The 111,447-nt window shown below is 71.8% G+C and carries 102 protein-coding genes, 1 tRNA gene and 1 pseudogene (1 of these 104 running past the window's edge); 48 read left to right on the top strand and 56 right to left on the bottom strand.

Annotated elements, in window-relative coordinates; all coding sequences use genetic code 11:
- Positions 1-16: 16 nt before the first annotated feature.
- The 3 genes from DWB05_RS06830 to DWB05_RS15195 form a co-directional block, all read right to left on the bottom strand.
- Entirely contained in the window at positions 17-589 is a 573-nt protein-coding gene (locus DWB05_RS06830; protein ID WP_114376274.1) for a nucleoside 2-deoxyribosyltransferase, read from the bottom strand.
- 8 nt (positions 590-597) lie between these two features.
- Positions 598-966 carry a hypothetical protein gene (locus DWB05_RS06825; protein WP_114376271.1) on the bottom strand — a complete coding sequence of 123 codons (369 nt, stop codon included), beginning with the start codon at positions 964-966 and terminating at the stop codon, positions 598-600.
- 106 nt (positions 967-1,072) lie between these two features.
- Complete coding sequence (locus DWB05_RS15195; protein ID WP_114376268.1) at positions 1,073-2,872, bottom strand: helicase-related protein; 1,800 nt, start codon at positions 2,870-2,872, stop codon at positions 1,073-1,075.
- Between the two features lie 122 nt (positions 2,873-2,994).
- On the opposite strand from DWB05_RS15195, the gene DWB05_RS06815 reads away from it, so the two are divergent.
- Entirely contained in the window at positions 2,995-4,896 is a 1,902-nt protein-coding gene (locus tag DWB05_RS06815) for a patatin-like phospholipase family protein (protein WP_114376266.1), read from the top strand.
- Between the two features lie 22 nt (positions 4,897-4,918).
- Here DWB05_RS06815 and DWB05_RS06810 read toward each other — a convergent pair whose 3' ends face one another.
- Together DWB05_RS06810 and DWB05_RS06805 are read right to left on the bottom strand one after the other, a co-directional pair.
- A complete protein-coding gene (locus DWB05_RS06810) occupies positions 4,919-5,479 on the bottom strand; it encodes an HNH endonuclease (protein ID WP_114376264.1) in 561 nt (186 codons plus the stop codon).
- 211 nt (positions 5,480-5,690) lie between these two features.
- Complete coding sequence (locus DWB05_RS06805) at positions 5,691-6,353, bottom strand: alpha/beta hydrolase (RefSeq protein WP_114376600.1); 663 nt, start codon at positions 6,351-6,353, stop codon at positions 5,691-5,693.
- A gap of 26 nt (positions 6,354-6,379) precedes the next feature.
- On the opposite strand from DWB05_RS06805, the gene gluQRS reads away from it, so the two are divergent.
- Positions 6,380-7,243 (top strand): tRNA glutamyl-Q(34) synthetase GluQRS, encoded by an 864-nt coding sequence (gene gluQRS, locus DWB05_RS06800; protein ID WP_114376262.1) that lies wholly within the window; start codon positions 6,380-6,382, stop codon positions 7,241-7,243.
- A complete protein-coding gene (locus DWB05_RS06795; protein ID WP_114376260.1) occupies positions 7,240-7,698 on the top strand; it encodes a hypothetical protein in 459 nt (152 codons plus the stop codon). The genes gluQRS and DWB05_RS06795 overlap by 4 nt, the downstream gene beginning before the upstream one ends.
- Here the strand turns inward: DWB05_RS06795 and DWB05_RS06790 are convergent.
- Positions 7,677-10,157 (bottom strand): sensor domain-containing protein, encoded by a 2,481-nt coding sequence (locus tag DWB05_RS06790; protein WP_232818454.1) that lies wholly within the window; start codon positions 10,155-10,157, stop codon positions 7,677-7,679. The two genes, DWB05_RS06795 and DWB05_RS06790, sit on opposite strands and share 22 nt — an antisense overlap.
- 154 nt (positions 10,158-10,311) lie before the next feature.
- Positions 10,312-11,235, bottom strand: coding sequence for an NUDIX hydrolase (locus DWB05_RS06785; protein ID WP_232818421.1), 924 nt, complete (start codon positions 11,233-11,235; stop codon positions 10,312-10,314).
- An 87-nt stretch (positions 11,236-11,322) separates the two neighbouring features.
- Here DWB05_RS06785 and DWB05_RS06780 point away from each other — a divergent pair, with 87 nt between their 5' ends.
- Positions 11,323-13,173: an ABCB family ABC transporter ATP-binding protein/permease gene (locus DWB05_RS06780; RefSeq protein WP_114376255.1), complete on the top strand. Its 1,851-nt coding sequence runs from the start codon at positions 11,323-11,325 to the stop codon at positions 13,171-13,173.
- A 24-nt stretch (positions 13,174-13,197) separates the two neighbouring features.
- Here the strand turns inward: DWB05_RS06780 and DWB05_RS06775 are convergent, their stop codons facing one another.
- Entirely contained in the window at positions 13,198-14,181 is a 984-nt protein-coding gene (locus DWB05_RS06775; protein ID WP_114376253.1) for a zinc-dependent alcohol dehydrogenase family protein, read from the bottom strand.
- Between the two features lie 122 nt (positions 14,182-14,303).
- Here DWB05_RS06775 and DWB05_RS06770 point away from each other — a divergent pair, with 122 nt between their 5' ends.
- The 4 genes from DWB05_RS06770 to tgt all read left to right on the top strand — a co-directional run bounded on the left by DWB05_RS06770 (position 14,304) and on the right by tgt (position 17,026).
- Positions 14,304-14,570 (top strand): hypothetical protein, encoded by a 267-nt coding sequence (locus DWB05_RS06770; RefSeq protein ID WP_114376598.1) that lies wholly within the window; start codon positions 14,304-14,306, stop codon positions 14,568-14,570.
- 98 nt (positions 14,571-14,668) lie between these two features.
- Complete coding sequence (gene rpmB / locus DWB05_RS06765; RefSeq protein WP_114376251.1) at positions 14,669-14,962, top strand: 50S ribosomal protein L28; 294 nt, start codon at positions 14,669-14,671, stop codon at positions 14,960-14,962.
- Positions 14,963-15,029: 67 nt separating this feature from the next.
- Positions 15,030-15,803 carry a queuosine precursor transporter gene (locus DWB05_RS06760; RefSeq protein WP_114376249.1) on the top strand — a complete coding sequence of 258 codons (774 nt, stop codon included), beginning with the start codon at positions 15,030-15,032 and terminating at the stop codon, positions 15,801-15,803.
- Positions 15,800-17,026: a tRNA guanosine(34) transglycosylase Tgt gene (tgt, locus tag DWB05_RS06755; RefSeq protein ID WP_114376247.1), complete on the top strand. Its 1,227-nt coding sequence runs from the start codon at positions 15,800-15,802 to the stop codon at positions 17,024-17,026. The genes DWB05_RS06760 and tgt overlap by 4 nt, the downstream gene beginning before the upstream one ends.
- 12 nt (positions 17,027-17,038) lie before the next feature.
- On the opposite strand, the gene hydA is transcribed toward tgt, so the two are convergent.
- The 4 genes from hydA to DWB05_RS06735 all read right to left on the bottom strand — a co-directional run bounded on the left by hydA (position 17,039) and on the right by DWB05_RS06735 (position 22,096).
- Positions 17,039-18,478, bottom strand: coding sequence for a dihydropyrimidinase (gene hydA / locus DWB05_RS06750; RefSeq protein WP_114376244.1), 1,440 nt, complete (start codon positions 18,476-18,478; stop codon positions 17,039-17,041).
- 81 nt (positions 18,479-18,559) lie between these two features.
- The gene (gene cobT, locus DWB05_RS06745) at positions 18,560-20,431 is read right to left on the bottom strand and encodes a cobaltochelatase subunit CobT (protein ID WP_114376242.1); all 1,872 of its coding nucleotides are present in this window, start codon (positions 20,429-20,431) and stop codon (positions 18,560-18,562) included.
- 8 nt (positions 20,432-20,439) lie between these two features.
- Positions 20,440-21,450: a cobaltochelatase subunit CobS gene (gene cobS, locus DWB05_RS06740; protein ID WP_114376239.1), complete on the bottom strand. Its 1,011-nt coding sequence runs from the start codon at positions 21,448-21,450 to the stop codon at positions 20,440-20,442.
- A gap of 76 nt (positions 21,451-21,526) precedes the next feature.
- On the bottom strand, positions 21,527-22,096 hold the full coding sequence (locus tag DWB05_RS06735; RefSeq protein WP_114376237.1) for a J domain-containing protein: 570 nt from the start codon (positions 22,094-22,096) through the stop codon (positions 21,527-21,529).
- A gap of 54 nt (positions 22,097-22,150) precedes the next feature.
- Between DWB05_RS06735 and DWB05_RS06730 the strand changes: the two genes are divergently transcribed.
- On the top strand, positions 22,151-22,453 hold the full coding sequence (locus tag DWB05_RS06730) for a BolA family protein (RefSeq protein ID WP_114376235.1): 303 nt from the start codon (positions 22,151-22,153) through the stop codon (positions 22,451-22,453).
- Between the two features lie 74 nt (positions 22,454-22,527).
- Positions 22,528-22,845, top strand: coding sequence for a ribbon-helix-helix domain-containing protein (locus DWB05_RS06725; protein WP_114376233.1), 318 nt, complete (start codon positions 22,528-22,530; stop codon positions 22,843-22,845).
- Between the two features lie 543 nt (positions 22,846-23,388).
- Here the strand turns inward: DWB05_RS06725 and DWB05_RS06720 are convergent.
- On the bottom strand, positions 23,389-24,033 hold the full coding sequence (locus DWB05_RS06720; RefSeq protein ID WP_114376230.1) for a DUF2889 domain-containing protein: 645 nt from the start codon (positions 24,031-24,033) through the stop codon (positions 23,389-23,391).
- A gap of 40 nt (positions 24,034-24,073) precedes the next feature.
- Positions 24,074-25,807, bottom strand: coding sequence for a 3-dehydroquinate synthase (gene aroB, locus DWB05_RS06715; protein WP_114376228.1), 1,734 nt, complete (start codon positions 25,805-25,807; stop codon positions 24,074-24,076).
- A gap of 17 nt (positions 25,808-25,824) precedes the next feature.
- Between aroB and DWB05_RS14650 the strand changes: the two genes are divergently transcribed.
- From DWB05_RS14650 to DWB05_RS06695, 5 genes are all read left to right on the top strand, one after another.
- Complete coding sequence (locus DWB05_RS14650; RefSeq protein WP_157967112.1) at positions 25,825-26,007, top strand: hypothetical protein; 183 nt, start codon at positions 25,825-25,827, stop codon at positions 26,005-26,007.
- Between the two features lie 5 nt (positions 26,008-26,012).
- Complete coding sequence (locus tag DWB05_RS06710) at positions 26,013-26,951, top strand: site-specific tyrosine recombinase XerD (protein ID WP_114376226.1); 939 nt, start codon at positions 26,013-26,015, stop codon at positions 26,949-26,951.
- Positions 26,952-26,991: 40 nt separating this feature from the next.
- Positions 26,992-28,188, top strand: coding sequence for an acetylornithine deacetylase (argE, locus tag DWB05_RS06705; RefSeq protein ID WP_114376224.1), 1,197 nt, complete (start codon positions 26,992-26,994; stop codon positions 28,186-28,188).
- Between the two features lie 13 nt (positions 28,189-28,201).
- Positions 28,202-29,185 (top strand): M14 family metallopeptidase, encoded by a 984-nt coding sequence (locus tag DWB05_RS06700; protein ID WP_114376597.1) that lies wholly within the window; start codon positions 28,202-28,204, stop codon positions 29,183-29,185.
- 49 nt (positions 29,186-29,234) lie between these two features.
- A tRNA-Leu gene (locus tag DWB05_RS06695) sits at positions 29,235-29,321 on the top strand.
- 1,205 nt (positions 29,322-30,526) lie between these two features.
- Here DWB05_RS06695 and DWB05_RS15345 read toward each other — a convergent pair.
- Positions 30,527-31,564: pseudogene (locus tag DWB05_RS15345) on the bottom strand (glycosyltransferase family 4 protein); the annotation flags it as partial.
- A gap of 310 nt (positions 31,565-31,874) precedes the next feature.
- On the opposite strand from DWB05_RS15345, the gene DWB05_RS06685 reads away from it, so the two are divergent.
- The 6 genes from DWB05_RS06685 to DWB05_RS06660 all read left to right on the top strand — a co-directional run bounded on the left by DWB05_RS06685 (position 31,875) and on the right by DWB05_RS06660 (position 37,785).
- Entirely contained in the window at positions 31,875-32,246 is a 372-nt protein-coding gene (locus DWB05_RS06685) for a PEP-CTERM sorting domain-containing protein (protein WP_157967111.1), read from the top strand.
- Positions 32,247-32,363: 117 nt separating this feature from the next.
- Positions 32,364-33,881 (top strand): exosortase A, encoded by a 1,518-nt coding sequence (xrtA, locus tag DWB05_RS06680; RefSeq protein ID WP_114376219.1) that lies wholly within the window; start codon positions 32,364-32,366, stop codon positions 33,879-33,881.
- A 167-nt stretch (positions 33,882-34,048) separates the two neighbouring features.
- Positions 34,049-34,696, top strand: a complete 648-nt coding sequence (locus DWB05_RS06675) for a PEP-CTERM sorting domain-containing protein (protein ID WP_114376217.1) — start codon at positions 34,049-34,051, stop codon at positions 34,694-34,696.
- Between the two features lie 240 nt (positions 34,697-34,936).
- On the top strand, positions 34,937-35,632 hold the full coding sequence (locus DWB05_RS14855) for a PEP-CTERM sorting domain-containing protein (RefSeq protein ID WP_198669064.1): 696 nt from the start codon (positions 34,937-34,939) through the stop codon (positions 35,630-35,632).
- Positions 35,633-36,000: 368 nt separating this feature from the next.
- Positions 36,001-36,681 (top strand): PEP-CTERM sorting domain-containing protein, encoded by a 681-nt coding sequence (locus DWB05_RS06665; RefSeq protein ID WP_232818419.1) that lies wholly within the window; start codon positions 36,001-36,003, stop codon positions 36,679-36,681.
- Positions 36,682-36,975: 294 nt separating this feature from the next.
- The gene (locus DWB05_RS06660; protein WP_114376213.1) at positions 36,976-37,785 is read left to right on the top strand and encodes a PEP-CTERM sorting domain-containing protein; all 810 of its coding nucleotides are present in this window, start codon (positions 36,976-36,978) and stop codon (positions 37,783-37,785) included.
- Positions 37,786-37,906: 121 nt separating this feature from the next.
- Here the strand turns inward: DWB05_RS06660 and DWB05_RS15190 are convergent, their stop codons facing one another.
- The 5 genes from DWB05_RS15190 to DWB05_RS06640 all read right to left on the bottom strand — a co-directional run bounded on the left by DWB05_RS15190 (position 37,907) and on the right by DWB05_RS06640 (position 40,535).
- The gene (locus DWB05_RS15190) at positions 37,907-38,422 is read right to left on the bottom strand and encodes a nucleotide sugar dehydrogenase (RefSeq protein ID WP_198669063.1); all 516 of its coding nucleotides are present in this window, start codon (positions 38,420-38,422) and stop codon (positions 37,907-37,909) included.
- On the bottom strand, positions 38,419-38,538 hold the full coding sequence (locus DWB05_RS06650; protein WP_114376211.1) for a hypothetical protein: 120 nt from the start codon (positions 38,536-38,538) through the stop codon (positions 38,419-38,421). The genes DWB05_RS15190 and DWB05_RS06650 overlap by 4 nt, the downstream gene beginning before the upstream one ends.
- 56 nt (positions 38,539-38,594) lie before the next feature.
- Positions 38,595-39,290: a UDP-N-acetyl glucosamine 2-epimerase gene (locus DWB05_RS14645; RefSeq protein ID WP_232818418.1), complete on the bottom strand. Its 696-nt coding sequence runs from the start codon at positions 39,288-39,290 to the stop codon at positions 38,595-38,597.
- Complete coding sequence (locus DWB05_RS14640) at positions 39,278-39,421, bottom strand: hypothetical protein (protein ID WP_157967109.1); 144 nt, start codon at positions 39,419-39,421, stop codon at positions 39,278-39,280. The genes DWB05_RS14645 and DWB05_RS14640 overlap by 13 nt, the downstream gene beginning before the upstream one ends.
- A 223-nt stretch (positions 39,422-39,644) precedes the next feature.
- Positions 39,645-40,535: a DUF2272 domain-containing protein gene (locus DWB05_RS06640; protein ID WP_114376207.1), complete on the bottom strand. Its 891-nt coding sequence runs from the start codon at positions 40,533-40,535 to the stop codon at positions 39,645-39,647.
- Between the two features lie 33 nt (positions 40,536-40,568).
- Here DWB05_RS06640 and DWB05_RS06635 point away from each other — a divergent pair, with 33 nt between their 5' ends.
- Entirely contained in the window at positions 40,569-41,150 is a 582-nt protein-coding gene (locus DWB05_RS06635; protein ID WP_157967108.1) for a hypothetical protein, read from the top strand.
- Between the two features lie 8 nt (positions 41,151-41,158).
- On the opposite strand, the gene DWB05_RS06630 is transcribed toward DWB05_RS06635, so the two are convergent.
- The 9 genes from DWB05_RS06630 to DWB05_RS06590 all read right to left on the bottom strand — a co-directional run bounded on the left by DWB05_RS06630 (position 41,159) and on the right by DWB05_RS06590 (position 51,198).
- Positions 41,159-41,782 (bottom strand): SH3 domain-containing protein, encoded by a 624-nt coding sequence (locus DWB05_RS06630; RefSeq protein ID WP_114376203.1) that lies wholly within the window; start codon positions 41,780-41,782, stop codon positions 41,159-41,161.
- 32 nt (positions 41,783-41,814) lie between these two features.
- The gene (locus tag DWB05_RS06625; RefSeq protein WP_114376201.1) at positions 41,815-42,291 is read right to left on the bottom strand and encodes a DsrE family protein; all 477 of its coding nucleotides are present in this window, start codon (positions 42,289-42,291) and stop codon (positions 41,815-41,817) included.
- Positions 42,288-43,106 (bottom strand): HesA/MoeB/ThiF family protein, encoded by an 819-nt coding sequence (locus DWB05_RS06620; RefSeq protein ID WP_114376199.1) that lies wholly within the window; start codon positions 43,104-43,106, stop codon positions 42,288-42,290. Before DWB05_RS06620 ends, DWB05_RS06625 begins: the two co-directional genes overlap by 4 nt.
- A 58-nt stretch (positions 43,107-43,164) precedes the next feature.
- The gene (locus DWB05_RS06615; protein ID WP_232818417.1) at positions 43,165-43,848 is read right to left on the bottom strand and encodes a MarC family protein; all 684 of its coding nucleotides are present in this window, start codon (positions 43,846-43,848) and stop codon (positions 43,165-43,167) included.
- Between the two features lie 43 nt (positions 43,849-43,891).
- Entirely contained in the window at positions 43,892-44,938 is a 1,047-nt protein-coding gene (locus tag DWB05_RS06610; protein ID WP_157967107.1) for a TRAP transporter substrate-binding protein, read from the bottom strand.
- 29 nt (positions 44,939-44,967) lie between these two features.
- Positions 44,968-46,266 carry a TRAP transporter large permease gene (locus DWB05_RS06605; RefSeq protein ID WP_114376194.1) on the bottom strand — a complete coding sequence of 433 codons (1,299 nt, stop codon included), beginning with the start codon at positions 46,264-46,266 and terminating at the stop codon, positions 44,968-44,970.
- Complete coding sequence (locus DWB05_RS06600) at positions 46,263-46,865, bottom strand: TRAP transporter small permease subunit (protein ID WP_114376192.1); 603 nt, start codon at positions 46,863-46,865, stop codon at positions 46,263-46,265. The genes DWB05_RS06605 and DWB05_RS06600 overlap by 4 nt, the downstream gene beginning before the upstream one ends.
- A gap of 62 nt (positions 46,866-46,927) precedes the next feature.
- Positions 46,928-48,211, bottom strand: coding sequence for a 2-oxoglutarate dehydrogenase complex dihydrolipoyllysine-residue succinyltransferase (gene odhB, locus DWB05_RS06595; protein ID WP_114376190.1), 1,284 nt, complete (start codon positions 48,209-48,211; stop codon positions 46,928-46,930).
- A 173-nt stretch (positions 48,212-48,384) separates the two neighbouring features.
- Entirely contained in the window at positions 48,385-51,198 is a 2,814-nt protein-coding gene (locus DWB05_RS06590; RefSeq protein ID WP_114376188.1) for a 2-oxoglutarate dehydrogenase E1 component, read from the bottom strand.
- Positions 51,199-51,521: 323 nt separating this feature from the next.
- On the opposite strand from DWB05_RS06590, the gene DWB05_RS06585 reads away from it, so the two are divergent.
- From DWB05_RS06585 to DWB05_RS06535, 11 genes are all read left to right on the top strand, one after another.
- Positions 51,522-51,986 (top strand): HPr kinase/phosphorylase, encoded by a 465-nt coding sequence (locus DWB05_RS06585; RefSeq protein ID WP_114376186.1) that lies wholly within the window; start codon positions 51,522-51,524, stop codon positions 51,984-51,986.
- Complete coding sequence (rapZ, locus tag DWB05_RS06580; protein WP_114376593.1) at positions 51,983-52,912, top strand: RNase adapter RapZ; 930 nt, start codon at positions 51,983-51,985, stop codon at positions 52,910-52,912. Before DWB05_RS06585 ends, rapZ begins: the two co-directional genes overlap by 4 nt.
- Before the next feature lie 10 nt (positions 52,913-52,922).
- Positions 52,923-53,330 carry a PTS sugar transporter subunit IIA gene (locus DWB05_RS06575; RefSeq protein ID WP_114376184.1) on the top strand — a complete coding sequence of 136 codons (408 nt, stop codon included), beginning with the start codon at positions 52,923-52,925 and terminating at the stop codon, positions 53,328-53,330.
- 31 nt (positions 53,331-53,361) lie between these two features.
- On the top strand, positions 53,362-53,721 hold the full coding sequence (locus DWB05_RS15290; protein ID WP_114376182.1) for an HPr family phosphocarrier protein: 360 nt from the start codon (positions 53,362-53,364) through the stop codon (positions 53,719-53,721).
- Positions 53,711-55,549, top strand: a complete 1,839-nt coding sequence (gene ptsP, locus DWB05_RS06565; protein WP_114376180.1) for a phosphoenolpyruvate--protein phosphotransferase — start codon at positions 53,711-53,713, stop codon at positions 55,547-55,549. Before DWB05_RS15290 ends, ptsP begins: the two co-directional genes overlap by 11 nt.
- Before the next feature lie 80 nt (positions 55,550-55,629).
- Positions 55,630-57,045, top strand: coding sequence for an adenosylhomocysteinase (gene ahcY / locus DWB05_RS06560; RefSeq protein WP_114376178.1), 1,416 nt, complete (start codon positions 55,630-55,632; stop codon positions 57,043-57,045).
- A gap of 52 nt (positions 57,046-57,097) precedes the next feature.
- Positions 57,098-57,520, top strand: a complete 423-nt coding sequence (locus tag DWB05_RS06555; protein WP_114376176.1) for a DUF4149 domain-containing protein — start codon at positions 57,098-57,100, stop codon at positions 57,518-57,520.
- Positions 57,520-58,428, top strand: a complete 909-nt coding sequence (locus tag DWB05_RS06550) for a glycosyltransferase family 2 protein (protein ID WP_114376174.1) — start codon at positions 57,520-57,522, stop codon at positions 58,426-58,428. Before DWB05_RS06555 ends, DWB05_RS06550 begins: the two co-directional genes overlap by 1 nt.
- The gene (locus DWB05_RS06545; protein WP_114376172.1) at positions 58,425-59,168 is read left to right on the top strand and encodes a class I SAM-dependent methyltransferase; all 744 of its coding nucleotides are present in this window, start codon (positions 58,425-58,427) and stop codon (positions 59,166-59,168) included. The genes DWB05_RS06550 and DWB05_RS06545 overlap by 4 nt, the downstream gene beginning before the upstream one ends.
- 3 nt (positions 59,169-59,171) lie before the next feature.
- Positions 59,172-61,058 carry an asparagine synthase (glutamine-hydrolyzing) gene (asnB, locus tag DWB05_RS06540; protein ID WP_114376170.1) on the top strand — a complete coding sequence of 629 codons (1,887 nt, stop codon included), beginning with the start codon at positions 59,172-59,174 and terminating at the stop codon, positions 61,056-61,058.
- Positions 61,059-61,157: 99 nt separating this feature from the next.
- A complete protein-coding gene (locus DWB05_RS06535; protein WP_114376168.1) occupies positions 61,158-62,249 on the top strand; it encodes a TRAP transporter substrate-binding protein in 1,092 nt (363 codons plus the stop codon).
- Between the two features lie 208 nt (positions 62,250-62,457).
- On the opposite strand, the gene DWB05_RS06530 is transcribed toward DWB05_RS06535, so the two are convergent.
- The 4 genes from DWB05_RS06530 to DWB05_RS06515 form a co-directional block, all read right to left on the bottom strand.
- Positions 62,458-62,673, bottom strand: a complete 216-nt coding sequence (locus tag DWB05_RS06530) for a hypothetical protein (RefSeq protein WP_157967106.1) — start codon at positions 62,671-62,673, stop codon at positions 62,458-62,460.
- A 23-nt stretch (positions 62,674-62,696) separates the two neighbouring features.
- Positions 62,697-63,828 (bottom strand): peptide chain release factor 2 gene (gene prfB / locus DWB05_RS06525; RefSeq protein ID WP_114376592.1). Its coding sequence is split into 2 segments (ribosomal slippage): positions 62,697-63,758 and positions 63,760-63,828, totalling 1,131 coding nucleotides; the frame shifts between segments, so codons are not numbered across the junction.
- A gap of 40 nt (positions 63,829-63,868) precedes the next feature.
- Positions 63,869-66,391, bottom strand: a complete 2,523-nt coding sequence (locus tag DWB05_RS06520; protein WP_232818416.1) for a penicillin-binding protein 1A — start codon at positions 66,389-66,391, stop codon at positions 63,869-63,871.
- A 196-nt stretch (positions 66,392-66,587) separates the two neighbouring features.
- Complete coding sequence (locus DWB05_RS06515) at positions 66,588-67,820, bottom strand: N-acetylmuramoyl-L-alanine amidase (protein ID WP_114376164.1); 1,233 nt, start codon at positions 67,818-67,820, stop codon at positions 66,588-66,590.
- Positions 67,821-68,311: 491 nt separating this feature from the next.
- On the opposite strand from DWB05_RS06515, the gene DWB05_RS06510 reads away from it, so the two are divergent.
- The gene (locus DWB05_RS06510; RefSeq protein ID WP_114376162.1) at positions 68,312-71,281 is read left to right on the top strand and encodes an Rne/Rng family ribonuclease; all 2,970 of its coding nucleotides are present in this window, start codon (positions 68,312-68,314) and stop codon (positions 71,279-71,281) included.
- A gap of 18 nt (positions 71,282-71,299) precedes the next feature.
- On the opposite strand, the gene DWB05_RS06505 is transcribed toward DWB05_RS06510, so the two are convergent.
- The 7 genes from DWB05_RS06505 to DWB05_RS06475 form a co-directional block, all read right to left on the bottom strand.
- The gene (locus tag DWB05_RS06505; RefSeq protein ID WP_114376160.1) at positions 71,300-72,460 is read right to left on the bottom strand and encodes a pyridoxal phosphate-dependent aminotransferase; all 1,161 of its coding nucleotides are present in this window, start codon (positions 72,458-72,460) and stop codon (positions 71,300-71,302) included.
- Between the two features lie 57 nt (positions 72,461-72,517).
- Entirely contained in the window at positions 72,518-72,919 is a 402-nt protein-coding gene (locus DWB05_RS06500; protein WP_114376157.1) for a c-type cytochrome, read from the bottom strand.
- Positions 72,920-72,991: 72 nt separating this feature from the next.
- Positions 72,992-74,344, bottom strand: a complete 1,353-nt coding sequence (locus DWB05_RS06495; RefSeq protein ID WP_114376155.1) for a molybdopterin-dependent oxidoreductase — start codon at positions 74,342-74,344, stop codon at positions 72,992-72,994.
- Positions 74,345-74,518: 174 nt separating this feature from the next.
- Positions 74,519-75,835, bottom strand: coding sequence for a sigma-54-dependent transcriptional regulator (locus tag DWB05_RS06490; protein WP_232818415.1), 1,317 nt, complete (start codon positions 75,833-75,835; stop codon positions 74,519-74,521).
- Positions 75,825-77,261: a sensor histidine kinase gene (locus DWB05_RS06485; RefSeq protein ID WP_114376153.1), complete on the bottom strand. Its 1,437-nt coding sequence runs from the start codon at positions 77,259-77,261 to the stop codon at positions 75,825-75,827. The genes DWB05_RS06490 and DWB05_RS06485 overlap by 11 nt, the downstream gene beginning before the upstream one ends.
- 1 nt (position 77,262) lies before the next feature.
- On the bottom strand, positions 77,263-78,105 hold the full coding sequence (locus tag DWB05_RS06480; protein WP_269815558.1) for a substrate-binding domain-containing protein: 843 nt from the start codon (positions 78,103-78,105) through the stop codon (positions 77,263-77,265).
- Positions 78,106-78,201: 96 nt separating this feature from the next.
- A complete protein-coding gene (locus tag DWB05_RS06475) occupies positions 78,202-79,641 on the bottom strand; it encodes a gamma-glutamyltransferase (RefSeq protein WP_198669062.1) in 1,440 nt (479 codons plus the stop codon).
- A gap of 10 nt (positions 79,642-79,651) precedes the next feature.
- Here DWB05_RS06475 and DWB05_RS06470 point away from each other — a divergent pair, with 10 nt between their 5' ends.
- On the top strand, positions 79,652-81,007 hold the full coding sequence (locus DWB05_RS06470; RefSeq protein ID WP_198669061.1) for a M48 family metalloprotease: 1,356 nt from the start codon (positions 79,652-79,654) through the stop codon (positions 81,005-81,007).
- Entirely contained in the window at positions 81,004-81,738 is a 735-nt protein-coding gene (locus DWB05_RS06465; RefSeq protein WP_114376147.1) for a DsbA family protein, read from the top strand. The genes DWB05_RS06470 and DWB05_RS06465 overlap by 4 nt, the downstream gene beginning before the upstream one ends.
- Before the next feature lie 145 nt (positions 81,739-81,883).
- On the opposite strand, the gene DWB05_RS06460 is transcribed toward DWB05_RS06465, so the two are convergent.
- The 3 genes from DWB05_RS06460 to DWB05_RS06450 all read right to left on the bottom strand — a co-directional run bounded on the left by DWB05_RS06460 (position 81,884) and on the right by DWB05_RS06450 (position 85,107).
- Positions 81,884-82,687 (bottom strand): EAL domain-containing protein, encoded by an 804-nt coding sequence (locus tag DWB05_RS06460; RefSeq protein WP_157967104.1) that lies wholly within the window; start codon positions 82,685-82,687, stop codon positions 81,884-81,886.
- A 188-nt stretch (positions 82,688-82,875) separates the two neighbouring features.
- On the bottom strand, positions 82,876-83,874 hold the full coding sequence (locus tag DWB05_RS06455) for an NAD(P)H-quinone oxidoreductase (protein ID WP_114376143.1): 999 nt from the start codon (positions 83,872-83,874) through the stop codon (positions 82,876-82,878).
- 48 nt (positions 83,875-83,922) lie between these two features.
- Complete coding sequence (locus tag DWB05_RS06450) at positions 83,923-85,107, bottom strand: diaminopropionate ammonia-lyase (protein WP_114376141.1); 1,185 nt, start codon at positions 85,105-85,107, stop codon at positions 83,923-83,925.
- A 65-nt stretch (positions 85,108-85,172) separates the two neighbouring features.
- Between DWB05_RS06450 and DWB05_RS06445 the strand changes: the two genes are divergently transcribed.
- Positions 85,173-85,442, top strand: coding sequence for a hypothetical protein (locus DWB05_RS06445; RefSeq protein WP_114376138.1), 270 nt, complete (start codon positions 85,173-85,175; stop codon positions 85,440-85,442).
- 133 nt (positions 85,443-85,575) lie between these two features.
- Here the strand turns inward: DWB05_RS06445 and DWB05_RS06440 are convergent, their stop codons facing one another.
- From DWB05_RS06440 to DWB05_RS06430, 3 genes are read right to left on the bottom strand one after another with little or no spacing between them, the layout of a single operon-like run.
- The gene (locus DWB05_RS06440; RefSeq protein WP_114376136.1) at positions 85,576-86,901 is read right to left on the bottom strand and encodes a ferredoxin reductase family protein; all 1,326 of its coding nucleotides are present in this window, start codon (positions 86,899-86,901) and stop codon (positions 85,576-85,578) included.
- Positions 86,898-89,291, bottom strand: coding sequence for an AAA family ATPase (locus tag DWB05_RS06435; protein WP_157967103.1), 2,394 nt, complete (start codon positions 89,289-89,291; stop codon positions 86,898-86,900). Before DWB05_RS06435 ends, DWB05_RS06440 begins: the two co-directional genes overlap by 4 nt.
- Positions 89,288-90,454 (bottom strand): metallophosphoesterase family protein, encoded by a 1,167-nt coding sequence (locus DWB05_RS06430; RefSeq protein ID WP_114376131.1) that lies wholly within the window; start codon positions 90,452-90,454, stop codon positions 89,288-89,290. Before DWB05_RS06430 ends, DWB05_RS06435 begins: the two co-directional genes overlap by 4 nt.
- A 122-nt stretch (positions 90,455-90,576) precedes the next feature.
- On the opposite strand from DWB05_RS06430, the gene DWB05_RS06425 reads away from it, so the two are divergent.
- From DWB05_RS06425 to denD, 3 genes are all read left to right on the top strand, one after another.
- A complete protein-coding gene (locus tag DWB05_RS06425) occupies positions 90,577-92,643 on the top strand; it encodes an AAA family ATPase (RefSeq protein WP_114376129.1) in 2,067 nt (688 codons plus the stop codon).
- 82 nt (positions 92,644-92,725) lie between these two features.
- Complete coding sequence (locus DWB05_RS06420; RefSeq protein ID WP_114376127.1) at positions 92,726-93,742, top strand: helix-turn-helix transcriptional regulator; 1,017 nt, start codon at positions 92,726-92,728, stop codon at positions 93,740-93,742.
- Between the two features lie 74 nt (positions 93,743-93,816).
- The gene (gene denD / locus DWB05_RS06415; protein WP_114376125.1) at positions 93,817-94,803 is read left to right on the top strand and encodes a D-erythronate dehydrogenase; all 987 of its coding nucleotides are present in this window, start codon (positions 93,817-93,819) and stop codon (positions 94,801-94,803) included.
- A 72-nt stretch (positions 94,804-94,875) separates the two neighbouring features.
- On the opposite strand, the gene DWB05_RS06410 is transcribed toward denD, so the two are convergent.
- The 7 genes from DWB05_RS06410 to dapF form a co-directional block, all read right to left on the bottom strand.
- Positions 94,876-95,631, bottom strand: a complete 756-nt coding sequence (locus tag DWB05_RS06410) for a JAB domain-containing protein (protein WP_157967102.1) — start codon at positions 95,629-95,631, stop codon at positions 94,876-94,878.
- A 597-nt stretch (positions 95,632-96,228) separates the two neighbouring features.
- Positions 96,229-97,377 (bottom strand): 5-(carboxyamino)imidazole ribonucleotide synthase, encoded by a 1,149-nt coding sequence (locus tag DWB05_RS06405; protein ID WP_114376120.1) that lies wholly within the window; start codon positions 97,375-97,377, stop codon positions 96,229-96,231.
- Positions 97,370-97,831: a 5-(carboxyamino)imidazole ribonucleotide mutase gene (gene purE / locus DWB05_RS06400; protein WP_114376588.1), complete on the bottom strand. Its 462-nt coding sequence runs from the start codon at positions 97,829-97,831 to the stop codon at positions 97,370-97,372. Before purE ends, DWB05_RS06405 begins: the two co-directional genes overlap by 8 nt.
- A 105-nt stretch (positions 97,832-97,936) precedes the next feature.
- Entirely contained in the window at positions 97,937-98,143 is a 207-nt protein-coding gene (locus DWB05_RS06395) for a YdcH family protein (protein WP_114376118.1), read from the bottom strand.
- 118 nt (positions 98,144-98,261) lie between these two features.
- Positions 98,262-99,167 carry a signal recognition particle-docking protein FtsY gene (gene ftsY, locus DWB05_RS06390; protein WP_232818450.1) on the bottom strand — a complete coding sequence of 302 codons (906 nt, stop codon included), beginning with the start codon at positions 99,165-99,167 and terminating at the stop codon, positions 98,262-98,264.
- 290 nt (positions 99,168-99,457) lie between these two features.
- The gene (mtaB, locus tag DWB05_RS06385) at positions 99,458-100,711 is read right to left on the bottom strand and encodes a tRNA (N(6)-L-threonylcarbamoyladenosine(37)-C(2))-methylthiotransferase MtaB (protein ID WP_114376114.1); all 1,254 of its coding nucleotides are present in this window, start codon (positions 100,709-100,711) and stop codon (positions 99,458-99,460) included.
- Between the two features lie 8 nt (positions 100,712-100,719).
- Positions 100,720-101,565, bottom strand: coding sequence for a diaminopimelate epimerase (gene dapF, locus DWB05_RS06380; protein WP_114376112.1), 846 nt, complete (start codon positions 101,563-101,565; stop codon positions 100,720-100,722).
- A gap of 141 nt (positions 101,566-101,706) precedes the next feature.
- Here dapF and DWB05_RS06375 point away from each other — a divergent pair, with 141 nt between their 5' ends.
- The 8 genes from DWB05_RS06375 (at position 101,707) to lepA (ending at position 109,342) form a co-directional block, all read left to right on the top strand.
- Positions 101,707-102,492 carry an FkbM family methyltransferase gene (locus tag DWB05_RS06375; RefSeq protein WP_157967101.1) on the top strand — a complete coding sequence of 262 codons (786 nt, stop codon included), beginning with the start codon at positions 101,707-101,709 and terminating at the stop codon, positions 102,490-102,492.
- 130 nt (positions 102,493-102,622) lie between these two features.
- Positions 102,623-102,826 (top strand): 50S ribosomal protein L35, encoded by a 204-nt coding sequence (rpmI, locus tag DWB05_RS06370; protein ID WP_114376108.1) that lies wholly within the window; start codon positions 102,623-102,625, stop codon positions 102,824-102,826.
- A 31-nt stretch (positions 102,827-102,857) separates the two neighbouring features.
- The gene (gene rplT, locus DWB05_RS06365) at positions 102,858-103,220 is read left to right on the top strand and encodes a 50S ribosomal protein L20 (RefSeq protein WP_114376106.1); all 363 of its coding nucleotides are present in this window, start codon (positions 102,858-102,860) and stop codon (positions 103,218-103,220) included.
- Positions 103,221-103,264: 44 nt separating this feature from the next.
- Positions 103,265-104,356, top strand: coding sequence for a phenylalanine--tRNA ligase subunit alpha (gene pheS, locus DWB05_RS06360; RefSeq protein WP_232818414.1), 1,092 nt, complete (start codon positions 103,265-103,267; stop codon positions 104,354-104,356).
- Positions 104,357-104,445: 89 nt separating this feature from the next.
- Complete coding sequence (pheT, locus tag DWB05_RS06355) at positions 104,446-106,869, top strand: phenylalanine--tRNA ligase subunit beta (protein ID WP_114376104.1); 2,424 nt, start codon at positions 104,446-104,448, stop codon at positions 106,867-106,869.
- Positions 106,870-106,890: 21 nt separating this feature from the next.
- On the top strand, positions 106,891-107,094 hold the full coding sequence (locus DWB05_RS06350) for a hypothetical protein (protein ID WP_114376102.1): 204 nt from the start codon (positions 106,891-106,893) through the stop codon (positions 107,092-107,094).
- A gap of 9 nt (positions 107,095-107,103) precedes the next feature.
- Positions 107,104-107,439 (top strand): hypothetical protein, encoded by a 336-nt coding sequence (locus tag DWB05_RS06345; RefSeq protein ID WP_114376100.1) that lies wholly within the window; start codon positions 107,104-107,106, stop codon positions 107,437-107,439.
- A gap of 97 nt (positions 107,440-107,536) precedes the next feature.
- Positions 107,537-109,342 carry a translation elongation factor 4 gene (lepA, locus tag DWB05_RS06340; RefSeq protein WP_114376097.1) on the top strand — a complete coding sequence of 602 codons (1,806 nt, stop codon included), beginning with the start codon at positions 107,537-107,539 and terminating at the stop codon, positions 109,340-109,342.
- A gap of 30 nt (positions 109,343-109,372) precedes the next feature.
- On the opposite strand, the gene DWB05_RS06335 is transcribed toward lepA, so the two are convergent.
- The 3 genes from DWB05_RS06335 to DWB05_RS06325 form a co-directional block, all read right to left on the bottom strand.
- Entirely contained in the window at positions 109,373-109,846 is a 474-nt protein-coding gene (locus tag DWB05_RS06335; RefSeq protein ID WP_114376094.1) for a DsrE family protein, read from the bottom strand.
- Positions 109,847-109,921: 75 nt separating this feature from the next.
- Positions 109,922-111,235, bottom strand: a complete 1,314-nt coding sequence (locus tag DWB05_RS06330) for a PASTA domain-containing protein (RefSeq protein ID WP_114376092.1) — start codon at positions 111,233-111,235, stop codon at positions 109,922-109,924.
- Between the two features lie 43 nt (positions 111,236-111,278).
- Positions 111,279-111,447, bottom strand: the end of a protein-coding gene (locus DWB05_RS06325; RefSeq protein ID WP_114376089.1) for a hypothetical protein. It continues 224 nt past the right edge of the window; 169 of the gene's 393 nt are visible here — the last part of the coding sequence; the start codon falls outside the window, past its right edge — the gene reads right to left on this strand; it ends in the stop codon at positions 111,279-111,281.

Here is a 111,447-nt window from a genome sequence, read left to right as displayed (position 1 = left end):
AGCGGGGCGCGGGGTTTCAGCGCGGGGCCAGGATGGCGGGGACGAGGCGGCGCGAGGCCGCGCGGGCGCAGGTCTCGAACACGCCGAGTTCGCGGAACGGGTCTTCGGCGGCGGCCGTGGCGCGCACGAACACGCCACCGGCCGCCGCGATGCCGCCCTCCAGCATGAGGTTGTCGGAGAGGCCGAAATCCTCGATGTCCATCTGGTCCGGATCGTCCAGCACGCGGGCGGCATAGTCGCGCGGGTCGTTGGTGTAGGCATAGAGACCGAGACCCAAGCCCCGCGCGAAACCGAGTTCGTAGACCGTGCCGGCATCCGCCGAGGCGCCGCGGAAGGGGGTGAGGTTGGCGAGGATGGCGACACAGGAGCGGATCAGCGCCTCGTTGGCGGCGGCGATGGCGAAGGCGCGCTCGCCGCGCTCCTGCGCCGCCGGGGTGGGCGCGTCGAGCAGGGGGCAGACGCCGATCAGCCCGAGCCGCGCGCAGATCGCTTTCTTGCGGGCGAGCACGGTTTCCGCGTCGGGCAGGAAGACCTCCGGCCCGGCCAGATAGATTCGCGGCGATTCCACGGCCGGGAGGGGGACGATCATCGCCGTGGTCAATGCAGGTGCCGCGGGCGGCCGAGGCCGCGCTGGCGGATCACCAGGGAGACGCCGTCCTCCGCCGGTTCGATCGCCTTCTCCGCCGTGCGTGGCAGCGGCACGCCGGCAAGCCGGCACCACCCGACCAGCACCGCGGTCAGCTCCTCGGCGTCGAGCGTGCAGTCGCGATAGAGCCCGCCTGAGCGGCGCCAGCGCGCCACCACCACCGCCTCCTCGTCGACGTCGTCCTCCGGTGTGGCCATCCGCACGCTGTCGAGTTCGGCGTCGGGCATCTCCAGCCGGATGAGGTCAGCCACCGTGGCGCGCACGGCCTCGGCGATCAGATCCGTGCCGAAATCGATCCGTCGGTACTCCCGAAATCGCATCGTCAGGCTCCCCGCTTCGCGTCCGCGCCCTCTGATCCGGCTGTCCGAAGGCTACAACCCTGTGTTGCACCGTCAACAATGCGTCAAAGCTCCGTTAACCATCAACCTACTTTCGGTTGCCGTCCCCTCCCACCTCCTCCCGCCAGCGTTGGCGAAGGCGCGCACTCGCGCCAAGGCGAAGGCTCCGTTCGATGAAGGCATTGAGCTCCGCCTGCACGGCACGCGCCACCTCCGCCTCACCATAGGTTTCCGCCCATTTCTGCGCGAGCCAAAGATAGGCCGTGCAAAGCCGGGCGGAACGCTCGGCTTCCGCCAGGTCGGCCGGGTCGTCGGCGACACCGCGGGAGAGGAGCCGCCGCGGTGGGGCGGGGGCGGAGACCGGGGCGCCGTGGGCGTGCCGACGCGCCCAGGCGAGCAGGGCGGAGGCGGAGAGCCGGTCGCGCAGGTCGATCGGGCAACCGAGATAGCCGAGGCTTTCGCGCAAGGGCAGCCGGGCGGCGGCACAGACCTCGGCCAGCCGGATGGCCTCGTCGAGGCGGGACAGCGCGAACCCCGCCCCGGGCCAGCGAAACCGCTCGGCGACCACGGTCAGCACGCGAAGCAAGGACGGCTGGCCGAGCCGCCGCCCGATCTCGAGGAGTTGCGCCTCGCGCGGCAGCACGCGCATCGGCCCTTCGAGCGGCGGTGGCGGGTGGTCGATGGCGGCGGCGATCGGCTCCAGGTCCTCCCCGCCGAGCACGCCGACGAAGCCTTCGGGGTAGATGCCGTAGCGCCCGGCCCGGCCGGCGATCTGGCGGATGAGGTGCGGCCCCAACCCGCCGTATTTCGTGGTGGCGGCGAACAGCACGCGCCGGATGGGCAGGTTGAGCCCCATGCCGATGGCGTCGGTCGCCACCAGCACCGGGGCGCGCCCCTCGCGGAACCGCTCGGCCTCGGCCCGCCGCACCTCGGGACCGAGGGCGCCGTAGACCATCGCTGGCGGGCGGCCGCGCGCGATCAGCGCCTCGCGAAGCGCGAAGGCATCCCGCCGCGAAAAGCAGACCAGCGCATCGCCGGGTTCGACGCGAGCGAGCGGCACGGGGCGACGCAGCACGGTCAGCGGCACCATCCGCTCGAACCGCCGCACCTCGAGCGGCTCGCCGGTGAGCGAAGCGAGCCGGCGGATCAGCGGCTCCGCCTCCGGAGCGCCGGCGAGGAGCAGCGTCTCCGCCGGCAGCCCGACCACCGCCTGAGTCCAGGCCCAGCCGCGGTCCTCGTCGGCCAGGATCTGGATCTCGTCCACCACCGCGACCGGGACGGGGGTGACGAGATCCGCCATCTCGACCGTGGCGGAGACGTGCGTCGCCTCCGGGTCGACACGCCGCTCCTCCCCCGTCAGCAGCGAGGCCCGCACGCCGCGTTCGGCGAGCCGCTCCTGGCCTTCCCAGGCGAGGAGGCGCAGGGGGGCGAGGTAGGCGCCGCGCGGGGCGGCGGCGAGCAGGTCGAAGGCGGCGTGGCTCTTGCCCGAGTTGGTGGGGCCGAGGAAGGCGACGATGCGGCGACGGATCGAGCGGGCGGGAACGAAGGACGCCACCCAGCGCCCGAGGGTGAGTGCGCCCACCACCTCGCCCTCGTGGCGGTGGCGGGCCTTGGCGGCGAGGTCGGCGAGCCGCTGCCGACGCCACTCCTCGAGCCGTGCCTCGGCGGTGGCGCGCTCGGCATGCGTCATCGCGCCATCCGCTTCGGCGCGGCGAAGCCGACCGCGGATCGCCTCGGCGAGCACGGAGACGAGACCGATGTCGTCGAGCGAGGAATCGGCCGCGAGGGCGGCGAGGCCGGCGGCGACGTCCTCGCGCCGGACGGGCACGCGAAGCCCGGAAAGGAGCTGGTCGATGCGCCGCCGGGCCGGGGGAGGAAGAGCCGTCACGGCTCCGGCGTGCCGGAGCCTGTGGCCACGTGTCAACGCACGCGCGGTTGACGGCACGGGCGGCGCGCGCGCAGCCTGACTGGCACGCAGTCGTACCGACCCGAACGATCGACGAGGGCAGCATGTCCGTCGCCGTCAGCCTCGATCCCTGGGTGAAGGGATACCCGCCCTGCCGTGACGCGCCGCCGATCGGCACCTTCGAGATCGGCCTCTGCATGGCAGGTGCGGTGTCGGCCGGCGCCTACACCGCCGGCGTGCTCGATCTGCTGATCGAGGCGCTCGATGCGTTCGAGGCGGAGAAGAAGGTCCGCCGCGAGCGCGGCGAGCCGCCCCTGCACGAGGTGCGGCTCAGCGTGCTCGGCGGCGCTTCGGCGGGGGGAATGTGCGCCGCGCTGGGGGCGATGTTCTGCGACGCCGAGTTCCCGCCCGTCACGCCGCAGGCGAACGACGCCACCAAGGCGGCGAACCCGCTCTACGACGCCTGGGTGCGGCGGATCGACATCCGCCACCTGCTCGGCATCCGCGACCTGGCGGACGGGACGCTGCGCTCCGCCCTCGACTGCACGGTGCTGGACGAGATCGTCTCCGACCTGATTGCGCGCCGGCCGAGCATGACCATGCGGCCGCGCGCCTGGCTGCCCGACCGTCTCGAAGTGCTGCTGACACTCGCCAACTTGCGCGGCGTGCCCTACGCGCTGCGCTTCCAGGGCGCGACCCTCAGCCACCTGATGTCGCTGCATGCCGACCACATCCGCTTCGCCGTGGTGCGCGACGGCGTGCAGGTGGCGGCGCGGCCCGACGAGGTGATCCTCGACCGTTTCGGTCCCGATCCTCACGCGACGCGCGAGCTGTTCGCCGCCGCCACCCTTGCCACCGGGGCCTTCCCGATCGCGCTCAGGGCACGCACGCTCGAGCGGGCGCGGAGCGACTACGATTTCCGCGCCCTGCTCGCTCCGCGCAGCCGCCTCGCCGAGGAGCTCGTGCACACGCCCGACCTCAGCGGACTGCCGGAGTGGGCGCGGGAGTGCCTCCCCGACTGGACCGGGGCGGCCTCCGAAACCGGGGTGGTTCAGGTGCCGTGCGTCGATGGCGGGGCGATGGACAACGAGCCGCTGGAACTGGTGCGCCGGGCACTCGCCGGCTGGGACGGGCGAAATCCGCGCCGGGGCGATCTGGCCAATCGCGCGGTGGTGCTGGTCGACCCGTTTCCCGGCGATCGAGGGCCAGACCTCACCGACGCGCCCTCGCTGGCCGCCCTGCTGCCCGCCCTGTTCGGAGCGCTGATGAACAACGCCCGGTTCAAGGCCGAGGACCTCGCCCTTGCCGCCGCGCCGGACACCTATTCGCGCTTCCTCATCGCGCCGTCGCGCGGGCCCGCCTGGTCCGCCCCGATCGCCATCGCCTCGGGCTACCTCGGCGGCTTCATGGGCTTCCTTGCCGAAGCCTACCGCCACCACGACTACATGCTGGGCCGGCGCAACGCGCGCTCCTTCCTCCGCCGCCACTTCGTGCTGCCGATCGGCAACCCGCTGTTCGGCCGCAAGGACGCCACGCCGCGCTGGTCGGACACCGACGTCGCCCGCTGGGCCGTGGCGCGCGAGGAGGATGGGCCGGCCGACCATCTGCCGATCATTCCGCTCTGTGGTCGGCTTTGGCCGGGGCCGGGGCAGGACGAGGACGAGATCGAGCCCTTGCCCGCCTGGCCGGACGGCGAGCTCGACCCCGCGAGCCTCACGCGGCTGATACAGCTGATACGAGGGCGGGCCGAGGCGGCGACACGGGTGCTGTACGACGGTGGCGCCGGGGCTCAGCTCAAGGGCATGCTCCGCCGCATGGTGGAGGAGCGGATCGCGGAGCGGTCCTGGCTCGTGCGCACCGCATCGCGCCTCGCCTACCGCCTGCTCGACGGCTGGGTCGAGCGGAAGATGGACGCCAAGCTCCCGAACGTTCCGCCCCGCTTCGTCGTCGAGCAGGCGGAGAAGACGATCCGCAAGGCCGTCGCCGAACTCGACGCCGCACGGTAGGAGGCGTGCGCCCTCGCGCCCCTCAGCCCTCGAGCTCGCTGTCCCAGTAGAGGTAGTCGCGCCAGGACTCGTGCAGATAGTTCGGCGGGAAGGCGCGCCCGTTCTCCTGCAGCTCCCACGAGGTCGGCTGGCGCGGCGGCTGGCGGGGGAACATCTGGCACTCGCGCGGCAGCCGGTTGCCCTTCTTCAGGTTGCAACAGGAACAGGCGGTGACGACGTTCTCCCACGTGGTCCGCCCGCCGCGCGAGCGGGGGATGACGTGGTCGAAGGTGAGGTCCTGGGTGGGGAAGGGCTCGCCGCAGTACTGGCACTCGAAGCGGTCGCGCAGGAAGACGTTGAAGCGGGTGAAGGCCGGGCGGCGGGCGGCCGGGATGTACTCCTTCAGCGCGATGACGGAAGGAAGCCGCATCGAGACGGAGGGGCTGCGCACCTCGGTGTCGTATTCGGAAAGGACCGAGACGCGGTCCATGAACACCGCCTTCACGGCATCCTGCCACGACCAGACGGAGAGGGGGAAATAGGAGAGGGGGCGGAAATCCGCGTTCAACACGAGAGCGGGATAGTGACTACCGCCATCCGGCACGCGCCGATCTCCCGTCGCGGCCGCACCGCACCCCCGACCTCGGCCCCGGTGTGGGCTGCCGTTGCGCCGCCCGCCACCTCGCCAGCCCCCGACCCATGGGGTTCGACGACTGGGCCCCTACCAGATGATGTGGCACAGCCTGTGGACAGCTCGCGTTATGCACAGAATGCACGGCTCTGTCCAGCAACCCGCCGTCCTCGTCACGCAAGCTTCATGCGCTCGGCGGCCGGGTGAACGGCCGGCAGAGCGCGACCAGCGCGGCGAGCCCGGCCTGATCGATGCCGTGGCCGAGGCCCGGGCGGTAAAGGGCGGTGACGGGCACTTCGGCGCGCTGCAGCGCTTCCTCCGTCTGCCGGGTGAGGGCGACGGGCACGATCGGATCGTCTTCGCCGTGAACGAGCAGGACGGGGATACGGGCGCACGGGCTCGGCAGGAGCGGGAGGGCGCCGGAGAAGGCGGCGATCGCGGCCGGCGGCGAGGCCATGCCGAGCCCGGTGTGGAGCGCCGTCATTCCACCCTGGCTGAAGCCGCCGAGCACGACGCGCTCCATCGGCAGGCCGAGCCGCGCCGCTTCGGCGGCGACGAAACGAGCGAGAGCCGGGGCGGCCCGACGCACGCCGGCGGCGAGCGCCTCCGCCGAAAGGTCGAGCAACGGAAACCACTGCCGGCCGAAGGGGGCGAAGGCGAAAGGCTCCGGCGCATCGGGGCAGACGAAGGCCGCCTCGGGCAGCTCAGGCGCGATCTCCTCCGCGAGCCCGGCGAGATCCCGCCCATCCGCCCCCACGCCGTGACAAAGCACGACGAGCAGGGCGGGACGGCCGCCGCCATGCGGCGCCAGCCGAGGTCCATCGAGCTCAGGGAGGTCGTCGTGCATCGCGCCCCGGCGCATAACGGCGCGTGATGAGCCCGTCCACCGTCGTCACCCGCTTTGCCCCCTCGCCGACGGGCTTCCTCCACCTCGGGCACGCGATGAGCGCGTTGTTCGCCTGGCGCATCGCCCGTGCGGCGGGCGGGCGGTTCCTCCTCCGCCTCGAGGACATCGACCGCTCACGCTGCCGGCCCGAATACGCCGAGGCGATCCTGGAGGATCTTGCCTGGCTCGGGCTCGACTGGGACGGGGCGGTGCGGGTGCAGTCCGAGCACTTCGACGAGTATCGCATCGTGCTTGATCGGCTGGCCGCGCGCGGTTTGCTCTACCCCTGTTTCTGCACCCGCGCCGAGATTGCGCGCGAGGTGTCGGCGATCGGCAACGCCCCGCACGGCATCGACGGGCCCCTGTATCCTGGCACCTGCCGCGCGCTGGACCAGGGAACGCGGGCGCGGCGGATCGCTTCCGGCGAGCCCTACGCGCTGAGGCTGGACATGGCGCGCGCCCTCGCCGCCGTCCCCTCACCCCTGTTCGCCGAGGAGGAGGGCGAACCACCCTTCGCCATCGACCCCGCCCCTCTCTTCGGCGACGTGGTGCTGGCGCGCAAGGACACCCCGGCCTCCTACCACCTCTGCGTGACCCACGACGATGCCGTGCAGGGCGTGACCCTGGTCACCCGCGCGGTCGACCTCAAGCCGGCGATCCACCTGCACCGGTTGCTGCAGGCGCTGATGGGTTGGCCGGTGCCGCGCTGGCGCCACCACGCGCTGCTGAGGGGGCCGGACGGCAAGCGACTCGCCAAGCGCGACCGTGCCCTCACCCTGCGCGCGCTGCGCGCGGCGGGACGCAGCCCGGCCGAGGTGCGGGCGATGGCGGGCTTCCCGGACGAGGCGTGAAACGCCTGAGGGCGCGCCCTGCGCCCGCGTCCGATCGGGCGCCGTGCCACAACGCCCTCCGCGCGATCCGCCTCCCCCTGTCACCGAGACCCTCCCGTCGTGCTCGTCGCGCCCTCCTCGCCGCCCGCCGCCCCGTCACGCCGCTGCGCGCCCGGGTGATCCGCAACGCACGCCTCGATCTCAACTGGATGGAGACGGATCGCCGCACCTTGACCATTGCGCAGCGTGCTCTCAGCACCCTGCTGGCGGCGTCGGGCTACTTCGACGTGCAGCGCGTGTGGCTGGTCACACAGCGCGATGGGGTTGAGGTCCGCCTGGCCGACATCGGCGAGGACTTCACCGAGACCTACGACGAGCCCTTCGACCCCGCCTCCATGCGCGCGCTGTTCGCCTATGCGCAGCGGCGGATGCGCAAGGGGAAGGTCTGGGTGTCTCACCCCCCTGGGGTCGGCTGAGCGGCGAGATCGGTCTGATCCTGCCACGCCGCGAGCCATGCCATTGCCTCCGCGGGCGGCATCGGGCGCGCGAACAGGAAACCCTGCGCCGCGTCGCAGCCGATCTCGCGCAGGTAACGGGCCTGGATTTCCGTCTCCACACCCTCGGCCACCGTCTCGAGCCCGAGCTCCTTGGCCAGCGCGACGATGGTGCGCGCGATCATGCCGGAGCGGGCCGAGCCGTCGATCGGGGCGACGAAGCTGCGGTCGATCTTCAGCCGTCGCACCGGAAAGCGGGTGAGATGGGACAGCGCAGCATAGCCGGTGCCGAAATCGTCGAACGCGATGCCGACCCCAGCCTTGGCCAGGCGCTGCAGCACGGCGTCGATCCGCTCGATGGCGCGATCGAGCAGCACGTTCTCGGTCACTTCGATCTCGAGGCGGTCGGCCGCCAGGCCATGGGCAGCGATCGCAGCGAGGATGCGCTCCACCGCATCGGGCGCCAGCAGTTGCGGTGTGGAGACGTTGACCGCGATGTGGCCGGGCTCGAGCCCCGCGGAGGCGAAGTCTGAGGTGGCGGCGAGCGCGGCGTTCAGCACCGCCCAGCCGAGCTCGAGGGCCAAACCGCGCTCCTCGGCGACCGAGACGAACTCGGCGGGCGAAACCGGCTTGCCGTCCTCCGTCCAGCGGGCCAGCGCCTCGAAGCCTTCCAGGCGCCGATCGGCGAGGCGGAGCTTCGGCTGCAGGGCGACGGTGATCCGCCCCTCAGCCAGGGCCGCCCGCAGCCGCTCGGCGAGCGATGCTCGGCCCGCCATGCGTCGGGCGAGCCCCGCATCGAACAGGGCGATGCGGTTGCGGCCGTCGCGCTTGGCGGCATAGAGGGCGGTGTCGGCGGCGCGCAGCAGCGCGTCCACCGTGTCGCCATCCTCCGGGTAGAAGGCGGCGCCAAGGGAAACCGAGGGGGTGATGGTGCCTCCCTCGCACAGGATCGGGCGCTGGATGTGTCGGCGCACCCGTTCGAGCAGGGACAGCGCATCGGGCGCCTTGCCGCGGCCGGGCAGCAGCAGGGCGAACTCGTCGCCGCCCATGCGGGCGATGACATCCGAGGCGCGGACGACCTCGCGCATGCGGCGGGCCACTTCCGCCAGCACCCGATCGGCGGTCGGGTGGCCGAAGGTGTCGTTCACCGACTTGAAGTGATCGAGATCGATCAGGGCGAGGCAGCCGCCGAAACTGTCGCCGCTGCGCCGTGCCGCCATCGCCTCGGCGAGGCGCTCGAACAGCACGCCGCGGCTGGCAAGGCCCGTGAGATCGTCCTGTTCCGCGCGCCGGCGCGCCTCCGCCTCCGCCTGCTTGAGGCGGGTGATGTCGGTGCGCACGCAGACGAGGTGGCCCGAGCGGGAGCGGCGTTCCCGCCCCTGCAGCCAACGCCCGTCGGCGATCGGGAATTCGCGGCTCGGGCTCGCGTCGCCGGCGGCGCGGATCTGGGCCAGGCGGCGCGCAAGCCACGCTTCCTGCTCGGCAAGCGGTGCCGTGGGCGCGATCTCGTTGGCGTAGCAGCCGCTCACGATCCCCGCCCGCAGCAACCCCTCGAGCGTCGTTCCGGCGGCGAGCGCCGGCACGAGGCGCGGAAAGAACTCCGCATAAGCGCGGTTCCAGAGGATCACCCGCTCCTCGGGGTCGCAGACATAGACGCCGGAGGGCAGCGTCTCGATGATCTCGCGCAGCAGAGTCTCCGCCTCTGTGCGGCGGAAGAGTTCGGTGAAGGCGGCATCCTCGGCGGCGCGGCGGGCGGTGATGTCGGTCTCGACCGCGATGAAGCCGGTCAGGTTCCCCTCCGCGTCGCGGATCGGGCTCGCCTCGATGTCGACCCAGTAGGCCCGACCGTCCTTGGCGTGGTTGACGATCTCGACGTGGAAGCCCTGGCCGCTGCGCACGCCCTCGCGCATCTGCGCGACCACCGCCGGATCGGACTCCGGCCCCTGCAGGACCGAGCCGGGGGTGCGGCCGACGAGGTCGGCCAGCGTGTAACCCGTGACCCGTTCGAAGGCCGGGTTCACCCACTCGGTCAGCCCCTGCGCATCGGTGATGATCACCGGTGTGGTCATCTGACGCACGACGAGGGCGAGGCGGGCGTGTTCGCGTTCGCGGTCCGCCCGCTCGGTGATGTCCTCGATCGTGCCGTACAGGGCCTGGGAGCGACCATCGCCGTCGAACAGGCAGCGGCCGCGCACGCGCACCGTCAGGTGCCGCCCGCGGGCCGTGACCAGGGGCAGGTCGAGATCCCAAGGCATCGCCTCGCGCTTGGCCCTCTCCAGGGCCTCGATCAAGCGTTCGCGCGCCTCCGGCGGGTAAAAGGCGAGCGCACCTTCGAGCGTCGGGACGAAACCGTCGTCCACCTCGTGCAGGCGGCGGCAGCCGGTGGACCACCAGAGAAGCTGTTCACCGAGCTCAAGCCGCCAGGCGCCAAGGCCGGACACGTCGAGCAAGGTTTCCGCAATCCCTCGCCCGTCACTCCATCGCGAAGCCTGCACCAGTCCGTCCATCACCCGCCCTGTCGCGAGGGGCGCCGCCTTGTCCCGGCCGACCCTAGCGGCGGGAGGTGGACGGACCGTTAATCGGGTGCCGGCCGTCTCAGATCGCTGAACAGCGCTCGAGCGCGGCGCGCAGCCGCCCCACCCCTTCTCCTGGTGGGATGAGCCCCTCGCGCAGGAAGAGGTCGATCAGGACGAGGGGAATGTTGAACTTGAAGTCGTCCGTGTCGCGAACGAGGCGGACCACCTCGGAGATGGGGAGGAGCTCGAAGCGCGCCACCTCGCCGTCGTTGGGGCGGGGGACGAACCCCTCCGGCAGGTCGAGGTCGAACAGGTGCAGCGTGTCGCGCCGCATGCCCCGCGCCTGGCCCGGCTCGGTCCACGCCATGCGATAACGCACGCATCCCACCGGGCGGGCGGTGGCGGCAAGCTCGGCCGGGATCGACGCCTCCTCGTCCGCCTCCTTGATCAGGGTGGAGAGCGCCGTTTCGCCCGCCGCGATGCCGCCGCCGATCAGCGTATCGCGCTTGCCGGGCGCAATCGTCTTGTCAGCCGCGCGCTCGCCGATCCAGACGAACAGCCCCTCCGGCCGCCGCACCAGCCCGTTCGCGTGCACACCCTCGGCGGCGATGCCGAAGGCCGGGATGGCGGCGCGGTCGATCCTGGCGAGGCTCTCGCCGCCCCTCTCGGCCCGCACGTCGTAGAGCTCGCCGCGCAGGCGGGGGATCAGCCCGCGCGCCAGCAGACGGTCGGCCAAGGCGGCCAGCGCCTCGGTCCGTTCGGCAGGTGTCCGCGCCGAGGGCGTAAGCGCGAGGGTCGCGCCCTCGCGCACGATCTCGCGCGCGGGACCAAGCGCTTCGGCCGTCTCGGGCGCGACCCAGCCGACCCGCCGGCCGCCGATGTGGAACGGCAGGAAGCCCTCGAGCGAAACAAGATCGTTGCAGCGGGCGAGGTGGCGGAAGAAGGGGCCGAGGTCCATCAGCACCACCATGCGCCAGGATGGGCCGCGATGGGAGGGATGCATCCCCCTCCCTTTGCGCCGGCGCCCGCCGCACGACATGGTGCCGGGCGGAACGGAGCCACACACGTGAAACACGTCCAGGATGGCGGGATGACCGCCGACGCGCCGGCCGGTCGGGGGCGCGCCCCCGAGCGGTCGCATCTCGATACGATCATCACCCTGCTGCCCTATCTCTGGCCGAAGGACGATGCGGGCCTGCGCCTGCGCGTCGTCGCCGCTCTCGTCTTCCTCGCTTGCGCCAAGGTGGCGACCGTCGGCGTGCCGCTGGTGCTCGCCGCCGCGGTGGATGCGCTCGCCCCGCGCGAGGCCCCCCTCGTCGCCGTGCCTTTCGCCCTCGTCCTCGGCTACGGGCTCTTGCGCCTCGCCGCCTCGGGCTTCCAGGAGCTGAGGGATGCCGTGTTCGCGCGCGTCGCACAGGCGGCGATCCGCACCGTGGGGCTCGCCACCTTCCGCCACCTGCACGCGCTGTCGTTGCGGTTCCATCTCGACCGCCAGACGGGCGGCCTCTCGCGCATGGTCGAACGTGGCGTGCGCGGCATCGAGACGGTGCTCCGCTTCGCCCTCTTCAACACCATCCCGACCCTGGTCGAGATCCTGCTCGCCACCGGCGTGGTGTGGGCCGTGCTCGGGCCCCTGTTCGCCGTCATCGTCTTCACCACCCTCGTCGTCTACGTCGCCTTCACCCTGCTGTTCACCGAGTGGCGGGTGAAGTTCCGTCGCGCGATGAACGAGACCGACCAGGCGGCGAACGCGAAGGCGATCGATTCGCTCCTGAACTACGAGACCGTGAAGTACTTCAACAACGAGGAGCACGAGGCGCGCCGCTACGAGGCCGCACTGCGCCGCTACGAGGAGGCGGCGGTGAAGAGCCAGGTGACGCTGAACCTGCTGAACCTCGGCCAGGCGGCGATCATCGCCATCGGTGTGACGGCGGTGATGCTGCTCGCGGCACGGGGCGTGCTCGCCGGCACCACCACGGTCGGCGATTTCGTGCTCGCCAACACCGTGATGCTGCAGCTCTACATTCCCCTCAACTTCTTGGGCTTCGCCTATCGCGAGATCAAGCAAGGCCTCGTCGACATGGAGGCGATGTTCCGGCTGCTGGCCGAGGAGCGCGAGATCGCGGATGCGCCGGATGCGAAACCGCTCGCGGTGCGTGCGGGCGAAGTGCGGTTTGAGGATGTGCGCTTCGGCTATCGGCCGGATCGCGAGATCCTGCACGGCGTGTCGTTCGTCGTCCCGCCGGGCAGGACGGTCGCCATCGTCGGTGCCTCGGGCGCAGGCAAATCGACGATCTCGCGCCTGTTGTTCCGCTTCTACGACGTCTGGTCGGGGCGGATCCTGATCGACGGGCAGGACATCCGCACCGTCACGCAGGACAGCCTTCGCCGCGCCATCGGCATCGTGCCGCAGGACACCGTGCTGTTCAACGACACCATCCGCTACAACATCCGCTACGGGCGGCCCGACGCGACGGACGCCGAGGTGGAGGAGGCGGCCAGGCTCGCCCGCATCCACGACTTCGTCGTCTCCACCCCCGACGGCTACGACACCCGTGTGGGCGAGCGTGGTCTCAAGCTCTCGGGTGGCGAGAAGCAGCGCGTGGCGATTGCGCGCACCATCCTGAAGAATCCGCCGATCCTGATCTTCGACGAGGCGACCTCCGCCCTCGATACGCGCACGGAACGCGAGATCCAGGCCAACCTGAAGGAGCTCGCGCGCAACCGCACCACCCTCGTCATCGCGCACCGGCTCTCCACCGTGATGGACGCGGACGAGATCCTGGTGCTGGATCAGGGCCGCATCGTCGAACGCGGCACGCACGAGGCGCTGCTCGCGCGCGACGGGCTCTATGCCGAGATGTGGCGACGCCAGGCCGAGGCGGCGGAGGGCGAGGCGGCGGAAGCGCGCGAGGGCACGCTCTCGGTGGCGGCGGACTGACGGCGGCGATCGCCGGCGTGTCCGTTACGGCACCAGCACGAGCGCTCCCGTCACGCGGCCGCCGCGCAGCCGATCAAGTGCCTCATCGGCGGCCGCAAGCGGCAGGGTCTCCGTCTCCGTCCGCACCGGCACGCGGGGGGCGAGGGCGAGGAAATCGAGCCCGTCCTGCCGGGTGAGGTTGGCGACCGAGCGCACCACGCGTTCCTTCCAAAGGATCTCATAGGGGAAGGACGGGATGTCGCTCATGTGGATGCCCGCGCACACCACCACCCCGCCGGCCTCCACCGCCCGCAGTGCGGCCGGCACCAGCGCCCCGACGGGGGCGAACAGGATCGCCGCCTCGAGCGGCGCGGGCGGCTGCTCGTCCGATCCTCCCGCCCACACCGCGCCGAGGCTGCGCGCGAAGGCCTGCGCCTCGACATCACCCGGGCGGGTGAAGGCGTAGACCTCGCGCCCCTCGAACCGCGCCACCTGGGCGATGATGTGCGCCGCCGCGCCGAAGCCATAGAGGCCGAGCCGGCGCGCCTCCCCCGCCATGCGCAGGGCGCGATGTCCGATCAGCCCGGCGCAGAGGAGCGGGGCGGCGGCGACGTCGTCGTACTCGGGCGGGATCGGCAGGCAGTAGCGCGCATCGGCCACGGCGTACTCGGCGTAGCCGCCGTCGATCTGCCAGCCGGTGAAGCGCGCGCGCTCGCAGAGGTTCTCGCGCCCCGCTCGGCAGAAGCGGCAATCCCCGCAGGTCCAGCCGAGCCACGGGATCCCCACGCGGTCGCCGATCCGCAGGCCCGTCACCCCCTCGCCCAGCGCCTCGATCCGGCCGACGATCTCGTGCCCGGGGATCACGGCAGGCTTGGCGGGCGGCAGATCGCCGTCCACCACGTGCAGGTCGGTGCGGCACACCGCACAGGCCGCGACGCGCACCAATACCTGGCCCGCCCCGGGCTGGGGCACCGGCAGGCAGGCGAGCCGCAACGGCTGGCCCGGCCCCTCGCACAGCATCGCGCGCATGGTCCGTCCCGTCGTCATGGCCCGAGTGTAACGCCCCGCTGCCCGTCATGCGCGGCTGGGGGTTTCGCCAAGCCGGGGCGGTTCCCATCTGTCAGGCGCTGAGGGAGCGGGAGGTGGTGTCGATGCAAGCCGACCCGATGGGTGAGGCACCGGAGGATCTGAGCCTGGCGGGCTCGGTGGTCGATCAGGCGATCGCGACCATGATGGAGCGCAACATCGGCCCTCTCTCGGCGGCCTCTGCCCTGTTGGGGGGCGCGATCGGCATCCTCTCGCGCATGCTCGACGAGCCGGCGGTGATCCGGGTGCTGGAGAACGCGATCGCCGCCGTGCGCGCCGGCGAGTTGCGCGAGCTGCAGGGCGGGGCCGCGGTGGATGGCCGCTCCGCTTGACCGCACGGCGGCCGGAGCGTAGAGAGCGCGGCTCTGCCGGGACGCTTCGTGCGCCCGGCCCCTGTTCGTCGCGACCCGACCTGATCGAGGAGTGTGCCATGGCGCGTCGTTGCAGCGTCACCGGCAAGGGCGTGCTGACCGGCAACAACGTCAGCCACGCCAACAACAAGACCCGCCGCCGCTTCCTGCCCAACCTGCAGGAGACGTCGCTGATGAGCGACATCCTGGGCACCACGGTGCGGCTGCGCCTGTCCACGCGCGGCATCAAGACGATCGAGCACAATGGCGGGCTCGACGCCTGGCTGCTCTCCACGCCGGATCGCAAGCTGTCGGCCGAGGCGCTGGAGCTGAAGCGTCGCATCGAGCGCGCCAAGGCGAAGCGGGCGGCCTGAGCCGAGCCGTCGCCCCTTTGCGGCCCGGCCCGCCCGCGCGCGGGCCGTTTTCGTTCATCGCACGCGCATGCTCTCCCCCGCCGGCCTGATTGCGGCACTCCACACCCTCCCGCCCGAGGCGGTGTGGGCGATGATGCTCGCCGCCGCCTACACGGGGCCGCTCGCCCTGCTTCGCCTCGGCGGCGCGGCCGGGCTGAAGGTGTGGATCGCGGTGGCGGTGATCGCCGCCAACCTGCAGGTGTTGAAGGTGGTACCCTTCACCCTCTTCCCCGGGCCGGTGGCGGAAGGAACGGTGGTGTTCGCCTCCACCTATCTCGCCACCGACCTGCTGACCGAGCACTTCGGCGAACGCGAAGCCCGCCAGGGCGTGTGGCTCGGCTTCTCCGCCCATCTCGCGATGACGGTCTTGATGCTGCTCGCGCTCGGCTACCGTCCGCTCTCGGCGGAGGAGGCCGGCGAGGGCCTCGCCTGGGCGCTCCCCTTCCACGACCATCTCGCCGCGATCTTCAGCCCCGCCCCGGCCTTCTTCGCCGCCGGCATCGTCGCCTTCCTCACCTCGCAGATGCTCGACATCCGCCTGTTCGGCGCCCTGCGGCTCGCCACGCGTGGGCGACACCTCTGGCTGCGCAACAACCTCTCCACCATCGTCGCGGCGCTGATCGACAACACGATCTTCTCGGTGCTCGCCTTCCGCCTCTTCGCCGCCGACCCGGTGCCGTGGGAGGCGCTTATCCGCTCCTACATCCTCGGCGCGTGGCTGCAGCGCGTGCTGCTTGCGCTTTTCGACACGCCGTTCATGTACGCGGGCGGACGCGTCGCACCCCTCGTCGCGCGGGGATGAGCGGGCGTTACGCGGCGTTCTCCTGGCGCGTGATCGCGCGCGATGCGGCGACGCGCGCCCGCCTCGGTCTCCTCGCCACCCCGCACGGCGTGGTCGAGACGCCCAATTTCATCCTCTGTGCGACGCGCGGTGCCCTGAAGGCGGCGACCATGGCGGAGGCGCGCGCGCTCGGCGCGCAGATCGTGCTCGCGAACACCTACCATTTGATGCTCGCCCCCGGCGCGGAGCGGGTGGCGCGGCTCGGCGGGCTTCATCGCATGACGGGCTGGCAGGGCCCGATGCTGACCGACTCGGGCGGCTTTCAGATCTTCTCCATGGGCCATGGCGGGGTCGCGGCCGAGGTGAAGGGGAACCGGGCGCAGGCCGGCGAGGCGACGCTGATCCGGATCGAGGAGCGGGGGGCGACGTTCCGCTCCTATATCGACGGCAGCGTGCAGGAACTCACCCCCGAACGGTCGCTGGCGATCCAGGCCGCGCTCGGGGCCGATCTCGTCGTCGTGCTCGACGAGTGCACGCCCTACCACGCCGAGCGCGACTACGTCGCGCGCGCCCTCGAGCGCACCTTCCGCTGGAGCCGCAGAAGCCTCGCCGCCTTCGACGCCGCAGGCGGGATGGGGACGGAGGGCCCGCAGGCGCTCTACGGCATCGCGGGGGGGCACGTGCACGAGGACCTGCGCCGGGCGGCGGCGGATTTCGTCAACGGCGAGGACTTCTTCGGCCACGCCATCGGCGACTCGCTCGGCGCGACGCGAGAGCAGATGCACGCCGTGGTCGCCTTCCAGGCCCCGCTGTTGCGCGAGGACAGGCCCATTCACCTGCTCGGCATCGGCCAGGTGGCGGACATCTGGCACGGGGTCGCGCAGGGCGTCGACACCTTCGACTGCGTCCACCCGACCCGCATCGCCCGCCACGGCGGGGCGCTCGTGCGCAACGTGGAGGATGAGGGCGTGGACGGCCGCGATCACCTCAACCTGCGCAACGCGCGTTTCCGCGACGATGCGCGTGTGCTGGAGGAAGGCTGCGACTGCCCGGCCTGCGCGGGCGGCTACGCGCGCGCCTATCTCCACCACCTGCTGAAGACCGGCGAACTCCTCGGGCTGTGGCTGATCACCCAGCACAACATCCGCTTCATGATGCGGCTGATGGCAGAGGTGCGGGCGGCGATCGCGGCCGGGCGGGTGCGCGAGGCGGCAGCCGAGTGGGGCGTGCGGCTTTCCGCCTGACGCCCTGCCGCTTCAGCCGAGCGGATCGAACCCGTTCGGGAAGGGAATGAGCGGCTTCGGCAACGCATAGGGCCCGCGCGCCAAGTAGCGCCCGGAGCCTGCTTCCGCCTGCACCGAGCCCTCGCGCATGACCACCTCGCCGCGCCGCACCGTCGCCACCGGCCATCCCGTCACCTCGAGCCCCTCGTAGGGCGTGTAGTCGATGGCATGGCGCATCATCTCGTTGGTCAGGCGCACGCGCTTCGTCGTATCCCACAGCACGAGGTCGGCATCCGCTCCGATCGCGATCGTGCCCTTGCGGGGTGCCAGCCCGAACAGGCGTGCGGGGTTGGTGGCGGTGAGCGCGACGAAATCGGTGATGTCGATCCGTCCCTTCGCCACGCCCTCCGAGAAGAGGATGGGCAGCCGCGCGGCCAGCCCCGGAATGCCGTTCGGTACGTCGCGGAAGGGTGCGGCGCGGCCGTGGCGTGCCTTGCCGCGATCGCCCTCGTAGCTGAATCCACAGTGGTCGGAGGTGACGACGTCGAGCACACGGCTGCGGATGTAGCGCCAGATCCGCTCGTGCTCCTCCGGCCCCCGCGGGGCGGGGCTGCACATGAACTTCGCCCCCTCGAAGCCGGGGCGGTCCATGTCGGCGGCGGTGAGGGTGAGGTATTGCGGGCAGGTCTCGCCCCAAACCGCGACCCCGCGCGCCTTGGCGCGCGCGATCTCCTCGGCGGCTTCCGCACAGGAGACGTGGAAGATCTGGATCGGCTGACCGAGCAGCTCGGCAAGCGCGATGGCGCGGTGGGTCGCCTCGCGCTCGACCACGGGCGGGCGCGACCAGGCGTGATACTTCGGTGCGGTCATGCCGCGCGCGAGCAGCCGTTCGGTGAGGAAGTTGATCGCGTGGTAGTTCTCGCAGTGCACGGTGACGAAGGCGCCGAGGCGACGCGCGGCGGTGAGAACGCGCAAGTATTGCGCGTCGTCGATGTGCAGCGGATCGTAGGTGAGGAACACCTTGAACGAGCGCACGCCGTGCGCGACGAGCGCGGGCAGCTCCTTCTCCACCACCTCCTCGGTCGGGTCGGTGACGATCTGATGGAAGGCGTAGTCCACCATCGCCTTGCGCGCGCGAAGGCGGTAGTCGTCGAAGGTTGGCCCGATCGGGTGGCCGCGGAACTGCGGGATGAAGCAGATCACGCTGGTCGTGCCGCCGGCGAAGGCCGAAGCCGAGGCAGTGACGAAACTCTCCTCGTGCACCGTGCCGTCCGCTTCCGGCTGTTCGATGTGGCAATGGCTGTCCACCCCGCCCGGCAGCACGTGGAGTCCGCCCGCATCCAGGACCTCGCCCTCGGCCGGCAGGTTTTCCGCGAGCGCAACGATCCGTCCGCCCGCGATCCCGATGTCGGCACGCACGGCATCCGCCGCGGTCACCACCGTGCCGCCGCGCACCACGAGATCGAACGTCATTGCTCCCCTCGCTTCCCTCTGGCAACGATCCGTGTGCGGTCCGCTCGCCCCGCTCGCCGACGACCAGGCGCGCAGGCCGCCTCAGGCGACCAGCGGCGCTCGCTCGGCAGCGGCACGCTGCCAGGCGCGCGCGGCATCCTCGTCGAACAGGTCGGCGAGCTGCTTCATCATCGTGCCCCCCAGTTCCTCGGCATCGACGATGGTGACCGCACGACGGTAGTAGCGCGTGACGTCGTGGCCGATGCCGATCGCCACCACCTCGATCAGCCCCTCGCGATCGACTCGGCGGATCACGTCGCGCAGATGCCGCTCGAGATAGTTGCCGGGGTTGACGGAGAGGGTGGAGTCGTCGACCGGCGCGCCGTCCGAGATCACCATCAGGATCTTGCGGTGTTCGGGACGGGCAAGGAGGCGGCGATAGGCCCACTCCAGCGCCTCGCCGTCGATGTTCTCCTTCAGGAGGCCCTCGCGCAGCATCAGGCCGAGGTTCTTGCGCGCCCGGCGCCAGGGCGCGTCGGCCTCCTTGTAGATGATGTGCCGGAGATCGTTCAGTCGGCCGGGGTTGCGCTTCTTGCCTTCCTGCACCCAGCGTTCGCGGCTCTGCCCGCCCTTCCAGGCGCGGGTGGTGAAGCCGAGGATCTCCACCTTCACCCCGCAGCGCTCCAGCGTGCGGGCGAGGATGTCCGCACTCATCGCGGCGACCGTGATGGGCCGGCCGCGCATCGAGCCCGAGTTGTCGATCAGCAGCGTGACGATGGTGTCGCGGAACTCGGTATCGCGTTCGCGCTTGTAGGAGAGCGAGTGCATCGGGTTCGCCACCACGCGGGCGAGCCGCGAGACATCGAGCAGCCCTTCCTCGAGGTCGAATTCCCAGGAGCGCTGTTGCTGCGCCATCAGCCGCCGCTGCAGGCGGTTGGCGAGCTTGGTGACCACGCCCTGCAGGTGCTGCAGCTGCTGATCGAGCTGAGCGCGCAGCCGGGCGAGTTCATCGGGGTCGCAGAGGTCGGAGGCCGCGACCTCCTCGTCGAACTGGCGGGTGAAGGCGCGATAGCGCGTGTCGTCGGCATCGAGCGGCGGGTCGCGCCGCGCCTGCGGTCCCGCCGGGCGCTCGTCGCCGTCCGAGGCCGAGCCTTCGTCCTCGCGCTGTTCCGCCGCCTCGATGGGCTGCGCTTCGCCTTCGGCCTCCTCCTCGCGCGCCCCGGGCAGCGACTCGGCTTCGGCCGCGCCCGCGCTGCGCTGCTCCTCGTCCTGCTGGTCGCCCTGCTCCTCGCCTTCGTCCTCCTCGTCCTGGGCCCGGTTCTCCTCTTCCGCTTCCGCAACGTCCTCGGCGAGGTCGAGGGCGGAGAGGAGGCGCCTGGCGACGCGGGCGAAGGCGTCCTGGTCCGCCGCGCAGCTGCTGAGCTGCTCGATCGCGGTGAGCGCGCTCTTCGGCAGGTGCGGGCGCCAGAGCTCGACGATGCGGCGGGCGGCTTCGGGCAGAGGCTGGCCGGAAAGCGCCTCGCGCGCGAGGAGGTCGATCGCGCGCGCAAGTGGCAGCTGCTCCTTGCGCACCATGCGATCGTAGCCTTCCGCCTCGCACTGCTCGGCGAGCCGCGCGCGCAGGTTGGCGGCGACCCCGGGCATGGCCCGGGCGCCGATCGCCTCGCAGCGCGCCTGTTCCAGGAGGTCGTAGATCTCGCGCGCCTCGCGCCGGGCGGGGGCGAGGCGGGCGTGGGTGGCCTCGTCGTGATGCGCAAGTCTCAGCGCCACCGCATCCGCCGCCCCGCGCACGCGCGCGATCTCGGCCGGCGGCAGGGCGCGCGACGGGAGCGGCAGCCGTGCCCGTTTGCCGGCGATCCCGGGAGCGCCGGGCGCGAAGGCCACTTCGATGTCGGCACGGTGCGCAAGCGCCCGCACCACGCCGGCGGTGGCGCGGCGAAACTCCTCGGCGCGGGCCGCGTCGGGGTTGGACATCGCCTCCGTCAGGCCGCCCGGCGGGGCGACAGCCCCACCGGCAGTTCCTCGTTGAAGCAGCGCTGGTAGTACTCGGCGACGGTGGCGCGCTCCGCCTCGTCGCACTTGTTGAGGAAGGTGACGCGGAAGGCGAAGGCGAGGTCGCCGAAGATGCGCGCGTTCTCGGCCCAGGTGATCACCGTGCGCGGGCTCATCACGGTGGAGATGTCGCCGTTGATGAAGCCCGCGCGCGTGAGGTCGGCAAGCGCGACCATCGCCTTGATGCGCTTCTTCGCTGCCTGATCGTTCGGGTCGATCTTCAGCTTCGCCATCACGATCTCCACCTCCTGCTCCTGCGGCAGGTAGTTGAGGGTGGCGACGATGTTCCAGCGGTCCATCTGACCCTGGTTGATCTGCTGCGTGCCGTGGTAGAGCCCCGTGGTGTCGCCGAGCCCCACCGTGTTGGCGGTGGCGAACAGGCGGAACGCGGGGTGCGGCCGGATGACCCGGTTCTGGTCGAGCAGCGTGAGCTTGCCCTCGACCTCGAGCACGCGTTGGATGACGAACATCACGTCGGGGCGGCCGGCGTCGTACTCGTCGAACACGAGCGCGCAGGGGTGCTGCAGCGCCCAGGGCAGGATGCCTTCGCGGAACTCGGTCACCTGCTTGCCGTCGCGCAGTACGATCGCATCCTTGCCGATCAGGTCGATGCGCGAGATGTGGGAGTCGAGGTTCACCCGAATGCAGGGCCAATTCAGCCGGGCCGCCACTTGTTCGATGTGGGTCGATTTTCCGGTGCCGTGATAGCCCTGAACCATCACGCGGCGGTTGTAGGCGAAGCCAGCCAGGATCGCCAAGGTCGTCTCGCGATCGAACCGATAGGCCTCATCGAGGTCGGGCACGTGTTCGGTGCGCACCGAGAAGGCGGGCACCTCCATGTCCGAGGGGAAGCCGAAGGTCTGATCCACGCGCACGCGGATGTCGGGCAGGTCGATGGCCGAGGTCGGCCGTGCATCCGCAAGCTGCGTCACCGTGTTCATCCGTTCTGTCCAGTCATCATGGAGGGCACAGTGTAGACCCCCGGGCGGGGGATGCGAAGGCCGTGCCGCGGCGGCCTCAGCCCTGCGCGGGCTTGAGCGCGCGCATCACCGCAGCGTAGGCGGCGTTGATTTCCTTTAGTTTTTCCTCCGCCTCCGGCGAACCGCCGTGCCGGTCCGGATGGTGGGCGAGGGCGAGCGCCTTGTAGCGCTTCTTCACGTCCTCGCGTGCGACCGGCCAGCCGAGGCCGAGCACGGCGAGCGGCCGGCGCAAGGCGGGCGGTGCCTCCTCTGCCGGCGGGGTCGGGCGCGTGCGACGCCGGGCCAGGAGACCGAGCGGATCCGCCAGCGCCTCATCGAGCGCGCCGAGCCGCCCGAGCGGCCAGGAGGGCCGGCGCCACGTCGTGTCGCGACGCAGTTCCGCCTCGATCTGGGCCGGCGTCATGCCCTTGTAGTAGTCCCAGGCGCGGTTGTACTCGCGCACGTGTTCGAGGCAGAACCACCAGTACTGATCCAGCGCCTCGCGCGACTTGGGTGCGCGGAAGGCGCCGGGCTCGGTGCAACCGGGCGAGTCGCAGACGCGCGGCTCGGCTTCGGCCCGCGGGTCGGGCACGTAGTAGCGCCGGGTTCTTGCAGCGGTGCTGCGCATTGCCTTGTTATGGCGGCGGGGGTCGGACGCTGCAAGAAACGGACGGGGTGTCGCATGAGCGAAACGCGCGCGGAGCGCATCGAGCGTCTGCTGACCCATGCCTTCGCGCCCGAGCTGCTCGAGATCGTCGACGAAAGTGCGCGGCATGCCAAGCATGCGCATCGGATCGGCGAGAACGCGCCCGGGCGGTCGCAGGAGGCGGGCGAAACCCATTACCGCGTGCGCATGGTCTCGGCCCGCTTCGCCGGCTTGTCGCGGCTTGCCCGCTCGCGCGCCGTGCACGAGGCGCTGGCCCGCGAATTCGCGACCGGGCTGCACGCGCTGAGCCTCGATTTGCGCGCCCCCGGCGAGGCGTGAAGCGGTTTCGTCTCGCCTCAACCTTGGTTTAAGGCTTTCGCCGCCATGATCCACCCCGCACGGAGGGTTGGTTCATGTCGAGAAGCACACTCGTCAACCGCAACATCGTCGCCGAGCGCGGCCGCACCTCGATGCGGCTCGAGCCGGAGCTGTGGGATGCGCTGGCGGAGATTTGCCGCCGCGAGGGCACCACGCCGTCCGAGCTCTGCCGCCGCCTGGAGCGCACCGGCTTTCCGGGCGGTCGCACCTCCGCCATGCGCGTGTTCATCCTGCAATACTTCCGCGCCGCGGCGACCGAGGAGGGGCATGCCGCGGCCGGGCATGGCAGGGCGGCGGAAACCCCTCGTCGCAGCAACGGACGACGCGGCGCCGAAGCGCGGGCCGCGGCCTGAGGGATCGCCCGGGCTTACGGCGGCGGCGGCGAAGTCGCTCGCTGATCAGCGTCGTCGCTGACGGCTCCTTGCCTGCCGGCGGCGCTTGCGAGTGGCTGCTCGGCCGGGGTGGCGCAGGCTTTGCGCGGCTTTGCGCCAAGTTGACGCGACTCGTCGCCGCGTGCGTGCAGGGTTCGCGGGATGCGTTGCCGCAGGGAGGGTGCGCCGCATGAGCCGCATGAACGGAGAGGCAAACTCCGGATCTACCGCTCGGGGCTCCCAGTGTTGCCGCAGGGAGGGGGCGCCGCATGAAGTGCCAGGGCGCGTCCTCGCTCGCCGGGATGGCAGTCGATCAGCCCTAACGAAGCCGGTGGCAGCCGCGTCCCGCCGCTTCTCCTGACCACGCTCTTCTCCGCGCTGCCCACGACGCGCGCCGCCAAGCCCTGTCGGCCGCAACCGGGGCGACCTTGGAGCAACCTCGGCAGACGGCGACGGACGTCCTGGAGGCGTTGGCGAGTCCCGCCCGAGCGCGTGGCCGCGTCGCACCGCGGCCGTCGCCGCGGCTCAGCCGGCGGCGGCGCTGCCAGCCGCCTGCACGTCGCGGGGATCGTCGTCCGCGCTGCCTTCCAGCACCTGCCGGCTTGCCGGCTCGTGCTGCGCAGCCGCCCGCTCGGCTTGCGCGAAGCGCGGCCAGCGCCGCGCCACCACCGGGCTGTCGGCGGCGTAGGCATGACAGGTGTTGAGCAAAGCCGGCGGGCGGCTCTCGTCCACCGGCGCCTCGCGGCGGAGCACGACCAGGGTCTGGAAGGCCACCGTCGCCATCGGCCCGAGCAGTTCGACGAGGTGCGTGCAGCCCTTCACCCCGCCCACGCGCTCGCGCACCGCCCGCATCCAGCCGGGCCCGATCCTGAGCCCGGCAAGGGCGGCGAAATTCGGCGTGATGGCGGGGCAGATCGCATAGGGCGCGTACTCCGTGTTCGCCTCGCAAGCGACCACGCGCATCTCGGCATCGATGGTCAGGCGCATCAGCATGCCATGCAGCGGCTCGCCCGGCTCGATCCGCCCGCGATCCTCGTTGGCGAAGCCGTAGCTCTTGGTGTCGGTCAGCCGCGCCTCGACGTCGAACAGCCCATCCGCCCGCCTGTAGCCCTCGAGGACGATGGTACGGGTGTGCAACTTCTCTCGCGGCTCTGGCTCGCTCAGCGGCATCTCTACCTCCGCGCCTGCGGTGCGGGACCGACGCCGGTGATCATGCCGTCGCTCCTTCCTCGAGCAGGAAACCGCGCACCGCCTCTTCCGCCACGTCGCGGGCGACGAAGGCTCGGCCCACGCCGCGCACCAGCACGAAGGTGAGCGTGCCTCCGGCGGCCTTCTTGTCGCGCCGCATGCGCGCGATCAGCCGCTCCGCGCTCCAGCTGCGCCCGGTGTCGGCGAGCCGGACGGGCAGGCCGACGGCGGCGAGGTGGGCCGTCACGCGCTCGGCCTCCGCCGCCTCGCACAGGCCGAGCCGGACCGAGAAACGGAACGCCAGCGCCATCCCCAGCCCGACCGCCTCGCCGTGCAGCAGCACCTTCCCGTCGTAACCGGCTTCCGCCTCGACGGCATGGGCGAAGGTGTGGCCGAGATTGAGCAGGGCACGGCCGCCCTCGGCCGCCTCCTCCCGCTCATCGGCCGCCACCACGCGCGCCTTCGCCGCCACCGACCGCGCCACCGCCTCGGCCAGCGCCTCGGCGTCGCCCGCCACCACCGCCCGCCCGTTCGCCTCGCACCAGGCGAAGAACGTCGCGTCGTCGATCAGCCCGTATTTCGCCACCTCGGCGTAGCCCGCCCGCAGCTCGCGCGGCGGCAGGGTGGCAAGCAGCGCGGTGTCGCACAGCACGGCACGCGGCTGGTGGAAGGCGCCGACCAGGTTCTTCCCGTGCGCGGTGTTGATCCCGGTCTTGCCGCCGACCGAGGAATCGACCTGAGCAAGCAGCGTGGTCGGCACCTGCACGAAGGGCAGGCCACGCAGGGCGACGGCGGCGGCGAAGCCGGCGAGGTCGCCCACCACCCCGCCGCCGAACGCGATCACCGCCGTCCTGCGGTCGAGGCCCCCCGCCAGCATGCGCTCGACCAGATCCTGGAAGGCGGGGAAGGACTTCGCGCCCTCGCCGGGCGGGACGAGCAGCGTTCGCCCGCTGAAGCCCGTCTCGGCCAGCCCCTCCTCCAGCACCGCCCCGTGCAGGCGCCAGACCGCCTCGTCGGCGACGATGACCGCGCGCCGCGAGGGCAACAGCGGCGCGAGCTCTGCCCCCGCCCGCCGCACGAGGCCGGGCGCGATCAGCACGTCGTAGGCGTTGTGGGAGAGCGGCACGCGCACCGTGCGCGGCGGGCGATGGGCGAGGAGGGCGTTCAGCACGCGGGTGGTCGTCTGCTCGGGGGCTTCGTCGCGACAGTGCACGATCACGTCGGCCTCGGCATAGACGGGATACCGCTTGGCCGCGAGCTCGGCGAGGATCGCCGCCGGATCGCCGCCGGCGAGCAGCGGCCGGTCGTTGCGCCCCGACACGCGGCGCACCAGGATCGGCAGATCGACCTTGAGCCAGATCGAGCGCCCGCGCGCGCGCACCAGCGCCCGGGTCTCCGGATCCATGAAGGCACCGCCCCCGGTGGCGAGCACGATCTGCGGCCCGGCGAGCAGGCGGGCGATCACCCGCCGCTCACCGGCCCGGAAGGCGGGCTCGCCGAGGCTTGCGAAGATGTCGCGGATGCTCATGCCGGCCGCCCGCTCGATCTCGGCATCGGCATCGACGAAGGGCAGGCCGAGCCGGGCGGCGAGGCGCCGGCCGATCGCGCTCTTGCCCGCCCCCATCAGGCCGACGAGCACGATCGAGCGGCCGTCTGCCACGGCCGGCCCCGGTTCGCCGCCCGCCGCGTCGGGGCTAGACTGGATGGGGCGCGAGTCGGGCGCGGCCGGACAGGGGGCGAGCAAGTCCCGCATCATGCCGGACCAACGCTAGCATGCCCGCCGCCCAGCGCCAGGATTGGCCAAGGGGGTCTCGTTTGCGCGTCTGGTTCGTGCTCGCTCTCGTGCTTCTCGGCCTCGTCGTGGCGGGGGCGGTCTGGCTCGGGCTGGATCCGCCCCAGCCGAAGCCGGTGGCGGTCGAGAAGGTGCTACCGACCGAGCGTTTCGCCCCGCGCTGAGCGTGATGCCCGCGCCGCCCAGCTCCCCGCGCATCGAGGCCTTCCTCGAGATGATGGCGGCCGAACGGGGTGCCGCGCGCAACACGCTCGCCGCCTACGCGGCGGATCTCGCCGACTTCGCCGGCTTCTGCGCCCGTCGCGGCCTCGGCCTCGAGGCGGCCGCAACCGACGACCTCAGGGCCTATCTGCAGGGGCTCCACGCTTCGGGGCTCTCCCCGCGGACGGCCGCCCGTCGGCTCTCCGCCCTGCGCCAGTTCCACCTCTTCCTCTTGCGCGAGGGCCTCAGGGCGGACGACCCGACCGAGGGCCTCGATCGTCCGAAACCGGGCCGGCGTCTGCCGAAAGTGCTTACCGAACGCGAGGTTGCCGCCCTCTTGGAGGCGGCCGGGCGCCTGCCGGGCGAGGAGGGGCTGAGGGCGAGCGCGCTTCTCGAGCTTCTCTACGCCACGGGGCTCAGGGTGAGCGAGCTCGTCACCTTGCCGAGGGGGGCGATTCGCCCCGGCGCGGCGGCGATCCTGGTGCGCGGCAAGGGGGCGAAGGAGCGGCTGGTGCCGCTCGGCGGCGCGGCACGGGCGGCGGTCGAGGCGTGGCTGGCGCATCTCGCCACGCGTCGCGCGACGGGCCCGGCCGCGCGGTGGCTGTTTCCCTCCCGTTCGCGCGCGGGCCACCTGACGCGGCAGGGCTTCGCGCTACTGCTGAAGGAGGTCGCGCTCGCCGCCGGGCTCGACCCGGACCGGGTCAGCCCGCACGTGCTGCGCCACGCCTTCGCCACCCACCTGCTGGCGCGGGGGGCGGATCTGCGCAGCCTGCAGGCCATGCTGGGTCACGCCGACATCGCCACCACCGAGATCTACACCCATCTCGACGGCGGGCGGGCGGCGCGGGCGGTGGCGGACCACCACCCTCTCGCGCAACGAAGAGGCCGAGTGCGCGGGTCAGGTTGACCGTGCCGTACGCTACCCGATGATGGAACGGTAGGCTCTGATGGCAGGGACCGTGGCTCAGGACGGAGAGACGGACGGTGTGGCGGCGGCAGACGCGATCGCGCTGCTCGATCGCCTCGTCGCCTTCGACACGGTGAGCCGCAACAGCAACCTCGCCTGCATCGACTTCATCCGCGACCATTTGGCGAAGCACGGCGTGGCCTCGCGCCTCTTCCACGACGCGACGGGGCGCAAGGCCAATCTCTTCGCCACCATCGGGCCCGAGGACCGGCCGGGGGTGGCGCTGTCGGGCCATGTCGACGTCGTGCCCGTCGACGGCCAGGCCTGGACGCGCGATCCGTTCCGGCTGCATCGCGAGGGCGGGCGTCTGTATGGCCGCGGCACCGCCGACATGAAGGGCTTCGTCGCCGCCTGCCTGGCCGCGGTGCCGATGTTCGCCGCCCGCGCGCTCAAGCGCCCGATCCACCTGCTCATCACCTATGACGAGGAGGTGGGCTGCCACGGCGCCCGCGCCCTCGCCGCCGACCTCGCGCGCCTGCCGGTGCGTCCCGAGTGGGTGATCGTCGGCGAACCGTCCTCGATGCGCCCCATCCTCGGCCACAAGGGCAAGCTCTCGGTGCGCTGCACGGTGCGCGGCCGCGCCGGGCACTCGGCCCATCCCGAGCGGGCGGCGAACGCCCTGCACGCCGGGGCTGAGATCGTCGCCGCCCTCTCCCGCCAGCAGGCGCGGCGGGTCGCCGAGGGCCCGCATGATGCGCGCTTCACGCCCCCCTGGACCACCTGCCACGCCGGGGTCTTCCGCTCCGGCACCGCGCTGAACGTGGTGCCGGAGGAGGCGGAGATCCTTTTCGAATATCGCTTCATTCCGAAGGACGATCCCTTCGCTCTGCTCGAGGAACTCCGCACCCATGCCGAGCGGGTGGTGCTGCCGCCGCTGAAGGCGGTTGCCCCGGAGGCGGCGATCGCGTTCGAGACCAACCCGCTGCTGCCGGGGATGGATCTCGCCGAGGATCACCCGCTGGCGGTGATGGTGCGGGGCTTGACGGGGGCGAACGAGACCGGCCGGGTATCGTACGGCACGGAAGGCGGGGTGTACGAGGCGGCCGGCATGGCGGCGATCGTCTGCGGGCCGGGTGACATCGCCCAGGCGCACACGCCGGACGAATGGATTGCGGAGAGCGAGCTTGTCGCCTGCGCCCGCTTCCTCGAGCGCCTCGCCGACCGCCTCGCCGCCTGAGGGGCGCGCTGCCGTGCCCGCCGGCCTCTCCCCGCCGCGACGGGTCGAGATCGCTGCCCCGGACCTCTCGGCCTGGCGTGCCGGCAACGTGGGGATCCCCGGCGTGTGGAGTTTCGTCGCCGGTGCCCCCGGGCCTCACGTCGCGCTGGTGTCGCTGGTGCACGGCAACGAGATCGCGGGCGCGCGTCTGCTCGACCGCCTGTTGCGCGAAGGATTGCGTCCCCGGCTGGGACGCCTCTCCCTGGTGTTCGCCAATCTCGACGCCTTCGCCCGCTTCGACCCGGCAAACCCCACCGCGAGCCGCTTCGTCGACGAGGACATGAACCGCGTGTGGTCGGAGGAGGCGTTGGCCGGCCCGCCTGACAGCGCGGAGCGGCGGCGGGCGCGGGCGCTGCGGCCGCTGATCGACACGGTGGATGTTCTGCTCGACCTTCATTCGATGCTCTGGGAGGGCGAGCCGCTGCTGATCGCGGGGGCGGCGGCGAAGGCGCGGCGCTTCGCGGTCGGCGTCGGCACGCCGCCCCTCGTCGTCGGCGACGAGGGTCATCTGGGCGGACGACGCCTGATCGATTACGGCCCTTTCGCCGACCCGACCAGCCCGAAGGTGGCGATCCTGGTCGAGGCCGGCCAACACTGGGTGGCGGAGACGGAGCGGGTGATGGCGTCGACGGTGGCGCGGCTCCTGGCCGGGCTCGGCATGATCGACCGGGCGGCCGCCGAGCGCATCGCGCCCCGTTCTTCCGCCCACGCGCCGTCCGCCGTCCGCTACGCCGAGGTCACGCGCACGGTCACCGCCCGCACCTCCGACTTCGCCTTCGTGCAGCCCTTCCGCGGCGGCGAGATCATCGCCGCGCGCAACACGCTGATCGCGCTCGACGGCGGGGAAGAGATCCGCACGCCGCACGACGACTGCCTGCTGGTGATGCCGAGCTTGCGCACCTGCCGCGGCCACACGGCGGTGCGGCTCGCCCGCTTCGCCCCGCCCCCCGCCGGCTGAGCCGCCGGGTGTGGGCGGCCGCCGTGCGGTGGGCTATAAGGCGCGCGGCGCGGGCGTGGCGGAATTGGCAGACGCGCCGGACTCAAAATCCGGTGACCGGAAGGTCATGTCGGTTCGACCCCGACCGCCCGCACCATCGAGCCCCGCCGCCCGGGCGAGACCGGCGGGCGGCGGCACCTCCGCTGCGAGGCGGGCATGCAGCGCCGCGGGCGTCGTCGCCTCGCCGCCGAAGGCGCCGAGGAACCAGCCGAGATAGGCGTCGATCCGCCCGACCAGTGCATCGCGCTCTGTCGCGTCGCGGGCGTAGGGCGTGTAGCCGGGGCTGAGCGAGGGGCTGTGCAGGGAGAGGGTGAACACCCTCAGCCCCTTCGCATGCAGGAGCCGGGTCAGGCGCTGCATCTGAGCAAGAGTCGCTCCCTCTGGCGACAGTCGGACCGGGTAGAGGGCGTTGGCCCGCGCCGCCAGACGGCCGAGGCGCGCCTGCGGCGAGAGCCCCCGTCCGTCGGCAAGCCGCGACAGCCAGCCGATGCGTCCCGCCGTGGTGGGGAGGGAGAGGATCGGCGTGCCGTGGCCGAGGAACCAGCCCGGGCGGGCGGAAAAGCGGGAAAAGTCCGGCCCGCCGATCCGGCTGTAGTCGTAGGCCGGGCAGATCGAGCAGTCGATTCGGTAGCCCAGGCCCGCGAGCGCGGCGACCGTGTTGGCGGAAAGCCCGTAGCGGCCGGCCTTGAATATCGTCGGCTGTCGCCCGAGCAGGGCCGTGATCCGCTCCGTCAGCGCGGCGAGCTTCGCCCGCTCGAGCGCGGGGCCGAGATTGCCGCAGAAGGAATGCCAGTCGTCGCGCGGTTCGACGGCGGGCGGCGAACTCCAAGGATGGAGGTGGGCGCCGATCTCGCAGCCTTCCGCCGCCAGCGCGCGGATCACGGCCGCACTCTCCGGGTTGGTCGCGACGGGCTGGTCGACCACCAGCACGGGCCGCAGCCCGTACCGGCGGAACAGGTCGAGCCCGCGCTCCAGCGCCCGGGTCGGCACGGTGTCGCCGACATCGGTGTAGGTACCCTTGTCCCATTCGAACGCCGCCTCGGTGTCGATGACGACCAGGAGCTGCGGCCGCCAGGTGCGGGGCGTGTCCACCTCGACCAGGCCCAGCGACCCCGGGCCGGGCGAGAGGTCCCGGGCGAAGCGAACGACGAGATCGGGGGCGACCGCAGGCGGCGTTTCGCCGCGATAGAGGGCGGCGTAGCCGCGCGCGACCGCGGTGAGGTCGAGATTGCGTTCGGCGAAGCGTCGGTTCTCGCGGCCGAAGGCTTGCCGCCGCTCGGGGTCGGCGGCGAGCTGGGCGAGGGCGGCGGCGAAATCGGTCTCGGTCGCGGCGAGGTGGCCGGTCTCCCCTGGCCGGACGAGGAAGTCGGCAAGCCCCGGCAGGAAGCGCATGACGATGGGCAGGCCGTGCGCCATCGCCTCGACCAGGACGTTGGGGAAGCCTTCCGCGGTGGAGGCGAAGACGAACACGTCGGCCGCCCGGTAGTAGGGTGCGGTGTCGTCGCAGAAGCCGACCAGGCGGACCCTGTCCGCGAGCCCGAGTTCGGCGGTCCTGCGCTCGACCTCGGCGGCGAAATCGGCCTCGAGGACGGGGCCGACGACGACCAGCATCACCCGCGGGTCGGCGACCCGAGCGAGGGTTTCGACCAGCCAGTCCGTGCCCTTGCGTCGCGATACCGAGCCGACGTTGAGCAGCAGCACGGCGTCCTCGGGCAGGCCCAAGGCGCGGCGCTGGGCAAGGCGTTCGGCATCATCGGTCGGTGTGGGTGGCAGCACCGTGCCCTGCGGCAGGAACACCAGTCGGTCGCGCGCCACCGTCTCCAGCGACCGGCGCAGGAGCTGTGGGCTGATCACCACGAAGCGGTCGATGGCGCGGAACAGTTGGCGGACGAGTGGACGATAGCGCGGGCGGTAGCCCGCGAGCACCTCGGTCGGGCTGTCGTCGAGGCTGCAGGAGAACAGCACGCGCCAGCCGAGCGCGCGCATGGCGAGATAGGAGATGAGCGTGCGGTCGACGTGCGAATGGAGATGCAACACGTCGTAGCGTCGGCGGTCGGCGATCAGCCGGCGCAGCAGGGCGATGGTGGAGGGCTTCCGGCGGGCGGCGAGGTAGTGCACCGTCACCCCGCGATGGCTCAGTGTCTCGGCCCCGTCGGGCGGGGTGGTCTCGTGCACGAGGACCTCGCCGGCTGATCCGGCGGCAGCGATCAGCGGGATCAACCGGGTGAAGTAGATGCCATCGCCCGTGTAGTCGGGGTGGAAGCGCCGATAGAGGTGGAGCACGCGGGGCCCCGACGGGGGCTGGGGTGTGGCCTCTGCGGCGGCGTCGGATCGGGGCATCGGCGTCTCCCGCAGGGCGGCGTGGCGCGGCGTCGTCCGCGTTGGGGTCTAGCGCGGCGGCCGATCGGAGGGGAGAGGGCGGCCGGGTCGAGGCGTCTGCATGGCAGCGCAGCGCGGCAGCTGGTTGCAAAAAACACTGAGACAGATATATTATTGAGACGCTGGCTTGAAGGGGTTCACCATGCTCCGCTGCTTCTGGGTCGCCCGCCCTCGCGCCGCTCGCCCAGCCGGCGAGTGGCAGCCGGCAGCCGCACCGCGGCCACGGCCGGTGCGCCGCGCCGCCACCGGCTCGGCGGGAACCGCGGCGGCGATGCGCCCGCGCGTCGCGCCGGTGCTCACCTTGGTTTGCGTGGCCGCCGGCGTGCCGGCCCTGATCCCGCCGGCGGAGTTCGTGCCCGCTGCCGCCCCCGTCGCCGCGCCGGCGGCCGCCCCGGCCCCCCCCTTCGTCCCGCCCTTCCTGCTCGGCCCGCCGCTCACCTTGGGCCCTGCGGCCTTCGCAGGTCCCGGTGGCGGTGACGGCGTGCCGGTCGGAGGAGGCGACGGGCCGACCGAGTCCCCGGGCGGCGACGGGCCGCCCCCCACCGAGGTCCCGGAGCCGAACGCCTTCGCCCTGTTCGGCTTGGGCCTGCTCGGCGTGGCACTGCTCGCCGGGCGTCGCCGGACGGCAGCCACTGCCGGCTGAGGGGCGCCCTCGCGCTTGCGGAGGGAGCTTTGCTCGGGCATCTTCTCCGCCGGGCGTCGCCCATCTCTGCGAGACTCATCGCGCGCCACGAGATGACCGTCCGGCACGAGAGGCCCGATGAACGTGATCAGCTCGCCGTCGGCCTCCCGACCGGCTCCCGCACCCGAACCTGAGCGGACGCCCTCCCCCTGGCGTGGGCCGCTGATCGCCCTCTCCCTCGGTCTCGCCTTCCTGCTCGGCGTCGTCTTCGCCGAGGAGGGGGCGGCTGCCGTCCGCGTCTGGAACAATTCCACCGCCTACAACCACTGCTGGCTGATCGGCCCGATCGCCGCCTGGCTCGCCTGGCAGAGGCGCGAGCGGGCGGCCCACCTCGCGCCCGCCCCAGACCCGCGGCTTGCCCTGCTCGCCGTCCCCCCCGCCCTCGCTTGGCTCGCCGCCGAACGGCTCGGCATCATGGAAGGGCGGCAACTTACCGCCTGGGCGATCGTCCAGGTCTTCGTCCTTGCCGTGCTCGGCTGGCGGGTCGCGGCTGCCTTCGCCGGCCCCCTCGCCTACACGATCTTTCTCATCCCCTTCGGCGGCTTCACCGTCCCCCTCCTGCAGCACATCACCGCCCGCTTCATCGACATCGGGCTCGATGTCTGGGGCATCACGCACTACACGGACGGTCTGCTGATCGAGACCACCGCCGGCGTGTTCCACGTCGCCGAGGCGTGCGCGGGGCTGCGCTTCACCATCGCGGCACTCGCCTTCGGCGCGCTCTACGCGCTCACCATGTTCCGCAGCCCCGGGCGGCGGCTGATCGTGATGGCGCTGGCCATCATCGTGCCGATCATCGCCAACGGCGTGCGCGCCTTGGGCATCGTGGTCGCCGCCGAGTACATCGGCTCGGCCGAGGCGGCGGCGGCCGACCACGTGCTCTACGGCTGGGGTTTCTTCTCGGCCATCATCCTGCTGCTGGTCCTCGCCGGGCTGCCGTTCCGCGAGGATCGCGCCGACCACCCGCGTGCCTTCTGGTGGCGACGGCTGATCCGCCCCGTGGGGCCGGCACGCGGACGGGCGGTCGCCCTGGCCACTGCGGCCGGGCTGGCGGTGGCGGCGGCCGGGCCCGCGGCCGCCGCCCTGCTGTCGGCCGACCCGGAGCCGCAGCCGCAGCCGCCCCGTCTCGCCGCCGGACCGTGCGCGGCGGAGGGTGACGCCCTGGTGTGCGCCGGGCTGCGCGCCGAGGCACAGGTGCTCGTGTTCCCCACCGCGGCGACCTGGAACGAGGTGGCGGCGGCGCGGCGGCGCTTCGCCCGGGAGACCGACACCGACCTCACCTTCGCCGTGCCGACCGGGGCGGGCGGGGTGTGGCGCGTCCGCGTGCAAGGGGCCGAAGGCCGGGTGGTGGCGACCGCCTCCTTCCTCGACGGGAGGGGGGTGGGCGACGGCATCGCCACCCGGCTCGCGCAGGCGAAGAACAGCCTGGGCCTCGGGGCGGGGCGGCCGGTGGTGGCGGCGGTGGAGCTGCGCGCGCCGGAGGGGGCGCCGGAGGCGGTGTCGGGGCCGCGGGCGCGGGCGGTCGCCGAAGCGCTGCTCGCCGCCCAGACGGAGGGGCTGGCGGCGCAGGCCGCCGCGCTGTCGCGCGGGCAGTGATACACCATAACGTGTCGGAAATCCTTACACCGGGCTCCGTTCGGTACGTCTTCACAACGCCAAGTGCCTGATTCCGCTTTGCTGGCATGCTGTTTGCCAATGTGACAGTTGCGTGTCGCCGCGGGGCGCGCGCCGGTCAGCGGAGTGCAGTCAGGAGGGGTGGAAGCATGCGTGGGAGATCGTTGCTCGTGGGTGGAGTTGCGGCCGTCGGCCTCGGCCTCGCCGCGGTGCCGGCCGCCGAGGCGAGCATCCTGGTGGCCACCTTCGGCGACCCAAAGGATCCGCAGAACGACTGTGCCGGTCTCTTCGGCAAGCCGCCTGAGTGCTACGCGGAATTCGACTCCCAGGATCCCAAGATCCCGTCGATCAAGAAGACCCCGATGATCGCGAAGTTCGACTTCGAGTTCACGAAGGGTGGCTTCGAGATCACGTTCACGCCCGGGCTGTTCCCGTCCATCGACGGCAACGAGTTCAAGTTCGAAACCAACGACGACGAGGGCAAGACGGGGGTGTGGTACTACACCCCGGGGCCGGGTGATCCGCTGATCACGGCCTTTACCGTGAAGGGAGGGCCCGGGTTCAACCTGTTCGCCTTCACCGACGGTCCGGATCCCAACGGCGTCTACGCCGCGAAGTGGTTCACCCCCGCCTTCTGCGGCAGGGGCGGCGACGACCCCTGCGGCCTCTCGCACCTCGTGTTCTACGACACGAAGGCGGATGGGGGCACCCCGGTGCCCGAGCCCGCTTCGCTCGCCCTGCTCGGCGCCGGCCTTCTGGGCTTGGGCTTCGCCGCGCGCCGCCGCCGCAGCGCCTGACCGCGCGCCCCCCGCCGCCGACCGCGGGGCTTCAGGGGACACGGGCCGGGAGGGCGACCTCCCGGCCCGTCGCTTTTACCGCTCGAGCGGGGGTGTCGGAATCCTTTACACCCCGCTCCGACCGTGCCGCTGCCGCAACGCAAACGCGTTCCCGATCAAGCCCTTGTCCGCTTGGCACGCGACGTGCAGAACGACGTACGACAGCCGAGGGGCTGCAGCATTGACTGACGAGGGATACCGATGCGCACACTCCTTCTCGCCGCGACCGCCGCCGGGGCGCTGGTCGTGGCCGCGCCGGCGACTGCCGCGCTGCTGACCATCACGGGCGGCCAGGCCTTCACCACCACCGCCAACAACGACTTCGCCGGCGCCGGCTGGGCCGGGCGCAACAACAACGTGGCGATGACGATCTCGACCACGGTGCCGAACGTGGAACTCACCTTCGAGTTCCTGTTCCGCGAGTCCGGCTTCACCGCCAATGCGTTCGAGTGGACGGCAGCGCCGACCTTCAGCTTCGTCTCCACCCAGCGCGCCAACCTCTCCTTCGCCGGTCCGTTCCCGACCCAGGTCAGGACGATGGCCGCCGCCGGCCCCCTGCCGTTCCAGTTCGTCAGCCAAGCCCAGCCCGGCAACCCGAACGCGAACGGCGAGGCGGCCGAACTGATCGGCGCCGGTCCGCTGAACTATGGCTTCTGGGCCACCTTCAACGACCCCACCGGCCCTGGCAAGGGCAATCCCGTCAATTCGGGCGACACGGGCACCGTGCTCTGGCTCGGCTTCGATGACAGCGGGCGCAATGCCGACGACGACTTCGACGACCTGATCATCCGCATCACCGCGCGCGTGATCGGAGTGCCCGAGCCCGCTTCGCTTGCGCTCCTCGGCGCGGGGCTGATGGGCCTCGGCTTCGCCGCCCGCCGGCACCGCGCCGGCTGAGCGGAGACTGACCGGCGCCGCCGCCGACACCTGCGGGGCCGGACACAGGGGCCGGGCGGCGGGGGGCCGCCCGGACGAATACGGGCCGGGAGGGCGACCTCCCGGCCCTTCGCGTTGCCGCCGGCCCCGCCCGCTGCGGCTTGGGGGTGTCGGAAAATCTTACACCGCCCTCTGCACATCATCGTCGGTAAGGCGCGGTTTGCCGCGGGCAGGTGTCGGAAAACTTGACACCTGACGCCTTCCCGCATGCGGCTCACGAGAAAACGCCTTTCCGATCAAAGGGTTCAGGATTTGGCCCGGGCTTTGCTTGGGCAATATTCGCGCGTGTCGGGATGGGCCCGGCCACGCCATACAGGGGATGGACCAAGATGCGTTTGACCGCTCCCGTTCTCGGCCTTGCCGTCGCCGTCGGCGTCGGCGGTGCCGCCAGCGCCGCCACCGTGTTCCCGCCGTTCACGCCCGGCATGCCGGTCAACCAGGTGCTGAGCCTGGTCGGCGGGTCGCCGGCCATCGAGGCGATCTTCCTCTATTCCGACGCCGCCGATCGCTCGATCCTCAGCGGGCCGGCGGGTGCGCTGTTCACCAACAACAACCCGGGAGCTGACGCCCCCGGCACCATCAAGTCTTTTGCCTTCGCCGGCGGCCCGATCGCCTTCAAGCTCGAGAACACGACGTCGGGGGAGACCTATTATACCGACGTGCTCGATGCTGACGGCAACGGGCACGCGGTGCGGGTGACCGGCACGACCAGCTTGGCCACCATCGAGTCCGTCCTCGGCCTCACGCCGGGCGCGATTTCAGGCCAGCCCGGTGTTGCCACCGCGTGGTCGAACTTCGTGGCCGCCGCCGGCTCCGCCCCGATCATCGTCATCGCCTGGGAGGACCGCAAGCTGAATGACCCCACCGGCCAAGGGGTGGACTGGGACTACAACGACCTGATCTTCGCCTTTGCCGGCATCGTACCGGCCCCCGAGCCCGCGTCGCTCGCGCTGCTCGGCGCGGGCCTCTTGGGCCTCGGTTTCGCCGCCCGTCGCCGCCGCGACGCCTGAGGCGGGTACCCGCCCCGCCGCCGACGGGAGGGGTCGACACGCAGGGGAGCGGACGGCACGGCGCCGTCCGCAAGGAGCCGGGCCGGGAGGGCGACCTCCCGGCCCTTTTCCATGCCGCCGCCCTTCGCGGTGAGCGGCGTGCAACCCAAGGACGTGTCGGAAAATTTGACAGGTCGGACCGGTGGGGACGATCGTGGCCAGGGAAAGGGCGGATTTCCTCCATTGGTACCAATTTTGCGACGTGTGCGACGGCGTCGGCGCATTCGTGCGCCGCACCGCAAGGAGGAACAACCGATGCGTGTCCCTGTCCGACTGATCGCCGCCATCCTGGGCCTCGGTGCCGGTCTTGCCACCGGGCCGGCCACCGCCTCGCTGAGCCAGCTCAACGCGAAGTGGTTCGTGCTGCCCTTCGGCAGCTCGGTGCAGCCCGGCCAGACCCAGCATGTCGACGTCCAGGTGAGCATCACCGGGACGGTGACGGGCCTGGTGAACGCCACCCTCGGCCCGAACGGCTTGCCGGTCCGGTCCTCCGCCTCCGCGTCCGCTCCGGCGACATCGGCCGCCAACATCCTCGACGTCGATAGCAACGGCCAAATCCTGTGGTGGACTGCCGGTACGCGGACGGCGACGCGGGGCAGCACCACTTTCACCTACACGGTGCAGACCGACACCTTCTGGCCGAGCATCGTCACCCTGCCGTTCAGCCAGCCGAGCAACCTCTTCCCCGGTGGTGCGTCGTCCAACGCCGACGGTTTCCTCGCCGGGCACCTGTTCGGCGAGTTCGACCTTCCATCCCCGGGCTCGATCACCCTGACCCTCGGCGCCGACGACGATGCCTGGGTGTTCATCAACGGCGAACTGAAGGTCGATCTCGGCGGGGTGAAGGGGCTCACCCCGGCACCGATCACGGTCGCCGGGCTTCCCGCCGGCACCAACCGGATCGACGTCTTCTTCGCCGACCGCCACCTCGTGCAGTCGGGGCTGGTGTTCGGCGCCGACGTGACCTTCCGCCCGATCGAGGTGGCCGAGCCCGCTTCGCTCGCGCTGCTCGGTGCCGGGCTGCTGGGTCTCGGTTTCGCCGCCCGCCGCCGCCGCGACGCCTGAGGCGGGTACCCGCCCCGCCGCCGACGGGAGGGGTCGACACGCAGGGGAGCGGACGGCACGGCGCCGTCCGCAAGGAGCCGGGTCGGGCGGGCGACCTCCCGGCCCGTCGCCCGTCCACCCCTCAGCCCTCCGCCAGCACCCCGGCCGGGTCGACCACCCGCTGTTCCGCAAGGCGCCTCCGGTCGATGCCCCGGAACGCGCGGTGCGGCACCAGGAACGCCACCACCGCCGCCCGCGCCGTCGCGAGCAGCCGGGCCTGGTCGGGGGCGGCGGCGATCAGGAACCAGGGGTCGAGCGGGATGCAATGCCCACCCACGCCGGCACCGGGGCGCAGGATCGCCACCCGCGGCTGGTGGTTGGCGAGCGCGATCGCCTGCCAGACATCCACCCCGAGACGCTCGCAGAGGGCGGCGAGCTCGTTGGCGAAGGCGATGTTGACGTCGCGAAACGCGTTCTCGGCGAGCTTGACCAACTCCGCCGTGCGGCAGTCGGTAACGATCAGGGCCCCCTCGACGAAGCACGCATAAGGGGCGCGGGCCTGCTCGGCGCAGGCCGGGGTGAGCCCGCCGACCATGCGGTCGTCGGCGACGAGCCCGTCGAGATCGGGTTCGCGGAACGGAGGCTTGCCGTCGTTCACCCGCGCGACGACGCGGGGTCGCTGTCGCAGCCGATCACCGTACAACCGCGCGCGGCGAGCATCGCCGCCGCCGGCAGGCCGACATGGCCGAGCCCGACCACGCAGACCCGGCTCATGTGCCCATCCAGTCCCCGATCTCCGCCGCGATCCGCTCCGCCGCCCGTCCGTCGCCCTAGGGAAAGACCGGGCGCGCCGCCATCGCGTAGGCCGCGTCGTCGTCGAGCAGCCGCTCGGCCTCGGTGAGGATCCGCCAGGGGTCGGTGCCGACCAGGCGCACCACCCCGGTCGCCAGTGCCTCCGGCCGTTCGGTGACGTCGCGCAGCACGCGCACGGGACGCCCGAGGGCGGGCGCCTCCTCCTGGATGCCCCCCGAGCCGGTGATGATCAGGGTGGCGCGCTGCATCAGCGCAACCATTTGCGCGTAGCCCAACGGCTCGACCAGGCGGATGCCGGGTGTGCCGGCGAGCGTGGCGGTCACTGGGCGGCGAACCGCCGGGTTCGGGTGCAGTGGCCAGACGATCTCGACGTCGCCGCGGTCGGCGAGGGCGGCTAGCCCGCGGCAGATGCCGGCAAGCCCCGCGCCGAAACTCTCCCGCCGATGCGCGGTGACCAGGACGAGACGCCGGGAGGGGGCGAGGTCCGGCAGGGCGCGAGCCACCGCCGCGCGCAAGGCGGGCTCGGTCTCCGGACGCTGCGCCGCTGCGAGCAGGGCATCGATGCCGGTGTTGCCGGTCACCGCGATGCGTCCGCGCCGTACGGCCTCCCGGCGGAGGTTCTCCGCCGCGTCCGCGGTCGGCGCGGGGGGGCGCCCGGACCGACAGTCGTGCAAGGGAGGGGCCCGAAGCCGACCGCGTCTCAGCCGCGCCACATGCGGCAGAGCACGGCCCGGCCCTGCCGCTGGTGCAGCAGCGCGGCCGCGGCATGGCCCGGCACGAGCACGGCCAGCGCGAGATGGATGGGGCGAAGCACGCGGTACAGGGCCGCGCACGGCGCGCGCACGTGCGGCAAACAGCCTGAGCACCGAAGACGGACAGGCGATGGAGCCGACGCGTTCGTCGATCCGGTAGATCGGGGCGGCGGCGGGACCGGGCGGCAAGTCCAGAACCGCGAGAGCGGCGAACAGGCCGCGTCGCGGCAGGAGGTGCTGGGTCGGCGGCTCCGCGTGATCCCTCAGTCCGGCCATCGAGCACGGGGGAGGGGACGCGGGGACGCGAAGGGGGCCTTACCGAGCCGCGTCGCGCGCCGCGATCGCCAGGGCGCGGCCAGCGCGATTCTCGAACAGCACGAACCAGGCGGGCGGGGGTGGGACATCCGCCGGGGCGGGGATGAGCCGCCCGTCGGGCCCCGTCGGCAGCAGGATCAATCGCACCGCGTCGCCGAGATTGCCGCCGATCGCCTCGACCACGCCTTCGCGCACGCCGACCACGACGTCGCAGTGCATCGGCACCGGACGGCCGGCTTCGGCGGCGCGATCCTGAGGCCGGGCGTAGCGGCCGCGCGCGGCACCGCGGGTCGCGCACAGGAGGTCGCCCGGCTGCGGCGGGCGGGCGCTCGGGGCGTGGGGGGCGAAGGGGGCGCGGCCGGGAAAGCGGGTCTCGCGCGCGATCAGATGATCGACCAGAACCCAGTGCGCCTCGGCCGAGGGCGCATCCGTCGCGTCGTATCCGGCGGCGCGGAGGAGGAAGGAGAGGAAGGCGGCACTCCAGGGCACGTCCGTCCAGGGCGCGGCGTCCGGTGTCCCACCCCCTTGCAGGACGCGAAGCCGGGCGCGATTGCGGGCCAGCGTCGCCTCCCGCCCCGGCACCGCCGACCAGTAAGCGACGAGAGCGGGGAAGGCCTCCTCCTCCTCCTCGGTCCGCGGGGCCTGGGCGGGAGCGCCGGCCACGCTTCCCGTATGGTCGGTGAACTGCCGTCCCCATTCCTCCCATTCGGCGAGTGCGATCCGCACCAGCCGTTCGCGGGCCGAGGCCGGGTAGAGGATGGGCGGCTCCTCCAGCGCGGGCGGTGGGGCTGCGCAGGCGGCGACGGCCAAGGCCACCGTGATGCCGCAGAGGCGTGCGACCCTCCACGAGATCGTCAAGCGCACCAGAGTCAAGGGCACCACGAGACGCATCAGAAGGGTTCGGGAGATCCCATGGTTGCCAGGGTGACGCGTGTCCTCGCCCTTTGCGTCATGCCGGTGGTTCTACTCGTGTCCGCGTGCGTGCAGGCGCCCGGCACGCCACCGGAGCGCGGTCTCGTCTACGGCGACCTGTTCGGGGTTGCGATCACCACCGACCCGGTGGCGACCTCGGTCGCCTCCGCCTCGTACTACCTGCGCTCTCCCGGCGCCCTGACCGCGCGACCGGCGCTGGCCGCCCAGGTCGTCGCGCAATATGAGTTCGCCGCCCTTGAGCTCGAGGGCCTCCGTTTCGTCGGCGTCAATCCTCTGAGCCAGATCCTGATGCGGCAGGGCCGCGCGGAGTTGCGGGCGATCCTCGGCGTGCGGCCGGACGCGCCGCCGGAGGCGGTGATCCGCTCCCTCGTTGCCGCGGCGGGGGCGCTGGCGCGCCAGGATCGCGCCGCGGCGGAGGCGGCGATCGCCCCGACGGTGTTCGTCAAGCCCCCGGCCGAGGTGCTCGTGCTTCTCGACGACATGCCGGCGGCGGTCCAGGCGGGCCGTGCCGCCGCCTTCGCCGAGGCGCAATTGAACCGGCCCGACGGCTCCCACCGCCGTTTCCATTTCTGAAGGGCCGCTCACCGCACCTCCTCGCCCGGGTAAACCCCCCACATCGCCGCCCGCGGCAGGAAGCCTCGTCGTCCCTGCACCTCGACCTCGCACCAGGCGGAGGAGGCCGCGCAGCGTCGGATGGTGCCGAGCACGCCGGCCCCGACGCGGGCGACGGCGGCTGAGCGTTCTGAGGCGTCGCGATGCAGGGTGTGCGTGCCGGCCCGCACGATGAAGGTGCGGCGGCCCGACAGCCGCGCCTGCTGCACCCAGCCCTCGACCCCGTCCATGTCGCGCACGCGTCGCCAAGTGTCGGACTCGTGCAGGATCTCCACCGGGATCCCGGCCCGCTGATAGGTCCACTCGATGGGGAAGCGGGTGCCCGGCCCGGCGCGGAGATTGATCTCCGATCGCCCGAGGCTCGCGAAGCGCGGCAGCGGCAGCCCCGTCACGGGGCCGCGGGTGAAGGTTGGCGGGGCGGCCGGCGGGGCAGCGGCGCCCGGCGGGGGCGGCGGCAGTGGCACGGCCGGGGAGGGGGCGGGGGCGGCGCGCTCCGCCGGCCAGGGGGGAGGGAGCGGTAAGGCGGCCGTTCGCCGGCTTTCCGCCATCGCTGGTTGTGACAACACGACCAGAACGAGCAGGACCGGCAGCATGGCGTTCCTCTGCCAAGCCGCGCCGCGCCGTGTCAAAGCGTGATGATCTGCCCGCCCTCGGTCTCGGCGAGGAAGGTGACCACGCCGGCGACCTCGCCGTTCAGTCCGGGGTCGAGCTGCTCCGCCCGCAGCCCTTCCGCCTTCAGCCCGGCCTCGCAGACGATCAGCCGCACGCCGAGCTCGCCCGCGGAGGAGAGGAGTTCGGCAAACCCCGCCACCCCCTTCTCGCGCAACCAGGCGTCGCGGGCGAGCGCCCCCTTCGGCCCGCCGATGCCCACCGCTTCCAGCGCCGCCCAGCCCGGCGTGCCGTCGGCGGCGGGACCGAGGAAGGCACGGCAGCCGCCGGCGGTGGCGAACAGGACGACCGGCCGGCCGACCGAGGCGGCGGCGGTGGCGAGCACGAGGGCGTAATGGGCGCGCTCGTAGGTGCCGGAGATGAGCAGGATCCCGAGGGGCACCGGGCCGGTCTGGGTCGGCAGGGCGGGCAGGGGAAGATCGAACAGGCTCATGCCGGACAGGCGGGTTCACGGAGGGTGGCGTGGGCCGAGAGGTCGCGGATGGTGGCGTTTGCGCCGCACAGCGCGCAGGCGGGGTCGCGCTTGAGCCGAACCGTGCGGAAGGCGGCAGCGAGCGCATCCCACAGCAGGAGCCGCCCGGAGAGGCCCTCGCCGATGCCCAGCAGTTCCTTCAGCGCCTCCGTCGCCTGCAGGGCGCCGAGCACGCCGGTGACGGCGCCGAACACCCCGGCTTCGGCGCAGGTGGGAACGAGCCCGGGCGGCGGCGGCGCGGGGTGGAGGCAGCGGTAGCAGGGGTGCGGCGGGCCGAGATGCGACTTGAAGGTGGAGAGTTGGCCTTCGAAGCGCAGCACGGCGGCGGAGACGAGCGTGCGGCCCGCGAGGTGGCAGGCATCCGCAACCAGGAACCGGGTGGCGAAATTGTCCGACCCATCAAGCACCAGGTCGTAGCGGGAGACGAGATCGAGCGCATTGGATGCATCGAGGCGCGCCCGGTGCGGCTCGACCCTCACGTCGGGGTTGAGGGCGGTGAGGCGCGCCGCCGCACTTTCCACCTTCGGCCGCCCCAGCGCGGCGGTGTCGTGCACGATCTGCCGCTGCAGGTTGGAGAGATCGACCACGTCGTCGTCGATCACCCCGATCGTGCCGACACCGGCGGCGGCAAGGTAGAGGAGGGCGGGAGAGCCCAAGCCCCCGGCACCGACGACGAGCACGCGCGAAGCCAGAAGCCGCGCCTGGCCGACCCCGCCGATCTCGGGCAGCAGGATGTGACGGGCGTAGCGCCGGATCTGGTCCTCTGAGAAGTCCATCGCGGGCGAGAGATGGCCACGGATCCCGCCCGCCGTCACCCCCCGCCCGGCCCTCACATCAGGACCGGCCGGCGAGCAGGGGGGCGAGCACGTCGGTCACCCCGTTGATCAGAATCTGGACCCCCACCGCGAGCAGGAGGAAGGCGGCGAGCCGGGTGAGCACGCGGGTTCCGGTGGCACCCAGGCGACGGGCGATGGCCGGGGCGTAAGCGTAGGCGAGCAGGATGGTGACCGCCATCGCCAGGCAGGCGAGGGTGGTGCCGAGGGCGAAGGAGGCGAGAAGCGTTGGGTCGCGCGGGCGGGTGGCGCCGAAGGCGATGCAGACGGCGATGGTGCCGGGGCCGGTGGTGAACGGGAGCGTGAGCGGAAAGAACGCCGCCTCGTCGCCGATCGTGCGCGCGGTGGCCTCGTCGCGCTTGCGCTCCTCCCGCTGTTCCGGTGCCGAAAGGAGATTGAACGCCCAGAGGGAGAGCACGAGGCCGCCTGCGATGCGCACGGCGGCGAGGCTGATGCCGAACAGGGACAGGATGGCGGAGCCGGCCCAGGTCGCGACCAGCATGACGATCAGCGAGTAGAGCGCGACGCGGCGGGCGAGGCGGGCGGCGAGCGTCCGCTCCGCCCCGGCCGTCGCCTCGTTGAAGATGAAGGCGCCTGCGATCGGGTTCACGATCGAGAAGAGCGCCGGATAGACGAGCAGGAAGGTCTCCAGCGCCTGCCGGCTGAACAGCGTGGTGTCGAGCACGGGCGGTCGCCTCGCTCACCGCCTCGACCGCCCCGCCCGCAGGTCAGCGCGCGGTCACGCCGACCAGCCTGCCGATGGTGTCGTTCCACATGCGGATGCACTCACCGCCGCAGCGGCGGGCGAATTCGGGCAACACCGCCTCCGCGAAGGCGCGCTTGCGCAGGGCCTCGTCGGCCGGCGTGAGGGGAACGAGCCGCATGGAGGCAGGCTGGCCCTCCGGGCAAGGCCCGGTGCCGGTGTTGCAGGCAATGCCGATCTCGGTCTCGCTTTTGGCTTGTTCGAAGATCGCCTCCTCCATCTTGCGCAGCTCGCGCTCCAGCAACTCGCGCACGCGCGCATCGAGCCCGTTCCAGAAACGCAGATTGGCGAGATGGCCGACGACGGCGAAGTTGACCGGCAGAGGCGAGAGGAAGCGTGCCGCCTCGTGCCAGCGCGCGCGGTAGCCCGAGAGAGCGCCGGTGATGCCGCAATCGACCACGCCGGAAGCCAGCGCCGGCTGCACCTCGGCGAAGGCGATGTTGACGGGAGAGGCGCCGATGAACTGCACGAAGGCCTGTTGCGAGGCGCCTGAGGCGCGGATTTTGCGGCCCCTCAGGTCGCTGATCTGAGTGAAGGCGTCGCGGCAGTAGATGAGCTGCGCCTGATAGGTGCCGAACCCCAGGAGCTTGATGCCGTGGCGCTGTTCCAGGAATTGCGCGTAGGGGCCGCGGATCGCATCGAGCCCGCGCTTCAGTTCCTCGACCGAACCGAACAGGCCGACGAGATCGGCCGCCTCGTTGATCGGCACCTCGCCCGAGTTGTAGTTCAGCACCGTCGAGGCGAAGGGCAGCGTGCCCTGGCTGACCAGGCGGAAGATTTCCGGCCCGCGGAAGCCGAGTTCGGTGAAGGGGCGGAGCTGGACCCGGATCGCGCCGCCCGAGACCTCGGGAATGGTCCGCGTCCAGAACGGCACCTCGATGTTCTGGTACATCGAGAGCGTGCCGATGGTGCCGACCACGTTGAACTCGGTGCGCGGCAGGGGCGGGGCCTGTTGGGCGAGTGCCGGTGCCGCGAGGGCGGCGGCGAGCAGTCCGGCGGCGAAGTGTTTCATCCGTCGTCTCCCTTTCGTTGCGGAGGGGATCATGGCCTCGGGGCGAGGAGGGAGGGAAGCCACAGCGCAAGCCCCGGAACGGCGATCAGCAAGAGGACGAGGGCGAGCATGGCGGCGACGAAGGGAAGCGCCCCCAGTGCGACCTCGGCGAAGCGGCCCGACCGCCGCACCGCCTGCACGACGTAGAGATTGAGGCCCACGGGCGGCGTGATCAGCGCAGCCTCGATCAGCACCACGAACACCACACCCCACCAGATCGGCGAAAACCCCAAGGCCTTCACCACCGGCACCACGATCGGCGTGGTCGCGATCATCATCGACAGCGTCTCCATCACGCACCCCAGGAGGAGGTAGAAGACGACGATGGCGAGGATCATCGCGGTCGGCGGCCAGCCGAGGCCCAGCACGAGGTCGGTCACGGCGCGGATCAGCCCGATCGAGACCATCACCATGTTGAGGAAGAAGGCGGCGATCACGATCAGCATGATCATGCCCGTGCTGCGCGCCGTACCCTCGAAGGCGGCGGCGAGCACGGGCCAGGTGAGGCGGTGGTTCAGCGCGACGAGGCCCAAGGTGGCGGTGAGCCCGAGCGCGGCCGCCTCCGTCGGGGTGGCGATGCCGGCATAGATCGAGCCGACGACGAGCAGGAACAGCACCAGCGGCGGCACGAGGTGGATCAGCCCCGAGAGGCGCGCGCGCCAGAGCCCTTGCGGATCCGCTGGCGGCCCGTCGAGCCCGGGACGGAGGAGACAGAGCACGAGCACGGTGAGCGAGAAGAGGAGCGCGAGCAGGATGCCGGGGATCAGGCCCGCGGCGTAGAGGCTGATCACCGAGGTGTCGGACAGAACCGCATAAAGGATCATGTTGATGGAGGGCGGGATGAGGATGCCCAGCGTGCCGCCGGCCGCGATCGAGCCGAGGAAGAGCGGGGGAGAGTAGCCGCCGCGCGCCATGTTCGGGATCGCCACCGTGCCGATGGTGGCGGCGGTGGCGACCGAGGAGCCGGAGGTGGCGGCGAAGATGGCGGAGGCCGCGATGTTGGTGTGCATCAGCCGGCCGGGGATTCGTGCGAACCAGGGGGCGAGCGCATCGAACAGGCGCTCGGAAATGCCCGAGCGGTGCATCAGCTCGCCCATCATGATGAACATCGGGAGCGCAACGAGCAGGAAGTCGTGCGAGGCGTTCCAGGCGAGCTCGCCGAGGGCGCCGGTGAGTGGGAGGAAGGCGTAGCGTTCGGAGAGGATGTAGCCGAGCAGGCCGAGCGCGGCGGCGACCGGAATGCCGGTGCCGATCAGCGCGACGAGCAGCAACGCCGTGGTGCCGATCATGGCGCGCGATCGTTCGCGGGTTTGGGGAGCGGTGTGCCCGCTTCCGCGATCTCCTCCTCGACGCGGGTGGGGCCGATCAGGCGATCGAAGGACGCCGCGTCGCGCGCGACGAGGGCGCGCAGCGCGAGGATGGGGGTGAGGAGGGCGACGATGGCGAGCCAGGCGAGCCCTGCCCACCACAGCGCCTGCGGCAGCCACAGCGGGGTGCGCAGGGTGGCGACGGAGCGCGCGTCGATCGACCAGGAGTAGGCGAGGGTGCCGAAGGCGAACCAGGCCAGCGCAGCGGCGACGATGGCGAAGGCCAGGGCGGCGACGAGATCGAGCCCTCGCCGCAGCGCGGTCGGCAGGCGTTCGAGCAGGATGTCGACCCGGATGTTGCCCTTGGACGTCACCGTCCAGGCGGCGCCGAGGCCGATCGCCACCGCCAGCGCGTAGCCGGAGAGTTCGAAACTCTCGACCATGCCGCGGCGAAAGATGGCACGCGTGACGACGTCGACGGTGATCAGCAGGCCGCAGCCCGCCAGGATGATCGCACCCGATGCCCAGGCGAGCACGCGCGTCACGCGGCGCACCGCCTCTTCCAAGCCTCTCCCGCTCACGCGCCCCCCGCCCGGATGTCGGGGCGCATTTCAGGCTTGCGCGGTACCGGCGGCAAGGGGGCTCAGACCTCGAGCAGCAGCCGCTCCGGGTCTTCGACCGCTTCCTTGATCCGCACCAGCGTGCTCACCGCCTCGCGTCCGTCGATGATGCGGTGGTCGTAGGAGAGGGCGACGTACATCATCGGCCTGATCTCGACCTTGCCGCCGATCGCGACGGGGCGGTCCTCGATCTTGTGCATGCCGAGGATCGCCGATTGCGGCGGGTTGAGGATGGGGGTGGACATCAGGCTGCCGAAGACGCCGCCGTTGGTGATGGAGAACGTTCCGCCTGCCATCTCCTCCAGGGTCAGCGTGCCGTCGCGCGCCTTGCGGCCGAACTCGGCGATGGCGCGTTCGATCTCGGCGATCGACAGCGTCTCGGCATTGCGCAGCACCGGAACGACGAGGCCGGCGGGGCCGGAGACCGCGATGCCGATGTCCATGTAGTGATGATAGACGATGTCCTCGCCGTCGATCATCGCGTTGACGGCGGGGAACTCGCGCAGGGCGGCGACACAGGCCTTGACGAAGAAGCCCATGAAGCCGAGGCGCACGCCGTGCTTCTTCTCGAAGGCCTCGCGATACCTGGCGCGCAAGGCGATCACCGCCGACATGTCGATCTCGTTGAAGGTGGTGAGGATGGCGGCGGTGTTCTGCGCCTCCTTCAGCCGCCGCGCGATGGTGGCGCGCAGCCGCGTCATGCGCACGCGCTCGGTGCGCCGTTCGCCGCCGATGGGTTTTGCTGGCGGAGCGGTCTTCGGGGCGGCGGCCGGTTCGGGCTTCGGCGTTGCGGACGGGGCAGCAGGGGCGGCAGTGGGCGCGATGGGGGCAGCCGGTGCCGGTTGCGCCTTCGCCGCACCGCCCTCGATCACCTTCAGCACGTCGCCCTTGGTGATCTGGCCGTGCTTGCCGCTGCCCGGCACGTCGGCGGGCGTGAGCGCGTGCTCCGCCATCAGCCGGGCGGCGGCGGGAAGAGGCGGGCGGTCGGATCCGCTTGCGGGTGTTGCCGGCTGCGGTGCGGTCGGCGCCGGCGGGGGGGATGAGGCGGGTTGGGCTGCGGTCGTCGCCTCCCCCGCGGCGAGGGTGCCGACGACCGTTCCGGGTGCGACCTCATCGCCCTCCTTGGCGAGGATCGCTTCCAGCCGGCCGGCGGCCGGGGCCGGCACCTCGACCGTGACCTTGTCGGTCTCGAGCTCGACCAGGGGTTCATCCGCCGCGACGGCGTCGCCCGGCTTCTTCATCCAGCGCGCGATGGTGGCGGTGGCGACACTTTCGCCCAAGGAGGGGACGACGATGTCGAGCGGCATGGTTCACTCCCCGCTTTGGCTCGCGGCCGTTTTTGAAGCCCGCGGTGACGGAAAAGGCAACCGGGGCGTCCGCCGAGGCGGATAACGCAGCGAGGCCCTGAGAAGCTGTTCGCCCGTCATCGCGCCCATGATCGAGCGAAGGATGGCGCGCCCAAGCGGCGACGCCGCGCCCCTCACACCGCGAGCGCTTCCTCGATCAACGCCTCCTGCTCCGCCTGGTGCACCTTGTAGAAGCCCGTCGCCGGGCTCGCCGCCTCGGGCCGGCCGACGTAGCGCGGACGGGCGCGGGAGCGCTGCGCGGCCATCGCCGCCTCCTCGATGCGGCGGTCGATCCAGGTCCAGGCCCCCATGTTGCGCGGCTCCTCCTGGCACCACACGATCTCTGCGTTCACGTAAGGGGCGAGCACCTTGGGCAGGGTGATGCGCGGGAACGGGTAGAGCTGCTCGAGCCGGATCAGTGCGACGTCGGTGATGCCGGCCTCGCGCCGCGCGGCGAGCAGGTCGTAGTAGACCTTGCCGGTGCAGAGCACGACGCGCTTCACCGCCTCGGGCGGCGCGATCGGGTCGATCTCGGGAATGACGAGCCGGAACGACGAGCCAGGGCCGAACTCCTCGAGGCGCGAGACGCAGAGCTTGTGCCGCAAGAGCGACTTCGGGGTGAACACCACCAGCGGCTTGCGGTAGTTGCGCCGGAGTTGCCGCCTCAGTGCGTGGAAATAGTTCGCCGGCGTGGTGATGTTGCACACCTGCATGTTGCGCTCCGCGCAGAGCTGCAGGTAGCGCTCGGGCCGCGCCGAGGAGTGCTCCGGCCCCTGGCCCTCGTAGCCGTGCGGCAGCAGTAGCACGAGGCCCGACATGCGCAGCCACTTCGACTCGCCCGAGGCGATGAACTGGTCGATGATCACCTGCGCGCCGTTGGCGAAGTCGCCGAACTGCGCCTCCCACAGCACGAGGCAGTGCGGGTCGGCGAGCGAGTAGCCGTATTCGAAGCCGAGCACGCCCGCTTCGGAGAGGAGCGAGTTGTAGGCCTCGAACTGCGCCTGGCCGGGCCGGATGTGATTGAGCGGCACGTACTCGGCCTGCGTCGTCTGGTCGATCAGGTAGCAGTGGCGCTGACTGAAGGTGCCGCGCTGCACGTCCTCGCCCGAGAGGCGCACGCGGTTGCCTTCGACGAGCAGCGTGCCGAAGGCGAGCGCCTCGCCGGTTGCCCAGTCGATGCCCTCGCCCGTTTCGATGGCGCGACGCTTCTCCTCGAGCTGGCGCGCGATCTTCGGATGCAGGTCGAAGTCTGCCGGCACGCGGCAGAGGGCGAGGCCGACCTCGCGCAGTGTCTCGAGCGACACCGCGGTCGGGCACTCCTTCGGCTCGTCCTCCTCGCCGGCCGGCGCGAGCCCGGCCCACTTGCCCTCGAGCCAATCGGCCTTGTTCGGCTTGTACGACTTCGACGCCTCGAACTCGCGCTCGAGCGCCTCGGCGAAGCGCGTCTGCAGCGCGGCCGCGCCTTCCGCCGAAATCGCGCCCTCGGCGACGAGACGTTCGGCGTAGAGGGTGCGCGTCGTCTTCTTCGTCCGGATCGCCTTGTACATCAGCGGTTGGGTGAAGGCGGGCTCGTCCGATTCGTTGTGGCCGTGGCGCCGGTAGCAGACGACATCGAGCACCGCGTCGCAGCCGAACTGCTGGCGGAACTCGGCGAGCAGCTGGGCGCAGAACACCACCGCCTCGGGGTCGTCGCCGTTGACGTGCAGGATCGGCACCTGGATCGATTTCGCGATGTCGGTGCAGTAGAGCCCCGAGTAGGCGTGGGCGGGCACGGTGGTGAAGCCGATCTGGTTGTTCACCACGATGTGCAGCGTGCCCCCCGTGCGGTAGCCGATGAGCTGGCTCATCGCCAGCGTCTCGGCGACCAAGCCCTGGCCGGCGAAGGCGGCATCACCGTGCAGCAGGATGCCCATGACGGAGCGGCGCATGCGCCGATCCCCGGCCATGTCCTGCTTCGCCCGCACCTTGCCGACCACGACGGGGTCGACCGCCTCGAGATGCGACGGATTGGGCTGCAGCGAGAGATGCACCATGCGTCCCGCGATCTCGAGATCGACCGAGGTGCCGAGGTGGTACTTGACGTCGCCCGAGCCCTGCACGTCGTCCGGGTGCGGAGCCGCGCCCTGGAACTCGCTGAACACGGCGACGAAGGGCTTCTTCAGCACGTTGACCAGCGTGTTCAGGCGCCCCCGATGCGGCATGCCGATGACGATCTCGTCCACACCGGATTGCGCGGCGACCTCGATCGCGGCCCTGAGTGCGGGGATCACGCTCTCGCCCCCCTCGAGGCCGAAGCGCTTGGTGCCGACGAACTTCTTCTGACAAAAGACCTCGAAGCCCTCGGCCTCGGTGAGCCGCTCGAGGATTCGGCGCTTCGCCTCGGGGGTGAAGGCGGTGCGCCACGGTGCGCCTTCGATGCGGCGCTGGATCCAGGCCTTCTGGTCGGGGTCCTGGATGTGCATGAACTCGACGCCGATCGGCCCGCAATAGGTCTCGCGCAGCACGCCGAGGATCTGGCGCAAGGTTGCGGTCTCGAAGCCGAGCACGTTGTCGATGAAGATCGGCCGGTCGTAGTCGCCGGGGCCGAAGCCGTAGGAGGCGGGATCGAGCTCCGGATGGGCGGCCGGGATCTTCAGCCCCAGGGGATCGAGCTTCGCCTCGAGATGACCGCGCACGCGGTAGGCGCGAATCAGCATCAGCGCGCGCACGGAATCGAGCGTCGCCGCACGTGCGTCCGCCACCCCGCCGACGGCGGCACGGCCGCGCGCAGGTGTGGCCGGAGCCTGGGCGGTTTCGATGCCGCCGTTGACCAGGGCGCCGAACAGCGCCGCCCAGCCGGGCTCCACGCTGGTGGGGTCGGCGCTCCACCGGTCGTACTTGCCGGCGACGTAGATGGAATCGCCGGGCGGAATGCCCTCGAGGAAGGCGTCGAGATTGAGCTGTGCCATGGTTCCGTCCGGCCCCCGGCGGGCCGTCCCGTTGTCCCGTGAGCGTCCCTGTGTGCCGCGATCGGGTTTCGCTCCCCGTTCACCCTAGCGCATGCGCGGCGCGGCGTCCCTTCGCCGCCCGTTTCCGATAGCCCTTGCCGCCGGCGCGCGGCAGCGTGACGCGCGCAGCGGCGCCATGCCGGCCGGACATGGATGGGTTGCCGGCAGGCGACCGCGCGCCCCCGTGTTCGCCCATCCCCTTGAACGCCGCCACAATCTGGTCAACATCCCGGCCGGTCCGGCGCGGGACGGGGGTGGTCCCGCCCAGGGCCGAACGGAGCAGCATGCAAGTCCATGGCAGTTGCTGCGCCTGGCACGGCCTCGCCGTCCTGCTGCGCGGCGCCCCCGGAAGCGGCAAGTCCGACCTCGCCCTTCGCTTGGTCGATGCCGGCTTCACCCTGGTTGCCGACGACCGCGTCGACCTCGCGGTGACGGAGGGCGGCATCACCGCTTCCGCCCCGCCCGCTCTCGCAGGCTTGATCGAGGTGCGCGGGATGGGCGTCTTCGACCTCGGCTCGTCGGTCTCGGCCCCGCTCGGCCTGGTCGCCGACCTCGCTCCCGGCGGAGAGACCGAGCGTCTGCCCGAGCCGGCGCGGGAGGAGATTTTCGGCGTTGCCCTGCCGGCGATCCGCGTTGATCCCGCCGCGCCCTCGGCGGTGGCACGGGTTCGGCTCGCGCTCGACGTCGTCGCCGGGCGGGCGGCAAGCCGCTGCGGCGCGCTCGGGGACGCGCCTCAATCGTGCGCATGAGCGAGGAGCCGAGACGACGCCGCGTCGTGCTGGTGACCGGCCTCTCCGGGGCCGGCAAGGCGTCGGTGCTGCGCGCGCTCGAGGACTTGGGCTTCGAGGCGATCGACAACCCCCCGTTGCGGCTGATGGACCAGCTCCTCGCCCCAGATCCCGGCGGCGGGCCGCTCGCCATCGGGCTCGATGCCCGCCAACCGTCCTTCGATGCCGACGCCGCCGAGTCGCTGATCGAGGGGCTGAGGGCGCGGCCCGATCTCGACGTCTCGCTCGTCTATCTCCTCGCCGAGGACGAGGTGCTGCTGCGCCGCTACACCGAGACGCGCCGCCGCCACCCGCTCGCGCCGCAGGGCCGGGTGGCGGACGGGATCGCCCGCGAACGCATCCTGCTCGCGCCGTTGGGCGCGATCGCGGATGTGGTGATCGACACCTCGACCCTCGCACCGGCCGACCTGCGCGCGATGATCGAGGCGCAGTACGGGTTCAGCAACCACACCGCGATGACCATCGGGGTGGTGAGCTTCTCCTACGCGCGCGGGCTGCCGCGCGAGGCGGATCTCGTCTTCGACGTGCGCTTCCTGCGCAACCCGCACTACGTGCGCGAGCTTCGCCCGCTCACGGGGCTCGATGCGGCGGTGGACGCCTACGTTGCGGCGGACGCCGATTTCGGCGCATTCTGGGCTCGGATGACCGGGCTTCTCGACGCCCTGCTGCCCCGCTACGTGCGGGAGGGCAAGAAGTATCTCACCATAGGCTTCGGCTGCACCGGCGGGCGGCACCGCTCCGTGGCGGTGGCCGAACGCATGGCGGCGCACCTGAAGGAAGGCGGCTGGCGCGCCACCGTGGTGCATCGCGAATTGTGGCGTTCGGCCGAGGAGGCGCGCCTCGCTGCCGTCGCGCCCTCATCCGGTCCCGTTGCCGAGGCGCGGTGATCACGCAGGCATGATCGGTCTCGTTCTCGTCACCCACGGCAGGCTGGCCGAGGAGTTGAAGGCCGCGATGGAGCACGTGGTGGGCCCCCAGGAGAAGGTGGCCACCGTCTGCATCGGGCCCGACGACGACATGGAGAAGCGTCGCGAGGAGATCCTGCGCGACATCGAGGCGGTGGATACCGGCGACGGCGTGGTGCTGCTCACCGACATGTTCGGCGGCACCCCCTCGAACCTCGCCATCTCGGCGATGGCCCGCAAGGGCGTGGAGGTGATCGCCGGCGTCAACCTGCCGATGCTGGTCAAGCTCGCCTCCGTCCGCTCGACGCATCCGCTCGGTCAGGCGGTGAGCTGCGCGCAGGATGCGGGCCGCAAATACATCGCCTGCGCCTCCGCCCTGTTGGCGGAGACACCGCGATGAGCCCTTTGCCGCCGGCCGAGGAGGGGCGTCCATGAACGAGTGGCCGAACGCGGGCGGCGAGGATGCGCCGCAGGACCCGAACGACCCGTTCCCGACCCTGGCTGACGCGCCCTGCAGCGGGCCGGTGCTGACGCGCAGCCTGACCATCCGCAACAAGCGTGGCCTGCATGCCCGCGCCGCGGCCAAGTTCGTCAAGCTGGCCGAACAGTTCTCGGCCTGCGTGACCGTGCGCAAGAACGGGGCGGCCGTCTCCGCCCGCTCGATCATGGGGCTGATGATGCTGGGGGCGGGGCAAGGGGCGGAAATCCTGCTCGAAGCCGAGGGCTGGGACGCGCGCGAGGCGCTCGACGCCTTGGCCGGCCTGGTCGAAGCCGGCTTCCATGAGGAGTGAAGCGGGCCGCGGCCGCAGCTCCCCGGCCCGCGCGGCGAGCGCGCCCGAGAAGCCCGAGCGCATCCTCACCGGCCTCGCCGTCTCGCAAGGGATCGCGATCGGGCCGATCGCGCTCGCCGAAGCCGCCGCCATCACCGTCGAACGGCGCGCGCTGTTCGACGATCAGGTCCCGCACGAGATCGAGCGCTTCGACGCCGCCGTCGCCCAATCCCGCCGCCAACTCGCCAAGCTGAAGGCACGGCTCGCCGTGCTGCCCGAGGATGCGGTGCGCGAACTCGAGCCCCTGCTCGACGCCTATGCCCAGATGCTCGGCAACTCGCGCCTCACCCGCGGCATCCGCCGCCGGATCGGCGAGGCGAAGATCAACGCCGAGGCGGCGGTGGAGGAGGAGACCGAGGCGCTGGCGCACGCCCTGCTCGCCGGGGACGACGACCGCGCCGGCCGGCAGCGTCGGGCCGACGAGGTGCGCGAGATCGGCCGGCGGCTGTTGCGCAACCTCACGCGCACGCCGTTCCGCAACTACGCCGCCTTGCCGGAGGGCAGCGTGCTCGCGACCGAGGTGCTGACGCCGGCCGATGCCGCCTTGCTCGAGCCCGGGCGGCTCGCCGGGGTGGCGGCGGAGGAGGGCGGGCTCGAGGGTCACACCGCGATCATGCTGCGCGCCCTTGCCCTGCCCGCCGTGCTCGGGGTTGCGGGGCTGATGGAGGAGGCCTCGCCCGGCGAGCTCGCCATCGTCGACGGCAGCGCCGGCACCGTCACGCTCAGCCCCACGCCCGACACCCTCGCCGCCGCGCGCAAGGCGCTCGGGGCTTACGCGCGCGAAAAACAGCGGCTCGCCAAGCTGCGCCGGTTGCCGGCGGTGACGAAGGACGGTGAGCCGGTCGAGCTGCAGGCCAATCTCGAACTGCCCGTCGAGCTTCCGCTGATCGCCCAGTCCGGCGCGGTCGGCATCGGTCTCTTACGCACCGAATTCCTGTTCATGAACCGCGACGACGTGCCGGACGAGGACGCCCAGGCCGAGGCCTACACGCAGATCGTCGAGGCGATGCAGGGCGACCCGGTGACCATCCGCGTGCTCGACTGGGGAGGCGAGAAACAGATCGAAAGCCTCGTCGCGCATGGCTGGGTGCCCGGGGCGGGCGGGGAGAACCCCGCCTTGGGCGTGCGCGGCATCCGGCTTCTCTTGAAGGAGACCGATCTGTTCGAGGATCAGCTCGCCGCCATCCTGCGCGCCTCGCTCAAGGGCCCGGTGCGCGTGCTGTTGCCGATGGTGACGGTGCCGGCGGAGGTGCGCGCGGCACGCGAGCTCTACGAGCGCGTGGCACGGCGGCTGAAGCGCCGCGGCCTCGATCTGCCCGAGCCTCTGCCGCCCTTGGGCGTGATGATCGAAACCCCCGGTGCGGCGCTCGCCGCCGACGGGCTCGCGCTCGAGGCCGACTTCTTCGCCATCGGCACCAACGATCTCGCGATGTACACCCTCGCTGTCGACCGCTCCGAGGTGGGCGCGGCTTCGCTCTACGACCCTCTTCACCCGGCGGTGCTGCGGCTGATGCAGTTCGCCATCGAAGCGGCGCTGCGCATGCGCATGCCCGTCTCGGTCTGCGGCGAGATCGCCGGCGATCCGAAGCTGACACCGCTCCTGCTGGGCTTGGGCGTGCGCTCGCTGTCGATGACGGCCTCGGCCGTGCCGCGCGTGAAGCAGGCGGTGCGGTCGGTGGAGATCGACGCCTGTGCGCGCTTCGCGCGCCTCGTGATGGAGCAATCGGACCCGCAGCGGATCGCCGAGCTCGTCGCGCAGTTCGGGCAGAAGCTGAAGGCGGAGGCCTGATAGCGGCCCCGGGCTGGCGCTGGCCAAGGATGGGCCCATGTGCTAGGCCGCCGCGCGATCGTTTCGAGAGGATCCCCAAGATGCCGGAAAGCCCCGTTCCCGCCCAGGATTTCGCCGTCCGCGACCTCTCGCTTGCCGACTGGGGACGCAAGGAGATCGCGATCGCCGAGACCGAGATGCCCGGGCTGATGGCGATCCGCGAGGAGTACGGGCCGAAGCAGCCGCTCAAGGGCGCGCGCATCGCGGGCTGCCTGCACATGACGATCCAGACGGCGGTGCTGATCGAGACGCTGAAGGCGCTCGGGGCCGACGTGCGCTGGTCCTCCTGCAATATCTTCTCCACGCAGGACCATGCGGCGGCCGCGATCGCCGCCTCCGGCACCCCCGTGTTCGCCAAGAAGGGCGAGACGCTCGAGGAGTACTGGGACTATGTGCGCCGCACCCTGACCTGGGGCGACGGCGGCGTGCCGAACATGCTGCTCGATGACGGCGGCGACATGACTCTCCTCGTCCACCTCGGCCTGCGCGCCGAACAGGGCGATCGCGCCTTCCTCGATCGTGCCGAGAACGAGGAAGAGGAGGTGCTGTACGCGCTGATCAGGGACACGCTCACCACCCGGCCCGGCTGGTTTGCCCGCCTTGCCGCCGAGATCCGCGGCGTGTCCGAGGAGACCACCACCGGCGTGCATCGCCTGTATCGGATGGAGAAGGAGGGCCGCCTCCTCTTTCCGGCCTTCAACGTCAACGACAGCGTGACGAAGTCGAAGTTCGACAACCTGTACGGCTGCCGCGAGAGCCTGGTCGACGGCATCCGCCGCGCCACCGACGTGATGATGGCCGGCAAGGTGGCGATGGTCTGCGGGTTCGGCGATGTCGGCAAGGGCTCGGCGGCCAGCTTGCGCAGTGCAGGCTGCCGCGTGCTCGTTTCCGAGATCGATCCGATCTGCGCGTTGCAGGCGGCGATGGAGGGCTACGAGGTGACGACGATGGAGGACGCCGCCCCGCGCGCCGACATCTTCGTCACCGCTACCGGCAATGTCGACGTGATCACGCTCGAGCACATGCGGGCGATGAAGGACCGCGCCATCGTCTGCAATATCGGCCATTTCGATTCCGAAATCCAGGTCTCGGCCCTGCGCAACTTCAAGTGGCACAACATCAAGCCGCAAGTGGACGAGATCGAGTTCCCGGACGGCAAGCGGATCATTCTCCTCTCGGAAGGGCGCCTGGTGAATCTCGGCAACGCCACCGGCCATCCTTCCTTCGTGATGTCCTCCTCCTTCTCCAACCAGGTGCTGGCGCAGATCGAGCTCTGGACCAACCCGGGCAAGTACGAACGCAAGGTCTACGTGCTGCCGAAGGCCTTGGACGAGAAGGTGGCCGCGCTGCATCTGCCCAAGCTCGGCGTCAAGTTGACGAGGCTCACGCCGAAGCAGGCCGAATACATCGGGGTGCCGGTGAACGGGCCGTTCAAGCCCGACACCTATCGCTACTGACCGACGGCATGTCGGGGGCGGGCGAGCGGCGGCCGGAGCGCGGGACGATCGGATGAGCGCGCTCTCCGCCATCGCCGCCCTGTTCGCCACCGCGCTCCTCTTCGGCGGCATGGTGTTCTTCGCCGTCGTCGTCGCGCCGCAGGTGTTCCGCGCCCTCGAGCCCGCCGCAGCCGGAACGTTCCTGCGTCGTCTCTTTCCCGTCTACTACGTCTGGGGTGCGGGTCTCGCCGGGGCGGGGGCGCTCGCCTTCCTGCCCATCCTGTGGGAGGCGAGCCTGATCCTCGCCGTCGTTTCCTTGGGCTTCGTCTTCGCGCGCGAGGCGCTGATGCCGCGCATCAATGCCTGGCGCGACCGCGAGCTCGCGGGCGATGCGTCCGCCCATCGGCCCTTCGCCCGCCTGCATGGGCTTTCCGTCGCGCTCAACCTCGCGCAGATGGTTCTGGTCGCGGTGGTCCTGGTCGCCTTCGCCCTCTGATGCGGCCCGAACGGGGCGTCACCTTCGCCATCCCGCTTTTCAACAAGGCACCGTGGGTGCGCGACACGCTCGACTCGATCGCCGCCCAGCGCGGCGACTTCGCGCGCGAGATCGTGGTGGTGGATGACGGCTCGACGGACGGCGGCGCCGAGCTGGTGGCGGACTGGTCGCGAATGCGGAACGACGTCGTGCTGATCCGGCAGGACAACGCAGGGTCTGCTGCCGCCAGCAACGCCTGCCTCGCCGCCGCGCGGATGCCCTTCGTCAAGTTCGTCGATGCCGACGATCTTCTTCACCCGGAGGCGACCGCGCTTCTGCTCGAGGCGCTGGAGCGGGAGCCTCGGGCGGTGCTGGCGTATGCCGATCGCGCGACCTTTCCGGACGGTACCGTGCCTGCGATGCCGCCGTCTCCGTGCGTCACGCCGCGCCGGCTCGACGATGCGCTCGTCCGAACCATGCGCAACTCGCTGTTCAATCCGACGCAGATCCTCGTGCGCACTGAGGCCGCGCGCGCGGTCGGCGGCTGCGACGAGCGCGTGCGGCACTCCCAGGAATACGGGCTCGCGCTCCGTCTCGCCGCCGCCGGTCCCTTCGTGCACGTCCCCGCACCCCTCGCCTTCCAGCGCATAGGCATCGCCGGCAACCTCTCCGCCGACCAGGGTCGGCAACTCGCGCGCATCACCCTCGCCTTGGGGCATTTCCTCGCCGATCGGCCGGATCTTCCGGTCGCTCTCAAGCGTCTTGCCGCTCGTCGGGCTGCCGGCCGTGCCTGGCTCTGGCGTCGGCGTCACCTCGACGAAAGCCTCCTCTCGTCCTGGTCGCTCCGTCGCCTCGCCGCCTGGTTGCCGCCTCGCGACGCCGCGGCCTTCGTGCTCGACTGTGCGCGCGCCTTCGAGCCGCCGCGATGAGCCAATCCCCCTACGATCGTCGCTTCTACGACCTGTTGGCGACGACGGCCGACCCGTCCGCCGCGGTCGTGGTGCCGATGCTGCTCGCGCTCGCCGCCGTCTCATCGGTGGTCGATGTCGGGTGCGGCACGGGTGGTTGGCTTGCCGCTTTCCGCGCGCACGGGGTGGAGGACGTGCTCGGGTTCGACGGTCCCTGGGTGGCGGAGGAGCAGCTCCGCATCCCGCGTGAGTGCTTTCGTCGCGCCGATCTCTCTGGTCCGCTTCGTCTCGACCGCCGCTTCGACCTCGCGCTGGCGCTCGAGGTGGCCGAACACCTGCCGCCCGGCCGCGCGGAAGGCTTCGTCGCCGACCTCCTCTCCGCCGCCCCGCTCGTGCTCTTTTCCGCTGCGATCCCAGGCCAGGGCGGCGAGGGGCACGTCAACGAGCAATGGCCCGCGTGGTGGGCGGAACGTTTCGCCGCGCTGGGTGCGCGTTGCCTCGACCCGTTCCGTATCGCCCTCTGGCACGACGAGCGCGTGGCCTGGTGGTATCGGCAGAACATGCTGTTGTTCGCCACCCCCGAGGCGCTTTCGCGCTGGCCTGCGCTTGCCGCGTTGCCGCCGGCGGATCCGCCGCGCGCGCTCGTCCATCCGGCGCTGTGGGCGATTGCGCGGCGCCGCGCCGAACCGGGCGTCGGGCGCTGGCTGAAGGGGTTCGGCCCGGCCCTCCGCCGCAGCCTCGCCGGCCGCACGCGGCGCTGAGCGATGTGCGGCTTCGCGGGCCTCCTCGACCCCTCGCACCGGCACGGCGACCCGCTCGCGCTCGCCGTCGCGATGGCCGAGCGCATCCGGCATCGCGGCCCGGATGACGACGGCACCTGGGGCGACCCCGAAGCCGGCCTCGCTCTCGCCTTCCGCCGCCTCGCCATCCTCGACCTCACCCCGGCCGGGCATCAGCCGATGCTCTCCGCCGATGGTCGTTTCGTCATCGTCTTCAATGGCGAGATCTACAACCACCACGAGCTGCGCCGCGGCCTCGCGGTGAACTGGCGCGGCCGGTCCGACACCGAGGCGCTCGTCGAATCGATCGCCGCACGCGGCCTCGCGGAGACGCTCGCCCGCGCCGACGGCATGTTCGCGCTTGCCGTGTGGGACGTGCGCGACCGCGTGCTCCATCTCGCGCGTGACCGCTTCGGCGAGAAGCCGCTCTATCTCGCGCAGCTTCCAGGTGCGCTCGCCTTCGCCTCGGAGCCGAAATGTTTCGCCGCCCTCGCGGCACTCGACCGCACGCCGGACGTGCAGGCGCTCGCGGGCTTCCTTCGCTTCGGCTACATCGCCGCCCCGCGCACGGCCTGGTCGCGCGTGCGCAAGCTCGGTCCCGGCGAGGTCCTCTCCGTGCCGCTTGATCGCGCCGGCGACCCGCCCGCCCCATGCGCGTTCTGGGATGCCGTGGCGGAGGCGGAACGGGCGGCGCGCGAACCGTTCCGCGGTACGGCCGACGACGCCGTGGCGGAGGTCCGCACGCGGCTGCGCGCAGCGGTGGCGAGCCGCCTCGAATCCGACGTTCCGCTCGGCGCCTTCCTCTCGGGCGGTATCGACTCCTCGATCGTGGTCGCGGCGATGGCGGCGGCGGGAAGGGCGCCGAAGACCTTCACCATCGCCTTCCCCGGCACGCCCTACGACGAGGCGCCGCACGCCGAGGCGATCGCGCGCCACCTCGGCACCGACCATTACGTGCTGCCCGTTGCGGAGGCGGAGGCGATCGCCGTCGCACCCCGCATCCCCGAGATCTACGACGAACCCTTCGCCGACGCCTCCGCCCTGCCGACCCTGCTGCTCGCGAGACTCACTCGGCAGCACGTCACGGTGGCCCTTTCGGGCGATGCGGGGGACGAGCTCTTCGCGGGCTACCCGCGCCTGCATGCCGCGGCCGCCGTCTGGCGCGCCGCCGAACGCATCCCTCGCCCGCTGCGTCGCCTCGCCCGCGGCTTCGCCCGGCTCGTACCCGCCGGGGGCTATGCGTGGGGGCGACTTCTGTCCCACCTCTCCGCGCGCGCCCCGCTCACCGCGGCGGAAGCCGCGCAGGGCACGGTGCAGCGCTGGCCGCCCGAACACCGCCTGGCCGCCGCGGAGGCGCCGGACATCGCGCTGTCGCCCGCACCGCGCCTCTCCGCCCTGCGCACGGCGATGCTGCAGGACCTCCGCACCTACCTGCCGGATGATCTGATGGTGAAGGTCGATCGCGCCGCGATGAGCGTCTCGCTCGAGCCCCGCGCGCCGCTGCTCGCCATCGACTTCGTGCGCTTCTGCTGGTCGCTGCCCGACGCTTTGCTGACCGACGCCGGCGACGGCTTCACCGGGCCGAAGGCGCTCTTGCGCCGCGCCCTCTCTCTCGACCTGCCGCGCGCGCTGTTCGAGCGCCCGAAGCAAGGCTTCGAACCGCCCGTGGGCCAGTGGTTGCGCGGGCCGTTGCGCGAGTGGGCGGAGAGCCTGCTTGCGCCCGCCCGCCTCGCGCGATCCGGGCTGATCGCACGGCCCGACTTCGTCCGTCGCGTCTGGGCCGAGCACCTGAGCGGCCGCCGCGCGCACACGCACCGGCTGTGGACGGTCCTGATGCTGCTCGCCTGGGCGGAACGTGAGCGGATCCACTGAGCCTCGGCTCTGGCGCCCCGCCGCCGCTTCCGCTAACTCGATCACACGGAAGGCCTGCGCGAAGGCAGGGCCGCAAACGTGTCGGGAGGATCGATCCTCATGAAGCGTCGTTCCCTCATCGCCGCCGGGGCGGGTGCCGCCGCCGCGGCCGCCACCTTCCCCACCCCCGCGATCTCGCAGGGCCGGATCCAGTGGCGCATGGTCACCTCCTGGCCGCGCGGCTTCCCCGGCCTTGGCGTGGGGGCGGAGCGGATCGCGCGTCGCATCGGCGAGATGTCGGGCGGGCGGCTCACCGTGCAGGTCTTCGCCGCCGGCCAGCTCGTGCCCGCCCTCGGCGTGTTCGATGCGGTGACGCAAGGAGGCGCGGAGATGATGCACTCCGCCGCCTATTACTGGCAGAACCGCAACCGCGGGCTTGCCTTCTTCACCGGCGTGCCGATGGGCATGACCTCGAAGGAGCTGCGTGCCTGGGTGCGCTTCATGGGCGGCCAGCAGCTGTGGGACGAGATCTACGCCCAGTTCAACCTGAAGGGCTTCCTCTCCGGTGATACCGGCGTGCAGGCGGGCGGGTGGTTCCGCCGCGAACTCAACAGCCTCGCCGATGTGCGTGGGCTGAAGTTCCGCACCCCCGGCATCGGCGGCGAATGCTGGCGCCGCATCGGGGCGGCGGTGGTCAATCTCGGCGCGCCCGAGATCCTGCCCAACCTGCAGTCCGGCGCGCTCGATGCCGCCGAGTTCGTCGGCCCCGCCACCGATCTCGCCTTGGGCCTGCATCAGGCGGCGCGGTTCTACTACTGGCCGTCCGTGATCGAGCCCGGCCTTGCCACCGAACTGACGGTGGACAAGCGCAAGTTCGATGCGCTTCCCGCCGACCTCAAGCGCATCATCGAGGTCGCCGCGCAGGCCGACTACGACGAGGTTCCGGCCGATCTCGACGCGCAGAACATCGTCGCGCTGCGGCGTCTCACCACCGAGTTCGGCGTGCAGATCCGCACCTTCCCGGACGAGATCATGATCGCGCTCGGCAACGCCGCCGGCGAGGTGCTGCGTGAGCTGCGCGACGGCGGCGATCCGCTCACACGGCGCGTGGTCGACTCCTTCGTCGCCGCCCGCACCGCGCTGATGGAGCAGGCGAAGCTCACCGACGACGCCTTCGCGCGCGCCCGCGCCCTGCCCTACACCTATCTCTGATCGCGAGCGGGGGAGCCTGCGGGCTCCCCCGCTCCTCCTTTTCCGACCCGTCTCGTCATCGCCGCGACCAGCCTCGGTGTGGCGGCGAAAGCGAGTTTCAGCCCGAGCCCGATCCAGTCGGCGCCGTCGCGCGGTGGGGCGAACGGGGACGACCGAGCGAGCAGTGCGGCGAGGATGGTCTCGGCCGCGAGCAGAAGCGCGAGCCCGATCAGGCAATGGCGAGCGGATCGGCACGCCGGTTGCGGTGAAGCAACGCTCGCGCGGTCATGACCATCACCGCGAGCATGAGCGGCGCCTCGATCGCCACCGCCGCCGTCCTGCCGAGCGAAGGTTCGAGGGCGATGACGCGGATCGGTCCGAGGATCGCACTGGCGGCGAAACAGAAGGCGAAATAGAGAAGCCCCGCTCGCGCCGAACGGGTCACGCGGCGCGCGGCGGGGAGGGCCGTCACACCGCCTGCGCCGAGGCCTCGGACCGCACCCCCTTCACGCGCTGCGCCAGGGCGGCCGCCATGAAGTCGTCGAGATCCCCATCCAGCACCGCCTGCGGGTTGCCCTTCTCCACCCCGGTGCGCAGGTCCTTCACCATCTGGTAGGGCTGCAGGACGTAGGAGCGGATCTGGTGACCCCAGCCGATGTCGGTCTTCACCCCGGCATGCTGCGCGGCCTGCTCCTCGCGCTTCTGCAGTTCGAGCTCGTAGAGGCGCGCGCGCAGCATCTCCATCGCGATCGCGCGGTTGCGGTGCTGGCTGCGGTCCTGCCGGCAGGCGACCACGATTCCCGTCGGCACGTGGCGAATGCGGATCGCGCTTTCCGTCTTGTTCACGTGCTGCCCGCCCGCACCGGAGGCGCGCATGGTGTCGATCTCGAGATCCTCGTCGCGGATCTCGATCGCGATCGTCTCGTCCACCACCGGCGAAACGCCCACCGAAGCGAAGGAGGTCTGCCGCCGCGCATTCGCATCGAAGGGGCTGATGCGCACCAGGCGATGCACGCCCGATTCGGTCTTCAGCCAGCCATAGGCGTTGGGGCCGATGACCTTGATGGTGGCACTCTTGATGCCGGCCTGTTCGCCGTCGGACCGTTCGACGAGCTCGACCTTGTAGCCGTGGCTCTCCGCCCAGCGCACGTACATGCGCAGCAGCATCTCGGCCCAGTCCTGCGCATCGACGCCGCCCGCGCCGGCGTTGATCTCGACATAGGCATCGTTGCCGTCGGCCTCGCCGGAGAGCAGGGATTCGATCTCGCGCCGATGCGCCTCCTCGGCGAGCGCGCGCAGGTCGGCAGTGATAGAGTCGAGCGCGGCCTCGTCGCCTTCCGCTTCGGCGAGTTCAGCGAGCGCCATCGCATCGGCCGCCTCGCGCTCGATGCGCGCCACGGCCTCGATCTGGGCGGCGAGGCGGTTGCGTTCGCGCATCACCTTCTGCGCCGCCTCCGGGTCGTTCCAGAGGTCGGGGTCCTCGGCGCGCGCGTTCAGCTCGGCGAGACGCCTGGTCGCGGCGTCCCAGTCAAAGATGCCTCCTCAGCAGACCGACCGATTGGGCGATCTGCTCGTTCAGCGCGACGATCTCTGCCCGCATCACGAACTCCCTTGCGCCGCCGCGCGGCGGCGAGGGGCGGTCAATACAGCCCGCCCAAGGAGGCGTCCAGCGCCGCCGCGCCCGAAGCACCCCGGCCGCCGCCGGCGGCCGCACCGATCACGCCCGTCGGCGCGCCCTCTGACCCCGGTTCGGTGCCCGGCCGGAAGGCTTCCAGCAAGGCGCCCGGCGCGTTGGCGGGCGCGGCCTCCCCGGTATTGGGGTTCACCCACACCATGCGCACGCCGTCCGGGGCGCGGAACGGCACCACGGGCCGGCCCTCCAGGGCCTCGCGCATGAAGGCGCCGAAGATGGGAGCGGCGACATTGCCGCCCGTCTCGTTGTCGCGTGCGCCACCGAGTGGGCGCGGTTCGTCGAAGCCGACCCAGACCGCGACCACGAGGTCGGGGGTGAAGCCGACGAACCAGGCGTCGAGCCAGTCGTTGGTCGTGCCGGTCTTGCCGGCGACGGGGCGGCCGATGTTGGCGCGGGTGCCGGTGCCGCGGGTGACCACGCCTTGCAGGATGGAGACCATCTGGAAGGCCGAGATCGGGTCGGTCGCTTGCTCGCGCACGTCCGGCAGGTCGGGCGGGACAGGGCCGGGCGAAGGCTCGCGGCAACGGTCGCAGGGGCGCCGGTCGGCGCGGAAGATGACCTTGCCGTTGCGGTCCTGCACCGAGTCGATCAGGGAGGGTTCCACCCGCTTGCCGCCGTTGGCGAAGGCGGCGTAGCCCGCCGCCATGCGCAGGACGGTCGTTTCGCCCGCACCCAGCGCCATCGCGTAGGTGCGCTCCAGATTGTCGATCACGCCGAAACGCCGTGTGGCGTCCGCCACGCGATCGAGCCCCATCTGGGCGGCCAGCCGGATGGTCATCAGGTTCTTCGACTTCTCCATCCCGACCCGGATCGGGGTGGGCCCGCCGAATTCGCTCTCGTTGTAGTTGGTCGGCCGCCAGCGGCCCTGGCCCGGGCCGAGATCGATGACGAAGGGGGCATCCAGCACCTTCTGGGTCGGCGGCAGGCCGGCCTCGAAGGCGGTGATGTAGACGAAGGGCTTGAAGGCCGAGCCCGGCTGCCGCAGGGCCTGGGTGGCGCGGTTGAACCACGAGCGGTCGAAGGACCAGCCCCCCGAGAGGGCGAGCACCCGCCCGGTGGTCGGGTCGAGGGCAACGAGGGCCCCCTCGACCTCGGGCGCCTGGCGCAGGCTCGCGCGCTCGGGCAGCGCCGGCCGGGCCGGGCGGTTGCGGGCGGCCGCCTGGGCCGGTTCGGCGGGCAGGGGCTCGATCAGGATGACGTCGCCGACGGCCACCACGTCGGAGGCGGCGCGCGGGGCGGGGCCGAGGCCGCCGTTCGGCAGGGCCCGGCGCGCCCAGGCCATCTCGGCGAGCGGCAGTGCGAGGGTGCGCGGCATCGGCGGCAGGTTCGGCCGTTCGGGCCGCTCGAGCCAGCCGACGCGGGCCTGCTCCCGCCCCACCTCCAGCACCACCGCCACCCGCCAAGCGGGCAGCGTGCCGGGCGGGCGCGGCGTGGCGGCGAGGCGTTCGACCCAGGCGGTGGCGAGCCGGTCGGCCGGCAGGTCGATCCGCGCCACGGGGCCGCGCCAGCCGCCGCGGCGACGGTCGTAGGCCATCAGCCCCTCGCGCAGCGTGCGGTCGGCGATCTCCTGCAGGCGGGGGTCGAGGGAGGTGCGCACGGTGAGCCCGCCCTGGGTGGTGGCGGTCTCGCCGAAGCGGGCGATCAGCTGCCGGCGCACTTCCTCCGCGAAATACTCGGCGGGCACGCGTTCGGCGAAGCGGCCGGGGCGAACCTGGATCGGCGTCGCCTTGGCGGTTTCGGCGGTGGCGGGGTCGAGCACGCGGTCCGCCACCATGCGATCGAGCACCCAGTCCCGCCTGCCCTTCGCCGCCTCGGGAAAGCGCCAGGGGTTGTAGTTGTTCGGCGCCTTGGGCAGGGCGGCGAGGTAGGCGGCCTCGGCGGGAGTGAGTTCGTCGAGCGCCTTGCCGAAATAGGTCATCGCCGCTGCGCCCACCCCGTAGGCGCCCTGGCCGAGGAAGATCTCGTTCAGGTAGAGCTCGAGGATCCGCTCCTTGGTCAGCGCCCGCTCGATGCGGAAGGCGAGGATCGCCTCGCGGATCTTGCGCTCGAGCGAAACCTCGTTGCCGACCAGCATGTTCTTCGCCACCTGCTGCGTAATGGTGGAGGCGCCGATCGGCCGGCGGCCTGTTCCCATCTGCTGCAGGTTGGTGATGGCGGCGCGGAGGATGGCGCCGGGGTCAACGCCGGGATGGGTCCAGAAGTTCTGGTCCTCGGCCGAGATGAAGGCGTCCTGCACGAGCTTGGGGATGGAATCGATCGGGACGAAGATTCGCCGCTCGGTGGCGAGTTCGGCGAGAAGCCGCGAGTCGCCGGCGTAGACCCGGCTCATCACCGGCGGTTCATAGTCCTTCAGCACGGCGTAGTCGGGCAAATCGGCGGCGTAGTGATGCCAAGCCCACACCGCGACACCGCCCGCCGCGACCGTGCCAAGGGTGACGAGGCCGACCAGGAGACCGAACAGGCGTCCCAAGAGCGAGCGGCGTCGGCGACGCCGCGGCCGCTCCCTGGCGTGGGGCGAGGGGTCTGGGTCGGGCGGAGACGCTGGCTGAGCCTGGGCGGGACGCGCCCGCGGCAGCCCGGCGAGCGGTTCGTCTGCACGCATCTTGGGCCGCATACCACAAGGCCAGGTGATCCGTCAGGCGAAACCCGAGCGAGGCGGGGGTGCGTCAGCCGGCGAGCTGAATCGGCGGCGAGGCGGCGAAGTGGCGATCGACCGCCTCGGCAATGGCGCGGGCGAGGCGTCGGCGATGATCGGCGCGGCGCAAGAGCGCCTCGTCCTCGCGATTGGAGAGGAAGCCGAGCTCGATCAGCACCGAGGGCACGTCGGGCGATTTCAGCACGACGAAGCCGGCCTCGCGGTGCGGCCTGGGCAGCAGCGTCGTCTCGCGGGCGAGCGCCTGCACGGTGAACCGCGCCATCTGCACCGACCGTCGCCCGGTCTCGCGCCGCACCTGGGCGATCAGCGCGCGCGCCGCCGCCTCTTCCGCCAAGGCGCGCGACCGCCCCCGGCGGTTGTGCACCGCGGCCAGGCGCTCGGCGATGGGGTCGGAGGCGTCGGCAGCGAGGGTGTAGACGGAGGCGCCGCGCACCGAACGGTCCTCCAGCGCGTCCGCGTGGATGGAGAGGAAGAGATCGGCCCGTCGTTCCTGCGCGAACGCCGCCCGGTCGGCGAGCGGGACGAAGACGTCGCGGTCGCGCGTCATCGCCACTCGGTAGCGACGGCGCTGGAGCAGGGCGGCGCGGAGGTCGCGGGCGGCGGCGAGCACGACGTGCTTCTCATGGGTGCCACGCGGGCCGATCGCGCCCGGATCACGTCCGCCATGCCCGGGGTCGAGCACAACGAGCGGACGCGCCGCCTGAGGCGGGGGGCGCGACGGCGGAGCCGGCGGGATGGGCAGAGGGCGGGCGAGGGCGGCGGTCTGCTGGACGGGAGCGGCGCGGGCGGCCGCCAGCGGTCCGCGCAGGCCCTGGGCGAGGAACACGTCAAGCGGGGCCGGTTCAAGCCTGAGGAGAAGCCGGCCGCTCGAGGCATCGTAGGCAGCGTTTCGCACAACGACCGGCTGGACGAGGTCGAGCACCACCCGCGTCACCCCGGGACGATTGAGGCCGGCGCGAACCCCGCGCACCACCCCTGTCGGCGGTGGCAGGGCCGGTGCGGCCCAACGCAGGCGATGCACGTCGAGCACAAGCCGCGGCGGGTCGGGCACGGGGAAGAGGTCGAAGCGCGCCCCAGGCGGGATGCGGAGGGCGAACACGCTGGCCGTGCCGTCGCGCCAGAGGGCCGCCTCGGCGATGACGCTGCCCAGGGCGGCGGTCGGGCCGATCACGGTCGCGCCGGCAAGCAGCAGCGCACGCCGTGAGAGCACGATCCCGCCGCGCGTGGTCGGCTCTTCTCCCATGGCCCCTTCATGCAAGATCAGAGGGCTACTGGACAAGATTGACAGATCGCAGGCGGGAGCCCTAGTGCAGCGCCGCCACACGGCGCGGAAATCGACATCTCAGGGTTGCGGCACCCCCGCCGCTGTCCCGCCCTTGTGGCCACGCCCCGCTTGCGCCATTGTCGAGGTTGCCCGCGCAAACCGCGCCGCCTGCCGCCACCCGCCCCGATCAGCGGGGTAAAGGCCGAGGCGGCAGCGCGCCACCAGGCGATGAGCGCATGCGGGCCGCCCCCGGGCGGCTCTGCGATTGGCGCTGACGTCCGGGGTCGGGAATACGCCGGGCAAACGACACCGGGCGGGCCCTTCCGCCCGTCGGATTCGGGAGCGCATGAGCGCAACGACCCATCGCTTCGGGGCTTCATCCGACGCTGCGTTCGGCAGCGGTGGCGCACGCACAACCCTCATCATCCGCCGCGCCCCGCTGGGCGGCGCGGCGCGGAGTTCGCCCCTTCATGACCAAGCGCATGCTCATCGATGCGACCCACCCGGAAGAGACCCGGGTGGTCGTGCTCGACGGAAACCGTCTTGAGGAATTCGACGTCGAGACCTCGACCAAGAAGACCCTCAAGGGAAACATCTATCTCGCCAAGGTCGTCCGCGTAGAACCCTCGCTGCAGGCCGCCTTCGTCGACTTCGGCGGCAACCGGCACGGTTTCCTCGCCTTCAGCGAAATTCATCCCGACTACTACCAGATCCCGGTCGCCGACCGGCAGCGCCTGCTCGAGCTCGCCGCGCAGGAAGCCGCCGAGGAGGCGGAGCGCGAGGAGGCGGAGGCCTCCGGCCTCGCCCCGGTCGAGGCTCCGCCCGCCGTCGCGGAGGCGGAACAGGCCTCTCCGCAGGATGGGACGCCGGCTGAGGCGGCGACCGACCTCGCGCCCGTCGTGACGACGGCCGACGAGGCTCCTTCGCCAGAGCCCGGCGGCGAGGCGGAGAGCCGGGGCAGCGCGGCGTCGGCCGCCGAGGCCTCCGCCCCGCCTGAACCGCCGGCCGCGGTCAAGACCCCGCCGCTGCACGCCCCAGCCCCGCCCGAGCCTGCGGCGGAAGCCGCACCGGAGCCGCGCCCGCCCGCCGCCCAGCCGGCGCGGATCGAAACCGAACGCCTCTCCCTCGACCCCGACGCATCACCCCCCGCCGCCGACGCCGAGCCGGCCGCCGGGGACGAGGCGGCTGCGGTCGCGGCGCCGAGCGAGCCGGAGCGCGAGGCCGGCGTGGCGGAGGCGGAGGCCGAGGCCGAGGACACGATCCCCGCCGGGCCGGAGCCCGTTTCGCGCGAGATCGAGACGGTGGCGGCGGAACCGGCCGTTCCCGAAACGGTCGGCGGCGGCAACGGTCATGACGGGGCGGACGAGGACCGCCCGCGCCGCATCCCCCCCAAGTTCCTCCGCCAGTACAAGATCCAGGAGGTCATCAAGCGCCGCCAGATCCTGCTCGTGCAGGTGGTGAAGGAGGAGCGCGGCAACAAAGGGGCCGCTCTCACCACCTATCTCTCGCTCGCGGGCCGCTACTGCGTGCTGATGCCGAACACGCCGCGCGGGGGGGGGATCAGCCGCAAGATCACCTCGCCCGCCGACCGCAAGCGCCTGCGCGAGATCATGAACGAGCTCGAGATCCCGGACGGGATGGGGCTGATCGTGCGCACCGCCGGCGCCAACCGCCCGAAGGCCGAGATCAAGCGCGATTGCGAGTACCTGCTGCGCCTGTGGGACGACATCCGCGAGAAGACGCTGCAGTCGGTGGCACCTTGCCTGATCTATGAGGAAGCGAACCTCATCAAGCGCGCCATCCGCGACGTCTACTCGCGCGACATCGACGAGGTGATCGTCGACGGCGAGGAGGCCTACAAGGCGGCGAAGGAGTTCATGCGCATGCTGATGCCCTCGCATGCGCGCAAGGTGCAGCTCTACCGCGACGGCGGCGTGTCGCTGTTCGCCCGCGCCGGCGTGGAGGCGCAGCTCGACGCGATGCACAACAAGCGCGTCGAGCTGAAGTCGGGCGGCTACATCGTGATCGACCAGACCGAGGCGCTGGTCGCGATCGACGTCAACTCGGGGCGCGCGACGCGCGAGCGCAACATCGAGGAGACCGCGCTCAAGACCAACTTGGAGGCGGCGGACGAGATCGCCCGCCAGATCCGGCTGCGCGACCTCGCGGGCCTGATCGTCATCGACTTCATCGACATGGAGAACAGCCGCAACAATGCGGCGGTGGAACGACGCCTGAAGGAGGCGCTGAAGCAGGACCGCGCCCGCATCCAGGTCGGCCGGATCTCGCATTTCGGCCTGCTCGAGATGAGCCGCCAGCGCCTTCGCCCCTCGCTCACCGAGAGCTCCTTCGTCACCTGCCCCACCTGCAACGGCTCCGGGCTGGTGCGCTCGGTCGAATCGAGTTCGGTCGCCGTGCTGCGCGCGATCGAGGAGGAGGCGGCGAAGCGTCGCGCCGCCGAGATCCTGGTCCGCTGCGCCGGGGCGGTCGCGCTTTATCTGCTCAACCACAAGCGCGCACGGCTTGCTCAGCTCGAGGAGACCTTCGGGCTGAAGATCCTGTTCGCCGCCGATGACAGCCTCGCCCCGCCGGCGGTGCGGATCGAGCGCACGAAGCCGGCGCTCGCTGCCCCGCCCGCGCAGCCGGTGGCGCCGCTGCCGCCGCCCGTGTCGGCGACGGAGGAGGAGGAGACCGACGAGGCCGAGGCCGTCGAAGCCGAGGGCGAGGAGGAGGAGGCGAGCGCCGAGGCCCGTGCCGATGGGGCCGAAGAGGGCCGCGGGGCGACGGAGGCAGAGCGCGAGGGACGCCGCCGCCGTCGTCGCCGCCGCCGCCGGGGCGGTCGACGCGAGGACGGGCAGCGCACCGTGCCGCCCGGTGTCGGCGATCAGCCGGAGCTCGCCACCTTGCCGGTGCCTCCCATGGAGGAAGGCGAGGCGATGGCGCCCGCGCCCGCCGCCGCTCTGGCGGAGCCGGCGGAGAGCGGTGCTGCGACGGAGAGCGAGGCGCGCGGGCCGCGTCGCGGTCGCCGCGGCGGGCGACGCCGTCCGGATTTGCCCGGCGCGCCGCCCCCCACCCCCGCCTATGTCGGCGCGACCCCGGCCAACCCGTTCGTCGAGGCGACCGTCGACCTGTTCGAGGCGCTCGAGGAAGGCGCAGCGGCACCGCCGGCGCCACCCTCTGGCCCCAGCGCGCCCGCGGCGGTGAGCGCGGTGCCGATCATCGCCGCCCCGCCGCCCGAGGCTGCGCCCGAACCGTCAGCCCCGCCGGTGGCGGAGGAGGCGCCCGGCGCGCCCGAGGCGGAACCGCCCGTCGCGGCCGAGCCCGCCCCCGCCCAACCATCCCCGCCGCAAGGCCCGATCGCCTCGGCCGAGATCAAGCCGATCGTGGTCGACGAGGTGATCGAGGTGGTGCCGAAGAAGCGCGGCTGGTGGCGGCGCTGACCCGGCGGCCCCGAGGCCTCAGCCCAGCCAGCGGCTGAGGCGCTCCGCCGCCTCGGCCACATCCTCGGTCGCGCCGCAAAAGGAGAAGCGGATGGTGCGGTGGCCGCGGGCGCGATCGAAATCCACCCCCGGTGTGGCGGCGATCGCGATCTCCTCCAGCATGCGCCGGCAGAAGCCCGCGCTGTCGTTGGTCAGGTGGCCGATGTCGGCGTAGAGGTAGAAGGCACCTTCGGCCGGCGCGATCCGCGCGATCCCCGCCCGCGGCAGGGCGTCGAGCAGCAGAGCGCGGTTGGCGGCGTAGCGCGCGCGGTGCGCCTCCAGTTCCTCCGTCGCCGCGAAGGCGGCCAGCGCCGCCACCTGGGACACGGCCGGGGCGGAAATGAAGAGGTTGGAGGCGATCCGCTCCACCGGCCGCACCAGGTCCTCGGGCAGCACCATCCAGCCCACGCGCCAGCCGGTCATCGACCAGTACTTGGAGAAGGAGTTGATGACGATCGCGCCCGGCAGGGCGGCGGCGGTGGCGGCCGGTTCGCCGTAGGTGAGGCCGTGGTAGATCTCGTCCGAAATCAGCCGCACGCCTTGCTGCGCGCACCAGGCGCCGAGGGCGGCGAGCTCGTCGGCGTGCAGCATGGTGCCGGCCGGGTTGCAGGGCGAGGCGACGATCAGCCCGTCGGGAGGCGGGTCGAGGCGCTCGAGCATGGCGACCGTCGGCTGGAAGCGCGACTCGGGGCCCGCTTCCAGCAGGACGGGGACGAGGCCCAAGGCCTCCAGGATGTTGACGTACGGGGGGTAGTAGGGCGAGGCGAGCGCCACCCGATCGCCCGGGTCGAAGGCGGCGAGGAAGGCGAGCGGAAAGGCGCCCGAGGCACCGACGGTGACGGCGATGCGGGCGGGATCGACGGCAACGCCGTAGCGCTCCGCGTAGAGCTGCGCGATGCGCTCGCGCAGGGGCCGGATGCCGAAGGTCTCCGTGTAGCCGAGCGTTTCGCCCGCCCGCATGGCGGCGATGGCGGCCTCGATCGCGGCGCGCGGCGCGCCGGTTGAGGGCTGGCCCACCTCCATGCGGATCACCCGCGGGTCGGTGGGGGTGGCGCGGGCGGCGCGCGCGTTGGCCGCCGCGATCACGTCCATCACGATGAAGGGGGGGGCGGCCGCCCCCTTGCCGACTTTCAGCGCCATGGCCCAGTCGCGCCCTAGGGCGGGCGCGGCGTCAAGGGGCCGGGGGCGATGCCGCGCCTATTTCAGCGTGACCGACTTGGCGTTCTCGACCGTGAGCTTCATCCCCTCGGCGAGCACGCCGTGGCGGTGCAGGACGTAGGCGGTGACGGCGAGCTTGTCCTCGTCCGGAATGCGGGTCGGGTCGTCGAAGGGCATCAGCATCTGGGTGTAGGCGAGCAGTTCGCCGGCATGGCCGAACTTGGCGATCTGCGCGCCCTGGCCCCAGATCGGATTGCCGTAGCCGGGGCCGCCGCGGCCGTCGGCGCCGTGGCAGACGGCACAGGCCTCGGCATAGACCGTTCGCCCGCGCTCGAGCTGCGGGTTCTCGGCCCTGGCGGGGGCGGCGGTAGGCAAGGAAACCGTGAGGGCGAGGCCGGTGGCCGCGGTGGCGACGGCGACAAGGGCGAGGAAGCGCGACATCGTCTTTCCCGAAGGCTTTCCTGTTGGCGGCGGTGGGGAGGCGTCCCCCTGTGGGACGCCTCCCGGCGCTGGTCAGGCGACGACGCGGATGCGGAACTTGGGGATTGCGTTGTTCGCCATCCCGTAGAGGTTGAACGGCACGCTGGCCGGCTGGGTGTTGCCGGCGTTGTCGGTGGCCCTCGTTTCGATCACGTGCTCGCCCGGGGTGGCGTCCCAGGGGAAGTCGAAGCGCACCCAGGTGTAGCGCCCAAGGTTGGGTTGGCGGATGTGCGCCTCGCGCCATGGCCCGCCGTCGATGCGGTATTCCACCTTGCGCACGCCGAACTGCGGGCCCCAGGCGTAGCCGCGCATCGTCTGACGGCCGGCGGCCAGGATGGGGAGTTCGCCTCTCTTCAGCGGGTAGTTGACCGGTAGGGAGGGTGACTTCTCGATGACCAGCGGCACGGTGAGGGTGGACTTGACCGGCATCCACTCCACCATCGGGCCCTTGATGTCATCGGGGGTGACGTTGCGGAACTCGTCGTTCGGGCTGAAGGAGGGGCGGGGGTAATCGGGGCCGACGAAGACCTCGCCCTTGGTGTTCAGCCGCACCCAGAAGTCGTGGTCGGCGACCTTGAGCTCGGTCAGCCATTTGATGGACGCCGCCCCGCCCCAGCCGGGAACCAGGGCGCGCACGGGAGCGCCGTGATCGGGGAGCAGCGGGTTGCCGTTCATCTTGAAGGCAAGCCCGATGTCGTCGGGGCGGGAGAGCACCTCGCGCATCGGCACCGGCCGGCCGATGTCGCCGCCGCCATCCACACCCGACCAGAACAGCAGCGCCTTGGCGGTGGGCTTCAGTCCGGCGAGGGCGAAGATCTCGGAGAGCGGCACGTACTCCCACTCGGCCAGCCCGATCGCGCCCATCACCCAGTTGCCGCCCGAGACGTCCTTCATGTCCTGCTGTTCCCAAAAGAGCGTGCGGCAGTTGCCGTGGCACTCCATCGTCGCGAACAGGGTGCGCGAGGGGAGTTTCAGCAGGTCCTCGTAAGAGAGGGTCAGTTCGCGCTCGAGCGCGTTGCCGTGGATGCGGAGCTTCCAGTTGCGCGGATCGAGCTCGGGTTTCTGGTCGGCCGTCGGCGTCGGGTAGTGGTTGCGGACGTAGAACTCCTCCACCGGTGTGATCCAGGTCTTGAAGTTCCAGTACTGCCCGCTGCGCACGGTGGCACCCATGTTGAGAAGGCGCGAGTCGTCCTTCTGCAGGATGCGGCGCGCCGGGGCAGCCGGGGCCTGGGCGGCGGCCGAAGAAGCGGGAAGCGCGGACGCGGCGGCGGCGCCGACGACGGACCAGGCGGCGACCTCGAACATACGCCGCCGTCCGACGTCCTCGCGCTTCAAGACCTTCTCGACGAGCGCGCGCTCCTCGCGTTCGATCTCCGTGCGGTTCATTCTCGATCCTCCCGTGATGGTGGGCGGCCGATGCGGCCTGCCACGGCCACGGGATGCATCCGGCGTGCCGCGCGCGAGCGACGGCAGAATGAGGCTTTGTCCGGGGGAGGCGTCCGGAACGCCGGACGGCTGACGAGGACCGCGTCCGAGGTTCCGGACTCGAAACGCCCTTGCTCAGCCCGTGCGGATGCCGAGGCGGCGAATCTTCTCGAAGAGGGTGGAACGGGCGATGCCGAGGCGCTCCGCCGCCGCCGTGACGTCGCCGCCTGTCGCCTCCAGCGCGGCGAGGATGGAGCGGCGTTCCGCGGCGGCGACGGCCGCTGCGAGGGAGGGTATCACCTCCTCCATCGGTCGCGGCTCGCCGGGGAAGAGGTCGGCCGCGTCGAGCCAGGGCCCGGCGGCGAGAGCGATCGCCCGCTCCACACGGTTGCGCAGTTCGCGCACGTTGCCGGGCCAGTCATGGGCGAGCAGGGCCTCCTCGGCAGAGGGGCGCAACAGCGGGGGGGCGCGGCCGAAGCGGGCGGCGCATTCGACGGCGAAGCGGCGGGCCAGTGGCAGGATGTCGTCGCGCCGCGCCCGCAGGGGTGGAATGGCGATGCGAATGACGTCGAGGCGGTAGAGGAGATCACGCCGAAACCGCCCCGAGCTCACCAGGGCCGAAAGGTCGGCATTGGTGGCGGCGACGACGCGGGCGCGGAACGGGATGGACTTGGCCGAGCCGAGACGGGCGAACTCGCGCGCCTCGAGCAGGCGCAGAAGCTTCGACTGCAGGGCGGAGGGCAGCTCGCCGATCTCGTCGAGGAAGAGCGTGCCGTCCTGGGCCGCTTCGGCGAAGCCCTCGCGGCGGCGGTCCGCGCCGGTGAAGGCGCCCTTCTCGTGTCCGAACAGCTCGGCCTCGAGAAGCGCTTCGGGGATCGCGGCGCAGTTGACGGCGACGAACGGGCGGTCGGCGCGCGGCGAGCGGGCATGGAGGAAACGCGCCGCCACCTCCTTGCCCACGCCGCTCTCGCCCGTCAGCAGCACGGTGCTGTCCACCCTCGCCGCGCGTTCGAGGAGCGCCTCGACCTCGCGCATGGCGGCCGAAGCGCCGAGCTCCCCGCCCGCCTCGGCGAAGACGGGCAGGAGGGCCGCAATCCGCCGCAGCAGGTCCTCGGTCTCGAACGGCTTGACCAGGAAGTCCGCCGCGCCCTCGCGCATCAGCCGCACCGCGAGATCGATGTCGCCGTAGGCGGTCATGAAGATCACCGGTGTTGCCCCGATCAGCGGGCGCAGCCGCGCCATGAGCGCTTCGCCGGTGCCGTCAGGGAGCCGGATGTCGCAGAGCGCAAGCGCGGGGCGGACGCGCCTCGCCGTCGCCTCCGCCTCGCGCCCACTCCGCGCCCAGGCCACGTCGAATCCCTCGAGTTCGAGGCGATCGGCGAGTGCCCCGCCCATCACCGGGTCGTCCTCGATCAGGATCAGGCAGCCGCGGCTCTGCGCGTCAGGCGGCAAGGGCGGGCTCTCCCGCAATAGGTGCGGCAAGGCCGAGGCGCGACCCACCCGGCGCGGCCTCGACGAGGATCCTGCCCCCCAGCGCGCGGGCAAGGCGCGCCGCCGTCCACAGGCCGAGCCCGCCCCCCGTCGGCGGTCCCTCCTCCGGGTGGGCCAGGACATGGCGGGCCCAAGGGGGAAGCCCGCCGCCGGAATCGGCCACCGTCACGCGCAGCGAACCGTCCACGATCTGGGCGGCGAGCGAGACGGTGCTGCCCTCGGGGCTGGCGGCGACGGCATTCAAGAGGAGGTTCAGCACGACCTGGCGCACCATGGTGCGATCGAGTGCGAGCTCTCCCGCGAGGTCGTTGCGCCAGATGAGGCGAATGCCCTTGCGCTCCGCCTCGTGGCGGACGAGGAGACGAAGGTCGTCGATGTCCTCCGGCCTGAGCGCACCCTGGCCGGGGCGTTCCTTCGCCGTGACCAGGGAGGCGCGCACGACGGTGCGAATATCGGCAAGGCCGCGGCGGAGGAGAGCCAAGGTGCGCTGACGCACCTCAGGGTCGGCGCCATGGCGGCTCAGCGTGTCGACTGCGGTGAACAGCCCGCCCAAGGGGTTGTTGACCTCGTGCGCCAAGCCCGAGGCGAGCTTGCCGAGCAGGGCATATTTCTCCTCCTCGGCAAGCCGCGCCGCCATCGCCTCGCGTTCGGCAAGCGCCCGCGCGGTGCGGTTGAAGGCGCGAAAGAGGGCGGCGAATTCCGGGGGCTGGCGCGCGATCACCACCTCCGGCACCGGGGTCATCGCGCCATCCTCACCCGCCGCGACGTGGGCGCGCAGGATGGAGAGGGGGGCGAGCATGCGGCGCACCAACCAGAACCCGGCGGCGGCGAGCAGGACCGCGATCGCCGCGTTCACCGCGACCAGGGCCAGCCGGACCTCGGCGCGCTCCGCGATCAGCGCGGCGATGTCGAGTTCGACCAGGATCCGGCCGACCGCGATCTCGCCCTCGCGCAGCTCGCGGGCGATGAACCCCCTCTCCGCCGCCGCATCGATGACAAGCCGGTCTCCGTCCGGAAAGCGGGCGAGAAGGGGCTCCGGCAGGACGGAGCCGACGGGAAACAGGCGCGGGGCGGATGCCGCCAGCACCGTCCCGCTCGGCTCGGTCACGATCGCGACCACGATGGCGATGCCGCGATAGCGGTCGCGGGCGCGATCGAGCGCCTCGAAGGCCTCCCAGACGTCGCGGCGGATCGCCGCCGGCAGGACGGCGGTCGACACCCCGTCCAGATAGGCGGAGGCGAGCTCCGCGAGGTGGCGTTCCTGGTCGCGCGAGAGCCGGTGCAGAACCACCTGGCCGATGACGAGGGCGAGTCCCGCCATCAGCAGGGCCACGAACAGCGGCACCTTGAAGGCCATCGGCCAGGCGCGGGGGGAGAGGGCCCGCATCTCAGCCCTCGGCGCGAAGCCGCTCCCGCATGGCGGCAATCCCGGCGTAGAGGATGGGCTCGCCGGGAACGAAGCCGTCGAGGTCGAGCACGGCGAGGATCTCGCGCCCGAGCGGGTCCTGCGGCATCGCCACCAGTGCCCGCGCCAGCGCCTCCACCGCGGGGGACCGCCGCTGCGCGGCGAGGGCGGCGATGGGGGGGAAGCCGAACCACTCGCTCGCCTCGAGGACGCGCGTCGCACCGGCGATCGCGGGTTCGCGCCGCGCCATCACCTCCCAGACATAGCCGTCGACGGAACCGCCATCCGCAAGCCCGGCGGCGACCGCGCGGATGACGTTGCGGTGGCCGAAGGTGAAGAAGCTGCGGGCGAAGAAGGTCTCGGGCCGCTCGCCGTCGAGCAGCAGACGGTGGCGGGTGACGAGGTAGCCCGAGTTGCTCGCCGGGTCGGAGAAGGCGTGGGTGGTGCCGCGCAGATCCTCCAGTCGCTCGGCGCCCGAATCGGCCGGGACGATGAGGTAGGAGCGATAGAGAGGGCTGCCGCGGTGCAGCGGCACTGCGACCAGGGCGAGCCGGTCCGCGTGCTCGACGAAGGGATAGCCGCAGATCCAGGCGGCATCGAGCCGGCCGGCGAGCAGCAGTGCGGTGATCTCCTGGTAGGTGCGCCGCTTGACGAGCTCGGGCGCGAAGCCGGTGGCCCTCCCCAGGTAGGCCTCGAGGGCGCGCAGGAGGGCGAGGTCGGAATCCAGGAAGACGGGGGTCAGGCCGAGGCGCAGCGGTTCCCTCGCCGCGGCCCGCCCGCCCAGGACAACCATCGGCAGGGCCGTCACCACCGCGCGTCGGCTCACGTCGCGCCTGCGCACCGTCGTTCCTCCCCGTTGCCGACAAGGCTGCCCCGTCGCGGGAGGAACCGCAACCTTTTCCGAGGGACGCGCCTGCCCGGCTCAGTCCGCGCCGAGGGCGAGGCCGTGGCCGCGCGGGTCGGCGGCCCAGCTGCAGGATGAAGGGTCGCGCGGCAGATAGCCCGGGCAGTGCACCAAGTTGACGCGCCCAAGCCGGTCGCCGAGGCCTGGCCGCGGGGCTGCCACCGCTTCGGCGGCCGTTCGCCGCGCCAAGGCCTCGCTCGCGGCGACGGCGAGCGCGATCGGGCCGGCTTCACCGCCCGAGGCGGAGGCGGCCAGACGGACGGCGCGCAAGGGCGAGTTGGAGATCAGCAGCACGCTCGGCAGGGCGGGTGGGATGGCGCCGATCCCCGGCGCGGCGGCGAGCACAAGCCCGAGCCCGGGCGCCACCCGCCCGGTGCCGAACAGATTGTTGTTGGTGAAGGCGCAGGCGACCGCCTGGCCGTCGCGATCGACCGCGACGAATCCGGTGGTCGCGCCGAGGGCGGCGGGAAGCCCCCCGCCCGTCGGCGTGGCGCCGTCCAGCACCGCCTGCGGATCCGCCCCCGCCCGCACCGCTGCCGCGGCGGCGCGCGCCGCCGCTGCCGCCTCCTCCGCCGAGGCCCGCGCCGCCAGCGCCCGCAGCGCCACCGCCGCACCGACGGAGCCGCCGACCGGCGCAGCGTGCACCACATCCGAACCGAGCCGGACCGCGACCGTCGTCGTCAGCTGCGGCAGGGTCGTGCGCAGATCCTCGAAGGCGAGCGCGCCGCCGGCCGCGCGCGAGGCGTCGGCGAGGCGTCGCGCCAGCCCACCCTGGTAGAGGTCGCCCACGCCCTGAGTGCGAATCAGCCCGATCAGGTTGGCGAGTTCGGGCTGAACGAGGAGATCGCCCTCGCCGAGCGGGGTGCCGTCGGGCCGGGCGAAACGGGCCCGCGCGTTGGGGTCGGCGAACAGCGGCGTGGCGACGACGGCGAGGTCCCGCGCCAGCGCCCGGCTCATCGGCGTGCCGAAACGGGCGGCTTGCTCGGCCGGGGCGATCACCTGCTCGAACGGAAGCCGCCCCAGCCGGGCATGCAGGGCAAAGAGGCCGCGCGGTGTGCCGGGCAAGGCGGCCGGCCGGTCCGAGCCCGGGTCGAGCACGGTCGGCGCGCGGGGGAGGAAGGTGGCGGCGATCGCTTGGTCGCGCCTGGGGTCGTAGGCGAGGCAGACGCCACCCCCGGCAAGCGAGGCGCGCGAAGGCAGGGTCACACCGAGGGCGAAGCCCATCGCTGCGGCAGCGTCGGCCGCCGACCCGCCTGCTGCGAGGATGTCGCGCCCGATCAGCGCCGCCCGCGGCTCCTCGGCCGCCACCCCGCCCAGGAAGCCCTGCACGAAACCGGGGGTGCCGAGCGGCGGGCCGGAGGCGCCGAACAGCCCCTCGACCGTCGAACAGCCCGCGAGCACCGCACACGCGGCCGTGGCAAGACCGACCCGCACCAGGCGGTCTATGGTCCCGCGCATGGTGCACCGCATGCCGACCGCCGTGCGCAGGGCCGCGGCGGTCCTGCTCGCCGCGCTGATCGCGTTCGCCGCGCCTGCCGCGGGCCAGACCCGTTCGATCACGCTGATCCGCGACGCCGAGACGGAAGCGCTGCTGCGGGCGGTGAACGCGCCCCTGTTCGCCGCCGCCGGGCTCGACCGGGGGCTCGTTCGCACCTTCATCATCGCCGATCGGTCGATAAACGCCTTCGTGACCACCGGCAACCGGCTCGCCGTGCACACCGGCCTGATCACCTCGATCGAGAGCGTGAACGAGCTCGCCGGGGTGCTGGCGCATGAGGTGGGCCACATCTCGGGTGGCCATCTCGCCCGGCTGCCGGAGGAGTTGCGCTATGCGATGATCCGCTCGGTCGCCGCCATGCTGGTGGGGGCGGCGGCGGCGGCGGCGACCGGCCAGGGTGGGGCGGCCGCCGCGATCGGCATGGGAGGGCAGAGCATCGCGATGCGCGAACTCTTCGCCTTCACCCGTACCCAGGAGAATGCGGCCGACCAGGCGGCGGTCACCTTCCTCGCCCGGGCCGGCTGGTCGCCGGCGGGGTTGCTTCGCCTGATGGAGCGCCTGCAGGCGCAGGAGGCGCTCTTGACCGAGAAACAGGACCCGTATCTGCGTACGCATCCGCTGACGCGCGATCGCATCGAGTTCCTGCGCGAGCGTCTCGCCGAGTCGCGCCATGCCCAGACGCCGATGCCGCCCGAACTCGAGGAGGCGTTCCGCATGGTGCGGGCGAAGCTCGTCGGTTTCCTTGAGCCGGCCTCGGTGCCGCGGCTCTACCCCCCCTCCGACCAGTCCGCACCCGCGCGCTATGCCCGCGCCATTCTCGCCTTCCGCCAGGGCCGCACGGATGAGGCGGTGGCCGGACTGGATGGACTGATCGCCGAACGCCCCGCCAGCCCCTGGCTGCACGAGCTGAAGGGGCAGGTGCTGTTCGAGAGCGGGCGGGTGCGGGAGTCGATCGAGCCCTACCGGCGCGCTGCGCGCCTCGCGCCGGGCGAGGGGCTGATCCGCGCCGCGTTCGGGCGCGCCCTGCTCGAGAGCGGCGATGCCGCCCTTCTTCCCTCCGCCATCGAGGAGTTGGAGACCGCGACCAGGCTCGACCCGCGATCCGGCTTCACTTGGCGCACCCTCGGCATCGCTTATGCGCGGGCGGGCGATCAGGGGCGATCCGCCCTCGCCTTCGCCGAGGAGGCGGCGCTCTCGGGCGATCTGCGCACGCAGCGCGAGATGGCGGCGCGTGCCGAGCGCGCCCTGCCGCCGGGGCCGGCGCGGCTGCGCGCCCAGGACCTGTTGCGCGCGGCGGAGGTGATGCGCGAGGAGAGGCGGCGATGATGCGCGCCCTCGCCCTCCTCTCCGCCCTGGCCCTCATCCCTCTCCCCGCCACCGCGCAGCCCTTCACGGCGGAACAGCGGGCGGCGATCGTGGAGATCCTGCGCGAGGCGCTGGTGAGCGACCCCTCGATCCTGCGCGAGGCCTTCGCCGCCCTCGAGGCGGCCGAGCGCGAGGCGGAAGCGGAGGCACGGCGGGCGGCGGTCCGCGCGCAGGCGGAGGCCCTGTTCCGCAACGCCGAGGACCCCGTCCTCGGGCCCGCCCGCGCCCGCGTCACCGTGGTCGAATTCACCGACTATCGCTGTCCCTACTGCCGCTCGATGCGGGGGGTGATCCTCGATCTCCTCCGTCAGGAGCGGGACGTGCGGGTGGTGGTGAAGCCGATGCCGATCCTCGGCCCCGCCTCGGTCACCGCGGCGCGGGCGGCGATGGCCGCCCACCTGCAGGGCAAATTCGCCCCGTTCCACGATGCCCTGCTCGCCTTGCGCGGCGAGATCGACGAGGCGGCGGTGCTGCAGGTGGCGGCGGAGGTCGGGCTCGATGCGGGACGGCTGCGGCGGGACATGAACGGGGCCGAGGTGACGCGGCGTATTTCCGCCGCCCTCAACCTTGCCCAGGCGCTCGGGTTGCAGGGCACGCCGGCCTATGTGGTGGGCGAGACGGTGTTCCCGGGCGCTGTTCCGCTCGCGCGGCTGCGACAGGCGGTGGCGGAGGCGCGCGGTCAAGCCCGCTGATCTTCCGTGGCGTAGATTCCGTGCCGCCGCGCCTCGGGGCGGTGGCTCGGCCCCGGCTCTCGGTCCGGTTCGCGACTGGGCGGGCTGCCCCTCACGCCCGAGGTTTTCGCCCTCTCCGTCCCGCTCTCGCCGCCTCTGGTCGCGGTCAGCGGATCGCGCCGACGACGATGGGGCTCAGTGCCGGATCGAGCGGCAGCGCCTCGGCGCGACGCAGCACGGGGAGGGTGACGGTGTCGATCGCCCTCTCGTAGGTCGGCGCGCCGATCAGGAACCCCTGCACCTCCTCGACCCCGAGATCCGTCAGGGCGGCGAGTTCCGCCACCGTCTCCACCCCTTCCGCAATCACCCGGGTCGCCGTGCCCTCCACCATCCGCATGATGCCGGCGACGATGGACCGCCGGACCCGGTCGCGGTCGATGCCCCGGGTCAGTGCCATGTCGATCTTCAGCACGTCGGGTTCGACTTCGGCGAGCAAGCCGAGACCGTTGTAGCCGGCGCCGAAATCGTCGAGGGCGAGGCGGACATTGACCGTACGGGCGGCGTCCGCCAGCCGCCGCAGCCGCGGCGGGTCGTCGATCCGTTCGCCTTCCGTCATTTCCAGCACGAGCCGGTACGGCGGGAAGCGCTCGGCCTCCGCAAGCCGCAGCAGCCGTTCCGCCGCCTCCGCCGCGCCGCCGACGGTGCGGGTCAGCACGTGCGGCGAGAGGTTGACGTGCAGATCGACCGTGATGCCGAGGGCAAGCGCGCGCGCCATCGCGTACTGCACGACGGCGAGTTCGAAACTCGCCCTGGCCGCGGCCTCGACACGCCCGAGCACGGTGGCGGCGGGCCTGCCGCCGACCCCCCGCACCAGGGCTTCCTGCGCCGTCAGCCGCCGCGTGCGGACCGAGGCCACCGGCTGGAAGGCAATGCCGAAAGGGGGTGGGAGCCGTTCTCGTCCGTCGCTCATCTGCCGTCGGCGCCGTGCCGTCCCCCTCCGTCCTTCGCCAGGCCGTGCCCGAGGTCCACCCTCGACCATCCTCGGGGCCGGGGGTAAACGCTGCGTTAACGCAGCGGGCCGATCCATGTCGAGAACGACACGAAGGGCGCGCGCGCCCGGCGGCCTCCACGGCGTGCCCTGCGCCTTGCGACGGAGCGTCAGTCGCGCACGGCGAGCACGATCTTGCCGATGTGCTGCGAGCTCTCCATCAGCCGATGCGCGTCCGCCGCCGCGGCGAGCGGGAAGACCGTGTGGATCACCGGCCCGCAGCGGCCGGCCTCCAGCACCGGCCAGACGTGCCGCCGCAACGCCTCGGCGATCGCGCCCTTCTGCGCCGTCGTGCGCGGCCGCATGGTCGAGCCGGTGATGGTCAGCCGCCGCGTCATCACCGGCAGGAAGTCCATCTCCGCCACCTTCGAGCCGCGCAGGAAGGCGATGATGACGAGCCGCCCGTCGAGGGCGAGGCAGCGGATGTTGCGCGGGATGTAGTCGCCGCCCACCATGTCGAGGATCACGTCCACGCCGCGCCCGTCCGTCAGCCGCTTGATCTCCTCGACGAAGTCCTGCGCGCGGTAGTCGATCGCTGCCGCCGCCCCCAGCCGAAGGCAGGCGAGGCACTTTTCGGCCGACCCCGCGGTGGCGTAGACGGTGGCGCCGAACTCGTGCGCGAGCTGGATCGCGGTGGTGCCGATCCCCGACGTGCCGCCATGGATCAGCGCGGTCTCGCCGCGCGTGAGATGCCCGCGCTCGAACAGGTTGGCCCAGACCGTGAAGTAGGTCTCGGGGATGGCGGCCGCGCGGATGAAGTCGTAGCCGGCAGGGATGGGCAGGCACTGCGGCGCGGGCACGGCGACGAACTCCGCATAGCCCCCGCCGTTGACCAGGGCGCAGACGCGATCGCCCACCCGCCAGCCCTCGACCCCGGGGCCAAGGGCGGCGATCACGCCAGCGACCTCCAGCCCGAGGATGGGCGAAGCGCCCGGCGGGGGCGGGTAGCGGCCCTCACGCTGCGCGATGTCGGGGCGATTGACGCCGGCGGCGTGCACCTCGATCAGCACCTCGCCGGGGCCGGGTTCCGGCACCGGTGCCTCGGCGAGCGCGAGCACCTCGGGCCCGCCGGTGCCGATCATCGCGATATGCCGCATCGTCCGCTGCATGCCCTCCTCCCGGAAGAGCCGGAACGCTGGGTGCTGACGGGGAGGGCGTCAAGCGACGGCTTCGGGACAGGCGACGAGGCGGGCGTAGAGATCCGGATCCGTCGCCCCTTCGGTGCCGAACAGGAGGACGCGGGAGCCGGGCCCGAGCCCGAGTGCCATGGCGGCGCCGCGGTTGGCGCGCGCCAGGGCGAGCCCGATCAGCCCGGCGACCGCGCTTTCGCCGGCGACGACGGGCGGATCGCCGCGAACGCCGCGCGCGAGAAGCCGCATCGCCGGTGCGACCGCCTCCTCCGGCACGCCGAGGGCGGCCTCGGCACGCAGGAGGAGTTCCTCGAGCGCGAGCGGCGAAGGCTCGGCGCAGGCAAGGCCTGCCATCAGCGTGTCCGGCCCGGGCGGGGACGGAACCGCGCGCCCGGCGGCCAGACTGCGGGCGATGCCGTCGAAGGCCATCGGCTCGACCACGATCACGCGCGGCCCCCGCTCGCCAAAGGTCGCCGCGGCTTGGGCGGCGACGGCCGCCGCCGCCCCGCCCACTCCGGCCTGGATGAAGACGTGGGTCGGCGGATCGCCCCGCCACTGCGCGAAGGCCTCCGCCGCCATCAGCCGATAGCCCTGCATCACGGCGCGGGGGATCTCCTCGTAGCCCGGCCAGGACGTGTCGGAGATCACCGTCCAGCCTTCGCGGGCGGCCGTCTCGGCGCAGAGGCGGACGGCGTCGTCGTAGGTGGCGCCCGCCCGCCGCACCTCGGCCCCGAAGCGCGCAATGGCCTCCGCCCGGCCCGCACTCACCGTGGCATGGACGAAGACGACCGCGCGGCAGTGGAAACGCTGCGCCCCCCAGGCGACGGCGCGGCCGTGGTTGCCGTCGGTGGCGCAAGCGACGGTGACGGAGCGCGTTCGGTCGGCGAAGTGGCCGGCGGCGAGGTCGGCGTCGGTGGCATCGACGCCCTCGGCAGCAAGGGTTTGCCGCAGGTGGCGAGCCACCGCGTAGGCCCCGCCCAAGGCCTTGAAGGAGCCGAGGCCGAAGCGGCCCCCCTCGTCCTTCCAGCGGAGCGCGGCCACGCCGAGCCCGGCCGCCAGCCCTGGCAGATCATGCAGCGGGGTGGGCGCGTAGCCGGGCCAGGCGGTGATCGCGGCCTTCGCCTCCGCGAAGCCCGCCGGGTCGAGCACGGGCCGCCCGGCACGGCCGCGAAACCGATTGAGGGTGAGACGGAAGGGCAGGGCGGGAAGCATCGCTTGACCGGAACGCGGGATCTCCGCGAAGCCTGCGGCGGAAACGGCTGAAGGAGAAGACACCGATGGGCCGAAGCCTGGGGGTGGTGATCGCGATCGCGCTGGCCGTGGTCGGCCCCGCCGGCGCAGCGACCGACCCGGGCGAGCGCGCCTATGCCGAGGCCTGCGCCTCCTGCCATCGCGTGCCGTCGCGCGTGCTGAGGCCCTATCTCTCCATGACGCCGGACCAGCGTCGCCAGGCCCTCGATACGCTCCTCAAGGAGCATTATGCCGAGGACGACGCCAAACGGGCCGCGATCATCGCCTGGCTGGAGGCCAACCACGTGCGGCGCTGACCAGCCCGAAGCGACCGCCCCTCACAGCACGAGGGCGCGCGCGGCGTAGAGGAAAACCGCGCCCCACACCGCGCCGAGCAAGGCGCGGATCCGCCAGCGCAGGCGACGCTCGACGCGCGGCAAGCGCACAGCCTCAGTCATAGACGAAGGCCTCGTAGAGAATGGCCGAGGGTGGAAGGCCGAGCGCCTCGAGCTCGCCGGCGACCGCGAGCATCATCGGGCGGGGGCCGCAAATCATCACAAGCGTGCGGGCGGGATCGAGCCCGCGCAGCGCCTCCGTCAGCACGGCGCGGTCGATCCGCCCCCTGCCCACCCCCTCGGGCAGCTCGCCCTCCTCGACCCGAAGGATGAGGCCGAAGCCCCGCGCGGCGGCAGTGGCCGCGAGCTCCTCGCGATAGAGAAGTTTCGTGGCGACCTGGGCGCCGTAGATCAGCCGAACCGGAGCGGGGTGGCCCGCGCGCGCGAGATGGCGCCAGATCGCCAGAACGGGCGCGATGCCTGCCCCGCCGGCGATGAGGAGGATCGCGCGGGTCTCCCCCTCGTCCAGGCGGAAGGCGCCGTGCGGACCATCCACCCGCACCGGCGTGCCGGGAGCGAGGCGGTTCAGGCTGCGGGTGAAGTCGCCCGCCTCGCGCAGGACGAAGGCGAGGTCGCGCTCGCCCGGGGCGGAGGCGATGGAGAACGGGTTGTCGTCCCACGGCGCGCGGCGGCCGACAGCGAGCCAGACGAATTGACCGGCGGCGAAGGCGAACGGTTCGGGCGAGGGGCGGCTCAACACGAGCTCCCAGTAGCCGTCGCCGAGCCGCCGCACCCCGGCCACCCGCCAGCCCTGCCGGGCACCGAGCAACGGTTTCACACCCCAGGTCCAGACGAGGGCGCCGACGGCAAGCCCCAAGCCCGCGAGCCACACGGCCCGCAAAGCCTCCCCCTCGCTGTACAGCCCGACCGAGAGCGCATGCTCGACCGCGAACCCGACGGCGGCGAGACCGAGCCCGGCGTGCAGCGCCCGCCATGTCTGGTAGGGCAGGCCGAGCCGATGGCGGGTGTGCGAGAGCAGGACGAGGAGAGCAAGACAGACGAGAGCCGCCACCCCGCTCGCCATGCGCGGCTTGGCGACCAGCCGCCACAGCTGCTCCAACGCATGGCTTGGCGCGGACAGGAGGGCCGGGAAGACGAAGGCGATGGGGTGCAGCAGCGCCATGGTGAACAGGGCCAACGCCGCGGCGCGATGCAGCCGCATGGTGCGGTCGATGCCGATCCGGCCCGAGAGAGTCTCGAACCGCCCGGAGTGGGCGAATTGCAGGACCATCAGGGCCAAGGCGGCGAGGCCGAGCCCGATGCCCATCTCCGTCGGCAGAGCCTCGGGCGGCTCGCCGGAGAGGGCGGCAAGGGCGAGCGGGGCGACCGCCGCGGCGAGGAACAGGGCCGCGACCAGGCCGGGCGGCAGGCCCTGTCTCACGACAGGCGCTCGAAGGCGAGGGCGTGGGCGGGAAGCCGGCGGAACAGGTCCTCCCGGCAGGTGAGGAGGATGATCTGCAGGGTCTTCGCCGCCTCCGTCAGCACGTCGAACATCCGCGCGATGCGCGCATCGTCGGAGAAGACGAGCGCGTCGTCGAGGATCACCGGCGCGGGCTTGCCCTGCCGCTCGAGGAGATCGGCGAAGGCAAGGCGGACGAGCACCGCGATCTGCTCCTGGGTGCCGGCTGAGAGGATCTCGACCCGTTCGGCGCGGCCGCTGCGGCGGATGGTGACGACGCCGAGCCCCTGGTCGATCTCGACCGCCTCGGCGCCGAGCACTTTGGCGAGCCAGGGGCCGACGGCGCGCGCGACGGGGGCCACCCACTCGGCCTTCGCCCGCTCCTCCTCCTCGGCGAGGATGCGGTCGAGGAGCCTGAGGCCATCGCGCTCGCGTTCGAGTGCCCGCCGCTCCCGCTCCAGCTGTTCGCACTCCTCGGCGAGAGCGGCGAGGCGATCATCGAGCCCCTCCGCCTCCAGGGTGCGGATCTCCGTTTCGGCCGCTGCCAGGTCGACGGCAAGGCGGCGTTCCTCGTCGGCGATCCGCTTGCGGTCGGCCTCGCACCGATGGAGCTCGGCTTCGGCCGCGGCGACTTCTTCGGCCGTGGGAGCCGGGTTGGCGTCGCGTTCCCGTGCCGCGCGCAGGAGATCCTCCTCCGCCCGCTGCAAGCGCTGGCGCAGGGCCTCATCGGCGTCTCGGGCGCGCTCCTCGGCCAAGTTCCGGGTTGCCTCGGCCGCTGCCTTTTCCGCTTGATCGGCTTCCGCGCGAGCGCGAAGAGCCGCCCGTTCCATCTCCTCGGCCTGCGCGCGGGCGCGGTCGCGCTCTGCAGGCGAGACTTCATTCGGGATGGCAAGGCCGCGCGCGGCGGCCTCGGCCCGCAGTTCCGCCGCGCGGTTTCGGGCCTCCTCCGCGCGGGCGAGGGCGGCGGCGAGGGCCTGTTCCGGAGCTTCGCCCGGTGCGAGGAGGGCGAGAGCGGCTTTCGCGTCACCAAGCCGTCGCCTCGCCTCCTCGGCCGCGCGGGCGGCGGCGCGGGCGCGGAGGATGGCGCGGAGACCCAGCGCCGCGGCAGCGAGGAGCGCGAGAGCGGCGCCGAACCAGCCCGCCTGGGGCGGCACCTGGGCCAGCGCGGCCAGGATGGCCAAGAGGGCCGCGATCACGGCGAGGATGCTCGCGGTGGCCAGGGTCGAGGATGCCGCCCCTGCAGGCGGCGCCGCCGCTGCGGCCGCCTCGGCCGCGCGCAGCCGCCGCATCCCCTCGGCCAAGGCCTCGGCCTGGCGGCTCGCCTCGCGGGCCTCCACCGCCGTCCATGCTGCGTCCAGGGCGAGGCGTCGGTTGGTCGCCACCTCGGCCGCCGCTGCGGCATCGCGCGCGTTTCCCGCGAGACGCTCGGCTTGGCGAGCGGCCGCTTCGGCGCGGGCGATATCGTGCTCGCGGCGGGCCCAGGCTTGCGCGGCCGCATCGCGCAGCCGGGCGGCGTCTGCGGCCTCGCGTTCGAGCGACCCGCGGCGATCGGCGGCGCGGCGAAGGGCGTCCAGTCCGGCTTGCGCCTGCGCGACGGCCTCTTCCGCCTGCATGTCGGGCCTCTCGGCAAGACGGGCGCTGCGTCGCGCCCTCAGCTCGGCGAGACGTGCCAGGGCCTTCTCGGCGCGATCCCGCCGTGCGCGGAGATCGCGCTCCTCCTCGGCGAGCGCAGCGAGCCGATCCTCCACCTCGCGCAGGCGGCCGGCCGAGCTGCGCCCGGCTGGCGTCTGGAACGCGAGCAGCTCCCGCGCGATCGCGGCGCGCAGCCGGGCCGCTCCGCGCACGCCGGTGACGGTGTCGATCTCGGCCTCCAGCACGCCGCGCAGCGTGTCCTGGGCGGCCCGATCGAGCGCCGGTTGGACGAGAGAGGCCCCCTGCTCGACCCACAGGGCACCCCACACGCCACGCGCCGGCGGCCCTCGCCCAGCGGCGGGGGGCGGCAGGCCGAACAGGCGGCGGATCTCTTCCTCCGCCTCGTCCCCGGCCCAGCTCCTGCCGTCGGGGGCCACCACCTCGGCCCGCCCCGCCGTTCCCGCGAACCGCTTGCGGATGCGCCAGAGCCCGGCGCCGTCGGCGAGAACAAGGGTGACGGTCGGAATGCCGCCCGCGAGAGGCCTCAGACGCCGGGCCTCCTCGCCCTGCGCGCGATGCGGCAGCAGGATGGCCGAGCGGATCGCCTCCAGCAGCGTGCTCTTGCCGGCTTCGTTCGGGGCGGCGAGCAGGTTGAGCCCCGGCGCGAACGGCCCGACCCGCCAGCGCCCAGAGAAGCGCCGCACGTCCTCGAGCTCCACCTCGGCGAGCCGCAGTGTCATGGCCGCGCGTGCGCGCGCAGCCGCCACAGCGCGGTGAGCGCCGCGCGCGCGGTCTCGCTCTGGGGATCCGCAGGGTTGCGCGCGATCGAGGCGAGCCGGTCGGCCGCCCGCCGCACCACGCCCTCGAGGTCGATCAGGCCGAGCTCGTCGTCCTCGGGCCGCACGATGAGGTTGCCATCGTCGCAATCGAGCCAGGCGAGCCGCGGGCCGAGGCCTCGGATGATCCGCTCGCGCAGCCTCTCATGGTCCGAGAGCGTGAGCGCGCCCGAGAGCTCGAGCCGCAACAGGGTGTCGGCGGCTCCGGGCAGCCCCTCGAGGCGGTCGGCGAGGGCAGCGACCTGATCGGCGGAGGAGAGGGTGGCTGCGCAGCGCCGCCAGACGAAGCGGGCCGTGTCGACCGGTGTGACCCGCGGGGGAGCGCCCGGCCCCTCGATCGCGACGATCAGCGCCTGGCCGCCGACGCAGAGCGTGCCGTCCCCCTCCGGGTCGAGACGGAAGCGATCGGGCTCCGGCGTGCCGGCGTACCAGGTGCGATCGTCGATCCGCTTCCGCCCGTGCCAGTCACCGAGCGCGAGGAAGGCGAGGCCGGCGCGGCGGGCGCGATCGGGGGCGATCCGGTTCGGCGTGGCCTCATCTTCGGCTGCGAAGCCCGCGACCGAGCCGTGCGCGAGGCCGAGGCGGAGCGCGCCCTCAGGTGTGGGGGCGTGATCCATCCAGGCCGTCGGGTCGTCCGCCGTGCGGCGCGCCGTGAGCGGGGCCGGCAGGAGCCACGCCGCCGGCTCCCCCGGCGCGGTGTCCAGGGCGACCCGAGCCGGATCGAGATGGAGGCGCACGTTGGGCGGCAGCCCGTCGCGGGCGAAGCGCTCCCACACGCCGCCCGCACGATGCGGGTCGTGGTTGCCGGGCAGGATGTGCCAAGTGAGGTCGGCGGCGCGCGCGAGCCGCTCCTTCACCTGGGCGATGGTCCGTTCGGACGGCCGGGCGCTGTCGAAGGTGTCACCCGCGATCAGCACCCGCGGTGCGCCGTGCGCGCGCGCCTTGGCGGCCAGCCGATCGAGCGCCTCGAAGCGGGCTTCGGCGAGCAAGGCGGCGCGGTCGGGCGGGGCGAAGCCGAAGGCCCGGCCGATCTGCAGGTCGGCGGTGTGCAGGAAACGCAGCGCCATGGGGTGGGCGGAGAGTGCCCGAGCGGGTTCGCGTCGGCCAAGGCCCAGCCTCCCAGATACGTCCGATCCTGACGCGTCACCCTCCTACGGTCGCGCGCGAACGGCGAACGGAGAGGGAACCGATGGACCAGGCCGAGCAGATCGTCGCATTGGGCTACGCGCGCACCGCGCTCGCCCGCATTCCCCGCCGCTCCCGCCGCGCCGGCGCGATTGCCGCCTGGCTCGCCCGGTTCCAGGACGCGCTCGGGCTCGCCCCGCGCGGGGCACGGCTCGAGCGGGGCGAGCAGGGCGAGCTCTTCACGGACGCGAAATCGCCGCCCGACGCCGCCGAATGGGCGGCCATCCTGAGGCGGATCGAAGCGCGCACGCGGCGGGCCCGCGGCGGGCGGTCGGCGATCGCGCTGCGGCTCGCGGCGGTGGCGCGCGCGGTCGGGCTCGACGAGGCGGAAGCGGAGATCCTCGGTCTTGCCGCCCGCTACCGCCTGCACCGCCCGGTGGAGCGGCTGTGGGACATGGTCTCCGACGCCATGGGGGGCGCGATGCGGCTCTCCGCCGACCCCGCCTTGATCTCGTTGCTGACGGGCATTCCCGAGGCGGTGGTCGAACAGAGGCTGTCGCCAGCGGGGACCCTGCGCACGGCGGGGCTGCTGACCGTCGATGCCGATGGCGAGCTGATCCTGCTCGAGCGACTGCGGCGCCATCTGGCCGATGCCCTCTCCATCCCGGCCGGCGCGGACGGGGCGGGCGAGGCGCTGCTCGGCCGCCCGCTCGCCGCCACCCTCGCGATGGAGGACTTCGCCCATCTCGGCGAGGCGGCGACGCACGCGGCGGAGGTGCTGGCGGGTGCGCTGCGCGCTCGCCGGGCGGGGGTTCACCTGCTGCTCTACGGCCCGCCGGGGACGGGCAAGACCGAGTTCGCCAAGACCCTCGCCGCCGCGGTCGGCACACCGTTGTATGCAGTGGGCGAGACGGGGGCGGACGGGCACGAGCCTGGACGGTCGGAACGGCTCGCCGAACTCCGCCTCGCCCAGAGGCTTCTCGCCGGCGGCTCGCCCGCGCTCCTTTTGTTCGACGAGGCGGAGGACCTGTTCGACCGTGGCCTGTTCGGTGCGGCGGCCGAGCGGGGCTCGCGCGCGCACGTGCTGCGGTTGCTGGAGACCACGCCGGTGCCGGTGATCTGGACGACGAACGCGCTCGACCCGCTGGGCCCCGCCGTGATCCGCCGCATGACCTTCGCTATCGAACTGCGCGTGCCCGACCTGCCCGTGCGCGTGCGGCTGTGGGAGCGCGAGCTCTCCCGCCACGGGGTCGCGATGGCGGAGGACGAGGTGGCCGCGCTTGCCCGCGAGGTGGCGGCCCCGCCGTCGGTCGCCGCCGCGGCCGTCTCGGCGGCCGCCCTCACCGGCGGCGGTGCGGCGGCCGTCCGTCGCGGCGTGCTGGCGGTGGCCAAGGCGATGGGCGGCGGACGGCTGCCGATGGCGGAGCAAGACGCCGACGTTGGCTTCGACCCTGCTCTCGCCAACGCCGATTGCGACCTCGCCGCGCTGATGGACCGGCTCGCCGCGGCGGAGGCGCCGCGCGCCGTGTCGCTTCTCCTCTCGGGCCCCCCCGGCACCGGCAAGAGCGCCTTCGCCCGTGCGCTCGCCGAACGGATGGGGCTGACCCCGCTCGTCAAACGCGCCTCCGACCTCCTCTCGCGCTGGGTGGGCGGCAGCGAGCAAGCGATCGCCACGGCCTTCCGTCAGGCGGAGGAAGAGAACCGCTTCCTCATCCTCGACGAGGCGGACGGCCTGCTGGCCGATCGCCGCTCTGCCGCGCACGCCTGGGAGGTGACCCAGGTGAACGAGCTTCTCACCTGGATGGAGCGGCATCCGCTGCCCTTCGCCTGCACGACGAACTTGCCTGAACGGCTGGATCCCGCCGGCTTGCGGCGGTTCCTGGTCAAGATCCGCTTCGCGCCCCTCTCGCCCGCTCAGGCCGAGGCCGCCTTCCGCGCCCGATTCGGCCTCGTCCCTCCGCCCGATCTCGCGCGGCTGCCGCCGCTCGTTCCGGCCGATTTCGCACTCGCCGCGCGCAAGGCGTCGCTGTTCGGCATCGCGCGCGACGCGCAGGCCTTGCTGCGCCTTCTCGAGGAGGAAGCATCGGCTCGACCGGGTGCTACCGCGCCGATTGGATTTCGCCCCTCGTGATGACGGTTTGACGACGGTTTCACGCGACCCTTGCCGACCTGTCGCGCAAGATCGTTGCCACCGTGTGCCCGGGAACGCCTCGATGCACTACCTGAAACTGGAGCAGATCCTGCGCCTCGCCTTGGCCTTCCAGGGCACGCGCGAGGGCCTCTCGCTCGCCGACATCCAAAGCGAGTTCGGTGTCGCCCGGCGCACGGCGGAACGGATGCGCGATGCGGTGGCGCGGGTGTTTCCGCAGTTCGAACGCTGCGACAACGGCGACCGCGTGCGGCGCTGGCGGCTCCCTCCCGGTACGCTGGGCGGGCTCGTTGCGGTCTCGGCCGAGGAACTCGCCGAGCTCGACACGGCGGCGGCCGAACTCGCCCGCCGGGGCTTGCGCGAGCGCGCCGACCTCGTCGCGTCAGCCGCGCAGAAGCTGCGCGCCATCACCCGGCCCGACCACCTGCGCCGGATCGAGCCCGACCTCGAGCTGCTGATGGAGGCCGAGGGCTCCGCCTTGCGACCCGGCCCGCGCCCGGTTTTGCCGCCCGGTCTCCTCACCAAGCTGCGCCGCGCCATCCTCGGTGCCCTGCCGGTGACGATGGAATACCGCAGCCGCCGTTCGGGCGTCCCCTACACCACCACCGTCCACCCCTACGGCATCCTCTACGGCAGCCGGCCTCTGCTGGTCGCCGCCCCGCAGGCCTGCTGGAGCGAACCCAAGCTCTACCGGCTCGATCGCATCGGCACCCTCGAGGTCGGCAATACGCCATTCGTGCGCCGGGCCGATTTCGACCTCGCCGCCTTCGCCGCCCGAGCCTTCGGCACCTGGCAGGAAGAGCCGCTGGATGTCGTGCTCCGCTTCGATGCCGAGACGGCGGAGGAGGCGTCGCAGTGGCGCTTCCACCCCACCCAGCAGGCGGAGCGGGACGGCGAGGGGCGGCTCGTCGTGCGCTTCCGTGCCGGGGGCCTCACCGAGATGGCCTGGCACCTCTTCACCTGGGGCTCCTCGGTCGAGATCCTCGAGCCGCCGAGCCTGAAGGAGCGGCTTGTCGACCTGCTGCTCGAGGCGCTCGAACACCACGGCGGAGCCCTCGCGGCAGAGCGTCTCTGCGCCTGACGCCCCACCTCTTGCCCGGGGCGGCCGGGCGGGCGAGAGAGCGGGCGCCGGGGACGCAGGGAGGGAAGCGGGCGATGCACGTCGTCATCACCGGAGCGGGCGGCTTCCTCGGCCGCAAGCTCGCGAGACGGATCGCGGAGGAGGGTCGGGTGGGGGCCCACAGGGTGACGGCGATGACGCTCGCCGATCTCGCCGCGCCACCCGTCCCGCCGGCCGCGTTCGCGGTCGAGACCCTGGCGGCCGACATCGCGGAGGCTTGCGCCTGCGCGCGCTTGATCCGCCCCGACACCGGGCTCGTCGTTCATCTCGCCGCCGTCGTCTCGGCAGCGGCTGAGGCCGATTTCGCCTTGGGCTGGCGGGTCAATCTCGACGGCACTCGCGCCCTCCTCGAGGCCTGCCGCGAGCGCGCCGAGGCTCCGCGCTTCGTCTTCACCTCTTCGGTCGCCACCTTCTCCGGCGGGCAGGGCGCCCTCATTCGTGACGACACCCGCCCCGTCCCGGCCAATTCCTACGGTGCGCAGAAGGCCGCCGGCGAACTCCTCGTCCACGACTGGACGCGCCGGGGCTTCGTCGATGGCGTCTCGCTGCGGCTGCCGACCATCGTCATCCGACCCGGCCGGCCGAACCGGGCGGCCTCCTCCTTCGCTTCCTCCATCCTGCGCGAACCGCTCATCGGCGAGGAGGCGCTGCTTCCGGTCGCGGAGGATTTCGCGCTCTGGATCGCGTCTCCCCGCGCGGCGGTGGATTGGCTGCTGCACGCCGCGTCGATGAACGGCGCGGCCTTGGGGCTCGATCGCGGGATCAATCCGCCCGGGCTCACCGTGACGGTGGGCGAGATGCTGGACGCCCTCGAGCGCGCGGGCGGGGCGGAGGCGAGAGGGCGGGTGCGGCGGGTGGCGGACCCCGAGGTCGCCGCCATCGTCGGCGCCTGGCCCGCGCGCTTCGACGCCACCCGCGCCCGGGCCTTGGGCTTCCGGGAGGCGGAGACGATCGCGCAGACGATCGCGGTCTTCCTGACCGACGACCTCGAGGAGACGCGCGCGCTGCGCCACGCGGCTTGAACCGCTCGAGCAAGCTGGCGCGGCCGGCTCAGAGACTGCCGTTCCCCGGGAGAAGGGAGATCACGAAAGTCGTCAACCTCTGAGCAGGCCCAAGCGTTTCAGGCTGATCCAGTCTTGCCCAGCTACAATAACGTGGTCATGGAGGCTCAGCCCGAGCGCGCTAGCCCCCCTTTCCACGATGCGGGTCAGTTGAACATCGTCCAGGCTCGGCATTGGATTGCCGGAAGGATGATTGTGGACCAGGATAAAAGCGGAAGCGCGGCGCTCCAGAGCGGTCCGGAGAATATCCTGTGGCTCTGCTGCGACAAAGTTCGGTGAACCACGTGCCTGCACCACATCCGCAATGAGTTGATTGCGTGCGTCGAGACAGAGAACGCGGAGTTGTTCGACCTGTTCTCCAGCGAAGCTGGCACGGAGGTAGCTCACGACCAAGTCCCAGTTGCCAAGGACAGGTCGTTCTCGCCAAGGATCCAGGAAGACACGGCAGGTTGCGGCCCGTGCAGCCTTCAGAGCCGTAACCGCTTTGATATCGACAGGGGCGACACACAACATTTCCTCTGCTGGTGCTGCGAGAACGGCGGCAACGCTGCCGTAGCGCTCGAGCAGGAGTGACGCAGCCAGCCGAGCGCGGCGTTTGGGTATGAAGAAGGACAGGAAAAACGAAAGGAAGTCCCGATCGTCGATATGGGATGGGTTCGCTTCAAGAAACCGCAAAACATGACACATCGAGCGCTGGCAGAGCGGAATTTCAAGCTTTTTCGTTTTCTTTCTGTCAGGAACCTTTGATCCGCTATTCATAATATTGGCCTGAATATACGTTTGCTCCAAGGCGCTTGCTGAGGCAGACCGCGTGAGCAGTGGTCCCTCCTCGTCTTTGCCTGGGAAGGTCGAGGCGGACGTGTTGCTTTCGGTTGTGCCTCGTGGGTCAGAAAGGCACGCCTGCAGCGCTTGATCCTCGGAGAAAGCGTGACAGCCAGACAACATGACCTCCCGTCTACAACGTGCGAATTCACTCCGACCCTTTCGTCTTCCTCCTACGGCCAGACCACATTGGGTCGAGTCCCAACTGGTTTGCTGCCGCGATCGTAACCGACTGCAACCTATGGTTGCTGCGCGGATTTTCGTCCCGTATGCTGTCTGTTGAAGACCCGCCATCAACAAAAGAGCGTTCATCATCCGCAAAAAATTCACTTGCTGGTCTTTATGGTCGAGCACTTCTCGCCTGGCGCTCAGAGAACCATCAAGCTGGTACCGACAGCCGCTCCTCTGAGACTTCAATCAGGGGGCTGGCGGCACAGGTGCGCAGACGCCGGTTTCGAGGCGACGACCCGGCTCGTTGGGCCAGAGAGGAAAAGCGCCGTCGAGTCGGACCGGAAACGCACTATTCATCGTGCGCGCCGGTCGCTTTGCGCTCAGAGGCCCTACCTAAGGAGCGAAGTCAGGGAACGCCGCCGCGATCCCGGCCTCGTCGGGCAGCCCGCCCAAGGGAAACAGCCGGGTGACGTGCCCCATCTTCCGCCCGGCCCGCACCTCGCCCTTGCCGTAGTGATGCGGGATGAGACCCGGCGTGGCGAGCAGGCGCGGAAAGGCGAGGATCGCCTCGCCGATCAGGTTGCGCATCAACGCATCCGAATGGCGTGACGGGTCGCCCAAGGGGAGCCCCGCGATCGCGCGCACCTGCTGTTCGAACTGGCTCACCGCACAGGCTTCGATCGTCCAGTGCCCCGAGTTGTGCGGGCGGGGCGCGATCTCGTTGGCGAGCACGGAGCCGTCCGCCAGCACGAAGAGTTCGAGGCAAAGGAGGCCGACGAGATCGAAGGCCTCGGCCACGCGCAGGGCCGCCGCGCGCGCGGCGGCGGCCGTTTCGGGCGCGATCCGGGCGGGGGCGATGGAGAGGTCGAGGATGCCGCCCTTGTGCCTGTTCTCCACCACGTCGAACGAGGCGGTGTTGCCCCGGGCGTCGCGCGCGATCAGCACCGAGACCTCGCGCACGAAGGGCACGAAAGCCTCGACGATCAGCGGCGGCAGCGCGCGGCCAGCGGCCAGCCGATCGAGAGCGGGGGCAAGGTCTTCCGGCCCGTGCAGCACGGCTTGGCCCTTGCCGTCGTAGCCCCAGCGCGCGGTCTTCAGCACGCAGGGGAAACCCACCTCGGCCACCGTCGCTTCGGCTTCCTCGCGGTGGGCGATCGGCGCCCACGGTGCGGTGGCGACACCGATGCGATTCAGGAACGACTTCTCCCGGGCGCGATCCTGGGCGACCGCGAGCACCGCAGGGGCGGGGCGGATCGGTGCGGCGGCTGCGAGGGCGGCGAAGCCGTCGAGGGCGACGTTCTCGAACTCGAAGGTGGCGACGTCGATGCTTCGCCCGAACGTCGCGAGCGCCTCGGCATCATCGAAGCCCGCGATGGTCGTTCTGGTGGCGACATGACCGGCCGGCGGGTCCGGTTCGGGCGAGTAGACGTGGGTGCGATAGCCCAGCCGTGCGGCGGCCATCGCCAGCATGCGCCCCAACTGCCCGCCGCCGAGAATGCCGATGGTCGAACCGGGCGGCAGCGGCGGAAACGGCTCAGCCATCGGCGGGTGCGTCGGGAACGGCCTCGGTCTGGCGCGCGCGCCAGGCGGCGAGGCGTGCGGCGAGATCGGGGTCGGAGAGGGCGAGGATGGCGCAGGCCAGCAACGCGGCGTTCACCGCTCCTGCCCGCCCGATGGCGAGCGTGCCGACGGGGACGCCCGCCGGCATCTGCACGATGGAGAGCAAGGAATCCATGCCCTTCAGCGCGTGGCTCTCCACCGGCACGCCGAGCACCGGCAGTGTGGTGAGCGAGGCCGTCATGCCGGGGAGGTGTGCTGCTCCGCCCGCGCCCGCGATGATGACCCGAACCCCCCGCGCCGCCGCCGTCGTTGCATAGTCGTAAAGCCGCCGCGGCGTGCGGTGCGCGGACACCACGCGCGCCTCGTAAGCGACGGCGAGCTCATCGAGCGTGGCGGCGGCATGGCGCATCGTCTCCCAATCCGACCGGCTGCCCATGATCAGGCCAACCGGGGGGGCGGCGGAGGATGGCGAGATCGGATCCGTCACGGAACGAAGAGGTCGGCGGTGATGCGAGGGGCGAGCGAACGGGAGGCCGCGATCTCAGGCGATGATGTCCGGGATCAGCCGGTTTTCGATCCAGGCGATCTCGTCCTTCAGCTTGAGCTTGCGCTTCTTCAGCCGGGCGAGATGGATCTGGTCGGCCTGGCCGGAGGCGGTGAGTCGGGCGATCACCGTGTCGAGATCGCGGTGTTCGATGCGGAGTTCGTTGAGCCGCGCGAGCAGCGCCTCGCGATCGCCCGTCCCCATCGCTCCGTCGTCCACCGCCTGTCCGTCTCCCGCGCCCAGCCCCGGCTCCGCCCGCGCGCACCCGCCGCCATCGTTCCCCGCCTGTTCTAGCCGATGTGCGGGGGCGGGCGAACCCCTCTTACGCCGCCTCGTCGAGCCCGACGAGCGAGCGGGCGAACTCGTCCGGGTCGAACGGGCGAAGATCCTCGGCCTTCTCGCCCACGCCGACCGCGTGCACCGGCAGCCCGAAGGTCTCGGCCAACGCCACCACCACGCCCCCCTTCGCGGAGCCATCGAGCTTGGTGACGATCAGCCCGGTCACGTCCACCATCTCGCGGAACACCTTCACCTGGGAAAGCGCGTTCTGCCCAGTGGTGGCGTCGAGCACAAGGAGCACGCTGTGCGGCGCCTCGGCAACTTGTTTGCGCAGCACGCGCACGATCTTGCCGAGCTCCGCCATCAGGTCGGCCTTGTTGTGCAGCCGCCCGGCAGTGTCGATCAGCAGCACGTCCGCCCCTTCCTTCCGCGCGCGGGCGAGCGCGTCGTAGGCGAGACCGGCGGCGTCCGCATTCGGCGGGCCGGCGATGACGGGGCAGCCCGTCCGCTCGCCCCAGATGGTGAGCTGCTCGACGGCGGCGGCACGGAAGGTGTCGCCCGCGACCAGCATCGGCTTCAGCCCCTGCGCGGACCAGTGTGCCGCGAGCTTCGCGATGGTCGTCGTCTTGCCGGTGCCGTTGACGCCGACGACGAGCACGACGTGCGGCGCGTGTGCCGGGTTCGGCAGCAGGGGAACGGCGACGGGGCGCAGGATGTCGGCGATCTCGGCGGCCAGCGCCTCCTTCACCTCGCGCTCGCTCACCTGCGCGCCGAAGCGGGCGATGCGGAAGCGGTCGACGATCCGTTTCGCCGCCGACGTGCCGAGATCGGCGGTGATCAGCAGCTCCTCGAACTCGTCGAGGGCGGCATCGTCCATCAGCCGGTCGCGGAAGAGGGCGGCGATGCCGGAGCCGATCTTTGCCGAGGAGCGGGCAAGCCCTGCCTTCAGCCGGGCGAGAAAGCCGCGGCGTTCGCGCTTCCCTTCCGCCTCGGCGTCCGCCGCCGTCGCCGGCGAATGGGCGGCTTCCACGTCGGGCGCTGGCGGCGGCGCCGGCGGGCATTCGGCGGGGCGTTCGGCGACGATGGTGGTCGCGGGCGTCGCCTCCGCCGGTGGTTCCGCAGGCGGCGGAGCGGGTGCGGCTTCTGCGCCGACCGCGTCTGCCGGCTCGGGCGCGGGCGGCGGCTCGGCCGGCTTCTCCGCCTCACCCTTGCCGAAGCGGAACAGACGCTTGAGCACCATCAGGCGACCTCCGCGATCAGCCCACGGTCGTTCGCCGCGGTGATCCGCACGCGCGCGATCGTACCCGGATCGATCCGGCCGCGGATCAGCCGGGCGGGCGCGAAGTGTTCCGTATGCCCCTCGCCCGTCTCGCGTTCGGCGAGCAGAGCGGCCACGCTGCCGATGCGGCTGTCGTAGAAGCGTCGGGCCATGCGTGCGCCGAGCTCGCGCAGGGCGGCGGCACGTTCGCGGATCACGCTCGGAGGAAGCTGCGGCATGCGCGCGGCCGGCGTGCCCGGGCGGGGCGAGAAGGGGAAGACGTGCAGGAAGGTGAGCCCCGCGTCCTCGATCAGCGCGCGCGTGTTGGCCGCCGCCTGTTCGCTCTCCGTGGGGAAACCCGCGATCAGATCGGCGCCGAACACGATGTCGGGGCGAAGACGTCGTGCCCGTTCGGCGAGTGCGATCACGTCGCGCCGGAGGTGGCGGCGCTTCATCCGTTTCAGGATCAGATCATCCCCCGCCTGCACCGAAAGATGCAGGTGCGGCATCAGCCTCGGCTCCTCGGCGATCAGCCGCCAGAGCTCGTCGTCGATCTCGACCGGGTCGAGCGAGGAGAGGCGAAGCCGCGGCAGCTCCGGTACCAGGGCGAGCAGGCGGCGCACGAGCTGGCCCAAGGGCGGACGCCCCGGCAGGTCGGCCCCGTAGGCGGTGATGTCCACCCCCGTCAGCACCACCTCGCGGTAGCCCGTCTCCACCAGCATGCGGACCTGGCGCACCACTTCGCCCACGGGCACGGAGCGCGAGGGGCCGCGTCCGAAGGGAATGACGCAGAAGGTGCAACGGTGGTCGCATCCCGTCTGCACCTGGACGAAGGCGCGGGCGCGGCCGCCGAATTCGGTCACGAGATGATGGGCGGTCTCGTGCGCCGCCATGATGTCGGAGACCGCCACGCGCGGCGCCTCGGTGGCGGGGGCCGACCAGGTTTGCGGCGCGAGCTTCTCCACGTTGCCGACGACACGATCGACCTCCGGCATCGCCGCCCAAGCCTGGGGATCGATCTGGGCCGCGCAGCCGGTGACGACGATGCGCGCCTCGGGGTGGTCGCGTCGGGCACGGCGGATCGCCTGGCGCGCCTGGCGTTCGGCCTCGGCGGTGACGGCGCAGGTGTTGACGACGATGACGTCGCGGCGGTCGGCGGCGTCGAGATGCGCGCCGATGACGGCGGACTCCACCGCGTTCAGCCGGCAGCCGAAGGTCAGCACGCGCGGATGCACGACACCTCTCAGGCGGCGAGAGAGGCGAACGCGGGGAGGTCGAGATCGATCTCGCCGCGGAAGGATTCCGCCACCGGCCCGGTCATCCGTACGCGATCGTCCTCACCCCAGGCGATGCGGAGTTCGCCGCCGTCCAGCATCACGGTGGCTTCGCGCGCGGCAAGCCCGCGCCGATGGGCGTTGACGAGGGCGGCGCACGCCCCGGAGCCGCAGGCGAGGGTGAGCCCCGCACCGCGCTCCCACACGCGCAGGCGAATGAGGTCGGGCGCAAGGATCTCGGCGAAGCCGATGTTGGCGCGCTCGGGAAAGAGCGGGTCGGTCTCCAGTGAGGGGCCGAGGCGCGGGATGTCGATCGCGCTCACGTCGTGCACGAAGAAGGTCGCGTGCGGATTGCCCATCGAGCAGGCTGCGGGGTCCGACACCCCGTCGCGCGCGAGCGGCAGGTGCAACGTGTCGACCTCGCGCGCCAGCGGGATGTCGCGCCAGCCGAAGCGGGGTTCACCCATGTCGACGGTGACGAGGTTCCCATCAGCGCGAACGGCGTGCAGCACGCCGGAGGGCGAGCCGAGGCGGATCGTGTCCGTTCCCGCCTCGCGCATCAGCAGGTCGGCGATGCAGCGGGCGGCATTGCCGCAGGCGCCCGCCTCGGAGCCGTCGGCGTTGAGAATGCGCATGTAGGCGGCAGTACCCGGCTCGCGCGCCGCCTCGAGCACGATCACCTGATCGCAGCCGACACCGCGCCGCCGGTCGGCGAGGGCGCGGGCGGCCTCGGGCCCGAGGGCGAAGGGCCGGGCGCGGGCATCGAGCACGACGAAGTCGTTGCCCAGGCCCTGCATTTTACGGAACGGAAGCATCGGCCGTGATATAGGCCGCCCGTCGGTCATGGGCCAGGGAGCGTGTCCGGCGGCGGAGCTCTGCCCCGCGCGGGCCGTCCCTTGGCGGTCATCGGCTTGCGGCTCGCGATCGGCGTCCTTGCGGCGAAGGCACCATGCACCATGCGGCTTCTGTTCCCCGGCGAGACCCTCGCCGATTTCCTGAGCCGTCCTGGGCTGTACAAGCGGCTTCGGTATCGGCTTCGGCTCGCGCTGTGGGACGTGGGCGTGGCGGGGGTCGAACCGGAGTGGCGTCTGCTCCCCGTTCTGGTCGATCGCACGCGGGCGGCCGTCGACGTCGGGGCGAATTACGGCGCCTATGCCGGGGCGCTCTGTCGCCTCGCCACGCGGGTCCACTGCTTCGAGCCGATCCCGCAGCTCGCCGCGATGTTGCGCGTGCGGCTTCCTCCCCAGGTGACCGTCCATGCCGCCGCCGCATCGGACCATGCCGGAGAGACGACCCTCGTCGTCCCGCTCAGGCCGGACGGGACCGTGGCCTCGGCCAATGCCTCGATCGAGCGGTCGAACCCGGACCTTGCGAACTATCCCTCCCTGCAGGAGATCACCTGTCCGGTCGTCCGGCTGGACGACGTCGTTCAGGAACCCGTCGGCTTCATCAAGATCGACGTCGAGGGGCATGAGTACTCGGTGCTCAAGGGGGCCGAGCGCATCATCAGGGAGTGCCGCCCCGTCTTCCTGATCGAAAGCACCAACTTCATGAATTCCGACTCCCCTGGCCGGGTCATCGAGTTCCTGAAGGGTCACGGATACGACGCGTTGTTTCTCTTCGCCGGTCGCCTCAACCCGCTTGAGGCGTTTGCGGTGGACAAGCACCAGCGGCTGCACAACGGCCGGCCCGTGGAGCCGTTCGTCTACAATTTCATTTTCCTGCCGGTGGGGGCTCCGTAGGCAGGGGTTGCGCCGCCGCGAGGTGCGGCGTATAGGCGCGCCTCCCGCGTGCGCGCCGGGCGCTGGGGCATGCCCGGCCGCCGCCGCTCGCCCATACGGCGGGCTTCGCTCACGAAAGGACGGTGCCGAAATGCCCAAGTTGAAGACCAAGTCGAGCGTGAAGAAGCGCTTCAAGATCACCGCCACCGGCAAGGTGAAGGCAGGCCACGGCTTCAAGCGCCACAACCTCGCCTGCAAGAGCCAGAAGATGAAACGGCAGAATCGCCGCACCATGGTGCTGACCGACATGGACGCGCGCACCGTGAAGCAGTGGACGCCGTACGGGCTCGGCTGAGCACGCGAGCACAGGGCGAGGAGAGCGAACGATGGCACGTGTGAAGCGCGGCGTGACCAAGCACGCCCGGCACAAGAAGGTTCTCGAGCGCGCGAAGGGCTTCCGCGGCCGTGCGGGCAACACCATCCGCATGGCGAAGCAGAAGGTCGAGAAGAGCCTTCAGTACGCCTATCGCGACCGAAAGGTGCGCAAGCGGGAGTTCCGTGCGCTGTGGATCCAGCGCATCAACGCCGCCGTGCGCGAGCGGGGGCTGACCTACAGCCAGTTCATCGCGGCGGCGAAGAAGGCCGGCATCGCGCTCGATCGCAAGGTGCTGGCCGAGCTCGCCTTCGCCGAACCGGCGGCCTTCGCCAAGGTGGTCGACCAGGCGCTCGCCGCCCGCGCCGCCGCCTGAGCGGGCGGCCCTGGCGTCGAGGACGGGGGCCGAAGGCGCGCGCGATGGACGCGACCGCGACCATGGAGGATCTCGAGCGGCTGCGGGCGGAGACGCTCGCCGCCGTCGCTGCCTGCTCCGATCTCGCCGCCCTCGAGGCGGTGCGGGTCGCAGCGCTGGGCAGGAACGGCTCCGTCACCGCCCTCCTCAAGACCCTCGGCGCCGTCCCGCCCGAGGACCGCAAGGCGCGCGGGGCGGCGCTGAACGCGCTGAAGGATGCGATCACGGCGGCGATCGAGGCGCGCCGGCGGGTGCTCGAGGACGCCGCCCTCGATGCCCGCCTCGCCGCCGAACGGATCGACGTCACCCTCCCGCCTCGGCCTTCGCCGGAGGGGCTGATCCACCCGATCAGCCGCACCATCGAGGAAATCGTCGCCATCTTCGGCGCCATGGGGTTCACGGTGGCCGAAGGGCCGGACGTGGAGGACGACTGGCTCAATTTCGGCGCACTGAACATTCCGCCCCATCACCCAGCACGCCAGGATCACGACACCTTCTACCTGCCCGGCCGAACGGCCGAGGGGCATGAGAAGGTCCTGCGCACACACACCTCGCCGGTGCAGATTCGGGCGATGCTGGCCAACCCGCCGCCACTCCGCGTCATCGCACCGGGGCGCACCTATCGGGCCGATCACGACGCCACCCACTCCCCGATGTTCCATCAGGTGGAGGGTCTGGCGATCGACCGCGACATCACACTCGCCCACCTCAAGGGCTGCATCGTCGACTTCCTGCGCGCCTTCTTCGGCATCCCCGATTTGCCGGTGCGCTTCCGCGCCTCCTACTTCCCCTTCACCGAGCCCTCGATGGAGGTGGACATCGGCTGGAACCGCCGCACCGGCGAGCTCGGCCGCGGCGGGGATTGGCTGGAGATCCTGGGCAGCGGCATGGTGCACCCGAAGGTTTTGGAGGCGGGCGGCATCGACCATCGCGCCTGGCAGGGCTTCGCCTTCGGCATGGGCATCGAGCGCATCGCGATGCTCAAGCACGGCATCACCGATCTCCGCCCCTTCTACGAGAGCGACATCCGCTGGCTTCGCGCCACCGGCTTCCGCCCCGACGACGTCGCCTCGCTCGCCGCCGGGCTGAGCGGCTGAGCCGGACGGCCGCACGCGGAAAGGGGGACGGCAGGGGGTGTCGTGACGGTCGGGGGTCGTGACGGCAGCGTGACGGGAAGGACGCAGGGATGAAGTTCACCCTCTCCTGGCTGCGCACGCATCTCGACACCGATGCCTCCGTCGAGCGCATCGCGGAAACGCTCTCCGCCATCGGCCTCGAGGTCGAGGGGGTGGAGGATCGTGGTGCCGTGCTCGCCCCGTTCCGCATCGCGCACGTGCTCGAGGCCCGGCCGCACCCCAACGCCGATCGGCTGCGCGTCTGCACGGTCGATCCCGGCGACGGCCGGCGGCTCAACATCGTCTGCGGCGCGCCGAACGCGCGCACCGGTATGAAGGCCGTGCTCGCCCTGCCCGGCGCCACCATCCCGGGCACCGGGATCACGCTGAAGGTCGGGCAGATCCGCGGCGAAGTGTCCGAGGGCATGCTCCTTTCCGCCCGCGAGATGGGGTTGGGCGAGGACCATACGGGGATCGTCGAACTGCCCGAGGATGCCCCCGTCGGTGTGGCTTACGCGCACTGGGCCGGGCTCGATGACCCGGTGATCGAGATCAAGGCCACACCCAATCGCGGCGATGCGCTCTCCGTGCGCGGGGTGGCGCGCGATCTCGCCGCGGCGGGCTTGGGCGTGCTGCGGCCCTGGCGGGCGGAGCCGGTGCCGGCTTCCTTCGTCTCGCCCATCCGCTGGGTGACGGAAACACCGGCCTGCCCCTGGGTGCTGGGGCGGTACATTCGCGGCGTGCGCAACGGTCCGTCACCGGAATGGTTGCGTCGGCGTCTGGAGAGCGTGGGCCTCAGGCCGATCAGCGCGCTCGTGGACGTCACCAACTTCTTCACCCTCGATCTCGGCCGCCCCCTGCACGTCTTCGACGCCGGCACGCTCGAGGGCGGCGTGCTCACCATGCGGGGTGGCCGCGGCGAGACCTTCCGCGGCCTGCATGGGCGTGAGGTGACGGTGACGGAGGCCGACTGCGTCATCGCCGATGCGCAGGGGGCACGCGCGCTCGCCGGCATCGTCGGTGGCGAGGAGACGGGCTGCACCGAGGCGACCACCGAGGTGTTCCTTGAAGTCGCCCTGTTCGATCCCGTCGCGATCGCCAATTCCGGGCGCCGCCACGGCATTACCACCGATGCGCGCTACCGCTTCGAGCGCGGCATCGATGCCGGCATCATGCGCGAAGCGACCGAGGCGGCGACGAGGATGATCCTCGAGCTCTGCGGCGGCGAGGCGTCGGAGATCGTGGAAGCCGGCGAGGAACCACGCACGCGCCGGACCGCGTCCTTGCGCTTCTCCCGTCTCGAAACCTTCGGCGGGCTCGCCGTGCCGGCGGAGGAGGCCTGCGCCATCCTCGATCGCCTCGGCTTCGAGACGGTGTCGCGCGATGCCGATCGCATCACCGTCCGCATCCCCACCTGGCGCAACGACTGCGCTGGCGAACCCGACCCGCAGGCCGAGTACGACCTGATCGAGGAGGTGCTGCGCATCGTCGGGCTGGACACGGTTCCCGCCGCGCCGATGCCGCCGCTGAAGGACGACTCGGGCAGGGCCAGGGCGGTACCGCCACCCTCGCTGACCCCCGGCATGGCGCGCGCCGCCACCGCCCGGCGCGTGCTTGCCGCGCGGGGGCTTGCCGAGTGCGTCACCTTCTCCTTCATGGACGGCCGGTTGGCCGCCCTGTTCGGCGGCGGGGACGACGCACGCCGCCTTCTCAACCCGATCGCCTCCGATCTCGACTCGCTGCGCCCGACCGTTCTCGCCACCCTGGCCGCGGCGGCGGGGCGCAATGCCGCGCGGGGCTTCCCCGACGTCGCCCTCTTCGAGATCGGCCCCGCCTTCCAGGGGGGAGAGCCGGGCGAGCAGAGCCTGGTCGCCGCCGGGCTTCGCGCCGGAACCACGCCGCGGCACTGGGCGCAGCCGTCGCGCCCCATCGATGCGATCGACGCCAAGGGCGACGCCTTCGCCGTGCTCGCCGCTCTCGGGATCAATCTCGACGGCGTGCAGGTGGTGCCGGAACCGCCCGCCTGGCTGCACCCGGGCCGCTCCGCGCTGCTGCGCGCGGGCCCGAAGGTCACTCTGGGCCTGTTCGGTGAACTCCATCCGCGCGTGCTCGCCGCGCTCGACCTCGCGGGCCCGGTTGCGGTGTTCGAGCTCGATCTCGGCGCGATCGCGCCGCCCCGGCGCAAGCGGCGCGGCAACCCCGACCTGCCCGCCTTCCAGCCCGTGTTGCGTGATTTCGCCTTCGTCGTCGACGAGGCGGTGGCGGCGGAGGCCGTGCTGCGGGCCGCGCGGTCGGCAGACCGTGCGCTGATCGAGCGGGTGGAGCTGTTCGACGTCTATCGCGGCCGCGGCATCGAGCCCGGCAAGAAGAGCCTCGCCGTCGCCGTCACCATCCAGCCGCGCGAGAGGACGCTGACGGACGCCGAGCTCGAGGCGCTGGCCCAGCGCGTGGTGGGCGCGGTGGCGAAGGCGACGGGGGCGGTGCTAAGGTCCTGACGTTCGACAGCGGGGACCAGCATGGCTTCGCCACCATCGCCCGAAACGCGCCGTCTCCTGGACGCCAATCGCGAAATTCTCGACGCCGGAGAGCGCCTGCTGCGCGACGCCGAACGGGTGAACGATCCGGAGATCGCGCGCAGCCTGGTCGAGACGGCGAAGCGGCTGCTCGATGTCGCAAGCCGCCTGCGGGAAACGGTGGAAACCTCGATCCAGCGGGCGTGAGTCCGTCCGATGGGCGGCGAGCAGGGTGACCCGCCCCGTCTGGAGGCGAGCCGACTTCTCGAGCAACTTGCGCGGGAACGGCGCTTCGTCGAGACGGCCGAGAAGACCCTGGAGCGTGTCGAACGCGAGGCCGAGACGCGTGACCGCTCGACCGTGACGATGATCGTCATGGTGGTATTCGCCGTCGCACTCCTGGCCAGCATCATCGTGCTGGTGATCGCGTCCTACGCCTCGGACAACTGGTCCAGCCTCAGCCAGAATGTCCTGGACGTCCTGAAATCGGTGGTGCTGCCGGTCGTCACGCTCGTCCTCGGCTACTATTTCGGGCGAGGGGGGCGCGGCTGAAAGGCGACCACCGCCGGTTTGACAAGGCGCGCGATTGCCCTAAGTCGCAGACATCGACGCTCACCGGCAGCCGGGCCGCCGCCCGACGGACAGGGCCATGACCGACACGCCCCTCTCGCGCATCCGCAACTTCGCGATCATCGCGCACATCGACCACGGCAAATCGACCCTCGCCGACCGCCTGATCCAGGCCTGCGGCGCGCTGTCCGAGCGCGAGATGAAGGAGCAGGTGCTCGACTCGATGGAGCTCGAGCGCGAGCGGGGAATCACCATCAAGGCGCAGACGGTGCGCCTCACCTGGCGTGCCAAGGACGGCGAAACCTACGTGCTGAACCTGATGGACACGCCGGGGCACGTCGACTTCGCCTACGAGGTGTCGCGCAGCCTCGCCGCCTGTGAGGGCTCGCTCCTGGTGGTCGATGCCTCGCAAGGGGTGGAGGCGCAGACGCTCGCCAACGTCTATCAGGCGATCGACGCCGGGCACGAGATCGTGCCGGTGCTGAACAAGATCGACCTGCCGGCGGCGGAACCCGATCGCGTCAAGCAGCAGATCGAGGACGTGATCGGCCTGCCGGCCGATGACGCCGTGCTGATCTCGGCGAAGACGGGGCTGAACATCGACCAGGTGCTGGAGGCGATCGTCACCCGCCTGCCGCCGCCGAAGGGCGACGAGGCGGCGCCGACCAAGGCGCTTCTCGTCGACTCCTGGTACGACTCCTATCTCGGCGTGGTCGTGCTCGTGCGGGTGAAGGACGGACGGCTGCGCAAGGGGCAGCGCATCCGCTTCATGAGCACAGGCGCGGTGCACACCGTCGAGGCGGTCGGCGTGTTCACGCCGAAGATGGTGCCGGTGGAGGATCTCGGCCCCGGCGAGATGGGCTACATCACCGCCGGCATCAAGACGGTGGCGGACTGTTCGGTGGGCGACACGATCACCGATGATCGCAACCCTGCCGCCGAACCGCTGCCGGGCTTCAAGCCTTCCGTCCCCGTCGTCTGGTGCGGTCTCTATCCGACCGATGCCGACGATTTCGAGAAGCTGCGCGAGAGCCTGGCCAAGCTGAGGCTGAACGACGCCGCATTCCACTACGAACCCGAAACTTCCGCCGCGCTCGGCTTCGGCTTCCGCTGCGGCTTCCTGGGGCTCCTTCACCTCGAGATCGTGCAGGAGCGGCTCGCGCGCGAGTTCGACCTCGACCTGATCGCGACCGCGCCCTCCGTCGTCTACCGCGTGCACCTGACCAACGGCGAGACGATGGAGTTGCACAACCCGGCCGACATGCCGGACCCGTCGCGCATCGAGTACATCGAGGAGCCGTGGATCAAGGCGACCATCTTCGTCCCCGACGAGCATCTCGGCGCCATCCTCACGCTCTGCAACGAACGGCGCGGCGTGCAGGTCGATCTCACCTATGTGGGCAACCGCGCGATGGCGGTGTATCGGTTGCCGCTGAACGAGGTGGTGTTCGACTTTTACGACCGGCTGAAGTCGGTGAGCCGCGGCTATGCCAGTTTCGACTACGTGATGGACGGCTACGAGCGATCCGACCTCGTCAAGATTTCCATCCTGGTCAACGGCGATCCGGTCGATGCGCTCGCCTTCATCGCGCACCGGTCGCAGGCGGAGAAGCGCGGACGGGCGATCTGCGAGAAGCTGAAGGAGCTGATCCCGCGCCAGCTGTTCAAGATCGCGATCCAGGCCGCGATCGGCGGCCGCATCATCGCGCGCGAGACGATCTCCGCCCTCGCCAAGGACGTCACCGCCAAGTGCTACGGCGGCGACATCACGCGCAAGCGCAAGCTGCTGGAGAAGCAGAAGGAGGGCAAGAAGCGGATGCGCCAGTTCGGCAAGGTGGAGATCCCGCAGTCCGCCTTCCTCGCCGCTCTGAAGATGGACGCGTGAGGCGGCGCGCCACCGCCTCCGCGCCCGCCGTCAGATCTTGAGGTAGGCGAAACCCTCGCGCTGCTGCAGGCGCATCACCTCGAATACGCCCGACTGCACGAGGTCGCCCTCATCCGCGTCGTAGAGTTCGGACAGCTTGATGTTGTCGAGTTGCAGGGTGATGCGGCAAATCTGGAACTTCACCCCTTTCAGCTTGAGCTCGTCCACCGTGGCAGCGATCTGCGGGTCCGCCTTGGCGGCGCGGCGTAGCAGGTTGATCCCGGGCCCGTGCATCACCACCCGCAGATCGATCCCCTCGGGCGGATTGATGCTGAGGTGGTTGCGGATGTTGCGCAGCATCTGGCGGTAGTAGGCGAAGTCCTCACCGCCCGGCTGGTTCAGGTGGTAGACGACCTTGAACGGACCCGGCGACGAAGCTTGCGCGGCGGCCGGAGCGGCGGCTGCCGCGGCGGCGAGGGCCGGCAGGGCGGCCCGGCGCGACAGACGGCGCGGACGGTCGGTCATGGTTCCCTCCCCATCGTTAAGCTTGCTCGATGAGCCTCCGACTTCGCCGGCCGTGCCGTCAAGAGCCCGCTGCGATCAGGGGCCCTCCCCGTTTCCGTCCAGTGCCTTGCGCAGGGCCGCCTGGGCGTCGAGGAGGCCGCGCGGGGTGGGCGCGCCGATCTTCTTCTGCAGTTCTTCGAGGGGCGCGTTGGCGAGGGCCGCGAACTCCGCATAGCTTTTCAGCCCGAGCGCGCGCAGCCGTTCACCGAGCAGTTTGCCGCTGATGCCGGCGCGCGTGCCGGCTGCAGCCTCCACGGCCCGCGCGATCAGCGTGTCAACTTCGGGTTCGGCCGCGACGACGACGTCGACGGCGGTACCGGGCGCAACCTCCGTCCCGGGCTTCGGCTCCTGGGCGAGGACGAGGCCTGGACGCCCGTTGGGCTGCCTCGTGACCTTGCCGAGCGAAAGGCGCGACGCGCCGAGGGCTGCCTCCGCCGCCCGCAGCGGTTGGCCGCGCAGTGCCGGCACGAGCACGGTTGCGGGCGGCGCCTTCGCGACCACGACGGCGACGGCGCTGCCTCGATCCACGCGCGTCCCGGCCGCGGGGCGCTGCTCGACAACCGTGTTCTCGGCCGCATCGCGCGTCATCCGCTCGGTTCTCTCACCCAGCACCAGCACCGCCTGCTCAAGCCGCGCGATGGCCGTCTCGATCGGCAGGCCGATGACGTCCGGCACCTCGGAGCGGAGCGGTATCGCAACGACCAGATCGACCAGGCGATCGGCAGCGACCTCGACCCCCGGCTGCGGCGCCTGGTCGACCACGGTACCGGGCGGGTAGCGGCTCTCGCGCTCGCTCACTCGGCCGGGCTTCAGCCCGGCCCGGGCGAGCGCCTCGAGCGCCGCATCGCGCGGCAGACCGAGGAGCGCGGGAACGGCGATGAGGGCAGCCTCGACCTCTGCGGCCATGGTGGCACGAAGGCTGAAGCGCACCTCGGTGAGCTGGCCGGGCTCGAAACGGTCGGCCGGCGTGGGGAGGACGAAGGCGAGCGAGCCGTCCTTCTCGAGCGCGAGCAGGCTCTTCAGCCCAACCTCAAGCTCGTTGACGGCGTAGCCGATGCGATCACCCGGCCGAGGGCGGAGGGCGGACTGCATCGTTTCCACCGCGCGTCGAAACGCCTCCGTCACCTGCTCGGGTCGCGCCTGCGTGCGATCGGCACTCAGCGCGGCGAGCCGATCGGCGAGCTTCTGCTTCTCCGCCTCCAGCGCCACGATCCGGCTGCGCAGCGCCGCCTCATCGGAAGCGCTGCGATCGCCGCAAAACCTCTCGACGGCGGAGAGGCGCTCGTCCAGCGCCTTCAGCCGCCGTTCGATTTCGCCGAGGCGCTGATCGAACCGATCGTCTTGGGGCATCGTCCCGTCCTTCTCACGTCCGCGAAGCGTATGCCTTATTCGCTCAGGCGGACTGGCGCGGCGGCGGCGGGACGGAGACGATGCGGGCCTTCAGCGTGCTCGTTCCCTGGACCTCGAGGCCGAGGGTGTTCTGCACCCGAGCGTTATGCGGGGCGGCCAGCAACGAAAGACTGCGCTCGACGATGCGCCCGCCGCTGTCGGTCTTCGCACTG

This window comes from Elioraea thermophila (ex Habib et al. 2022) (assembly GCF_003336755.1).
Classification (GTDB): Bacteria; Pseudomonadota; Alphaproteobacteria; order Acetobacterales; family Acetobacteraceae; genus Elioraea; species Elioraea thermophila.
The sequence above is the reverse complement of the archived record's forward strand: the minus strand, read 5'-3'. Positions and strand labels throughout refer to the sequence as shown.

Excerpts from the sequence above, each read along its gene's own strand:
- DWB05_RS06830 (WP_114376274.1), bottom strand. The coding sequence starts at position 589 with ATGATCGTCCCCCTCCCGGCCGTGGAATCGCCGCGAATCTATCTGGCC.
- DWB05_RS06825 (WP_114376271.1), bottom strand. The coding sequence starts at position 966 with ATGCGATTTCGGGAGTACCGACGGATCGATTTCGGCACGGATCTGATC.
- DWB05_RS06815 (WP_114376266.1), top strand. The coding sequence starts at position 2,995 with ATGTCCGTCGCCGTCAGCCTCGATCCCTGGGTGAAGGGATACCCGCCC.
- DWB05_RS06805 (WP_114376600.1), bottom strand. The coding sequence starts at position 6,353 with ATGCACGACGACCTCCCTGAGCTCGATGGACCTCGGCTGGCGCCGCAT.
- gluQRS (WP_114376262.1), top strand. The coding sequence starts at position 6,380 with ATGAGCCCGTCCACCGTCGTCACCCGCTTTGCCCCCTCGCCGACGGGC.
- DWB05_RS06785 (WP_232818421.1), bottom strand. The coding sequence starts at position 11,235 with ATGCATCCCTCCCATCGCGGCCCATCCTGGCGCATGGTGGTGCTGATG.
- DWB05_RS06780 (WP_114376255.1), top strand. The coding sequence starts at position 11,323 with ATGACCGCCGACGCGCCGGCCGGTCGGGGGCGCGCCCCCGAGCGGTCG.
- DWB05_RS06775 (WP_114376253.1), bottom strand. The coding sequence starts at position 14,181 with ATGCGCGCGATGCTGTGCGAGGGGCCGGGCCAGCCGTTGCGGCTCGCC.
- DWB05_RS06770 (WP_114376598.1), top strand. The coding sequence starts at position 14,304 with ATGCAAGCCGACCCGATGGGTGAGGCACCGGAGGATCTGAGCCTGGCG.
- rpmB (WP_114376251.1), top strand. The coding sequence starts at position 14,669 with ATGGCGCGTCGTTGCAGCGTCACCGGCAAGGGCGTGCTGACCGGCAAC.
- DWB05_RS06760 (WP_114376249.1), top strand. The coding sequence starts at position 15,030 with ATGCTCTCCCCCGCCGGCCTGATTGCGGCACTCCACACCCTCCCGCCC.
- tgt (WP_114376247.1), top strand. The coding sequence starts at position 15,800 with ATGAGCGGGCGTTACGCGGCGTTCTCCTGGCGCGTGATCGCGCGCGAT.
- hydA (WP_114376244.1), bottom strand. The coding sequence starts at position 18,478 with ATGACGTTCGATCTCGTGGTGCGCGGCGGCACGGTGGTGACCGCGGCG.
- cobT (WP_114376242.1), bottom strand. The coding sequence starts at position 20,431 with ATGTCCAACCCCGACGCGGCCCGCGCCGAGGAGTTTCGCCGCGCCACC.
- cobS (WP_114376239.1), bottom strand. The coding sequence starts at position 21,450 with ATGAACACGGTGACGCAGCTTGCGGATGCACGGCCGACCTCGGCCATC.
- DWB05_RS06735 (WP_114376237.1), bottom strand. The coding sequence starts at position 22,096 with ATGCGCAGCACCGCTGCAAGAACCCGGCGCTACTACGTGCCCGACCCG.
- DWB05_RS06730 (WP_114376235.1), top strand. The coding sequence starts at position 22,151 with ATGAGCGAAACGCGCGCGGAGCGCATCGAGCGTCTGCTGACCCATGCC.
- DWB05_RS06725 (WP_114376233.1), top strand. The coding sequence starts at position 22,528 with ATGTCGAGAAGCACACTCGTCAACCGCAACATCGTCGCCGAGCGCGGC.
- DWB05_RS06720 (WP_114376230.1), bottom strand. The coding sequence starts at position 24,033 with ATGCCGCTGAGCGAGCCAGAGCCGCGAGAGAAGTTGCACACCCGTACC.
- aroB (WP_114376228.1), bottom strand. The coding sequence starts at position 25,807 with ATGATGCGGGACTTGCTCGCCCCCTGTCCGGCCGCGCCCGACTCGCGC.
- DWB05_RS14650 (WP_157967112.1), top strand. The coding sequence starts at position 25,825 with ATGCCCGCCGCCCAGCGCCAGGATTGGCCAAGGGGGTCTCGTTTGCGC.
- DWB05_RS06710 (WP_114376226.1), top strand. The coding sequence starts at position 26,013 with ATGCCCGCGCCGCCCAGCTCCCCGCGCATCGAGGCCTTCCTCGAGATG.
- argE (WP_114376224.1), top strand. The coding sequence starts at position 26,992 with ATGGCAGGGACCGTGGCTCAGGACGGAGAGACGGACGGTGTGGCGGCG.
- DWB05_RS06685 (WP_157967111.1), top strand. The coding sequence starts at position 31,875 with ATGCGCCCGCGCGTCGCGCCGGTGCTCACCTTGGTTTGCGTGGCCGCC.
- xrtA (WP_114376219.1), top strand. The coding sequence starts at position 32,364 with ATGAACGTGATCAGCTCGCCGTCGGCCTCCCGACCGGCTCCCGCACCC.
- DWB05_RS06675 (WP_114376217.1), top strand. The coding sequence starts at position 34,049 with ATGCGTGGGAGATCGTTGCTCGTGGGTGGAGTTGCGGCCGTCGGCCTC.
- DWB05_RS14855 (WP_198669064.1), top strand. The coding sequence starts at position 34,937 with ATGCGCACACTCCTTCTCGCCGCGACCGCCGCCGGGGCGCTGGTCGTG.
- DWB05_RS06665 (WP_232818419.1), top strand. The coding sequence starts at position 36,001 with ATGCGTTTGACCGCTCCCGTTCTCGGCCTTGCCGTCGCCGTCGGCGTC.
- DWB05_RS06660 (WP_114376213.1), top strand. The coding sequence starts at position 36,976 with ATGCGTGTCCCTGTCCGACTGATCGCCGCCATCCTGGGCCTCGGTGCC.
- DWB05_RS06650 (WP_114376211.1), bottom strand. The coding sequence starts at position 38,538 with ATGAGCCGGGTCTGCGTGGTCGGGCTCGGCCATGTCGGCCTGCCGGCG.
- DWB05_RS06640 (WP_114376207.1), bottom strand. The coding sequence starts at position 40,535 with ATGCGTCTCGTGGTGCCCTTGACTCTGGTGCGCTTGACGATCTCGTGG.
- DWB05_RS06630 (WP_114376203.1), bottom strand. The coding sequence starts at position 41,782 with ATGCTGCCGGTCCTGCTCGTTCTGGTCGTGTTGTCACAACCAGCGATG.
- DWB05_RS06625 (WP_114376201.1), bottom strand. The coding sequence starts at position 42,291 with ATGAGCCTGTTCGATCTTCCCCTGCCCGCCCTGCCGACCCAGACCGGC.
- DWB05_RS06620 (WP_114376199.1), bottom strand. The coding sequence starts at position 43,106 with ATGGACTTCTCAGAGGACCAGATCCGGCGCTACGCCCGTCACATCCTG.
- DWB05_RS06610 (WP_157967107.1), bottom strand. The coding sequence starts at position 44,938 with ATGAAACACTTCGCCGCCGGACTGCTCGCCGCCGCCCTCGCGGCACCG.
- DWB05_RS06605 (WP_114376194.1), bottom strand. The coding sequence starts at position 46,266 with ATGATCGGCACCACGGCGTTGCTGCTCGTCGCGCTGATCGGCACCGGC.
- odhB (WP_114376190.1), bottom strand. The coding sequence starts at position 48,211 with ATGCCGCTCGACATCGTCGTCCCCTCCTTGGGCGAAAGTGTCGCCACC.
- DWB05_RS06590 (WP_114376188.1), bottom strand. The coding sequence starts at position 51,198 with ATGGCACAGCTCAATCTCGACGCCTTCCTCGAGGGCATTCCGCCCGGC.
- DWB05_RS06585 (WP_114376186.1), top strand. The coding sequence starts at position 51,522 with ATGCAAGTCCATGGCAGTTGCTGCGCCTGGCACGGCCTCGCCGTCCTG.
- rapZ (WP_114376593.1), top strand. The coding sequence starts at position 51,983 with ATGAGCGAGGAGCCGAGACGACGCCGCGTCGTGCTGGTGACCGGCCTC.
- DWB05_RS06575 (WP_114376184.1), top strand. The coding sequence starts at position 52,923 with ATGATCGGTCTCGTTCTCGTCACCCACGGCAGGCTGGCCGAGGAGTTG.
- DWB05_RS15290 (WP_114376182.1), top strand. The coding sequence starts at position 53,362 with ATGAACGAGTGGCCGAACGCGGGCGGCGAGGATGCGCCGCAGGACCCG.
- ptsP (WP_114376180.1), top strand. The coding sequence starts at position 53,711 with ATGAGGAGTGAAGCGGGCCGCGGCCGCAGCTCCCCGGCCCGCGCGGCG.
- ahcY (WP_114376178.1), top strand. The coding sequence starts at position 55,630 with ATGCCGGAAAGCCCCGTTCCCGCCCAGGATTTCGCCGTCCGCGACCTC.
- DWB05_RS06555 (WP_114376176.1), top strand. The coding sequence starts at position 57,098 with ATGAGCGCGCTCTCCGCCATCGCCGCCCTGTTCGCCACCGCGCTCCTC.
- DWB05_RS06550 (WP_114376174.1), top strand. The coding sequence starts at position 57,520 with ATGCGGCCCGAACGGGGCGTCACCTTCGCCATCCCGCTTTTCAACAAG.
- DWB05_RS06545 (WP_114376172.1), top strand. The coding sequence starts at position 58,425 with ATGAGCCAATCCCCCTACGATCGTCGCTTCTACGACCTGTTGGCGACG.
- asnB (WP_114376170.1), top strand. The coding sequence starts at position 59,172 with ATGTGCGGCTTCGCGGGCCTCCTCGACCCCTCGCACCGGCACGGCGAC.
- DWB05_RS06535 (WP_114376168.1), top strand. The coding sequence starts at position 61,158 with ATGAAGCGTCGTTCCCTCATCGCCGCCGGGGCGGGTGCCGCCGCCGCG.
- DWB05_RS06515 (WP_114376164.1), bottom strand. The coding sequence starts at position 67,820 with ATGGGAGAAGAGCCGACCACGCGCGGCGGGATCGTGCTCTCACGGCGT.
- DWB05_RS06510 (WP_114376162.1), top strand. The coding sequence starts at position 68,312 with ATGACCAAGCGCATGCTCATCGATGCGACCCACCCGGAAGAGACCCGG.
- DWB05_RS06505 (WP_114376160.1), bottom strand. The coding sequence starts at position 72,460 with ATGGCGCTGAAAGTCGGCAAGGGGGCGGCCGCCCCCCCCTTCATCGTG.
- DWB05_RS06500 (WP_114376157.1), bottom strand. The coding sequence starts at position 72,919 with ATGTCGCGCTTCCTCGCCCTTGTCGCCGTCGCCACCGCGGCCACCGGC.
- DWB05_RS06495 (WP_114376155.1), bottom strand. The coding sequence starts at position 74,344 with ATGAACCGCACGGAGATCGAACGCGAGGAGCGCGCGCTCGTCGAGAAG.
- DWB05_RS06485 (WP_114376153.1), bottom strand. The coding sequence starts at position 77,261 with ATGCGGGCCCTCTCCCCCCGCGCCTGGCCGATGGCCTTCAAGGTGCCG.
- DWB05_RS06475 (WP_198669062.1), bottom strand. The coding sequence starts at position 79,641 with ATGCGCGGGACCATAGACCGCCTGGTGCGGGTCGGTCTTGCCACGGCC.
- DWB05_RS06470 (WP_198669061.1), top strand. The coding sequence starts at position 79,652 with ATGCCGACCGCCGTGCGCAGGGCCGCGGCGGTCCTGCTCGCCGCGCTG.
- DWB05_RS06465 (WP_114376147.1), top strand. The coding sequence starts at position 81,004 with ATGATGCGCGCCCTCGCCCTCCTCTCCGCCCTGGCCCTCATCCCTCTC.
- DWB05_RS06460 (WP_157967104.1), bottom strand. The coding sequence starts at position 82,687 with ATGAGCGACGGACGAGAACGGCTCCCACCCCCTTTCGGCATTGCCTTC.
- DWB05_RS06455 (WP_114376143.1), bottom strand. The coding sequence starts at position 83,874 with ATGCAGCGGACGATGCGGCATATCGCGATGATCGGCACCGGCGGGCCC.
- DWB05_RS06450 (WP_114376141.1), bottom strand. The coding sequence starts at position 85,107 with ATGCTTCCCGCCCTGCCCTTCCGTCTCACCCTCAATCGGTTTCGCGGC.
- DWB05_RS06445 (WP_114376138.1), top strand. The coding sequence starts at position 85,173 with ATGGGCCGAAGCCTGGGGGTGGTGATCGCGATCGCGCTGGCCGTGGTC.
- DWB05_RS06435 (WP_157967103.1), bottom strand. The coding sequence starts at position 89,291 with ATGACACTGCGGCTCGCCGAGGTGGAGCTCGAGGACGTGCGGCGCTTC.
- DWB05_RS06430 (WP_114376131.1), bottom strand. The coding sequence starts at position 90,454 with ATGGCGCTGCGTTTCCTGCACACCGCCGACCTGCAGATCGGCCGGGCC.
- DWB05_RS06425 (WP_114376129.1), top strand. The coding sequence starts at position 90,577 with ATGGACCAGGCCGAGCAGATCGTCGCATTGGGCTACGCGCGCACCGCG.
- DWB05_RS06420 (WP_114376127.1), top strand. The coding sequence starts at position 92,726 with ATGCACTACCTGAAACTGGAGCAGATCCTGCGCCTCGCCTTGGCCTTC.
- denD (WP_114376125.1), top strand. The coding sequence starts at position 93,817 with ATGCACGTCGTCATCACCGGAGCGGGCGGCTTCCTCGGCCGCAAGCTC.
- DWB05_RS06405 (WP_114376120.1), bottom strand. The coding sequence starts at position 97,377 with ATGGCTGAGCCGTTTCCGCCGCTGCCGCCCGGTTCGACCATCGGCATT.
- purE (WP_114376588.1), bottom strand. The coding sequence starts at position 97,831 with ATGGGCAGCCGGTCGGATTGGGAGACGATGCGCCATGCCGCCGCCACG.
- DWB05_RS06395 (WP_114376118.1), bottom strand. The coding sequence starts at position 98,143 with ATGGGGACGGGCGATCGCGAGGCGCTGCTCGCGCGGCTCAACGAACTC.
- dapF (WP_114376112.1), bottom strand. The coding sequence starts at position 101,565 with ATGCTTCCGTTCCGTAAAATGCAGGGCCTGGGCAACGACTTCGTCGTG.
- DWB05_RS06375 (WP_157967101.1), top strand. The coding sequence starts at position 101,707 with ATGCGGCTTCTGTTCCCCGGCGAGACCCTCGCCGATTTCCTGAGCCGT.
- rpmI (WP_114376108.1), top strand. The coding sequence starts at position 102,623 with ATGCCCAAGTTGAAGACCAAGTCGAGCGTGAAGAAGCGCTTCAAGATC.
- rplT (WP_114376106.1), top strand. The coding sequence starts at position 102,858 with ATGGCACGTGTGAAGCGCGGCGTGACCAAGCACGCCCGGCACAAGAAG.
- pheS (WP_232818414.1), top strand. The coding sequence starts at position 103,265 with ATGGACGCGACCGCGACCATGGAGGATCTCGAGCGGCTGCGGGCGGAG.
- pheT (WP_114376104.1), top strand. The coding sequence starts at position 104,446 with ATGAAGTTCACCCTCTCCTGGCTGCGCACGCATCTCGACACCGATGCC.
- DWB05_RS06350 (WP_114376102.1), top strand. The coding sequence starts at position 106,891 with ATGGCTTCGCCACCATCGCCCGAAACGCGCCGTCTCCTGGACGCCAAT.
- DWB05_RS06345 (WP_114376100.1), top strand. The coding sequence starts at position 107,104 with ATGGGCGGCGAGCAGGGTGACCCGCCCCGTCTGGAGGCGAGCCGACTT.
- lepA (WP_114376097.1), top strand. The coding sequence starts at position 107,537 with ATGACCGACACGCCCCTCTCGCGCATCCGCAACTTCGCGATCATCGCG.
- DWB05_RS06335 (WP_114376094.1), bottom strand. The coding sequence starts at position 109,846 with ATGACCGACCGTCCGCGCCGTCTGTCGCGCCGGGCCGCCCTGCCGGCC.
- DWB05_RS06330 (WP_114376092.1), bottom strand. The coding sequence starts at position 111,235 with ATGCCCCAAGACGATCGGTTCGATCAGCGCCTCGGCGAAATCGAACGG.